At 74.2% G+C, this 115343-nt stretch carries 81 protein-coding genes, 1 tRNA gene and 2 pseudogenes (2 of these 84 only partly in view); 34 read left to right on the top strand and 50 right to left on the bottom strand.

What is annotated here, in order from left to right; genetic code table 11:
• The 19 genes from ABGB06_RS03345 to ABGB06_RS03255 form a co-directional block, all read right to left on the bottom strand.
• Window positions 1–327 carry the start of a F0F1 ATP synthase subunit delta gene (locus tag ABGB06_RS03345; RefSeq protein WP_347585121.1) on the bottom strand. The gene continues 504 nt to the left of window position 1, outside the view, so the window shows 327 of its 831 coding nt (coding positions 1–327); the start codon lies at window positions 325–327; the stop codon falls past the left edge of the window.
• Entirely contained in the window at window positions 324–869 is a 546-nt protein-coding gene (locus ABGB06_RS03340) for a F0F1 ATP synthase subunit B (protein WP_347585120.1), read from the bottom strand. The genes ABGB06_RS03345 and ABGB06_RS03340 overlap by 4 nt, the downstream gene beginning before the upstream one ends.
• Window positions 870–914: 45 nt before the next feature.
• On the bottom strand, window positions 915–1142 hold the full coding sequence (gene atpE / locus ABGB06_RS03335) for an ATP synthase F0 subunit C (RefSeq protein WP_347585118.1): 228 nt from the start codon (window positions 1140–1142) through the stop codon (window positions 915–917).
• A 109-nt stretch (window positions 1143–1251) separates the two neighbouring features.
• Window positions 1252–2064, bottom strand: coding sequence for a F0F1 ATP synthase subunit A (gene atpB / locus ABGB06_RS03330; protein ID WP_347585117.1), 813 nt, complete (start codon window positions 2062–2064; stop codon window positions 1252–1254).
• Window positions 2065–2292: 228 nt separating this feature from the next.
• Window positions 2293–2775, bottom strand: coding sequence for a hypothetical protein (locus ABGB06_RS03325; RefSeq protein WP_347585116.1), 483 nt, complete (start codon window positions 2773–2775; stop codon window positions 2293–2295).
• Between the two features lie 190 nt (window positions 2776–2965).
• A complete protein-coding gene (locus tag ABGB06_RS03320; protein WP_347585115.1) occupies window positions 2966–4429 on the bottom strand; it encodes an MraY family glycosyltransferase in 1464 nt (487 codons plus the stop codon).
• Between the two features lie 198 nt (window positions 4430–4627).
• On the bottom strand, window positions 4628–5284 hold the full coding sequence (locus tag ABGB06_RS03315; RefSeq protein WP_347585444.1) for a protein-tyrosine-phosphatase: 657 nt from the start codon (window positions 5282–5284) through the stop codon (window positions 4628–4630).
• A gap of 41 nt (window positions 5285–5325) precedes the next feature.
• Complete coding sequence (locus ABGB06_RS03310) at window positions 5326–5973, bottom strand: L-threonylcarbamoyladenylate synthase (RefSeq protein WP_347585113.1); 648 nt, start codon at window positions 5971–5973, stop codon at window positions 5326–5328.
• 27 nt (window positions 5974–6000) lie between these two features.
• Complete coding sequence (gene prmC / locus ABGB06_RS03305) at window positions 6001–6888, bottom strand: peptide chain release factor N(5)-glutamine methyltransferase (protein WP_347585442.1); 888 nt, start codon at window positions 6886–6888, stop codon at window positions 6001–6003.
• A 31-nt stretch (window positions 6889–6919) separates the two neighbouring features.
• Window positions 6920–7990, bottom strand: coding sequence for a peptide chain release factor 1 (prfA, locus tag ABGB06_RS03300; protein WP_347585112.1), 1071 nt, complete (start codon window positions 7988–7990; stop codon window positions 6920–6922).
• A gap of 126 nt (window positions 7991–8116) precedes the next feature.
• On the bottom strand, window positions 8117–8341 hold the full coding sequence (gene rpmE / locus ABGB06_RS03295; protein ID WP_347585111.1) for a 50S ribosomal protein L31: 225 nt from the start codon (window positions 8339–8341) through the stop codon (window positions 8117–8119).
• Window positions 8342–8465: 124 nt separating this feature from the next.
• Window positions 8466–9584 carry an LCP family protein gene (locus ABGB06_RS03290; RefSeq protein ID WP_347585110.1) on the bottom strand — a complete coding sequence of 373 codons (1119 nt, stop codon included), beginning with the start codon at window positions 9582–9584 and terminating at the stop codon, window positions 8466–8468.
• 163 nt (window positions 9585–9747) lie between these two features.
• Window positions 9748–11736 (bottom strand): transcription termination factor Rho, encoded by a 1989-nt coding sequence (rho, locus tag ABGB06_RS03285; protein ID WP_347585440.1) that lies wholly within the window; start codon window positions 11734–11736, stop codon window positions 9748–9750.
• A gap of 431 nt (window positions 11737–12167) precedes the next feature.
• A complete protein-coding gene (gene thrB, locus ABGB06_RS03280; protein WP_347585108.1) occupies window positions 12168–13097 on the bottom strand; it encodes a homoserine kinase in 930 nt (309 codons plus the stop codon).
• Between the two features lie 289 nt (window positions 13098–13386).
• The gene (gene thrC, locus ABGB06_RS03275; RefSeq protein WP_347585107.1) at window positions 13387–14529 is read right to left on the bottom strand and encodes a threonine synthase; all 1143 of its coding nucleotides are present in this window, start codon (window positions 14527–14529) and stop codon (window positions 13387–13389) included.
• A 189-nt stretch (window positions 14530–14718) separates the two neighbouring features.
• Window positions 14719–16011, bottom strand: a complete 1293-nt coding sequence (locus ABGB06_RS03270) for a homoserine dehydrogenase (protein WP_347585106.1) — start codon at window positions 16009–16011, stop codon at window positions 14719–14721.
• A gap of 187 nt (window positions 16012–16198) precedes the next feature.
• Window positions 16199–17596 carry a diaminopimelate decarboxylase gene (lysA, locus tag ABGB06_RS03265; protein WP_347585105.1) on the bottom strand — a complete coding sequence of 466 codons (1398 nt, stop codon included), beginning with the start codon at window positions 17594–17596 and terminating at the stop codon, window positions 16199–16201.
• A gap of 26 nt (window positions 17597–17622) precedes the next feature.
• A complete protein-coding gene (locus tag ABGB06_RS03260) occupies window positions 17623–18600 on the bottom strand; it encodes an arginine--tRNA ligase (protein ID WP_347585104.1) in 978 nt (325 codons plus the stop codon).
• Window positions 18597–19034, bottom strand: coding sequence for a response regulator (locus ABGB06_RS03255; RefSeq protein ID WP_347585102.1), 438 nt, complete (start codon window positions 19032–19034; stop codon window positions 18597–18599). Before ABGB06_RS03255 ends, ABGB06_RS03260 begins: the two co-directional genes overlap by 4 nt.
• A gap of 137 nt (window positions 19035–19171) precedes the next feature.
• Here ABGB06_RS03255 and ABGB06_RS03250 point away from each other — a divergent pair.
• Window positions 19172–19243: transfer RNA gene (locus ABGB06_RS03250), tRNA-Arg, on the top strand.
• Window positions 19244–19489: 246 nt separating this feature from the next.
• Here ABGB06_RS03250 and ABGB06_RS03245 read toward each other — a convergent pair.
• The 6 genes and pseudogenes from ABGB06_RS03245 to ABGB06_RS03220 all read right to left on the bottom strand — a co-directional run bounded on the left by ABGB06_RS03245 (window position 19490) and on the right by ABGB06_RS03220 (window position 25265).
• Window positions 19490–19786, bottom strand: coding sequence for a DUF6119 family protein (locus ABGB06_RS03245; RefSeq protein WP_347585101.1), 297 nt, complete (start codon window positions 19784–19786; stop codon window positions 19490–19492).
• Between the two features lie 294 nt (window positions 19787–20080).
• Entirely contained in the window at window positions 20081–21682 is a 1602-nt protein-coding gene (locus tag ABGB06_RS03240; protein ID WP_347585100.1) for a DHA2 family efflux MFS transporter permease subunit, read from the bottom strand.
• Window positions 21663–22175, bottom strand: coding sequence for a MarR family transcriptional regulator (locus ABGB06_RS03235; protein WP_347585099.1), 513 nt, complete (start codon window positions 22173–22175; stop codon window positions 21663–21665). Before ABGB06_RS03235 ends, ABGB06_RS03240 begins: the two co-directional genes overlap by 20 nt.
• A gap of 93 nt (window positions 22176–22268) precedes the next feature.
• Window positions 22269–24050, bottom strand: coding sequence for an apolipoprotein N-acyltransferase (gene lnt / locus ABGB06_RS03230; protein WP_347585098.1), 1782 nt, complete (start codon window positions 24048–24050; stop codon window positions 22269–22271).
• A 48-nt stretch (window positions 24051–24098) separates the two neighbouring features.
• Window positions 24099–24669: pseudogene (locus ABGB06_RS03225) on the bottom strand (histidine phosphatase family protein).
• Window positions 24666–25265, bottom strand: a complete 600-nt coding sequence (locus ABGB06_RS03220) for a TetR/AcrR family transcriptional regulator (protein WP_347585097.1) — start codon at window positions 25263–25265, stop codon at window positions 24666–24668. The pseudogene ABGB06_RS03225 and the gene ABGB06_RS03220 overlap by 4 nt, the downstream one beginning before the upstream one ends.
• Before the next feature lie 88 nt (window positions 25266–25353).
• Between ABGB06_RS03220 and ABGB06_RS03215 the strand changes: the two genes are divergently transcribed.
• Window positions 25354–26781, top strand: coding sequence for an MFS transporter (locus ABGB06_RS03215; RefSeq protein WP_347585096.1), 1428 nt, complete (start codon window positions 25354–25356; stop codon window positions 26779–26781).
• Window positions 26782–26808: 27 nt separating this feature from the next.
• Here ABGB06_RS03215 and ABGB06_RS03210 read toward each other — a convergent pair whose 3' ends face one another.
• The 3 genes from ABGB06_RS03210 to ABGB06_RS03200 all read right to left on the bottom strand — a co-directional run bounded on the left by ABGB06_RS03210 (window position 26809) and on the right by ABGB06_RS03200 (window position 31402).
• Entirely contained in the window at window positions 26809–29685 is a 2877-nt protein-coding gene (locus tag ABGB06_RS03210; RefSeq protein ID WP_347585095.1) for a hypothetical protein, read from the bottom strand.
• Between the two features lie 350 nt (window positions 29686–30035).
• Complete coding sequence (locus ABGB06_RS03205; RefSeq protein ID WP_347585094.1) at window positions 30036–30968, bottom strand: META domain-containing protein; 933 nt, start codon at window positions 30966–30968, stop codon at window positions 30036–30038.
• A gap of 2 nt (window positions 30969–30970) precedes the next feature.
• Entirely contained in the window at window positions 30971–31402 is a 432-nt protein-coding gene (locus tag ABGB06_RS03200) for a hypothetical protein (RefSeq protein WP_347585092.1), read from the bottom strand.
• A 60-nt stretch (window positions 31403–31462) separates the two neighbouring features.
• Between ABGB06_RS03200 and ABGB06_RS03195 the strand changes: the two genes are divergently transcribed.
• The gene (locus tag ABGB06_RS03195) at window positions 31463–31657 is read left to right on the top strand and encodes a hypothetical protein (protein WP_347585091.1); all 195 of its coding nucleotides are present in this window, start codon (window positions 31463–31465) and stop codon (window positions 31655–31657) included.
• On the opposite strand, the gene ABGB06_RS03190 is transcribed toward ABGB06_RS03195, so the two are convergent.
• Window positions 31627–32196 carry a CGNR zinc finger domain-containing protein gene (locus ABGB06_RS03190; protein WP_347585090.1) on the bottom strand — a complete coding sequence of 190 codons (570 nt, stop codon included), beginning with the start codon at window positions 32194–32196 and terminating at the stop codon, window positions 31627–31629. The two genes, ABGB06_RS03195 and ABGB06_RS03190, sit on opposite strands and share 31 nt — an antisense overlap.
• Before the next feature lie 146 nt (window positions 32197–32342).
• Between ABGB06_RS03190 and ABGB06_RS03185 the strand changes: the two are divergent.
• Both ABGB06_RS03185 and ABGB06_RS03180 read left to right on the top strand, forming a co-directional pair.
• Window positions 32343–33578: pseudogene (locus tag ABGB06_RS03185) on the top strand (MFS transporter); the annotation flags it as partial.
• An 89-nt stretch (window positions 33579–33667) separates the two neighbouring features.
• Window positions 33668–35005: an aspartate aminotransferase family protein gene (locus ABGB06_RS03180; RefSeq protein WP_347585089.1), complete on the top strand. Its 1338-nt coding sequence runs from the start codon at window positions 33668–33670 to the stop codon at window positions 35003–35005.
• Between the two features lie 32 nt (window positions 35006–35037).
• On the opposite strand, the gene ABGB06_RS03175 is transcribed toward ABGB06_RS03180, so the two are convergent.
• The 3 genes from ABGB06_RS03175 to ABGB06_RS03165 all read right to left on the bottom strand — a co-directional run bounded on the left by ABGB06_RS03175 (window position 35038) and on the right by ABGB06_RS03165 (window position 40808).
• Complete coding sequence (locus ABGB06_RS03175; protein ID WP_347585088.1) at window positions 35038–36360, bottom strand: hypothetical protein; 1323 nt, start codon at window positions 36358–36360, stop codon at window positions 35038–35040.
• Window positions 36361–36605: 245 nt separating this feature from the next.
• Window positions 36606–36944, bottom strand: a complete 339-nt coding sequence (locus ABGB06_RS03170; RefSeq protein ID WP_347585086.1) for a hypothetical protein — start codon at window positions 36942–36944, stop codon at window positions 36606–36608.
• A gap of 165 nt (window positions 36945–37109) precedes the next feature.
• On the bottom strand, window positions 37110–40808 hold the full coding sequence (locus tag ABGB06_RS03165) for a hypothetical protein (protein WP_347585085.1): 3699 nt from the start codon (window positions 40806–40808) through the stop codon (window positions 37110–37112).
• Window positions 40809–41297: 489 nt separating this feature from the next.
• Here ABGB06_RS03165 and ABGB06_RS03160 point away from each other — a divergent pair, with 489 nt between their 5' ends.
• The 3 genes from ABGB06_RS03160 to ABGB06_RS03150 all read left to right on the top strand — a co-directional run bounded on the left by ABGB06_RS03160 (window position 41298) and on the right by ABGB06_RS03150 (window position 48245).
• A complete protein-coding gene (locus tag ABGB06_RS03160) occupies window positions 41298–41933 on the top strand; it encodes a sigma-70 family RNA polymerase sigma factor (RefSeq protein ID WP_347585084.1) in 636 nt (211 codons plus the stop codon).
• Window positions 41930–43231, top strand: a complete 1302-nt coding sequence (locus tag ABGB06_RS03155; protein WP_347585083.1) for a hypothetical protein — start codon at window positions 41930–41932, stop codon at window positions 43229–43231. Before ABGB06_RS03160 ends, ABGB06_RS03155 begins: the two co-directional genes overlap by 4 nt.
• A gap of 94 nt (window positions 43232–43325) precedes the next feature.
• Window positions 43326–48245: an FtsK/SpoIIIE domain-containing protein gene (locus ABGB06_RS03150; RefSeq protein ID WP_347585082.1), complete on the top strand. Its 4920-nt coding sequence runs from the start codon at window positions 43326–43328 to the stop codon at window positions 48243–48245.
• A 69-nt stretch (window positions 48246–48314) separates the two neighbouring features.
• Here ABGB06_RS03150 and ABGB06_RS03145 read toward each other — a convergent pair whose 3' ends face one another.
• The 3 genes from ABGB06_RS03145 to ABGB06_RS03135 form a co-directional block, all read right to left on the bottom strand.
• The gene (locus ABGB06_RS03145; RefSeq protein ID WP_347585081.1) at window positions 48315–48758 is read right to left on the bottom strand and encodes a hypothetical protein; all 444 of its coding nucleotides are present in this window, start codon (window positions 48756–48758) and stop codon (window positions 48315–48317) included.
• A gap of 36 nt (window positions 48759–48794) precedes the next feature.
• Window positions 48795–49103, bottom strand: a complete 309-nt coding sequence (locus ABGB06_RS03140; RefSeq protein ID WP_347585080.1) for a hypothetical protein — start codon at window positions 49101–49103, stop codon at window positions 48795–48797.
• A 97-nt stretch (window positions 49104–49200) separates the two neighbouring features.
• Window positions 49201–50169, bottom strand: a complete 969-nt coding sequence (locus ABGB06_RS03135; protein ID WP_347585079.1) for a serine/arginine repetitive matrix protein 2 — start codon at window positions 50167–50169, stop codon at window positions 49201–49203.
• A 207-nt stretch (window positions 50170–50376) separates the two neighbouring features.
• On the opposite strand from ABGB06_RS03135, the gene ABGB06_RS03130 reads away from it, so the two are divergent.
• The 7 genes from ABGB06_RS03130 to ABGB06_RS03100 all read left to right on the top strand — a co-directional run bounded on the left by ABGB06_RS03130 (window position 50377) and on the right by ABGB06_RS03100 (window position 68473).
• Window positions 50377–59967, top strand: a complete 9591-nt coding sequence (locus ABGB06_RS03130) for a hypothetical protein (RefSeq protein ID WP_347585078.1) — start codon at window positions 50377–50379, stop codon at window positions 59965–59967.
• A 24-nt stretch (window positions 59968–59991) separates the two neighbouring features.
• The gene (locus ABGB06_RS03125) at window positions 59992–62268 is read left to right on the top strand and encodes a right-handed parallel beta-helix repeat-containing protein (RefSeq protein ID WP_347585077.1); all 2277 of its coding nucleotides are present in this window, start codon (window positions 59992–59994) and stop codon (window positions 62266–62268) included.
• Window positions 62269–62279: 11 nt separating this feature from the next.
• Window positions 62280–63245, top strand: a complete 966-nt coding sequence (locus ABGB06_RS03120) for an RICIN domain-containing protein (protein WP_347585075.1) — start codon at window positions 62280–62282, stop codon at window positions 63243–63245.
• 70 nt (window positions 63246–63315) lie between these two features.
• Window positions 63316–64410 carry a serine hydrolase domain-containing protein gene (locus ABGB06_RS03115; protein ID WP_347585074.1) on the top strand — a complete coding sequence of 365 codons (1095 nt, stop codon included), beginning with the start codon at window positions 63316–63318 and terminating at the stop codon, window positions 64408–64410.
• A gap of 173 nt (window positions 64411–64583) precedes the next feature.
• Window positions 64584–66245: a serine/threonine-protein kinase gene (locus tag ABGB06_RS03110; protein ID WP_347585073.1), complete on the top strand. Its 1662-nt coding sequence runs from the start codon at window positions 64584–64586 to the stop codon at window positions 66243–66245.
• Between the two features lie 98 nt (window positions 66246–66343).
• A complete protein-coding gene (locus ABGB06_RS03105) occupies window positions 66344–66925 on the top strand; it encodes a YbaK/EbsC family protein (RefSeq protein ID WP_347585072.1) in 582 nt (193 codons plus the stop codon).
• 228 nt (window positions 66926–67153) lie between these two features.
• Window positions 67154–68473, top strand: a complete 1320-nt coding sequence (locus tag ABGB06_RS03100; RefSeq protein ID WP_347585071.1) for a M20/M25/M40 family metallo-hydrolase — start codon at window positions 67154–67156, stop codon at window positions 68471–68473.
• Window positions 68474–68489: 16 nt separating this feature from the next.
• On the opposite strand, the gene ABGB06_RS03095 is transcribed toward ABGB06_RS03100, so the two are convergent.
• The 3 genes from ABGB06_RS03095 to ABGB06_RS03085 all read right to left on the bottom strand — a co-directional run bounded on the left by ABGB06_RS03095 (window position 68490) and on the right by ABGB06_RS03085 (window position 73784).
• Window positions 68490–68867, bottom strand: a complete 378-nt coding sequence (locus ABGB06_RS03095) for a VOC family protein (protein ID WP_347585069.1) — start codon at window positions 68865–68867, stop codon at window positions 68490–68492.
• A gap of 117 nt (window positions 68868–68984) precedes the next feature.
• On the bottom strand, window positions 68985–72062 hold the full coding sequence (locus ABGB06_RS03090; RefSeq protein ID WP_347585067.1) for a ThuA domain-containing protein: 3078 nt from the start codon (window positions 72060–72062) through the stop codon (window positions 68985–68987).
• A gap of 204 nt (window positions 72063–72266) precedes the next feature.
• A complete protein-coding gene (locus ABGB06_RS03085) occupies window positions 72267–73784 on the bottom strand; it encodes a pectinesterase family protein (protein WP_347585066.1) in 1518 nt (505 codons plus the stop codon).
• A gap of 293 nt (window positions 73785–74077) precedes the next feature.
• Here ABGB06_RS03085 and ABGB06_RS03080 point away from each other — a divergent pair, with 293 nt between their 5' ends.
• Window positions 74078–75481, top strand: coding sequence for an FAD-dependent monooxygenase (locus ABGB06_RS03080; RefSeq protein ID WP_347585065.1), 1404 nt, complete (start codon window positions 74078–74080; stop codon window positions 75479–75481).
• Window positions 75482–75493: 12 nt separating this feature from the next.
• Here the strand turns inward: ABGB06_RS03080 and ABGB06_RS03075 are convergent, their stop codons facing one another.
• From ABGB06_RS03075 to ABGB06_RS03055, 5 genes are all read right to left on the bottom strand, one after another.
• A complete protein-coding gene (locus tag ABGB06_RS03075; protein ID WP_347585064.1) occupies window positions 75494–76846 on the bottom strand; it encodes a hypothetical protein in 1353 nt (450 codons plus the stop codon).
• The gene (locus ABGB06_RS03070) at window positions 76843–77808 is read right to left on the bottom strand and encodes a hypothetical protein (RefSeq protein WP_347585063.1); all 966 of its coding nucleotides are present in this window, start codon (window positions 77806–77808) and stop codon (window positions 76843–76845) included. The genes ABGB06_RS03075 and ABGB06_RS03070 overlap by 4 nt, the downstream gene beginning before the upstream one ends.
• Window positions 77809–77884: 76 nt before the next feature.
• Entirely contained in the window at window positions 77885–81805 is a 3921-nt protein-coding gene (gene fxsT, locus ABGB06_RS03065) for an FxSxx-COOH system tetratricopeptide repeat protein (protein ID WP_347585062.1), read from the bottom strand.
• Window positions 81802–83295 (bottom strand): hypothetical protein, encoded by a 1494-nt coding sequence (locus ABGB06_RS03060; protein ID WP_347585061.1) that lies wholly within the window; start codon window positions 83293–83295, stop codon window positions 81802–81804. Before ABGB06_RS03060 ends, fxsT begins: the two co-directional genes overlap by 4 nt.
• A gap of 247 nt (window positions 83296–83542) precedes the next feature.
• The gene (locus tag ABGB06_RS03055; RefSeq protein ID WP_347585060.1) at window positions 83543–84880 is read right to left on the bottom strand and encodes an FxsB family cyclophane-forming radical SAM/SPASM peptide maturase; all 1338 of its coding nucleotides are present in this window, start codon (window positions 84878–84880) and stop codon (window positions 83543–83545) included.
• A 271-nt stretch (window positions 84881–85151) separates the two neighbouring features.
• On the opposite strand from ABGB06_RS03055, the gene ABGB06_RS03050 reads away from it, so the two are divergent.
• Together ABGB06_RS03050 and ABGB06_RS03045 are read left to right on the top strand one after the other, a co-directional pair.
• Window positions 85152–86882, top strand: a complete 1731-nt coding sequence (locus tag ABGB06_RS03050) for an effector-associated domain EAD1-containing protein (RefSeq protein ID WP_347585058.1) — start codon at window positions 85152–85154, stop codon at window positions 86880–86882.
• The gene (locus ABGB06_RS03045) at window positions 86879–87595 is read left to right on the top strand and encodes a hypothetical protein (protein ID WP_347585057.1); all 717 of its coding nucleotides are present in this window, start codon (window positions 86879–86881) and stop codon (window positions 87593–87595) included. The genes ABGB06_RS03050 and ABGB06_RS03045 overlap by 4 nt, the downstream gene beginning before the upstream one ends.
• Window positions 87596–87630: 35 nt before the next feature.
• Here the strand turns inward: ABGB06_RS03045 and ABGB06_RS03040 are convergent, their stop codons facing one another.
• Window positions 87631–89022, bottom strand: coding sequence for a hypothetical protein (locus ABGB06_RS03040; RefSeq protein ID WP_347585056.1), 1392 nt, complete (start codon window positions 89020–89022; stop codon window positions 87631–87633).
• A 121-nt stretch (window positions 89023–89143) separates the two neighbouring features.
• Here ABGB06_RS03040 and ABGB06_RS03035 point away from each other — a divergent pair, with 121 nt between their 5' ends.
• The 6 genes from ABGB06_RS03035 (at window position 89144) to ABGB06_RS03010 (ending at window position 92753) form a co-directional block, all read left to right on the top strand.
• Window positions 89144–89968: an alpha/beta hydrolase gene (locus tag ABGB06_RS03035; protein WP_347585055.1), complete on the top strand. Its 825-nt coding sequence runs from the start codon at window positions 89144–89146 to the stop codon at window positions 89966–89968.
• Window positions 89969–89979: 11 nt separating this feature from the next.
• Window positions 89980–90555: an ATP-binding protein gene (locus tag ABGB06_RS03030; protein ID WP_347585054.1), complete on the top strand. Its 576-nt coding sequence runs from the start codon at window positions 89980–89982 to the stop codon at window positions 90553–90555.
• 42 nt (window positions 90556–90597) lie between these two features.
• Window positions 90598–91122, top strand: coding sequence for a DinB family protein (locus ABGB06_RS03025; RefSeq protein ID WP_347585052.1), 525 nt, complete (start codon window positions 90598–90600; stop codon window positions 91120–91122).
• 219 nt (window positions 91123–91341) lie between these two features.
• Window positions 91342–91779 (top strand): hypothetical protein, encoded by a 438-nt coding sequence (locus ABGB06_RS03020; RefSeq protein ID WP_347585051.1) that lies wholly within the window; start codon window positions 91342–91344, stop codon window positions 91777–91779.
• A gap of 114 nt (window positions 91780–91893) precedes the next feature.
• Window positions 91894–92397, top strand: a complete 504-nt coding sequence (locus ABGB06_RS03015; protein WP_347585438.1) for a SigE family RNA polymerase sigma factor — start codon at window positions 91894–91896, stop codon at window positions 92395–92397.
• A complete protein-coding gene (locus tag ABGB06_RS03010) occupies window positions 92394–92753 on the top strand; it encodes a hypothetical protein (RefSeq protein ID WP_347585050.1) in 360 nt (119 codons plus the stop codon). The genes ABGB06_RS03015 and ABGB06_RS03010 overlap by 4 nt, the downstream gene beginning before the upstream one ends.
• Before the next feature lie 49 nt (window positions 92754–92802).
• Here ABGB06_RS03010 and ABGB06_RS03005 read toward each other — a convergent pair whose 3' ends face one another.
• Together ABGB06_RS03005 and ABGB06_RS03000 are read right to left on the bottom strand one after the other, a co-directional pair.
• Window positions 92803–93912 (bottom strand): beta-1,3-glucanase family protein, encoded by a 1110-nt coding sequence (locus tag ABGB06_RS03005; RefSeq protein WP_347585436.1) that lies wholly within the window; start codon window positions 93910–93912, stop codon window positions 92803–92805.
• A 62-nt stretch (window positions 93913–93974) separates the two neighbouring features.
• Window positions 93975–94952, bottom strand: coding sequence for a glycoside hydrolase family 16 protein (locus ABGB06_RS03000; protein WP_347585049.1), 978 nt, complete (start codon window positions 94950–94952; stop codon window positions 93975–93977).
• A gap of 149 nt (window positions 94953–95101) precedes the next feature.
• Here ABGB06_RS03000 and ABGB06_RS02995 point away from each other — a divergent pair, with 149 nt between their 5' ends.
• The 3 genes from ABGB06_RS02995 to ABGB06_RS02985 all read left to right on the top strand — a co-directional run bounded on the left by ABGB06_RS02995 (window position 95102) and on the right by ABGB06_RS02985 (window position 98609).
• On the top strand, window positions 95102–96133 hold the full coding sequence (locus ABGB06_RS02995) for a LacI family DNA-binding transcriptional regulator (RefSeq protein WP_347585434.1): 1032 nt from the start codon (window positions 95102–95104) through the stop codon (window positions 96131–96133).
• 170 nt (window positions 96134–96303) lie between these two features.
• Complete coding sequence (locus tag ABGB06_RS02990; RefSeq protein WP_347585048.1) at window positions 96304–96813, top strand: hypothetical protein; 510 nt, start codon at window positions 96304–96306, stop codon at window positions 96811–96813.
• Between the two features lie 359 nt (window positions 96814–97172).
• Window positions 97173–98609, top strand: coding sequence for an SPFH domain-containing protein (locus tag ABGB06_RS02985; RefSeq protein ID WP_347585046.1), 1437 nt, complete (start codon window positions 97173–97175; stop codon window positions 98607–98609).
• Between the two features lie 262 nt (window positions 98610–98871).
• Here ABGB06_RS02985 and ABGB06_RS02980 read toward each other — a convergent pair whose 3' ends face one another.
• Window positions 98872–99912 carry a helix-turn-helix domain-containing protein gene (locus ABGB06_RS02980; RefSeq protein ID WP_347585432.1) on the bottom strand — a complete coding sequence of 347 codons (1041 nt, stop codon included), beginning with the start codon at window positions 99910–99912 and terminating at the stop codon, window positions 98872–98874.
• Between the two features lie 321 nt (window positions 99913–100233).
• Here ABGB06_RS02980 and ABGB06_RS02975 point away from each other — a divergent pair, with 321 nt between their 5' ends.
• Together ABGB06_RS02975 and ABGB06_RS02970 are read left to right on the top strand one after the other, a co-directional pair.
• Complete coding sequence (locus tag ABGB06_RS02975) at window positions 100234–100863, top strand: LUD domain-containing protein (RefSeq protein ID WP_347585045.1); 630 nt, start codon at window positions 100234–100236, stop codon at window positions 100861–100863.
• Window positions 100864–100902: 39 nt separating this feature from the next.
• The gene (locus ABGB06_RS02970; RefSeq protein WP_347585044.1) at window positions 100903–102501 is read left to right on the top strand and encodes a D-aminoacylase; all 1599 of its coding nucleotides are present in this window, start codon (window positions 100903–100905) and stop codon (window positions 102499–102501) included.
• A gap of 115 nt (window positions 102502–102616) precedes the next feature.
• On the opposite strand, the gene ABGB06_RS02965 is transcribed toward ABGB06_RS02970, so the two are convergent.
• Window positions 102617–103804 (bottom strand): Glu/Leu/Phe/Val dehydrogenase dimerization domain-containing protein, encoded by a 1188-nt coding sequence (locus tag ABGB06_RS02965; RefSeq protein WP_347585043.1) that lies wholly within the window; start codon window positions 103802–103804, stop codon window positions 102617–102619.
• Entirely contained in the window at window positions 103801–106773 is a 2973-nt protein-coding gene (locus tag ABGB06_RS02960) for an FAD-linked oxidase C-terminal domain-containing protein (RefSeq protein ID WP_347585042.1), read from the bottom strand. The genes ABGB06_RS02965 and ABGB06_RS02960 overlap by 4 nt, the downstream gene beginning before the upstream one ends.
• 196 nt (window positions 106774–106969) lie before the next feature.
• On the opposite strand from ABGB06_RS02960, the gene ABGB06_RS02955 reads away from it, so the two are divergent.
• Window positions 106970–107875, top strand: a complete 906-nt coding sequence (locus ABGB06_RS02955) for a LysR family transcriptional regulator (protein ID WP_347585041.1) — start codon at window positions 106970–106972, stop codon at window positions 107873–107875.
• A 575-nt stretch (window positions 107876–108450) separates the two neighbouring features.
• On the opposite strand, the gene ABGB06_RS02950 is transcribed toward ABGB06_RS02955, so the two are convergent.
• Window positions 108451–109221, bottom strand: coding sequence for an IclR family transcriptional regulator (locus ABGB06_RS02950; RefSeq protein WP_347585039.1), 771 nt, complete (start codon window positions 109219–109221; stop codon window positions 108451–108453).
• Window positions 109222–109594: 373 nt separating this feature from the next.
• Here ABGB06_RS02950 and ABGB06_RS02945 point away from each other — a divergent pair, with 373 nt between their 5' ends.
• The 4 genes from ABGB06_RS02945 to ABGB06_RS02930 all read left to right on the top strand — a co-directional run.
• Complete coding sequence (locus ABGB06_RS02945) at window positions 109595–110539, top strand: dihydrodipicolinate synthase family protein (protein ID WP_347585038.1); 945 nt, start codon at window positions 109595–109597, stop codon at window positions 110537–110539.
• A gap of 123 nt (window positions 110540–110662) precedes the next feature.
• Window positions 110663–111949 carry an MFS transporter gene (locus tag ABGB06_RS02940; protein WP_347585037.1) on the top strand — a complete coding sequence of 429 codons (1287 nt, stop codon included), beginning with the start codon at window positions 110663–110665 and terminating at the stop codon, window positions 111947–111949.
• Window positions 111949–114048, top strand: coding sequence for a hydantoinase/oxoprolinase family protein (locus tag ABGB06_RS02935; RefSeq protein ID WP_347585036.1), 2100 nt, complete (start codon window positions 111949–111951; stop codon window positions 114046–114048). Before ABGB06_RS02940 ends, ABGB06_RS02935 begins: the two co-directional genes overlap by 1 nt.
• 1 nt (window position 114049) lies before the next feature.
• Window positions 114050–115343, top strand: the 5' portion of a protein-coding gene (locus tag ABGB06_RS02930) for a hydantoinase B/oxoprolinase family protein (protein ID WP_347585035.1). 665 nt of this gene lie beyond the right edge of the window; the window shows 1294 of its 1959 coding nt (coding positions 1–1294); it begins with the start codon at window positions 114050–114052; its stop codon lies beyond the right edge, outside the window.

Raw genomic sequence — 115343 nt, 5'->3', positions numbered from 1 at the left:
CGCCGTGTCCGCCAGCTCCTCCACCGCGTCCACCAGGTCGCGGGACGCGGACCAGCGCGAGCGGACCATGCCGGAGACCAGGTCCACGGCCTCGCCGCCGACCTGACCGCCGAGCAGCCGGCCGACCAGCTCGGCCTTGGGCTCGCCCGGCTGAGAGGGGTCGGTCAGCACCCGGCGGAGCGACACCTCGCGGTCGAGCAGCGCGGTGACCGCGGCCAGCTCGTCGGCGAGCGTCGTGACGTCCACCGAGGTGCTGTCGGCCAGCACGCTGAGCCGCTCCCGGGCGGCGGCGCGCGCCTCGCGGCTGGCGATGCCGCCGGCGGTCATCGGGCCGCCTCTGCGGCCTCGGCCCGCTCCTCGAGCTCGTCGAGGAACCGGTCGATGACGCGGCTCTGTCGGGCGTGGTCCTCGAGCGACTCGCCGACCAGCCGGCCGGCCAGTTCGGTGGCGAGCCGACCGATGTCGCGGCGCAGCGACTGGGCGGCCTGCCGACGCTCGGCCTCGATCTGGGCGTGCGCGGCGCTGACGATGTCCTCGCGCTGACGCTGCCCCTCCTCGCGCATCTCGGCGATCAGGGCGGCACCCTGCTCCCGGGCCTCCTCGCGCAGCCGGGCCGCCTCGTGGCGGGCCTCGGCCAGGCGCTCCCGGTACTCCTCCAGCGTCTGCCGGGCCTCGGCCGGCGCGGCCTCGGCCTTCTCCATGCCGCCCTCGATGGCGGCACGCCGCTCCTCCAGGGCCTTGTTGATGGTGGGCAGCAGCTTCTTGTGGAAGATCAGGTAGATGACGCCGAGGCAGAACAGACCGATGACGATCTCGGGCCACGCCGGCAGCAGCGGGTTCTGCGGCTCTTCGGCCGCCAGATGGATCATGGTGGGCCTTTCGGTCGGTATCGGCTACTGGCTGTCGAAGGGCCGTCAGTACACGTAGGGGGCGACGAAGCCGATCAGCGCGAGCGCCTCGGCGAGCGCGAAGCCGAGCAGCATGTTCTGCCGGATCAGGCCCGTCGCCTCGGGCTGGCGGGCCATGGCCTGCACGCCGTTGCCGAAGATGTAGCCGATGCCGATGCCCGGACCGATGGCGGCGAGGCCGAAGCCGACGGCGCCGATGTTGCCTTCGAGGGCGGCAAGGGTCTCAACAGACATGTCGGTGGTTTCCTTTATCTCGGTGGGCCGGTGGACGGTGTGTGGGCCACCGGTCGTTTTTCGGGTGGAACGGGTGTGGTGGTCGCGGGGGGGCGGCGCCGCGAGCGCGTCAGTGCGGCTCCTCGAGAGCGCCCTGGATGTACGTGGCGGTCAGCACGACGAAGACGTATGCCTGAAGCGCCTGGACGAACATCTCGAACGCCGTGAGCAGCAGGGTCATGGCGAGCGAGGTCACCGAGTAGAAGGTGCCGACGACCGACCCGAGCATGTACCAGGAGCCGATCAGGAAGACCAGGATCAGCACGTGCCCGGCGAACATGTTGCCGAAGAGTCGGACCGCCAGCGTGAAGGGGCGGATGAAGACGTTCGACAGGAACTCGATCGGGGTGAGCAGCACGTAGATCGGCTTGGGCAGACCGCTCGGCACGCAGAGGTTCCTGATGCCGCCGACGAAGCCGTTCGTCCGGAAGGTCAGCGTCATGTAGGTGACCCAGACGACCAGGGCCAGCGCCACCGGATAGCCGATGATGGAGCTCGCCGGGATCTGGGCGAACGGCACGATCGCCCAGACGTTGAGCAACCAGACGAGGAAGAACAGCGACATCAGCAGCGGGACGTACTTCTCGCCCTCCTTGCCGATGGTCTCCCTGGCGATGCCGCGCCGCACGAAGTCGTACAGCGTCTCGCCGATCAGCTGGATCTTGCCGGGCACGACCTTGGCCCGGCCGAACGCGGCCCAGAAGAAGGTGAAGATGACGACGGTGCTGAGCAGCGCCAGCAGCATCGGCTTGTTGACCTCGACGGGACCGAGGTGGAACAGCGGCTCGAACTCGAACGACCACAGCGAAGGAGCCGGGTAGCCGCAGTCATGGAACAGATGACAGTCGGTCTCAAAGGCGAGCGTCTGGTCGTCATTCACCATGGGCTCCCTCGGCGTGGCGCATGTATACGGCAACCTCGTGTGTCGGCGTGGCGGGGCGCCACGGAGCGGCACTGGACTGGGTGGTGGAAGAGGAACCCGTCAGGCCCGACGCGGCACGGCGCGGCCGAGGCCGGGGTTCGCGGCTCTCGGCGACGGACGATAGCAGCCCCCACGGGTACCCCGAACCTCGCCCCCCTCGGGCACGTGCACGACGGGGGTGGGGGAGGTTCATGGCCGACCGCCCGGGGCGGGCGCACCGGTCTCGGTCGCGGAGGCGTCGCTCGCGGAGGTCGCCTCCTCGTCGCCCCCGGTGCTCGGACGGGGCTCGACGTACGGCGTCTTGAGCGTGAAGTTGGCCCGGGTCTGGCCCACCAGCCAGCCCACGGTGCCCACCAGCACCCCGGCGCCGAAGGCCCGACCGTTCAGGAACGAGGCGTCCCGCAACAGGAACAGCAGGCCGAGCAGCACGCCGATCTGCGTGATGTAGACCAGGAAACCAATGCCGAGGAACAACTCGGGCCAGCGCCGGCTCGCCCGGATCAGCGCGAGTTGTCCGAGCCCGAAGAAGCCGGCGGCCAGCAGCGCGCCGAGGGCCGCGCCGAGCGCGCCTTCCGCCCCCGCAGCCACCGCTGCGATGACGACGGCAAGGGCGCCGACCGCTGCACTCGGGAGCGCGGCGCCACGGATGATCCGGGCGTCGTTGGACTGCATGGCATGCTCCGGCAGATGGGGGACTGTCGTCGTTGACGAGCACATATGCACGGCGCGATGAGCGAGAGCGCCGTCACTCGTGAACGCTATCACAAACTTTTTGATGAGGTCTTTACTCTGTTGGTGTGCGAGGGCTCACACGTTTGGAGTAGTTGGCAGGTTGCGCAGGTGACCCTGTCACCGAAACGTGTTAGGAGCGGCTGTCGATCTTGCGCTTGGGGGCGAACCGGTGCCGATCCCCCACCGCCGTAGCGCCGTGCAACTGGGCCAGCGTGGGGCCGTGCGGCTTCGTCCCCTCCGCGCGCCCTGACCCGTCCGCACCGGCCTCCGCTCCGGCGTCCGCTCCGGCGTCCGGAGTGTCCTGGCCGCCCTGTTCCGCGCCCGCGCGCGACTCCGCGCCGGCGTCCTCGGTCCCGCCGGGTGCCGGGTCGGCGCCCTGGTCGTCCTGGTCGGTCTCCGCGTCGCCGTTCCTGGTGGCTCGGCGGCGCAGCCGGTACCGCCGCGGCAGCAGCCGCTCGGCCCAGGCGAAGCTGCGGTTGAGGGTCGGCAGCAGCAGCACCACCAGGCCGATCGCGCTGAGCGCCACGATGGCCGGCACGATCCAGGCCGCTGCGCTGGCCGAGCGAACCGAGTAGCCGACCACGCCGAAGACGATCAGCGCCGACCAGAAGTACATCAGCAGCACGGCCCGGCTCTGCGAGTGACCGATCTCCAGCAGCCGGTGGTGCAGGTGACCGCGGTCGGCCGAGAACGGCGAACGGCCGTTCCAGGTGCGGCGGACGATGGCCATCACCAGGTCGACGAACGGCACCGCGATGATGATCAACGGCAGCAGCAGCGGGATGTAGACCGGGCCCGTCTCGATGACCAGCCGCCGTTCGGAGCCGGTGAACGTCTGGATCAGGTCCGGGTCCACCTGGCCGGTGATGGACACCGCGCCGGCGGCCAGGATCAGGCCGAGCAGCATGGAGCCCGAGTCGCCCATGAAGATCCGCGCCGGTGCCATGTTGTGCGGCAGGAAGCCGAGACACATGCCGACCAGCACCGCGGAGAACAGCGTGGCGGGCGCGGCCGCCTCGATGCCGTACCCGTACCAGAGGCGGTAGGCGTAGAGGAAGAACGCGGCGGCGGCGATGCAGACCATGCCGGCGGCCAGCCCGTCGAGGCCGTCGACGAAGTTCACCGCGTTGATGGTGATCACCACGATGGCCACGGTCAGCAGCGTGCCCTGGAGCGGGGTGAGGGCGACGGCGCCCACGGTGGGGATCGGCAGCCACAGGATGGTCAGGCCCTGCGCCACCATGACGCCGGCCGCGATCATCTGCAGGCCCAGCTTGAGCAGCGCGTCCACGCCCCACTTGTCGTCGATCACGCCGATCAACCAGATCAGCCCGGCCGCGGAGAGCAGCGCGCGCGGCTCGTCGGATAGCCGGAACACCTCGCCGACGTTGGTGAGTTGCGAGGCGGTCAGCAGCGCGGCGCAGAGCCCGCCGAACATGGCGATACCGCCGAGCCGCGGCGTCGGCTCGGTGTGCACGTCGCGGGCCCTGATCGGCGGCATGGCACCGACGGCGATGGCGAACTTCCGCACCGGCCCGGTCAGCAGATACGTGACCGTGGCCGCGACGCACAGCGTCAGTAGGTATTCGCGCACAAGCTGCCCCAGTGGTCTCGCTGGTCTACCGCGCAACACCTTCTCATGCCGGTTCCCCCGCCCGCCTCCTCGTCCGGGCAGGTGCCGCCGCTCCGCCACGGAATCGGCCGACTTCACGCATGATTCACGCGGGTTCCGCCGGATCTCCCGCTGCCTCGGAGCGGGGCCCCGCGGTACCCCTCCGAGCCTACGACGTGTCTAGAGCAGCACCCGGCGGGGGCGGGACGGGCGCGGTGGCACGCCGGTGAGCGCGGTGACCACGGGGTCGAGCGCGCCGCGGATGTCCTCGCCGATGCTGCGGAAGTACGGGATGGGCGCGCCGTACGGGTCGGGCACCTCGTCGGCCTCCGGGCTGGGCGCCAGCAGCCAGCCGCGCAGCGCGGCGGCGGCGCGGGACAGCGTCCGGGCGCGCTGGACCAGCCCGTCGGGCGACTCGGCGGCGGGCAGGGTGGCGGCGTCGATGGCGCGAACCAGCCGGGTGAACTCCTTGAGCGTGAAGGTGCGCAGCCCGGCGTCGTGCCCCATCGAGATCACCTGGGCCCGGTGGTCCCGGGTGGCGGTGAGCACCAGGTCGGCCTGGACCACGTGCTCGTCCAGCAGCTCCCGGCCGACGAAGCCGTCGGCGTCGGCCCCGTACTCGGCCAGCACCTGGGCGGCGTGCTCCTCCATGGGCGCGCCCTCGTGCCCCCAGGTGCCGGCGCTCTCCACCACCAGCCCGGGATGGCCGCCGAGCCGCTCGGCCAGCGCCTGCCGGGTCAGCCGCTCGGTGATCGGGGACCGGCACACGTTCCCCGTGCTGACGTGCAGGATTCTGAAGACGCGGGCCCCGGTGCCGGACGCTCCCGGCGCCGGTATGCCGGGGTGGGTGTCCGCGGGGCCGCCGTTCGAGGCGGGTGTCAATGCGCGATCTCCAGGTCGGGGACGACCTTGCGCAGTTCCTCCTCGCCGATGGCACCGGCGCGCAGCAGCAGCGGCGTCTGCCCGGTGACGTCGACGATGCTGGACGGCACCGTGTCCAGGCTGGGCCCGCCGTCGAGGTAGATGGCGACGGAGTCGCCGAGCATCTCCTTGGCCGCGTCGCAGTCCACGGGAGCGGCGTGGCCGGTGAGGTTGGCACTGGAGACGGCCATCGGGCCGATCTCCTTGAGCAGTTCCAGGGCCACCGGGTGCAGCGGCATGCGGACGGCGACCGTGCCGTGGGTCTCCCCGAGGTCCCAGGTGAGCGACGGCTGGTGCCGGGCGACGATGGTGAGCGCGCCGGGCCAGAAGGCGTCGACGAGCTCCCAGCCCTTCTCGGGGAAGCCCGTGACCAGGCCGTGCAGGGTGTTGGGCGAGCCGACGAGCACCGGCGAGGGCATGCCGCGGCCGCGGCCCTTGGCCTCCAGCAGGTCGCCCACGGCGGTGGTGTTGAAGGCGTCAGCGCCGATGCCGTAGACGGTGTCGGTGGGGAACACCACCAGATCGCCGCGCCGGACCGCGGCGGCGGCCTCCCGCAGCCCGTGCTTGCGTGTCTTCGGTTCGGTGCAGTCGTAACGCCGTGCCATGGTTCACGTCCTCCTCGTACCCTCGGGTCACCGAGCGACCCGGCGGGCGGTGGCGAAGCGGGGGCGGTTGTTGAGATCCGGGTGGTCCGCGGCGTCGGCCCAGCCGCGGTCCTCGGTGAAGATCCAGGGCACCTGGCCGCCCTGGGTGTCGGCGTGCTCGATCACCACCATGCCGCCGTGTCGCAGCAGCCGGTGTGCGGCCCGCTCCAGGCCGCGGATCACGTCGAGGCCGTCCTCGCCGGAGAACAACGCCAGTTCGGGGTCGTAGTCGCGGGCCTCGGGGGCCACGTGCTCCCATTCGGTGAGCGGGATGTACGGCGGGTTGGAGATCACTAGGTCGACCTGGCCGCCGAGTTCGGGCAGGGCGGTGCGGGCGTCCCCCTGGTGCAGCAGCACCCGGCTGCCCTCGGCGTTCCTGCGGGCCCAGGAGAGCGCGCCCTCGTCGAGCTCGACGGCGTGCACGGTGGAGCGCGGCACCTCCTGGGCGAGGGCGAGCGCGATGGCGCCGGAGCCGGTGCAGAGGTCCACGATGAGCGGCTCGGCGACGTCCATGGCCCGGACGGCGTCTATCGCCCAGCCGACCACCGACTCGGTCTCGGGGCGGGGCACGAACACCCCGGGGCCCACCTGGAGCTCCAGATAGCGGAAGAAGACGCGTCCGGTGATGTGCTGCAGCGGCTCGCGGGCCTCGCGACGCGCCACCACCTCCCAGTAGCGGGCGTCGAAGTCGGCGTCCGCCACGCTGTGCAGCCGGGACCTGTCGGTGCCGTGCACGTGTGCCGCGAGCTCCTCGGCGTCGAAGCGGGGCGACGGCACGCCCGCGTCGGCCAACCGCTGGGTGGCCCGCGCCACCTCGGCCAGCAGCAGGGATCGCGGCGGCCGGGGCGGGGGGGATGACTCAGACCGGGATGACACAGTCACGTCGCCCACCTTACGGTCCCGGCGCTCAGCCCGCCGCCGCGAGCCGGGCGGCCGAATCGGCGTCCACGCACGCCTGGATGACGGCGTCGAGGTCTCCGTCGAGCACCTGGTCGAGGTTGTAGGCCTTGAAGCCCACCCGGTGGTCGGAGATGCGGTTCTCGGGGTAGTTGTAGGTGCGCACCCGCTCGGAGCGGTCCACGGTGCGCACCTGGCTGCGCCGGGCGTCGGCGGCCTCGCGGTCGGCCTCCTCCTGGGCGGCGGCCAGCAGCCGGGCGCGCAGGATGCGCATCGCCTGGTCCTTGTTCTGCAGCTGGCTCTTCTCGTTCTGGCAGGAGACCACGATGCCGGTGGGCAGGTGGGTGATGCGCACGGCGGAGTCGGTGGTGTTGACCGACTGGCCGCCCGGACCCGAGGAGCGGTACACGTCCACCCGCAGGTCGTTCGGGTTGATCTCCACGTCGACGTCCTCGGCCTCGGGGAGCACCAGGACGCCGGCGGCCGAGGTGTGGATGCGGCCCTGGGACTCGGTGGCCGGGACGCGCTGCACCCGGTGCACGCCGCCTTCGAACTTCAGCCGGGCCCAGACGCCCTGCCCGGGCGGCGGAGTGCCGCGGGTCTTCACGGCGACGGAGACGTCCTTGTAGCCACCGAGGTCGGACTCGTTGCCGTCGATGAGCTCGGTCTGCCAGCCGAGGCGCTCCGCGTACCGCAGGTACATCCGCAGCAGGTCGCCGGCGAAGAGCGCGGACTCCTCGCCGCCCTCCCCCGCCTTGATCTCCAGGATGACGTCCTTGTCGTCGCTCGGGTCGCGGGGCACCAGGAGCAGCCTGAGCTCGTCGGTCAGCTCCTCCCTGCGGGCCCCGAGCTCCTTCACCTCGCTGGCGAAGTCCGGGTCCTCGGTGGCGAGTTCGCGGGCGGCCTCCAGGTCCTCGCCGCACTCCTTCCAGGAGCGGTAGGCGGTGACGAGGGTGGTCAGCTCGGCGTAGCGCCGGGACAGCCGGCGCGCGGTCGCCTGGTCGGCGTGGATCGCGGGGTCGGCCAGCCGCCGCTCGAGGTCGGCGTGCTCGCCGATGAGTTCCTCGACCGCCTCGAACATCTTCTTCGGCTCCTGACGGGACAGGTGAGGGTGGGTGTGGGTGGACCCGGAGGGTGCCGGGTGGGACGCGAAAAACGCCGGACCGGCCCGCTCGGGGAGCGGCCGGGCCCGGCGTGGGGTGCTGCGCTACTTGCGGGACGACCCGGCGTTCTTGCCGAAGCGGGCCTCGAAGCGGGCCACGCGGCCGCCGGTGTCGAGGATCTTCTGCTTGCCGGTGTAGAAGGGGTGGCACTCGGAGCAGATGTCCGCCCGGATGCGTCCCTCGGTGACGGTGCTACGGGTGGTGAACGACGCGCCACAGGTGCAGCTGACCTGCGTCTCGACGTACGCCGGGTGAATGTCGCGCTTCACGGTGTTACCTCTCGTTCTCTGGTGGCCGCCGGGTCGGCACGCCGGATGCGCGCCGTGAACCGGAGCCGACGCCCCAGTGTGCCAGCAGGGGGGCGCGCCAGCCAAAACGGTCCCGTGGGGTCCGTTATTCCGCCGGCTCGCCGTTCCCGCCGTCGTGCCCGGCGACGATGTCGCCGTCCGCTTCGGCGGCCGAGCCCCGGGTGGCGGACTCCGGCACCGGGCGGTCCCGGCGCAGCGCCGTCCAGACCTGTTCGGCCCGCTCGGTGAGCGGCACGACCCGGTTGACGTCCTCGCTGTCGTAGGTCACCGGGAGGGTGATCAGGTGCAGGTCGTCCGACTCGATGGCGCGCAGCGCGCCGGCCAGGTCGGTCAGCTGGGAGACCGAGGCCAGGTCCGAGTCGGTGGTCACGGCCGAGGTGGCCGCGTCGGCGAGGTCGTAGAGCCGGCCCGGGTTGGTCAGCAGCCCGACGCCGCCGATCTGGTCGACCAGGGCCCGCAGGAAGTCGTGCTGGAGCTGTATCCGGGCCAGGTCGCTGCCGTCCCCGATGGCCTTCCTGGTGCGCACCAGGGCCAGCGCCTGCTCCCCGTCGAGGGTGTGGGTGCCGGCCGGCAGGCTCAGGTGGCTCTTGGCGTCGTCGATGGGCTCCGTGGTGGTGATCTCCACACCACCCAGCGTGTTCACCAGCCGCTCGAAGCCCTGGAAGTCGATCTCGACGTAGTGGTCCATCCGGATCCCGGTCAGCGACTCCACCGTGCGGACCGCGCAGGCGGGGCCGCCCACCTGGTACGCCTCGTTGAACATCACGCGGTCGGCGGCTTGGGCGGTGGAGCCGTCGGGGCGCCGGCAGTCGGGGCGGCTGACCAGGGTGTCCCGGGGGATGGAGACCACGGTGGCCGCCGAACGGTCGGCGCTGACGTGCACGATCATCGCCGTGTCCGAACGCGCGCCGGCCGCGGCGCCGTAGACGCCGGCGCCCCGCTCGGAGCGCGCGTCGGAGCCGAGCACCAGGATGTCGATCGAGTCGCCCGCCGAGTCCTCGGGGCGGTCGGTGCCCAGCGCGGCGTCGATGTCCACGTGCGCGATGTTGCCGTCGAGCTTCACGTAGAGCGCGGCGGCGCCGGCGACCGACAGCAGCAACGCCCCGATCGTCGTGAGGACGAGGGCCCGTAGCACCCGGCCGCGCCGGCCGAGCCGCTCTGCCCACGCGTCGGGTGAGCGACGGCCGAGGCGTATCGGGAGCATTTATCCATCTTGCCCCGAAGTCCGGGACCCCGCTTCCCGATCTTCGAACGCCGAGAACGCGTGAACGCCGAGAACGCCGAGAACGCGAGGCGGGGGTGGGCGGGGGCCCCCCGCGCCCGGGGGCGGCCGGCCACCCCCGCGTTCGGGGCCCGGATCCGCGGGCTCAGTCGCCGCCGTTGCCCGGGGTCGGCGTCGTCTTCTGGATCTGCAGCAGGAACTCGGCGTTCGACTTCGTCTGCTTCATCCGGTCGAGCAGCAGCTCGATGGCCTGCTGCTGGTCCAGCGCGTGCAGCACCCGGCGGAGCTTCCAGACGATGGCCAGCTCCTCGCTGCCCATCAGGATCTCCTCCTTGCGGGTGCTCGAGGCGTCGACGTCCACGGCCGGGAAGATGCGCTTGTCGGCGAGCTTCCGGTCCAGCTTGAGCTCCATGTTGCCGGTGCCCTTGAACTCCTCGAAGATCACCTCGTCCATCCGGGAGCCGGTCTCCACCAGCGCGGTGGCGAGGATGGTCAGCGAGCCGCCGTCCTCGATGTTGCGGGCCGCGCCGAAGAACTTCTTCGGCGGGTACAGCGCGGCGGAGTCCACACCACCGGAGAGGATGCGGCCGGAGGCGGGCGCGGCCAGGTTGTAGGCGCGACCCAGGCGCGTGATGGAGTCCAGCAGCACGACCACGTCGTGGCCCAGCTCGACGAGGCGCTTGGCGCGCTCGATGGCGAGCTCGGCGACGGTGGTGTGGTCCTCCGAGGGCCGGTCGAAGGTCGAGGAGATGACCTCGCCCTTGACCGAGCGCTGCATGTCGGTGACCTCCTCGGGACGCTCGTCGACGAGGACGACCATGAGGTGGCACTCGGGGTTGTTGTGAGTGATCGCGTTGGCGATCGACTGCATGACCATGGTCTTGCCGGCCTTCGGCGGCGAGACGATCAGCCCGCGCTGGCCCTTGCCGATCGGCGAGACCAGGTCGATGATCCGGGTGGTCAGCGCGCCGGGGTCGGTCTCCAGGCGCAGCCGGTCCTGCGGGTACAGCGGGGTCAGCTTGTTGAACTCGGGGCGGGCGCGGCCGGACTCGGCCGCCATGCCGTTGACGGAGTCGAGGCGGACCAGCGCGTTGAACTTCTCGCGCCGCTCGCCGTCCCGGGGCTGGCGGACCGCGCCGGTGACGTGGTCGCCCTTGCGCAGGCCGCTCTTGCGGACCTGGGCGAGCGAGACGTACACGTCGTTCGGGCCCGGCAGGTAGCCGGAGGTGCGCACGAAGGCGTAGTTGTCGAGGATGTCGAGGATGCCGGCGACGGGGATCAGGACGTCGTCCTCGGTGATCTGCGGCTCGCTCAGGTCGTCGCGGCCCCTGCTGCCGCTGCGGCCCCTGCGGTCCCGGTAACGGCCCCGGCGGCCGCGCCGGCCGCCGTCGAAGTCGTCGTCGCGGCCGTCCCTGTTGTCGCGGCCGTCGCGGCCGTCGCGGTTGTCCCGGCCGTCGCGGTTGTCACGGTTGTCGCGCCCGTCACGGCCGCCCCGGCCGCCGCCCTGGCCCTGGTTCTGGCCGCCCTGGTTCTGCCCCTGGCCGCCGCCCTGGCTCTGGTTCTGGCCGCCGCCCTGGCCGCCGCCGCTGTTCTTGCCCCTGCGGTCGCGCTTCGACTGCCGGTCCCCCTGGCCGCCGTCCTTGTCGGCCTTGTCCCCGCCCTTGTCGGCCTTCTCGGACCGCTCGCCCTTGTCGCCCCGGCCGCCGTCGCCCTTGGCGCCGTCCGCCTTGCCGGACTCGCCGGCCGCGGGGGCCGTGCCGTCGGCCTGGCCCTGGCCGGGAATCTCGATCTGCTGGGCGGCCTCGTCGCCGGTCCGGGCACGGGAGGTGGCGCGGCGCTTCGGTTTGTCACCAGCGCCCTGGCCCGCGGCGTCCGCCGCCTCACCGTTCGCCGCCGAGCCCTGCGAGCCGGCGGCCTGCTTCTCCTTGATGACCTCGATCAGCTGGCTCTTGCGCATGCGCGCGGTGCCCCTGATTCCAAGCCCGGAGGCTACCTGCTGCAGCTCCGCCAGGACCATGCCGTCGAGGCCGGTACCGGAGCGCCGACGCCGGGTGGCGCTGGCGGCAGGAGCGTCCGTGGCGGACGCGGTGGCATCACCGGCAGTCTTGTCGGCGCTGTCGGCACTCACGCCCATCAGATCGGTGGTGTCGCTCACGAAGGGTCCTTCCCTGGAGCGGACGTCGGCCTGTCTGGCTCGGCGACCGGTCGTGCTGTCCGGCTACGGTCCAAGTCCGGTGGACCGCCCGGTGCGGTGTCCCCGCCTGTTTCCTCACAGGGCGGGAAGATCAGTTCACAAGGTGTGGTGCGGGTGATCGCGGAGTACGGCCGCGAATCGCCGCACCGTTCCGGAGCGGGCTCGGCACTGCCAGGCAGGCTGCACGGGCAGATGAGTGGAGGCTCCCGGAAGAAGATGATGGTCCCGAAAATGGTGGGACCCGCAGGCACCGAACCCGCAGCGTTGATGTCCTGCGTGTCGGTACGTGCAGACTTGAGGTTAACACTACCGGATCCCGCCTTCATTCCCCCCTTCGCTGTTCGTTTGGCCTGTCGCGGCCGTCGCCGCCGTCACTGAGCGGACCCACCCGCCAGCGGCAGCACCGCCGCGCCCGTGGTGTCCAGCGTCAGCCGGTTGGCGGTCCAGCCCGCGCCGGCCAGTCGGGCGACCTTGTCGGCCTCCCCGTCCTCGGCGAGCGCCAGCACCGTGGGGCCGGCGCCCGAGATCACGGCGGGCACGCCGTCCGCCCGCAGCCGGCCGACCAGGTCCACGCTCTCCGGCATCGCCGGGGCCCGGTACTCCTGGTGCAGCCGGTCCTCGGTGGCCGGCAGCAGCAGCTCGGGACGCCTGGTCAGCGCCTCGACCAGCAGCGCCGCCCGGCCCGCGTTCACCGCCGCGTCCTCGTGCGGCACGCTGCGCGGCAGCAGGCCGCGGGCGGTCTCGGTGGCCAACGGCCGGGCGGGCACGAAGACCACGGGGACGATGCTGCCCGCCGGCTCCATCCGGATCGCGCGCACCGCGCCCGCCTCGCCCCAGGCCAGCGTGAAGCCGCCGAGCAGGCAGGCCGCGACGTTGTCCGGATGCCCCTCGATCTCGGCCGCGAGCTCCAGCAGCGCCGCGTCGTCGAGCCGGGCCTCGGCGCCCGTGGTGACCGCGCGGGCCGCCAGCAGGCCCGCACAGATCGCGGCCGAGGACGAGCCCAGGCCGCGGCCGTGCGGGATGCGGTTGGCGCAGACGATCTCCAGCCCCCGCGGCTGGCCGCCCAGCGCGCTGAACGCCGTCCGCAGGCTCCGGACCAGCAGGTTCCCCTCGTCACGCGGCAGCGTGTCGGCCCCCTCGCCGGCGATGTCGATATGCAGTCCGGCGTCCGCCACCCGCACCACCACGTCGTCGTACAGCCCGAGGGCCAGCCCCAGGGCGTCGAAGCCGGGACCGAGATTGGCGCTGGTCGCCGGCGTGCGGACCCGAACGGCGGCGGCGCGGAAGGCGGGATGGGCCATCGCTCGATGACTCTCCTTGGTGAGATGTGCGGCACGTTTCCGCAGGTCGCGCGGTGTGGCGGGGGTCCGCTGCGCACGGTTGTGGTCCTGGCTCGCGGACCCGTGGGAGCAGCACACCACTACGGGAACGAATACCAGCCTATCGAAGGAAGGTTCTGACGCGATACAGGGCGGCCGGTGTGGCCCGTCCGGGTCGTTCCGCGCCGCCCGGGGTCGCACCGGCCGTTCGGGCCGTACGGTCGGGCGGGCGCTGCGCGACGTTCGGTCAGGCGGGCCGTTCGGCGACCGCTCAGGCCAGGCCGAGGCGTTCGGCGGCGGCGTCCGCGTCCACCGGCACGGTGACCGGCCGGGGCGCGCCGGCCACCGCCCAGTCCGGGTCCTTCAGCCCGTTGCCCGTGACGGTGCAGACCACGCGCTGTCCGGGGTCGAGCAGCCCGTCCTCCGCGGCCTTGAGCAGCCCGGCCACCGAGGCCGCCGAGGCCGGCTCCACGAAGACGCCCTCCCTGGCGGCCAACAGCCGGTAGGTGGCCAGGATCTGACGGTCGGTCACGGCGTCGATGAGGCCGCCCGACTCGTCCCTGGCGCGTTCCGCCGAGGCCCACGAGGCGGGATTGCCGATGCGGATGGCGGTGGCGATGGTGGACGGGTCCTTGACCGGCTCGCCGCGCACGATCGGCGCCGCGCCGGCCGCCTGGTACCCCCACATCCGGGGCGTGCGGGAGGCCGGGCCGTCCGCCGCGTACTCCCGGTAGCCCTTCCAGTACGCCGTGATGTTGCCGGCGTTGCCGACCGGCAGCACGTGGATGTCGGGGGCGTCGCCGAGCATGTCGACGATCTCGAAGGCCGCCGTCTTCTGGCCCTCGATACGGCCGGGGTTGACCGAGTTCACCAGGGCCACCGGGTACTTCTCCGAGAGGCCGCGGGCCAGCGTGAGGCAGTCGTCGAAGTTCCCGTCGACCTGCAGTATCCGGGAACCGTGCACCAGCGCCTGGCCCATCTTGCCGAGCGCGATCTTGCCCTGCGGGACCAGCACCGCGCAGACCATGCCGGCGCGCACCGCGTACGCCGCGGCGGAGGCCGAGGTGTTGCCCGTCGAGGCGCAGATGACGGCCTGGGCGCCCGCCTCCTTCGCCTGGGAGATGGCCACCGTCATGCCCCGGTCCTTGAAGGATCCGGTGGGGTTGGCGCCCTCCACCTTCAGGTGCACCTCGCAGCCGGTGCGCTCGGAGACCTCCTGCGCGAGCACCAGGGGCGTGCCACCCTCGCGCAGCGTCACCACCGGGGTCTCCCCGGTGACCGGCAGCCGGTCCCGGTACTCCTCGATGACGCCGCGCCACTGGCGGCTGGTGGCGGCCGCGCCGCCTGCCGGACCGGCCTGCGCCGGCCCGTCCTGCTGGCCGGCCTGCCCGGTCGCGCCCACAGATGCGTCCATGATGACCACGGTCTCTCGTTTCCCCTTGTTCGCCGTGTTCCGCGTTGCCGCGTTCCCCGTGTACCCGCGTTCCCCGTGCTTCCGAATGCTCCCGGTTACTTCCGGTGCTTCCGGTGCTTCCGGTTGCTTCCTCGGCTTTCGGTGTTCTCGGTGCTTCCGGTCTTCTCCGTGTCTCCGGGGTGGCGCCCGCTACTCGCCCTCGACCCGCATGATGCTGGCCACGCCGTGCACCGTCTCCAGCCGGCGCAGCGCCCCGACCGTCGCGGCGAGGGCGGCGTCCGGCGCCCGGTGCGTGACCAGGACCAGCGACGCCTCGCCATCCTTGCCGCTCTGCCGCACGCTGTCGATCGACACTCCGTGGTCCGCGAAGGCGGTCGCCACCTGGGCCAGCACGCCCGGTTTGTCCTGCACGTCGAGGCTGATGTGGTACCGGGTGACGACGTCGCCCATCGGGCTGACCGGCAGCTGCGCGTAGGCCGACTCGCCCGGGCCCTGCCCGCCGTTGAGCTTGTTCCGGCAGGCCGCCACCAGGTCGCCGAGCACGGCGGACGCGGTGGGCGTGCCGCCCGCGCCGGGGCCGTAGAACATCAGCTGGCCCGCGGCCTCCGCCTCGACGAAGACCGCGTTGTACGCCTCGCGCACCGACGCCAGCGGGTGGCTCAGCGGGATCATCGCCGGATGCACCCGGGCCGTCACCGACTGGCCGTCCGCGGCCCGCTCGCAGATCGCCAGCAGCTTGACCGTGCGCCCCACCGCCTGGGCGGACGCGATGTCCGCGGCGGTGACCTCGGTGATGCCCTCCCGGTGCACGTCGTCCAGCCGCACCCGGCTGTGGAAGGCGATACCGGCCAGGATCGCGGCCTTGGCGGCCGCGTCGAAGCCCTCCACGTCGGCGGTCGGATCGGCCTCGGCGTAGCCCAGGGCCGCCGCCTCGGAGAGCGCCTCGCCGTATCCCGAGCCGGTGGACTCCATGCGGTCGAGGATGAAGTTGGTGGTGCCGTTGACGATGCCGAGCACGCGGTTCACCGTGTCGCCGGCCAGCGACTCGCGCAGCGGGCGGAGCAGCGGGATCGCACCGGCGACGGCGGCCTCGTAGTAGAGGTCGGCGCCGTGCTTCTCGGCCGCCGCGTACAGCGTGGGGCCGTCCTCGGCGAGCAGCGCCTTGTTCGCGGTGACCACGCTGGCGCCGTGCTCGAAGGCCGAGTTGATCAACGAGCGGGCGGGCTCGATGCCGCCGATCATCTCCAGCACGACGTCGACGTCGCCACGCGCCACCAGCCCGGCGGCGTCGGTGGTGACCAGCTCGGGATCGACGCCCTCGCGCAGCCGGTCCGGGCGCCGTACGGCCACGCCGACCAGCCGCACCGGGGCACCGACCCGGGCCGCGAGATCGTCGGCGTGCGTCGTCATGAGGCGGACCACCTGCGAGCCGACGACACCGCAGCCCAGAAGCGCCACCTGCAACGGACGAGTGCGCACCATCCGACCCTCGCCTTTCAGCTCACCCGACGGACATCCAGTGTCACGCAGGTACGGCGGACCGACCCACGTACGTTCAGTATGCGGACTCGGCCGGGGTGCGTGGCGGTTTCTCCCGGACCGGGGGCCGAGCCGAGAGCCGAGCCGGGCGGCCGGACCGGTGTGGGTCCGGCCGCCCCGTGGACGGGTCTCAGCCAACGTCGAGGCGGAGCAGGTCCTCGTCCGTCTCCCGGCGCACGATCGCCCGCCCGGTGCCGCCGCGGACCGCGACCACCGGCGGGCGGGGCGTGTGGTTGTAGTTGCTGGCCATCGAGCGGCAGTAGGCGCCGGTGGCCGGCACCGCGAGCAGGTCGCCGGGGGCCACGTCGGCCGGCAGATAGGCGTTGCGGACCACGATGTCGCCGCTCTCGCAGTGCTTGCCGACCACCCGGATCAGCGTCGGCGGCGCCTGCGAGGCGCGGTTCGCCAGGGCCACCGAGTACTCGGCGTCGTACAGCGCGGTGCGGATGTTGTCCGACATCCCGCCGTCCACGCTGACGTAGGTGCGCAGGCCGTCGAGCGGCTTGACCGTGCCGACCCGGTAGAGGGTGAACGCGGTCGGCCCGACGATCGCCCGGCCCGGCTCGACGCTCAGCCGGGGCGGCGCCAGCCCGGCCCGGTCGCACTCGCGCGCCACGATGTCGCCGAGCGTCTTGGCGATCTCGTGCGGCTCGCTCGGGTCGTCCTCCGGCGTGTACGCGATGCCCAGGCCGCCGCCGAGGTCGATCTCGGGCAGTTCGAGGCCGTGCTCGTTGCGGATGGCGTCGAGCAGCCCCACGACGCGGCGCGCGGACACCTCGAAACCGGCCATGTCGAAGATCTGCGAGCCGATGTGCGAGTGGATGCCGACCAGGTCGAGGCCGTCGTCGCGGCGGGCCAGCACCCGGCGCACCGCCTCGGCCGCGGTGCCGTCGGCGAGCGCCAGGCCGAACTTCTGGTCCTCGTGCGCGGTGGCGATGAACTCGTGGGTGTGCGCCTCGACGCCCACCGTGACCCGCACCTGCACCCGCTGCCGCACGCCGAGCCGCCGGGTGACGTCGGCCACCCGCTCGATCTCCTGGAACGAGTCGAGCACGATCCGCCCCACCCCGGCGGCGACGGCCCGCTCGATCTCCTCGAGCGACTTGTTGTTGCCGTGCAGCGCGAGGCGTTCGGCGGGCATGCCGCCGGCCAGGGCGGTGGTCAACTCGCCGCCGGAGCAGACGTCGAGGTTCAGGCCCTCCTCGTGCAGCCAGCGCACGACGGCGCGCGAGAGGAACGCCTTGCCGGCGTAGAAGACGTCGGCGTTCGCGCCGAACGCCTCGCGCCAGGCCCGGCAACGGGCCCGGAAGTCATCCTCGTCGAGCACGTACGCCGGGGTGCCGTAGGTCGCGGCGAGCTCGTTGACGTCGAGGCCGGCGACGGCGACGACGCCGTCGGCGCGCCGCTCGACGGTCCTGGCCCAGACCCGCGGGTCCAGGGCGTTGAGATCGGCGGGCGGGGCGGTGTAGTGCCCCTCGGGGAGCACGTCGCCGTGCCGAGGCCCGGCCGGATGAGCGGATCGGCTCATGGGGAAACCCTCAGTTCTTGCTGGTCCTAGAGATGTTCGGGTGCGCTGACGCCCAACTCGTACAGGCCGTCGGCGAGCACCGTCCCGGCCGCCTGGGCGAGGGCGAGCCGGGCGCGGTGGACGACCCCGGGTTTCTCGTCGCCGCGCGGCAGGGTCGGACGCTCGCCCTCGACGACGAGCAACGCGTCGGCCGTACGCCGCAACCGGGCGGGCAACCGCCTGCCCCTTGCCGGGGAGCGCAGCACCGGGTCCTGGGCCCGAGCCGTCCCGGCGGTCGCGCGTGCGGGGGCGGGGTGGGCCCTGACGGTCTGGATGGCGTGGCCCACGGCGTCGGCCTCCGGGTCGGCGACCCGTATCCCGGAGGGCACGCACGCGGCGCCAGCGCCCGACATGGAGGGCTGGGGCGCCTCGACGGACGCGTCGCCGAGCAGCCCGAGCAGGGTCCGTTCACCGAGGTACGGGTACGGGTACGGATACGTGCCGGGTCCTGGTTCGGCGGGCAGGCCCAGCGCCTCCCCGGCGCGCACCAGCGCCCGGCTGCGCGCGTGCGCGTACCTGACCAGGAAGAGCGGGTTCCCCTCGCGCTGCACCAGCAGCGACGCCGGGTCCGCGCCGGTCGCCTCGGCCCAGCGGGCCACGTCCCTGGCCGGATCCTCGGGCAGCACGGGCGGGCGCGGCCGGGCCAGGATCTCCCGCAGCAACTCCGCCTCGGCGCCGTCGGCCAACGTGACGGTGAGGAAGCCGGCACCGCTGACCTCGACCCGACGCACGCCGGCCCGCCGCGCCAGCCGCTCGCCGATCAGCCCCGCCACCTCGGGCGCGGCCCGGCCGGCCGGGCCGGCCAGCCGCAGCGCGATCCCGGTGGCCCAGTCGCCGTCGCCCCGCGGGGGTCGACGCACGGAGACCCGTTCGGGCAGCGCCATGGCCGGCAGGGACAGCTCACCGTCGGCCACGGCGTCGCGCACGTCGCGCAGCACCGCGTCGGAGAGCTGGGCCGGAGTCACGGGGCCAGCGTACGAGAACCCGGCCGGCACTCCGCCACCGGTTTCACCAGCCGAACGGCGCGCGACCGGCCCTCCGACCAGAGCCGACGCACCAGCCGCACCAACTCCCCCGGGTCGAACGGCTTCGCCAGCGCCGCGTCCACCCCGTGCGGCGGTTCCCGCCAGCAGGCGCTGGCACTCACCAGCACCAGCGGAATATGTCCGGTCCTGGCGTCCGTCCGCAGCCGGCCCACCGTGCCCAGACCGTCCAGCCGCGGCATCGCCAGGTCGAGCGTGATCACGTCGGGCCGCAACGCGTGCACGGCCTCCAGGCACTCGGCGCCGTCGGACGCGGTCATGACCTCGAAGCCGTCGAGTTCGAGATTGACCCTGATCAGCTGCCGGATGGCCTGACTGTCGTCGACGACGAGGACCCGGCCGGGCGCGCCTGGCACACAGCCAGCCTAAGCGCGGCCCCCACCCCCCGTCCGGGCTTTTCCGAATCTGTACCCGGTAGTAGCGCCCCCCGCACCCACGTACGGAAACGCGGTGCGGGCCCCCCTCACCGAGCTGATAGGGTTCTACCCGTCGCGCCCCCGTAGCTCAGGGGATAGAGCAACGGCCTCCGGAGCCGTGTGCGCAGGTTCGAATCCTGCCGGGGGCACCCACGATGGAGTGCCAACAGACCCCGTGACCAGCCTCGTTGCTGGACCGGGGTCTTCGTGCGTGCGACGCGCTCGTTGGCGGACACTTCCGTTGGCACCCGGACGCAGGCGAACGTTCTGGATCGTGCGCGGGGTGTCCCGTGAGGCGGGACTCGCCGCGCACGGTCAGGGTCGAGGCGGCGACGTGGCACAGTACCGACGGGATGCCCCGGTGGTCCCGGCCCGGATGTCCACGAAGCCGACGATCAGGCGGCGGGTTGGTCCTGGATGCCCCGCTGTTCGAGGGTACGCACGGTGTGCGCGGGCGTGGCCCGGGAGACGGCGAACAGGGTGTCCGAGGTCGGGGCGGTACCCCGCTTCGGGTGGATCGCGAAGACCGGCCGGCGCGGAACGGGGTCGTCGGGGAGGACGCGCGGGCCATCGGTCCGCTCGCGGACGAGCCGGAGGAAGTCGGCGCGCGCCGAAGGCGAGTTCCTCAGCATCGGGACGGTCACGAGGCCCTGCTGGAAGTGGTGGCTCAGCTCGCTTAGCGGGTTCTTCAAAACAGGCGCGGTCGACGTCAACGGCCAGGCCGGCAGGGGGAACGAGGACCACGACGGCCCGGGGCTCCCGTGGGACGATCGCGCCGATCTCGTATCGGGCCTGGTCCAGGAGGCAGAACCGCCGCGAGCCCAGGGGGAGGTCGGTCTCGATCCAGCGCAACGCGCCGGTCGTGGCCAGCCGCTCGGAGACGGGCGCCTCGCGGCTCACGCAGGCCGGCGCAGGGTGTCCGGGCGCGTCCCCTGGCCACGGTGCCGGCGGGCACGCCGGTTTCCGTGGCCAGGGGGCCCGGCTGGTCAGTGCAGGACGACGGACGGGGGCGCGGCCTCGTCCTTGTCGTCGGGCACGTCCGTCTTCACGTGCCTGCGGGGCAGGAACATCGACGCGCCGAGGGTGATGACGAGTGCGATGGTGGCCACCCAGTACGTCGTCTCGAAGGCGTGCGCCAGGTCGGCGAGCGCCGTGCTCTGGAACGCGTCGCCCAGCCGCTGGGCGGTTTCCAGTGCCCAGGCCGGGGGCTCGATGCCCGCGCGTTCGGCCTGCTCGATGGCGCCGGCCGCCGTGAGCGCCTCGGACGCGTTCTGCTGGTTTGTCAGGACCACCGACATCACCGCGACGCCGACGGACGCGGCGACCTGCTGGATCACGTTGATGAGGGTCGAGCCCCGGGCGACCTGGTGGGTGCGGAGCGTCTTCAGCGCGGAGGTGAACGTCGGCATCATGGCGGCGCCCATGCCCAGCCCCATGATGAACAGGAAGAGGATGATCTGCCAGTACGGCGTGTCGACGTCGGTGCTCATGGCCAGGCCGATGATGCCGCCGACGATCGTGACGAGGCCGATGGGCACGATCCGCCCGACGGGCCACTTGTCGGCCAGCGTGCCGGCGATCGGCATGGTCACCATCGCGCCGATGCCCTGTGGGGCGACCAGGAGACCGGCGTGGAGGACGTCCTCGCCGCGCACCTGCTGGAAGTAGGTCGGCACGAGCAGCATCGCGCCGAAGAAGGAGCCGGCGAACAGGAACATCACGATGGTGGAGATGGTCAGGTTGCGGTTCCTGAACAGGCTCAGGTCCAGCAGGGGATGCTCCGGCCGGAACGCCCACACGACGAAGGCCGCGATCAGTGCCAGACCGATGAGTCCTGGCGCCAGGACCTCGGCCGCGGCCACGGTGCCCTCGCCCGGGATGGACGAGACGCCGTAGAGGAACAGCGCCAGACCCGGCGACATGAGCAGCATCCCGACGAGGTCGAAGCTCTCACTCGGCTCCGGCGCGTCCTTCGGAAGCACGACCTGGGCGTAGATGATCGCGGCGATGCCGAGGGGGAGGTTGATCAGGAAGATCCAGTGCCACGAGACGGCGTCGATGAGCCAGCCGCCGAGGATGGGGCCGCCGATCGGGCCCAGCAGCATCGGAATGCCGAGGATCGCCATCAACCGGCCCATGCGGTGCGGACCCGCGGCCTTGGTCATGATCGTCATGCCCAGCGGCATCAGCATGCCGCCGCCCAGGCCCTGCAGCACCCGGAAGATGATCAGTGCCTCGATGCTCCAGGCGAACGCGCAGAGTATCGAGCCGAGGGTGAAAAGCGTCAGCGCGGCGATGTACAGGCGTTTCGTGCCGAACCGGTCCGCTGCCCAGCCGGTGACGGGGATGACGGCGGCGAGGGCCAACGTGTAGCCGGTGATGGTCCAGGCGGCCGTCGAGTAGGCGTCGACCTCGAACTCGGACTGGAATGTCGGGAGGGCGACGTTGACGACCGTGGTGTCCAGGATGGCCATGATCATGCCGAGGACGACGACTCCGGCCACCTTGAGTGTGGCTGCCGTTATCTTGTCGTCGTCCTCGCCGGGTGACTCGGCGGCGCTTCCCTTGTCAGCGACTGTGGTGGACATGGATTTCCTTCTGATCGGTCTGAGGAAGCTGGGAGTGAGCGGCTGACGGGCCGGCGGTGAGATGGTCGCCGGCCATCAGGGGGCGTAGGGCGGTGAGGAACGCTCGGACGTGCTCCGCCGAGAGGTGCTCCACGAAGGTGCGCAGGGCCCTGCGGCGAGGCTCGAGGTGCTGGTCGACCACCCTGAGTCCCTCCTGAGTGATCGAGACGAGCTTGACCCGCCGGTCCGCGGGGCTCTCCCGGCGCTCGACGCTCCCGAGCCGGACCAGGCCGTCGAGGCTTCTGCCGACGGCCGCGAGAGACAGCCCCAACCGATGGGCGACCTGGTGGATCGGCTGCGGCTCGTCGGCGGCGGCCAGCACAAACAGGGCGCGGACCTGCGTGAACGACAGCTCCACATCCGCCAGGAAGCTCAGCTCGTCGGACTCGGCGAGGCAGAACAGGTGCTGAAGGAACGCTTCCAGCCCTTCGTACAACTCAGCGCGCTCGCTCACGGGTGTCAACCTAGAGTCATTACTTGCATGGCCACAACTAATTTTCTTCTCCGTGCCGGTGAGACGGGCCCGGGGCCGGCCCGCGGTTGCGTGTCATTCGGCGTCGCGGTCCTCGCGGCCCTGGCCGGGGCGGTCCTGGAGGGCGGTGGTGACACCGGCCCGGTCGGCGTCGGTGGTCTGGTCGGCGGCGGTCTGGTCGGCGTCGCCGGCCCGGTCGGCCGCCACGAGTTCGCCCACGGGCCGGCTCTCGCCCACTGACCGCGACGCGGGGTGAGCGTCAGGGCTCGGGTCAACGGCCGCGGTGTCCGTCGGCGCGCCGTCCGGGGCGGGGCCGCGGCGGCCGCGGCGGAGGGCCGGGAGGAGCGCTGCGAGGAGCGCGGCCAGGGCCACGGCCGCGATGGCGGCCTCGGGGGCGGCGCCGAGGCGGGTGGCCAGGGTGGTCTCGGTGCGCAGCGGGACGCTGGCCGTCAGGACCTGCCGTTCCCACGGTCCGGTGGCCGTCAGGACGGTGCCGTCGGGGGCGATGACGGCGCTGATGCCGGTGGTGGAGGCGACGAGCACGGAGCGGCCGTGCTCGACGGCGCGCAGCCGGGACATGTCGAGTTGCTGTTCGGGCTGGGCGAGGTTGTCGTCGCGCATGTAGGTCGCGTTGTTGGTGGGGACGGCGATGAGGTTGGCGCCGGTGCGGACGGCGTCGCGGACCTGGCTGTCGTAGGCGACCTCGTAGCAGATCGACGGAGCCAACCGGATGGGCCCGGCGTCCAGGCGCACGGGGCCGTCGCCGGGGACGAAGTCGCGCGGGATGAGCTGGAGATCGCCGAGGCCGCCGAGGAGACCGCGCGCGGGGATGTACTCGCCGAAGGGGACCAGGTGCTGCTTGGTGTAGTACGGGCCCGGGCCGGTCTCGGGGTCCCACAGCAGGCTGGCGTTGCGGATGCGGTCGTCGTCGGTGTCCAGGATCGCCCCCACCACGATGGGCGCGCCCACCTCGGCGGCCACCTCCGATATCTGCTGGCGCAGCCCCGGGTCGGTGCGCGGGTCGCGGTCGGTGGCGTTCTCCGGCCACAGCACCAGGTCGGGCTGTGGTGCCCGCCCGGCCTGGATGTCGCGGGCCAGCTGCCTGGTGGCGGCGATGTGGTTCTCGGCGACGCGTTCGACGCGGGCCTGTTCCGCCACGGAACGGCCGCGGGGCACGTTGCCCTGCACCACGGCGACGGTCGCCCGCGTCCCGCCGTCGGCGGGCGGGACCAGCACGCCGCCGCCGGCCCAGGCCGCGAGAGCCACCACGAATCCGACGGCGACGCGCCGCCACCGGGCGGGCGGGGCGGTGAGCAGCGCGGCGACCAGCGCGGCCAGGCAGGCGGCGGCCAACGCGGTGACCGCGCTGACCATCGGGACGCCGCCGACCGCGGCCCACCCCACGGCCGGGGCGTCCGCCTGGCTGAAGGCCAGCCGCCCCCAGGGGAAACCACCGAGCGGCACCCGGGAGCGCACCGCCTCGGCGGCCACCCACCAGGCCGCCGCCCACACCGGCCAGGCGGGCAGCCGGAGGAGCGGCGGGACCGCACAGCTCAACGCCCCGAGCAGTAGGGCCTGGATCACGCTGAGCGCGAGCCAGGCCGGCAGGCCGAGGTTGCTCAGCCACCACAGCAGCGGGACGAAGAAAGCCAGCCCGAAGAGCGTGCCCAGGCCGAACGCCGCACGCGGTCGGCGGTCGCGCAGCGCGAGCAGCAGCAGCGCGGGCCCGGCGACCGCGGTCGGCCACCATCCGGCCGGCGGGAACGCGAGGGCCAGCAGCAGCCCGCCCGCGAGGGCCAGGGCCGGCCCGGCCCATGCCCTCGGTATCGCCAGCCCTTGCGGGTCGGACCTGGTCATCGTGCTCCTTCTGCCTTGCCGAAAGGTGAGCCGTGCTCGCCGACCATCTCAGCACGGCCCTGGTTCCCTCCCTGCCGCGGGCTCGGACGAGGGGAGGTGGGCCGCCGTCTCGTTGTAGGTGAGGAGCGCGGCGGGGTGAGTGGGCTGTAGCGGAGGACGGTCAGGGTGGCGCGGACGAGCCAGCCGATGAGGAGGGGTGGGTGACGAGCAGTTCGTGGCAGGCTCGTCGTCGTCGACGGGTCCGACGCAACGGGCGAGGGCCCGCCGGGCCAGCGCCGGGCCGCGTTCGCGCTCGTCGGCCGGGGGGTGGGCGAGGAAGTCGAGGATCGCGTCGGTCGAGTCCGGGGAAATTCCTCGCGTCGCGGGAGGTGGGGGACGTGGTCGTCGGCCCGGGGTGAGGCGCGCGGGGGGACGGCGGCGTCGAGCTGGTCGCGGACGAGGCGGGCGGTCTGTTCCGCGCTCGGGAGCGGGCCGTGGTGGATCGCCGCCAGGGGCAGCGCCGGAGTCGCCCTCCGAGCGGGACGGCCTGGCGGCGCCCGAGGTCCGTCAGCTCGGCCTCGTCCGGTGACGCCTCGCCGTGCCGGGTGCGGTAGAGGGTACGGGTGGCTCGTGCCGTCAGGTGCGGGGCTGCCGGACCGCGGGGAGCAGGGTGGCGGTGAGGAGGTCGGGGACCGTGTCGGCGGAGAGGCGGCCGGCTTGGGCCTCGGCGGCGGCCGCGTGGATGAGGTGGTAGTAGACGGTCACCAGCCAGTCCGCCGGGAGGTCGTCGCGGATCGTGCCCTCGGCCTGCCCCCGGAGCAGCAGCTCGTGGAGCGGGGTCAGGACCTGTGCGTGGCGGGCGCGCATCCGGTCCGGGGGGAGGGCCGTCGAGACGGCGGAGAACAGCGTGAGGTGGCGGTCGAGGTACTGCCAGGAGGAGCGGGCGAGCGTGGTCAACGCCTGGTCGGCCGGCAGGTCCTCCAGTCGCTGATCGGCGAGGAGGGCGGCGGTCTCGCCGACGGCGTGCTCCACCACGGCCTCCAGGAGCTCCTCCCGGCTGGGGAAGTGCGAGTACAGCGTGACGCGGCTGACGCCGGCGGCCCGGGCGACGGCCGACATTCCCGCGCCCGGGTCGGCCAGCAGGCAGTCGCGCGCCGCGGCGGTGATGGCGGCGATGCTGCGTTCGGCGTCCGCCCGCCGCCTGCCGGGGCCGCCGCGGGATGTGGTGCTCGGCATGCAGAAATCTTAACAGCAGTGTTCATATTAGGAGCCCGGCGGACGTAGCGTAGCCCTAACACCGTTGTACAGGTTAGGAGCTCGGTCGATGTCTGCTCACCACCATCCACACCGTTGGCGGCTGCTCGTCGTGCTGTGCCTCGCGCAGTTCATGCTGATAGCGGACGTGACGGTCATCAACGTGGCGCTGCCGACCGTGGGCGAGGAACTCTCGCTGTCCGCAGGGGCGATGACCTGGGTGGTCACCGCCTACACGCTCTTCTTCGGCAGTCTGCTGTTGCTCGGCGGGCGCCTCGCGGACGCGGTGGGGAAGCTGCGGATCTTTCTGGCGGGGCTCGCCCTCTTCACCGCCGCGTCGATCGCCGCGGGGCTGGCCACCGGCGGCGGCATGCTGATCGCCGCCCGGTCCGCCCAGGGCGTCGGCGCGGCGCTGCTCTCACCGGCCGCCATGGCCCTCGTCGTCTCCCTCTTCCACGGCCCCGACCGCAACCGGGCCCTCGGTACCTGGGCCGCCGTGGGCGGCGCCGGCTCCGCGGTCGGCGTGCTGCTCGGTGGCGTGTTCGTGGCGGGACCCGGCTGGGAGTGGGTCTTCTTCATCAACGTCCCGGTGGGCGTCCTCGTCCTGTTCGCCGTTCCCTTCCTGCTGGGCGACGCCCGCGCGCGCACCGGCGCGCCAGCCGCGCCCTCGCGTCTGGACCTGCCGGGAGCACTCACGCTGACCGCCGCGCCGGCGTTCCTCATCTACGGCCTGGTGCAGGCCCGCGACCATGGGTTCGGCGACGTCTCGGCGTGGTTGCCGCTGGCCCTGGCACTGCTGGCCGGGGCCGGATTCGTCGCGGTCGAACGCGCCGCCGCCGAGCCGTTGGTGCGCCTGGAGTTGCTGGTCCGCCGGAGCCTGGTCACGGGAAGCCTGATCATGCTGGCCGCCTCGGGGCTGCTGATCTCGGCGTTCTTCCTGACCTCCTTCTATCTCCAGCACGTCCTCGGCTACGGCGCGCTCGGCACCGGCCTCGCGTTCCTGCCCGTGGCGGTGGCCGTCACCGCCGGCGCGCACCTCGGGTCCCGCGCCGTGCAGACACTGGGCTGGCGCCCCGTCGGCGCCGGCGGGTTCGCGCTCGCCGCGGTGGGGGCCTGGCTCCTCACCGGCCTGTCGCCGGACAGCGGGGTGTGGAGTGGGCTGGTGCCCGGTTTCACCCTGCTGTCCCTCGGTCTCGGGCCGGCCTTCGTCTGCGCCACCACCGCCGCGATGAACCGCCTGCCGCATCACGACACGGGTCTGGCGTCCGGACTGGTCAACACCGCCCACGAACTCGGCGCGTCACTTGGGGTGGCGGTCCTCGCGACCCTGGTCGGGGCGGGTCTGGAGGGCGGCGGCGCGGCGCCGGTCGGCGCCGGCGGCTTCGACGACGCCTTCACCGCCTGCGCGCTGATCGCCGCGGTGGCCGCCCTGGCGGCCGCCTTCCTGCTCCCGCCCGGCCGCCCCGATCCCGCCCACGGGCCCGCCTTCGCCCACTGACCTCGACCGCCGCGGGCCCGGCGCCGCTCAGGCAGGGTGGTCAGGGGGCAGGAGGAGGCCGGTGGTGCCGTCGTAGCTGCCGAGGGCCTGGGTGGCCGTCAGGCCGTCCGGGTCGGTCGCGTGGACGGCGACCGCGTGCGTTCCGGGGCCGGGCGAGCGGGCGTCGAACGTGCCGCCCGTGGTCGTCGCGGGGGTGCCGTCGACGGACCAGGTGAGGGCCGCGTCGAGCAGCGGGCCGTGCTGTGGGGAGAGGCCCTGGGCCCGCAGCAGCGGGCCGTCGTTGGCGCCGAGCAGCAGGCGGGGCGGCCGGGATGGGAGGGCGAACGGCGGGGGCTGGACGTAGGAGGTGTGGTAGCCGTTGGTCGCGATGACCTGGACCAGGCAGTGGTCGTGGCCCGGCAGCGGTCGCAGGTCGAGGTCGAAGGAACCGCCGGTGAGGTTCGCGCCGGGGCGCAGCGCGACGGTGCCGTCGGCGTTGCCGAACCGCACCGAGCAGGTCGCGGGCGGGTCGGCCTCCGTGCCGCCGCCGATCTGCCGCCAACGCAGGTGCAGCACGCCCTCGGTGTCGATCTGGGCGACGGAGTTCGGGGCCAGCAGGGCGATGACGGGAGGATGCGGCGGCACGCACAGGGCGCCGAGCTCGGTGCCGTCGCGGCGCAGCACCACCCGTTCGGCGTCCGGCTCGTAGGGCAGGCGGGCCCCGAACGACGCCTCCTCCTCGGCGGCGTAGAGGAAACGGGGATCGACCGGCGCGCTGCCCAGCACCCGCCCGTCGGTGGTCTCCAGCGAGACGGTGTACCCGGAGCCGGCCGCCTCTGCGCCCAGCGGTTCGGACGGTGGCGCGAAGGTGCGCTCGGAGGGGCGCCAGCGCACGGCGTCGGCGCGGGACAGGTAGCCGCGAATCGCGACGTAGGGGCCGGGGAACGGTCGGCTGGCGGGGATGCCGGTCCGGGGCAGCACCCCGAACGGGCTGGCGGCGACGCGGCGTTCGCGGCGTTGCCCCAGGGACTGGATCCGGAAGTGGAGCCGCTCCCAGTGGAAGTAGCCGACCCAGCCGTTCTCGCCGTCGCAGTAGCTCATCAGGTCGCCCGTGGTCGCCGGGTACGTCCTCGGCACCCGCGGGTCGACGCCGACCTGGCCGATCGAGCCGTCGCCGGGGGCGTAGTCGGGTTCGAGGTCCTCGATGCCGCTGCCGCACGGCGCGTGCGACAGGCTGAGCAGATGGCCGAGTTCGTGGGCGAAGCCGGCGACGGGGAAGTCCTGCCGGCAGAAGGCGACGTGTTCCGCGGGGCGTGCCTTCCCGGTGCGGGCCACGGGCACCGAGGCGTCGACCATGGCGACCAGCAGCTTGAACTCGGAGATGTCGTTCTCCCCGTAGAGGTCCTCCAGTTCGTCGAGGAACGCCGTCATGCCGTCCTCGGTGTTCAGGTTCTGGCCGGTGTGGATCGTCTGCGAGCCCGGCAGGTCCCAGAACACGAGGCTGGCCGGCGTGCTGTCGGCGATCGGGTACCGCGCGGGCAGGGTTCTGGCCACGGCCAGGTAGTCGGCCTCGGAGGGCGCGGGGATCGAGCCGACTCCGGCGCGGACGATGACGATGTTCAGCCGCTCCTGCGACACGAACTCGACGGCGGTCTCCACCGGGTTGCTCGTCGTGCCGGCGACCGTGGCCTGGACCACGAACGTCGCGTGCCCGGCGGCCACCCGCTCGGCGGGGACGAGGAAGTTGAGGGTGTGCCCGAGGATCGTGCGGTCGATCCGGTCGACGGGCATGGCGGTGATCGACTCCAGGGGCCCGGTGGTGAACCCGGTGCCGCGCATGGTCAGGGTGCCGGTCACCCCGGCCACGGTGCCGCCGTTGTTCTCCACGGCGATGCCCGAGTCGAGGTAGACGCGCACCAGCGTGGCCTTGCCGGCGACGAGCGTCAGGGCGTTGTCGGGCAGCGTCGGCAGGTTGAGGGTCTGGATCGCCTGGGTGACCTCGACCCCGGTGATCTGGAGGTTCGGCGTGGCGTCGAGGGGCAGCCGCTCGGCGCTCATGGTGACCATGAATCCGTGGTGCTTGTCGGCGTTGCGGCAGGGGCCGACGAGGATGCTGCCGAGGGTCCTGTCGTCGTTGGGGTCGATGACGAACATGGAGCGGCCGAGGAACGTGTACTCCGTGTCGGGGCCCGGCCATGCGGTGTCGTCGTTGGCGTAGGCCTCCATCAGGATCCGGGTGGGGCCGCCCAGGACCAGGGTGAAGGTGGTGGTGGGCGTGCCGTGCGAGAGCGGGTACAGGCGCTCGTCGTCGACGAAGTCGCCCGAGTTGTTCCACCGGAAGAGCTCCTGGTCGATGGGGTCGGCGGTGCCCTCGGCGGCGGCGTGGGCGTTGACGTAGAGCGCCACGTGGGTGTCGTCGCCCTGCTCGTGGTTCATGACCAGGATGTCGTTGAAGACGATCCGGACGCGATCCCGCCGCGGTTCGGGCGGCGTGGGCACCAGTTCGGCCGTCGCGGTGACGACGATGCCCTGGTTGGCGTTGTCGGTGGTGGTGGGCCCGATCAGCAGGCCGCCCAGCGAGCTGGGCTCCCGGTTGTCGAACACCACGCTCGCCTCGCCGAGGAAGTTCTCGTGCTCCCCCTCGTCGGGCCAGGGGTTGTCGTCGTCCGCGGCGGCGTACGCCTTCACCGTGATGGTCGCCAGGCCGGTCAGTTCGAAGTCGACGACGCTCGGATCGACGGGGTCGCCGTCGAGTTGGTAGTCGAAGTTGTCCTCGACCTCGCCGTTGCGGTAGTTCCAGCGGAACGCCGCGAGCTGCGTGCCACCCTCGTCGGTGACGGTGGCGTAGAGACCCAGATGGGTGTCGCCGGCCTCCTCGTCCTCGAGAACGTACACATCGCCGAAGGTCACGCGGGTTCTGGGCACGGGCGCTCCTCCCGTTCGCAGAGGACGGCCCGCGGCGGTCACGCGCGGCGAGCACGCGAGTACGCCGTCCATCATGCTGCGGTGGAGGTCGTCAGGACCCGGTCGGATAAGGCGAACACGGTGTCGAGGTGTGGCGCGCGGCGCGGCCGGCACCGATGACGCGCGATGACCTGCGGTGACGCGCGAGGGCGCGCTCGGCCGCGCCGCTCTTCGAACGGATTTCCGGCGACCCGAAGGGCTCGGGTCGGTGGACCTCGTGCGCGGGCAGTCCCATGAGACGGGACTCTCCGCGCACGATCCCCGGGCGGTCCGGGGCCGAGCGACGCCGCTCCGGAGGCCCCGGACGGGCGTCAGCGGGCGTCGGCGTCCCTCGTCAGGGTCATGCTGTCGCCGTCGGCGCTGGTCAGGGTGAGGGTGTTGCCGGAGTGGTCGAGGGCGTAGGTGAGGTCGTCGGCGAAGATGCCGAGGACGCGGTCGTCCCACTCCCGGAGGGCGCCGGGGCAGCCGATCTCGGTGAGGCCGCCGTCCTGGCCGATCGTGAGCGTGCGCCACTCGATCACCGCGGTGGTGTTGAGCTGGTTGCAGCCGGAGGAGAAGTCGAGGTCGCCGCCGTCCTCCGGGGTCGCGGCGGGCTCGATCTCCAGGTGGGCGCCGTCGCTCCCCTCCGGGCGGGCCATGTCCTCCCCGTCCACGTAGACGCTCTCCGGCACCCATCGGACGCCGGTGATCGGCCGCTCCTCGCCCCTGGTCAGGGTCATGGTGTCGCCGTTGTCCGCGGTGAGGGTGAGGGTGTCGCCTCCGTCGGAGAGGGCGAACGTCGGGTCGCTCTCGAAGAGTTGGACGGCGCCCCGCTCGAAGCGGTCCACGTCCTCGCCGCACGCCATCATGGTGCTGACGAAGCCCGAGACGCGGAGGGTGTCGCCCTCGATGCTCATGTCGGTGCCGGTGGAGTTGCATCCCACGTAGACGCCGGACCGGCCGCCGTCGTCCTCCGTGCTGCCGGGGTCGATGGTGACGAGGGCGTCGGCGGTCCGGTCCGTCGCCGGTAGGGCGTACGTCTCGCCGTCGAGGGTCAGGCTCTCCGGTATCCATTCGCCCGGCACGCGTTCGGCGGCGTCGCCCGCGTCGTCGGCGGCGGCGTCCTGGTCGTTCGCGTCGTTCGCGTCGTCCGCGGTGCCGGCGGCGCTGCCGCCGGCGTCACCGGCTTCCGGGTCCGTGCCGCAACCGGCCAGGGCCAGTGGCAAGGTCGCGGCCGCGATCAGCGCGAGTGTCGCGCGTCTCATGCTCATGCCGATCCGACGTGGCCGCCCGCCTCCGGGTTCCGGTCCTCCTCGGCGGACGTGTTGAGCCTGGCGTAGCCCGTGAGGCGCGGGGTGAGGGAGACGTCGATGCCGTCGTCCGGCGTGGGCAGTCCGGCGCGCACGGCCTCGGAGGGATCGCCGAAGACCTCGAACCGCTCGATCGTGCAGTGCCGCATGACCTCCTGGATGTAGGGGTCCGACAGCCGCCAGTGCCGGAGGACGGCCTGCGAGTCCGCGTACAGCTGGAAGCTGGTGGCGCGCAGCTCCCGCTCGTCGAGGAAGACGTCGACGAGGATCTGCGGGGCCTCCCGCTCGGCGAACTCCACCGCCCGGCGGATCGCCGCGCTGAAGGCGTCCAGGTGGCCCGGGGTGACGCGCATGGTGTTGCGGAAGAGGAGACGGTCGTCGGCGGGCATCGGAGGCACCTCCGTGGTGAGGGACGGGCACTCCCACCCACGCTAGGAGTTCAACCCGACTTGAGGTCAACGCCGGTCGTAGACCAGGGCGATCTCCCCCGGATCGCCGGTGTCCTGGTGGACGAGCCGCCAGGTCGAGCCGGGCAGGCCGTCGTCGAACAGTCCCGGGCCGCCGCCGACGATCTCGGCGCGGACTTCGGCGCGGACGCCGGGCCGGTCGGCGGCTACGCGGACTGGCGCCGGCGGGAGGCGTAGCCGCGGGACTTGTTGCGGTTGCCGCACACCCGCATCGAGCACCAGCGGCGGCTGCGGTTCTTCGACGTGTCCCAGAACGCCCACGCGCAGGTGTGCTCCGCGCAGCGCTTGAGCCGGGCGGCGTCCCCGGTCGTGACCAGCTCCTGCCACGCGATCGCCAGCCGGACCAGCGGCTCGCGTTCCGCGGAGGTCCCCGGCGCGGGGGTCAGGGCGCCCCGGGCCGTGATCAGCACCGGATGGCTGGCCAGCACCCGGTCCGCCGCGGCGAGCAGATCGGGGTCGGGCTCGGGCGCACCGCCGACGTGGGCGCCCAACTCCTCGCGGAGGCCCGCGCGCAGGGCCAGATAGTCCCGATGGGCCTCGGCGGAGAGCTCGACGGGGATCACGCCGGGGATCTCGCCGGCCGCGGCGGGCAGGCCGCGGGCCTTCAGCCAGCCGGCCAGCCCGGCCGGGGTGGCGATCTCGTCGCTGCCCTCCTCGACGTCGACCGTGTTGGCGAAGGCCTCCACCAGAACGGCCGAGGCCGGTGGTTCCAACATCGCTGGTCACCTCCCGTGCGCCCGCCCCCTGCGGGCTCACCATTCTACCGGCTAAGCGTTTTGCCGGTTGCGGGATGGCGCGGCATCCGCCAGGATACGAGAGCGCACCAGCTAACGCGTTAGACGGTTAGGGGAGGAACATGGTCATGGCGACGCCGGCTCGGACGACGACCGAACGGGCCCCACGCCCGGGCCCCGCGGACGCGGGCCGGCGCAACACCGCGGTCCTGGTCGGCTTCACCGCCCTGACCAACCTCGCCGACGGCGTGCTGAAGCTGTCACTCCCGCTGCTGGCCGCCCAGCTCACCGGCTCCCCCGCCCAGGTCACCGCCGTCGCGCTGACCCTCACGCTGCCGTGGCTGCTCGTCGCCCTGCACGTGGGCGTGCTCGTCGACCGCTTCGACCGGCGGCGGCTGCTCTGGGGCGCGAACGCGGCGCGCCTGGCGGCGGTGGGCTGGCTCGCCGCCTCCGCCGCGGCCGGTGGCGTCACCGTCGGCCGGCTCCTCGCCACGGGCGCGGTCCTCGGCGTCGCCGACGTGCTGGCCGCCACCTCCGCCGCGGCGCTGGTGCCGGCCGCGGTGCCGCCGGCCGGGCGGGAGCGGGCCAACGCCTGGATGGTCGGGGTCGAGACCGTGGGGCAGGAGTTCGCCGGGCCGTTCGTCGGCGGGCTGCTGCTGGCCGCGGGAACGGGCCTCGCGCTGGGGGTGACGGGCGTCGCGTACGCCCTCGCCGCCCTCTCCCTGCTCCTGCTGGTGGGCCGCTTCCGGGCCGCCGCGCCCGCCGCGGGCACGCCCCCCGTCTCGGTCCACGGCCGGATCGCCGAGGGCCTGCGCTTCCTGTGGCGGGACCCGGTGCTGCGCACGCTGTCGCTGGTCGTCGCCGTGCTCGCCGCCGTCTGGGGCGCCTGGTTGGCGCTGATGCCGCTCTACGCCCAGCAGGCCATGGACCTCGGGCCGCGACAGTACGGCGTCGTGCTCAGCGCCCTCGGCGTCGGCGGGCTGGTCGGCGCGGTGGCCGTGCGTGGCGTGAACCGGCTGCTGGGGGTCCGCTGGGCGATGTTCGCCGACCTGGTCTGCACCGTGACGATGGTGGCGCTGCCCGCCCTGACCACCAGCGTCTGGGCCGTGGCGGCCGGCGCCTTTCTCGGCGGCATGGGCGGAACGCTGTGGTCGGTCAACGCCCGGATCATCGCCCAGCGCGTGGTCCCCGACGCGATGCTCGGCCGCTACGGCGCGGCGGCCCGGCTGTTCAGCTTCGGTGCCATGCCGCTGGGCGCGGGGCTGGTCGGTCTGCTGGCCGAACTGGGCGGCATGCGACTCGCCTTCGGCGTGTTCGCGGTGGCCGCCACGACGACGCTGGTGCCGTTCCTCAGGAACGTCACCGGCAGGAACGTCACCGGCCCCGCCCCGCGGCCCCGCCAGCCGGCGTTATGCGATGGACGCGTCTCTCACCGGCGACCTACGGTCGGCACATGGCTGATGCGACCACCCCGCCGACGTCCACCGACACCTTCTGGGCCGATGCCGAGCGGCACCTCGTCCGCTACGGCGGCGAGTTCACCCCCGAGATCATCGAACGCGCGGCCGGCAGCTTCGTGTACACCGCGGACGGTCGGAAGATCCTCGACTTCACGTCGGGGCAGATGAGCGCGATCCTCGGCCACTCGCATCCGGAGATCGTCGCGACGGTGCAACGGCAGGTCGCGTCCCTCGACCACCTCTTCAGCGGCATGCTCAGCCGCCCGGTGGTCGACCTCGCCCGGCGGCTGGCCGACACGCTGCCCGCCCCGCTGGAGAAGGCGCTGTTGCTGACGACGGGCGCCGAGTCGAACGAGGCGGCGATCCGGATGGCCAAGCTCGTCACGGGCCGGCACGAGATCGTCTCGTTCGCGCGGTCCTGGCACGGCATGACGCAGGCCGCCGCGTCCGCCACCTACAGCGCGGGCCGGAAGGGTTACGGCCCGGCCGCGCCCGGCAACCTCGCGATCCCCGCGCCGAATCCGTACCGGCCCGACTTCACCAGGCCCGACGGCTCGCTGGACTGGCAACGCCAGCTGGACTTCGCCTTCGACCTGATCGACGCCCAGTCGACGGGCAGCCTGGCCGCCTGTCTCGTCGAACCGATCCTCAGCTCCGGCGGGATCATCGAGCCGCCGGCCGGGTACTTCGCCGCCCTGCACGACAAGTGCCGGGAGCGCGGCATGCTGTTGATCCTGGACGAGGCGCAGACCGGCCTGTGCCGCACCGGGACCTGGTACGCGTTCGAGCGCGACGGCGTGGTGCCCGACATCCTCACCCTGTCCAAGACGCTCGGCGCCGGGCTGCCCCTCGCGGCGGTGATCACCAGCGCCGAGATCGAACAGGAGGCGCACGCGCGCGGGTTCCTGTTCTTCACCACGCACGTGGCCGACCCGCTGGTGGCCGCGGTCGGCAACACGGTCCTGGACGTCCTGGTCGCCGAGCGGCTCGACGAACGGGCGCGGTCGCTCGGCGCGTTCCTCCGCCAGGGCCTGACGGACATCGCGGAGCGGCACGCGGTGGTCGGCGACATCCGCGGCCGGGGCCTGCTGGTCGGGCTCGAACTCGTCGTCGACCGCGAGACCAAGCGGAGCTCGAACGAACTGGGCGCCCGGGTCACCCGGCGCTGCCTCGAACTCGGCCTGCACATGAACATCGTGCAGCTCCCCGGCATGGGTGGGGTGCTGCGGATGGCACCGCCGCTGACCGCCACCCAGGAGGAGCTGTCGCTCGGCCTGACGATCCTGGACAAGGCGATCGGCGACGCCCGCGCCGCCGGCGGCGGCGTCTGAGCCGCCTGGGCCGCCGTTGGAGCGGTGCCGGGTCAACGGTGCAGCAGGAGGGTCAGGACGAGCCGGTTGCCGTCCTTGCTGCCGGGGACGAAGCGCTCCTCCCAGCCCCACTGCTGATGGAAGCTCTGGTTGTTCTCCTGTGGGCCGTACATCTGGAAGTACCACTGGGGGTCCCCGCTGCTCAGGGTCTCCTCCTCCTCGTGGCGGGCGTAGTTCTCCATGGTGACGTGGTCGGGGCCGCTGGTCGCCACGACGGTGGCGAAGTGGTAGTCGACCTCGCCCGACGCGGCCTTCCTGTCCAGTGCCTTGATCATGTAGAGATCGCCGACGCTGACCCCCGGGGTGAACTGGTTCAGCCCCAACTCGGCGTAGAGTTCCGTCAACGCCTTCTTCCGCGCCGGGTCGTCCCGGGCCACCATGATCTTCCTGATGATCTTCCCGAGCTCGCGGGTCAACGCGTCCGCCGACCCGGCGCCCCTGGCGCCCTCGCGCCGTGCCTCGTCCAGCTTCCGCTTGCTCCGCTTCGCCGACCGCTTCGCCGACCGCCCCGTCGACAGGCCGCCCAGCAGGTCCGCCACGGCGTCGGCGTAGCGCCGCTCCCCGATGATCTCGGGGGCCGGAAGGCCGCTGATCGAGGCGGCGATCGAGTCGCACCGCTGGGCGAACCGGGCGTCGAGGCCGCGCTGCTCGATGGTCTCCTCCCGCGATGCGGAGTAGCGGCTCGCCACCGGTTCGACCTGCCACAGAATGAGCGGGCGGCCGGGCCTGCGCACGGCCAGGTACTTCTGGGTCCGCGCGAGGCTCAGCTCCCCCTTCAGTTGCTTCAGTCGCTCGTTGGCCTCGTCGATGCGGTCCAGGGTGGCGAAGAACGTCTTGGCCTGACGGCGGGAGCCGGTGTCCTCGATCGCCAGGTCGAGGTTTGCCGCGAGGCGCAGCGGAGCGTCGCCCTTGTACACGATGTTGGCGGTGCCGTCGGCGCCGACGAAGCTCCTGAGCCTCTTCGGCTTGTTCCTGGGTCGATGGACGATCCGTCGACGTGACTTCTGGCCGGGGAAGTGCTCGTCCGTTCGCGATTCCGGCTCGTGCTTCTCCCTGGGCGTCTCACCCTTCTCCTCAGGCTCCTCGCCCTTCTCCTCAGGTTCCTCGGACTCCTCGCCTCTCCCCCTCCCCCGGCGCTCCTCGCCCCGCTCCTGGAGCACCCCCTTGAGCGGGTAGTGGTTGTCTCCCGGCTGGACGACGGTGAACCGCTGCACGGGGGTGGGCGGCCCGTCCCGGCGCGCGGGGTCGCGGAGCGCGTGGACCACGGCGGCGTTACCGGCCGCGCGTTGCAGGGCGACCGCCGCGGCTGGGGTCAACGGGCCGCCGGTGAGGCCGGTCCCGGCCGCGGAGGGCCGCGGCGTCCGGTCCCGGGTCCGCGCGTCCCGAGGTCTCGTGTCGCGGGGTCTCGTGTCGCGGGGTCTCGTGTCGCGGGGTCCTTCCACCCAGGCGTCCATGCTGACGTCTCCGATCGAAGCGGCGGATTCGTCACCTATAGCGCCGGCCCCGCCGTCCCGGGGAGGCCCGAAAGGGCAACCGGAGAGGCAGACGGCACCCGTCGTGATCAGGTGCTGAGTCGGGAGGCGAGGGAGGCCACCCGCTGGTCGAGTTGGGGCAGGTCGAGGGTGCGCAGCTCGCGGGCGGAGAGGGTGACCGCGGGCCGGTCGCCGTCGGGGATGAGGGTCACGCGCAGCTCGTCCGTGCGCTCGCGGAGCCAGGCGATCAGGGCGGCCGACAGGATGGTCGCGACTCCGCCGCGGGCGAGGGACACCAGCAGCGCCGCCGGCGCGCGCTGGGCGCGCACCCGGCCGCGTAACGCGCCGTCCCGTACGAGCCAGGCGTGCAGGGAGCGCAGCTCCTGTCCCGAGGAGTCCCCCGCAACGACGATCCGTGTCTCCCCCATCTGCCCTTCACCCCCACGCCGGCGCCGCTGGAGACGCCGTGCGACCGAGCCTGCAGGTTGTTCATCGGAGTAACAAGGGGCGCGCGGACGTGCGTGGGGGCGTCTCCGGTGGCACGGAAACGGCGGGCGCGCGCCCGCGGCGGCCGGACGTCGCTGTCCGCTGGATCATGGCGCCGGGGCGTCCGGGCACACCGGGTCGGTCGACGGATCCTGCAGGTACTGCGAGCGTTCCTCCGCGGTGAAGTCCCGGTGCAGGGCCCGGCAGATCCGCGTCTCGGCCTCGGCCGCGTCGGGGAGGGCCGTGTTCCACAGCCGCACCGTCGCGTCGTCGCCGCCGGTGGCCAGCGTGTGGCCGTCCGCACTGAACGCCAGCGCGTTCACCGTGCCCTCGTGGCCGGCGAGATCGCGGCGCTTCTTTCCGGTCTCGACGTCCCACAGCCGCACCGTGCCGTCGCTGCCGCCGCTGGCGAGCAGGTCGCCGTCCGGGCTGAACGCCACCGCCCTGACCGCACCGTCGTGGCCGGGCGAGGTGCGGCGCTCCTCGCCCGTCTCGACGTCCCACAGCCGCACCGTCCCGCCATGGCTGCCGCTGGCCACCAGCCGACCATCGGGGCTGAACGCCACCGAGAAGACGGTGCCGCCGTCCTGGCCGGAGAGGCTGAGCCGCTCCTCACCCGTGTCGACGTCCCACAGCCGCACCGTCCCGCCGTGGGTCCCGGTGGCCAGCACCTCGCCGTCCGGGCTGAACGCGATCGAGAACACCTGGCCGTCGGCGCTCGGGAGGCTGAGCAGTTCCTCGCCGGTCGCCAGATCCCACAGCCGGACCGTCCCGGCGTCCCCGCTGGTGGCGAGAAGCCGGCCGTCGGGACTGAACGCCACGGCGGAGATCCAGTCGTCCCGGTCCGGCGGTCCTGGGCGTTCACGGCCGGTGGCCGCGTCGAACAGGCGCACCGTCCCCTCGTCGCTGCCCGTGGCCAGGAGTCGGCCGTCCGGGCTGAACGCCACCGCGTTCAGCCGCCCGTGGCCGCCGGGCAGGCTGAGTCCCTCCTCGCCGGTGGCCGCGTCGAACAGGCGCACCGTGCCGTCGTCGCTACCGGTGGCCAGGGTCCCGTCGTCGGGGCTGAACGCCACCGCCGGCACCCCGCCACCGCGGTCGGGGAGGCTGAGCCGCTCCTCGCCGGTGGCCAGGTCCCACAGCCGCACCGTCCCGTCGTCGCTGCCGGTGGCCAGCCGCTTCCCGTCCGGGCTGAACACCACCGCCGACACCCAGTCGTCGTGGCCGGCCAGCGTGCGGCGCTCGTCGCCGGTGGCCACCTCCCACAGCCGCACGGTCCCGTCGTCGCTGCCGGTGGCCAGGGTGTCGCCGTCCGGGCTGAAGGCCAGCGCGTTCAGCCGCCCGTCGTGGCCGGGGAGGCTGAGCCGGCGTTCGCCGCCCGTGGCCACGTCCCACACCCGGACCGTCCCGTCGCCGCCACCCGTGCCGAGGATCGTGCCGTCCGGGTTGAACGCCACCGTGGACACCCCGTCCCCTACGTCCGGGAGGCTGAAGCGTTCCTCACCCGTGCCCAGGTCCCACACCTGGACCGTGCCGTCGTCGCTGCCCGCGGCCAGGGTCTGGCCGTTCGGGCTGAACGCCACGGCCGACACCCAGCCGCCGTGACCCGGCAGGGTGCGCCGCTCCTCCCCCGTGGCCAGATCCCACACCCGCACCGTGCCGTCGTCGCTGCCCGCGGCCAGCGTCCTGCCATCCGCGCTGAACGCCACGGCCGACACCCAGCCGCCGTGACCCGGCAGGGTGCGCCGCTCCTCCCCCGTGGCCAGATCCCACACCCGCACCGTGCCGTCGTCGCCCCCCATGGCGAGGATCCTGCCGTCCGGGCTGAACCCCACCGCCGAGACCCAGTCGTCGTTCCCCGGCAGGGTGCGGCGCTCCTCCCCCGTGGTCACGTCCCACAGCCGCACGCTGCCGTCCGCGCTGCCCGTGGCCAGCGTGCCGCCCTCCGGATCGAACACCAGTGCGTCCACCGGGGCCTGATGTCCGGTCAGCAAATGCTCCAGGCCGAGATCGGCGGCGTTGAAGAGGCTGGTGACGGCCTCGGGGGTGGGGTTGGTCCGGTAGGCCTGGACGGCCAGCAGCGACGCCAGGTCGGGATCGGACTCCAGCAGCGCGGTGGACTGCGCGGCCAACTCCCGGGACAGCGCCTCCTGTTGCGCGGCGACGGCGGCCCGCTGCTGCTGGACCGCCACCACCGCCGCGACGAGTGCCACGACGAGCAGCAGGGACAGCGCGGTGGCGAGGACCCGGAGCCGGCGGGCGGCCCGGGCGCTGGTCCGTTGTTCGTGCCGGCGCGCCTGCAGGCTGGCGGTGAGGAAGACGCGTTCCAGCGGGGTGAGTTCGTCGTGCTGGTCGGCCGGGAAGGCCTCCTCGGCGGCGGTCAGCCGGCTGCCGCGATAGAGCGCGCCGGCGTCCCGGTCCAGATCCTCCCAGGTCCGGGCGTCCTCGGTCAGCCGCCGGTGCACGCGCAGCCGCTCCCGGTCGGCCTCGATCCAGCCCCGCAGCCGGGGCCAGGCGGTGATCAGCGCCTCGTGGGCGAGGTCCACCGTGGTGTCGTCGAGGGTGATCAGGCGGTCCCTGGCCAGGCGTTCGAGGACGAGCTCGGTCTGCTCCGCGTCCGCGTCCGCGTGCTCCAGTTCGGAGCGGTCGGCGGGCCGTCGGGTGTCCTGCGCTCCCTGCCCGGGGTTGATCAGCCGGAGCAGGATGCGGCGGGCGAGGTCGGCCTGGCCGGGCGTGAGCCGGGTGTAGGCGTGTTCGGCGGTGCGGGCGACGGCGCCGTTGACGCCGCCGGCCGCCTCGTAGCCGGCCAGGGTCAGGGTGCGGCCCTTGCGGCGGCGCCAGGTCTCCAGCAGGGCGTGGGACATCAGCGGCAGCCCGCCCGGCTCGCCGCCGACCTCCTCGACGACGTGGGACGTCAGGGCGCGCTCGACGATCAGGCCCGCGGACTGGGCGGGCCCGACGATGGCCTGACGCAGCTCGTCCGGGCTCATCGGACCGACCAGCAGGCTGGCCTCGTTGAGGGCCGCGGTGAGTTCGGCGTGCTCGGTCAGGTGGCCGTAGAAGTCCGCCCGGACGGCGACGACGACGCGCAACGGGCTGCCGGGGCGGCGGGCGTCCAGCAGCAGGTCGATGAACGAGGCGCGCTCCGCCCGGTCGTGGCAGAGGGTGAAGACCTCCTCGAACTGGTCGACCACGACGACCGTGTCGCCGCTGGCGCCGCCGTCGCCGTTCGCCTCCGGCGGCGCGAGGGCCTCCGCGCGCCCGCGCACCGGGTGGTCGCCGGGGGTGAGGATGCGGATCGCCGCGGGCACCTCGTGCGGCGCCCGCGACCGTTGCAGGGCCGGGATCAGCCCCGCCCGCAGCAGCGAGGACTTACCGCTGCCCGAGGGGCCGACCAGGGCGGTGAAACGGCGGGCGCGGACCAGTCCGAGCAGGTCCTCGGTGAGCCGCTCCCGGCCGAAGAACCGCTCGGCGTCGCCCGGTTCGAACCGCGCCAGCCCCTTGTAGGGCGCGCTGACCTCCGGGTCGTCGACCGTCTCCGTCGCCGCCTGTTCGGCCACCGCGCGCCAGCGTCGTTCCCACGCGTCCCGGTCCCCGCCGCAGGCCTGCACATAGGCCAGGGTGACCGGCAGCGAGGGTAACTGCTCGCCGCTCGCGGCCCGCGACAGCGTGGAGACGGTGTAGCTCGTGCGCTGGGCCATCACGCGGTAGGTGAGGCCGCCAGCCCGCTGACGTAACCCGCGCAACTCCGAGGCGAACCGCTGCACCGGGCCCGCGGCCGGGTCCAGCGCCTTCTCCTGTCGGCCCATCGCCGTTCTCCCGTTCCCCTGTTCACAGCGCGGACAGCCGTCAAGCTACCCAGCACCATCCCGGGTCGCAACGCACGTCGCCGCCGGCCGCGCCGGCGCCCGGACGTGCCGATCCCGCATTCACCGGACGGCATTTCCGTAACCCGCCATTCGGACGGGCGAGTTCGTGGACCGGGTTTTGTTTCTCGCTCCGTCCCGGGCGGAACGGCGCATAACCGCGGCGCAACGGAATGCGCATAACGCACCGTCCGAGGGCCGTCGAGTTGCCGTCCGGGCGCCGTCCAGGGGCGGGGGCCTCGCCTCCTCCCCACTGGCGATTGTTCGATGGGGCAGCGTCGCGTGTCGTTTCGGACACCCGAAAGTCCCGGATGGCTTCCCGAACAACCCCTTTCCCCAAGGGTGTTGTACCGTAACGTGCGCAACAGAATCGCGATCTTGCCTCTCCTTGAACGACCACGGCCCCCGCACGCGTGCCTTGGAGCGAAAGCGATGTCTCACGCCCAGTCGCCTCAGCCGGTCGCGGCCCCTGCCGCCCCGCCGGTGACCGTGGCCCGTGCCGCGGAGCGTTCGACCCAGCCTCCGGCCCAGCGTTCGGCCCAGCGTTCGGCGGAGCTTTCGGGTGCGGTGCCGGCCGCCGAACGGTACCGGGAGCGCCTGTACCGGTACGTGGGCCGGCTGACCGCCGGGGACGCGCACCGGGCCGAGGACATCGTGCAGGAGACGATGCTCCGCGCCTGGCTCGCGGCCGACGAGTTCGTCGACGAGGGCGCGGTGTCCCGCCACAACGAGGACCATCTCGCCGCGTGGCTGCACATCGTCGCCCGCAACCTCGCCGTCGACGCCCGCCGCCGCGACCGGAGCGTGCCGATGGGCATCATGCCCGTGACCCTGCCGCATCGGGCGGCGGACGGCGCCGACGTGGCCGACGTGGTGGCCGACCGGGTCGCGCTGGTGCGTTCGCTGGCCCGGTTAAGCCCGCACCACCGCGAGGTCCTCGTCCACGTGCACGTCTACGACCGGTCCAGGGAGGACACCGCGCGCCTGCTGGGGATCCCCCAGGGCACCGTCAAGTCCCGCCTGCACTACGCCTTGACCGCCCTGCGACGGGAGTTCGCCGCGGCATGAGGACCACCGATCCGCTCGAGTTCATCGACCGGCACCGGGACACCATCTTCCTGGTGCTGGGCATCCTGGTCGCCGTCCTGGTGGCCTTCCTGCTGCTGCGGTACGTGGCGATGCGCCTGGGCGGCTGGCGCGCCGCCTGGGCACGGGTGCGCCGGGAGTGCGCGCTCACCGCGCACGCCTTCGCGGCGCCGTTCCGCGCCTGGTTGCGTCACCGGCGCTCGCTGCGGCTGCTGGTGCGCGCGCTGCGCGACCCCGCGACCTGGCGGGACGCCGAACGCGGCCTGGCCGCGGCCCGGCAGGCCGCCGCCCCCGCCGGCGGGCAGCCGTACGCCGCGCTGGTCGACGCGGACACCGTGACCGTGCTGCTGGCCGGCCGGCACCTTCCGACGCCCGAGGACGACGCCGACGACCCACCGGGTCACTGGAGCATCGACCGGGCCGACCTGCCGCCGGTGGTCCCGGCGCCCGACCAGCCGTATCCGGTGCTCGTCGCGCTCGGCGAGCGCGCGGGCCGCTGCGTGTTCCTGGACGTGGCCACCGGCCCGCCGCTGCTGAGCGTCGCGGGCGACCGGCGGTCCCGCACCGCCCTGCATCAGGCGGTCGCCGCGCAGCTCGACGCCCGCCTGCCGGCCGGCCTGGTGCTGGTCGCCGAGGGTGTGCACCGGCAGTTTCCCGGGCCGCCGGTACGGGCCGCCTACCGCACCGCGGAGGGCATCAGGCCACGGCACGGCGTGGCGCCCGTGCTGGTCACCGCGGAACTGCCCGATCCGCTGCCGCCCGGGCTCGTCGCCCCGCCGGACGGGCCGGCCGGCCCCCGGCTCCTGCTGCTCGGGCCGGGGCGCGGCTACCAGCGCACCCTGCTGACCGACCGGCACGGCCAGATCGTGGTCGTCGGCACGCCGTTGCTGGCCGCCGGCAACGCACTCGCCCGGGCGATCGCGCGGGTGCTGGGCGCGCTTCCCCCGGTCCTGCCGCCCACCCCGCCGGGCGCGGCACGCGCGTTCGCCGAGGAGGAGGACGCCGAGGAGACCGCGGCGCTGGCGGGCGAGGACGAGGAGGAGGAGACCTGGTCCGCCCCCGCCGCGTCCACCGCCGCCCACCGCCTCTCGCTGGCCGAGGAGGAGGAAGCCGAGGCCGAGGCCCCGGCGACCGGCGAGTCCGGCGAGCGGCGGTCGGGCACCGCGGAGGCCGCCGAACGACGGCGCGAGGCCGCCTCGGTCGGCTCCGCGCCCGGGCTGGGGGCACCTCCCGGGGCCTCCGGGCCCGGGGGAGACTCGCCCACCCGTTCCGCTCCCTGACCCGCCCGACCGGGCAGCGCCCGCGAGGGCCCGAAAGCGCCCGAACGCGCCCGGCAGCGCCAAGACATCGTCTGCTTCGACCGGTTGGACCCCCGTGAAGCTCACCGTCACCACCGCCGACCCGCAGGGCCGGCGCACCGATCGCCTGCTCGACCTGCCCGAGGACGCCACCGTCGCCGAGCTCGCCGCGGCGTTCGCGACCCCGCGGCTCTTCCTCGACCAGCAGCCGCTCGACTCCGGCGCACCGCTCGGCGCCAGCGGGGTACGGGACGGCGCGTTGCTCGGCCTGGGCGCCCCGGTGCCGTCGCGCACCACCGCGGCGGCCCGGGCCTGGCGGCCGCCCGCCGGCGACCCGGTGCTGCTGGAGCTGCGGCACGTCTCGGGCCCCGACGCCGGCCGGGTGTGGCGGCTCGGCCCCGGCAGCTACGAGGTCGGCACGGACCGGGGGTGCGCCATCCGCCTCGCGGCCCCGGACGCCGAGCACCCGCCGCTCCCCGGACCCGACGGGCCGAACGTCCCCGGTGCTTCCGGCGCTTCCGGCTCTCCCGACGCCCCCGGCGCCCTCGTGCTGGACGACGACGGCACGCCGGAGCGCGGCACCTGGATCACCGTGCACGCCGACGGCTCCGCCAGCTTCCGGCTGTCCGAGGACGCCGATCCGGACCGCTGCGGCCTGCGCAGCCTCACCCCGCCGCCGCCCGTCGATCCGGAGACCGGCACCCCGCTGACCGACGAGGAGCCGGCGGGCCCGCAGGACGGCGGCCCGGGCGGGCACAGCACCGAGCCCCCGCCCGCGGGACCCGACGGCCTCCCCGCCCCGCGGGCCCCGCTGCCGCCGGGCGCGCTGGCGCTGCCCTCCGACGGCTCCTCCGACTGGCCGGGCTACGCCGATCTCGCGCTCGGCGACCACCTGCTACGGCTGGCGCCGCCGCACCGTCCCGACGCCGCCGTCAAGCCCTCGGCGGACGGCCTCACCCTGGAGTACAGCCGCCCGCCGCGGCTCGCCCCGCATCTGGACGCCGAGAACCTCAGCCTGCCCGGGCCACCCGCCCCGCCGGGGCCGCGCCCGTTCCCGTTCATGCTGATGATCTCGCCCCTGGTGCTGGGCCTGGCCATGGTCACGATCTTCCGGTCGTTCTACTTCCTGATCCTCATCGTCTTCACCCCGCTGATGGCGGTCGGGAACTGGGTGACCGGGCGTCGCTCCAACCGCAAGCGGCACGAGGAGCAGGTCCGCCGCTACCGGCTGCGCCGCGCCGCGTTGGAACAGGAGATGCGCCGGGCGAGCGTCGAGGAGCGCCACCTGCGCAACACCGCCTCCCCCGATCCGGCGGCCGTGCTGCAGACCGCGGCCGGTCCCGGACACCAGCTGTGGGAGCGGCGCCGGCACCACCCCGACTACCTCACCCTGCGCCTCGGGACCGTGACCCGGGCGTCGCTCAAACGCATCAACGACCAGGCCAGGGAGCAGAACCACCGTCAGGTGCACTGGCGCCTCGCCGACGTGCCGATCGGCGCCGAACTGCCCGAGGCCGGGGTCATCGGCCTGACCGGCACCGGCCGCACCGTGCGCGCCGTCGCCCGTTGGGCCGTGGCCCAGGCCGCGGTCCTGCACAGCCCGCGTGACCTGCGCGTCGTCATCCTCACCGAGGAACAGCACGCCGCCGACTGGGCCTGGGTGCGCTGGTTGCGGCATCTGCGCCCGTACCGCGCCGGTTCGGCCGGACAGCCGCTGGTCAGCGTGGGCAACGACGAGGCGTCCACCGCGCAGCGGATCAGCGAGCTGTACGGCGACATCCAGGCCCGGATCGAGGCGGCGACCGCGGCCGGACGGCGCGGCGGAACCCCGTCCGGCGTGCCGGACGTGCTCGTCGTGCTGGACGGCGCCTACCGGCTGCGGGACATGCCGGGGGTGGTCAGCATCCTCACCCAGGGGCCGGGGGTGCGGGTGTTCAGCGTCTGCCTCGACGAGCGGGAACGCCTGCTGCCCGAGGAATGCACGATCGTCGTGACGGCCGCGGGTGACCGGCTGACCGTGCGCCGTTCCGGCGTCCCCGCGGTCCGCGACATCCGGGCCGACCAGGTCGGGCCCGAATGGTGCGAGGAGGTCGCGCGGGCCCTGGCCCCGCTGCGGGACGTCACCGTGGAGGCCGACGCGGGGCTGCCGGCCGAGGTGCGGCTGCTGCCGCTGATCGGCCAGGAGCCGCCGGATCCCGAGGCGTTGCTGCGCGACTGGGCACGCCGCCCCGCCGCCACCACGTTCGTCGTGGGCGCCAGCTTCGAGGGCACCGCCCACCTCGACCTGGTCGCGGACGGCCCGCACGGCCTGGTGGGCGGCACCACCGGTTCTGGCAAGTCGGAGCTGCTGCAGACGGTGATCGCCTCCCTGGCCGTCGCCAACCGGCCCGACGAGCTGACGTTCGTGCTCATCGACTACAAGGGCGGCGCCGCGTTCCGGGAATGCGCCGAACTCCCGCACACGCTCGGAATGATCACCGACCTCGACGGCCACCTCACGCAGCGCGCCCTGGCCTCCCTCGACGCCGAACTGCGGCGTCGCGAGCAGGTGCTGGCGGACGCCGGCGTGAAGGACGTCGACGAGTACCGGGCCAAACGCGCCCGCGATCCCGAACTGCCCGCGCTGCCGCGGCTGCTGCTGGTCATCGACGAGTTCGCGACGCTGGTCAGGGAGCTGGTCGAGTTCGTGCCCGGGCTGATCAGCCTGGCGCAGCGCGGTCGGTCCCTCGGCCTGCACCTGCTGCTGGCCACCCAGCGCCCGGCGGGCTCGGTCAGCAACGAGATCCGCGCCAACACCAACCTCCGCATCGCGCTGCGGGTCACCGACCGCACCGAGAGCCAGGACATCATCAACGCCCCGGGCGCCGCGGGCATCTCGCCCGCCACCCCCGGGCGGGCGCTGGTCCGGCGCAGCGAGGGTCCGCCCATCCCGTTCCAGACGGCGTTCGTCGGCACCGAACGGCCGGCGGCGGACGGTCCCGACGGGCCGGGGGGCGGCGGCGCCCATGGGGGTACCTCCCAGGCCCCCAGGGCCTGGGGTGGGGGTACCTCCCAGGCCCCCAGGGCCTGGGGGAGGGTGGTGCGCGGCATCGAGATCGACTGGCGGCAGCTCGGCCGGCCCGTCGTCCTGCCCCCCGCCGAGGCCGCCGAACCCGGGGTGGGGGCACCTCCCAGGCCCTCCGGGCCTGGGGGAGGCACGGTGGGCGAGCCCGCCGCCGGGGCGAACGGCGCCAACGGTTCGGATGGCACGAACGGCACGAACGGCGGTGAGCGGACCGATCCTCCCCCAGGCCCTGGGGGCCTGGGAGGTGCCCCCACCACGGACCTGACCGCGCTCGTGGCGGCGGTGCGCGCCGCGACCGAGGCGCTGCCCGACGTCCAACCGCAGCCGCGGCCCTGGCTGCCGCCGCTGCCGGAGGAGATCCCGTTCGAGGAGCCCGACGATCCTCCCCCAGGAGCCCTGCGGCTGGCGCTCGTTCCCTACGTCCTCTTCGACCTGCCGGCCGGCCAGCGGCAGACCACCGGCCATATCGACTTCGCGACGTTCGGCCACCTGTACGTGATCGGCGCGCCGCGCTCGGGCCGCACCCAGACGCTGCGCACGGTCGCCGGTTCCGCCGCGCTGCGGCTGACCACCGACCAGCTGCACGTCTACGGCATCGACGCCGCCGGCGGCGGGCTGGCGCCGCTGGAGACGCTGCCGCACTGCGGCGCGGTGGTCTCCCGGCACGATCCGGAGCGGCTGACCCGGCTGGTGCGGCGCCTGCTGGACGAGTTGACGTCCCGTCAGGCACGGCTCGCCCGACGGAACGTCGGCACGCTGACCGAGCTGCGGGCCAAGCTGCCCGCGGCGGAACGCCCCGCCCATCTGCTGGTACTGATCGACGGCTGGGACGCGCTGATCGAGACGATGGAGAAGGTGGACGGCGGGCGGACCCTGGAGGACCTGCTGCGACTGCTGCGCGAGGGCGCCGCGACCGGCATCCATCTGATCGCCACCTCCGAACGCCGGCTGCTCGGCGGCCGTCCAGGACAGCACAACGACCGGCGGGTCCTGCTGCGCCAGTCCGACCGGATGGACTACGCCCTCATCGGCGTCAACCGCAAGGCCGTGCCGGAGCATGTGCCGCCGGGCCGGGGGTGGTTCGCGCCGGGCGGCGCCGAGGGCCAGATCCTGACGCTGCCGCTGAACGCCCTCGCGAAGGGCGGCGACCAGGCCGACGCGCTGCGCGCGATCGGCCGCCGGGCGCAGGCCAGGGACGGCGGCGTGGCGGCCGAGCGGCGGCCGTTCCGGGTCGACGAGCTGCCGCACGTCGTCGGCTTCACGGAGGCCGTGGACCTCGTGCCCGAGGAGCTCCGCCGCCCGATGTGGGCGCTGTTCGGCGTGGGCGGCGACGACACCGGGCCGCTCGGCTTCGACTTCGCCGCCGAGTCCGGCGCGTTCATCATCGCCGGGCCGCCGCGCAGCGGGCGGTCCACGACGCTGGCGGCGATGTGCGTGTCGCTGGTGCTGGGCGGCACGTCGCTGGTGGTGGTCACGCCCCGGGAGTCGCCGCTGCGCCGGCTCACCGCCCACGGACTCGCCCACGTGATCGACGACCCCGACCCGTCGCCCGACGCGTTGAACGAGGCGCTGGAGGCGGTGCGCGGACGGCCCGCGGTGGTCGTGGTGGACGACGCGGAGCTGCTGATGACCGGGCGGGCCGACCAGGCGCTGCGCAAGGTGGGTTCGGCGGGGCGGGACCGCGGCCTGGGGCTGCTGCTGGCCGGCGCGGCCGAGGGCGTGATGACGACGCTCGGCTGGATCGGGGTGGCCCGCAGGTCCCGGCGCGGGCTGCTGCTCGGGCCCAGGAACCTGGGCGAGGGCGAGCTGATCGGCGTCCGGCTGGCGCCGGAACAGCTGCGCCCGCCGGCGGTGCCCGGGCGGGCCTGGGTGGCGGACGACACCGGGCGCCCGATGGCGGTGCAGGTGCCGCTGACCGTGCTGCAGGAGTGAGCGGCGCTCCGGCCGGGCCGCGTCGGGGCGGCCCGGCCGGACGCGCGGGGACGTCCGAGGGACGGCCGGCTAGGAGTTGGGCGTGAAGACCGAGTGGTCCTCGTTCCAGGTGCCGCCCGACCCGATGTCGCCGCCCGGCGGGGCCCAGTCCGGCGGGTCGTCCGTCGGGGTCTGCACCTCCTCGGCGGTGGTCTCGTAGCCGCCCTCACCGTCGATGCCCGACAGGGCGGACGCGAACAGCGCGGCGTCGTTGCTCTTGAACCCGTCGCTGATGCCGGTGAACAGGTTGGCGTAGCCCTGGATGTTGGACGCCGCCTGCTGGAGCGACCTGCTGAACTCCTCGTAGGCGGTCTTCAGCGCCGGGCTCGCCTGCTCCAGGTACAGGCCGTTGTCGAGCAGCGTGTCCACCCTGCTCAGCAGGTTGTAGATCTCGGGAATGATGATGCCGCACTGCGTGCTCAGCTTGCCGCTGGTCTCCGCGATGCCCGCGTAGTCGGCGGAGATGTCCGCCATCCGTGCCTCCTCGCCGAAGGGATTCGATCGCCGCCGCTAACCCTGGGGATTGCGGATGTTGTTCGCGTAGTCCTCGTCGAACTGCTCCATGCCGTCCTTGATGTCGACGAACTGCTGGGCGAACGACTCGACCGCGTTGCACAGGTCGGTCAGGCTGTTGTGGAGGTTGGTGTACGTCTCCGTGATGGCCGGACCGGTCTGCGGCATGATCAGGTCGTTGTTCAGCGCGTCGTCGATCGCCGCCTTGGCCGCGTCCTTGGCCGGCGTGAGCACGTTCTGGTTGCTGGCCCGCATCGCGGCCGCGGCCTCGTCGACGTCCGCGTAGGTGATGCTGATGTTGGGCATCGGACGGTCCCTCTTCTCCTCGTGGCTCGTTCGTCGCTCGTTCGTCGCTCGTTCGTCGCTCGTTCGTGGTTCGCCGGTGTCCTCGCTCGTGCCCGCCCTACGCGGGGCACCCGTCGTCGTCGTTCCCGGCCTCGTCCCAGCACTCGAACGGTCCTGAGCGGGTGAACTCGGTGGTCTCGGTCTTCTGCTCGCCGTCCTCGGTGTACGTCGAGGTGACGGTCCTGGTGCCCGAGCCGTCGGTGTCGTCGATAACGACGTCCTCCACCGTCGTGGAGCCGTCGGGCAGGGTGGTGGTGACCGTGTAGTCGCGGGTGTCGTACGAGGTGCCGTCGTCCCCCTCGACGATGTGCGGCTCGCTCGCGTACTCGACGGTCGTGGTGAGGGTCTCGCCGTCCTGGGTGGTGACGGTGGTCTCCTCCTTCATGATGTTGTAGTCGTCGTCGTACGACAGCACGATGTCGGTCGCGCCGCCCTCGCCGTCCGAGAACTCCAGGTGGCTCGGCGGGTGTTCCGGCGGCTTCGGCGGCTCCTCCCCCGGCGGCCGCGGCGGGTCCTCGGCGTTCTCCCACTCCGCGCACCAGCCGGGCGCGTCGTCCGCGGCGCACACCTCGTTGATGTCCGCGTCCGGGTTCTCCGCGAAGTACTCGGCGGCGCCGATCTCCTCCAGGAAGGAGTCCCACGCCTCCTTGTTCTCGGCCCACTCCTCGTAAGCCTCCCGCTCGCCCTCCCAGCGGTCGATCATGGCCTGGCCCGCCGAGGACGCGGCGCCCGAGGCGAGCAGGGCGTCCTGCTGGAACAGGCCGTCCGCGACGCCCGAGAACATGTCGCCGAACTGCCGCAGCTTGTCCTTGCCGTCGTCGATGCGGGCCTTCGACTTGCCGTAGAACAGCGCGAACTCGTAGGCCAGGTCGTACGAGCCGAACAGCGCCTCGTTCTCGGCGAGCGTGGCGTTGCCCACCTCCTCGTACACCCCGTCGCCGCCGCCCGAGTCGGCCCGGTCGGCCAGCAGGTGCAGCCCGCGCTGCATGGCGTAGAGCTGGTCGTAGTCCATGGCGAAGTCGGCCATGGCGCCTCCTCCCGCGGTTCGGTCGGTGCGCGGCCCCGGCGGGACCACCCTCGTGCCTTCTACGCACCAGCCGGGGCGGAAGGTTCAGCCGCCGGGGACGGCGCCTCGTGACCGGGATCGCTGAACCCGCCGGCCGGTTCGTGCGTAGAGGATGCGAGGCCACGAGCACGGCGACCGGCAGGCGACGACAGAGAGGGGAACCCGGCCATGCCCCGTCCCCCGGACTGGAGCTCCCTCGACCTGGACGGCGATCCCACGCCGGGAGATCCGGCACGGATCGAGGCCCTGCTGACGTCCCAGCAGGGGATCATCGACTTCCTCCAGGAGGTCGACGACGGCCTCGACGAGCTGTTGCGGGAGAACAGCTCGGGCTTCGTCGGTCAGACGGCCGACGCGCTGCGCGAGGCCATGGACGACCGGGTGCGCGGCTTCGTCCAGAGCTTCCGCGACGCCCACCAGGACCTGCACAACGCGCTGCAGACCTACCACGACGTCATGGTGGAGCAGCAGGGCGTCGCCGACGGGGCGTTGACGGCCGCCGAGGGCCTGGACAAGGAGGACGGGGAGTGGGAGACGCAGCGGAGCACCGCCACCTCCGCCGGCGACGCGCTGGACGAGGCCGCGTCGACCGCCGCGACCGCCGTCTCGAGCGCGACCGCCGGCATCCAGTCGATGCTCGACCCGTGTGAGGAGATCTGGAAGATCCTCTCCTGGATCGCCATCGCCCTGATCATTCCCGCGCTCATCATGGGCGGTCCGGTCGCCCTGGTCGCCCTCGCGCTGAACGCCGCCATCATGATCAAGACGGCGATCGACTTCGCCAGCGGCAAGGCGAGCATCACCGAGCTGATCCTGTCGGTCCTCGGCGTCCTGGTGCCCACCACCCGGGGCATCAACATCGCCAAAGGATGGTCCGCCCTGAAGGGTTGGGCCGGCGGCGCCGCGGCGTCGTTGAAGGGCCTGAGCCTGAGCAAGATCGTCGCCGGCACGGGCCACCTGATCGTGTCAGGGCTCAAGTGGTTCGTCGGGGTGGCCCGCGCGGCGGTCTCGCCCCAGTCCTGGGCGAACCTCGCCAAGTCCATCCGCACCAGCGGCTTCTTCCAGTACGTGGGCCTGCACTTCAAGGGCTTCGGCCCGCTGGCCGTCATCCTGCCGGTGAACGCCGCCGAACTCGGCCGCGTCGGCTCGCTCTCCGGGCTGATGCGGGGCTTCCGGATCTCCGTGTTCGACCGGGGCCTGATGAACCAGTACCGCACCGGGGCGTGGGTCAACGGCACCAACGTCATCGACATCAGGGCCATCAGGGGCTTCGACGACGCCGGCCGGCCGCTGCTGAGCCCGGGCGGCTGGGCCAAGTACCAGCCGGGGGGCGCCGCCGCGGCCCGCGGCCTGGGCAGCATCGGCACCTTCATCCCCGATCCGCCGTCCGCCACCCAGCTCCTCGCCCTCGGCGGCCTGTCCCTGGGTCATCTGCCCGTCGTGCCGACGACGACGAGCCCCGTGCGGGACCTGGCGGCGGCCGCCCCGCCGATCGGGATCTCGCCGCCGTCGCACGTGTCGCTGCCGACCACGACGATCGCCCATCCGCCGCCGGCCGGGGGCCTCGTGACCGGATCGTCCACGTCGGCGCCGTCGCCGGGGAACGTGCCGATCGCGGACCTGGCCCCGGTGCAGCCGATCTCCCTCTACTTCGCCGACCGCGGCCTGCACCTGGGCGTCACCGGCACCAGCACGCCCGGCGCCGCCCTGCCCGCGCTGAACGACCTGCCCGTCCCGGGCGAACTCCACGTTCCGCTGCCGGCCTCCGTGGTCGCGCACGTCCCCGGGCCGCAGGGCCAGACCGTCGGCGTGCAGATCCCGCTGCTCTCGCCGAGCGCCGCGACGACCGCCGGGGCGAACGTGGCGGGCACGGCCGGGGCGCGACTGGACACCGTCGTGCTGGACATCAACCTGGGGACGTTCGCGCCGATCCGGATGAGCTACGGCGACAACGGCCTCACGGTCGCGCGGACCGGCGCCGGGGAGATGCCCCCGATCGACGTGTCCACCATGCCGCAGCTCGGCGAGGTGATGACGGTGCCGCCGAGCGGGCTCAACGTCGGGCGCGGCGACCTCGGCGCCGTCGCCGCCCTGGGCGGGCTCGACGTCCCGCGCACGAGCCAGATCACCGGCAACCTCGGCGCGCCGGGCCGGACCACGGCGGGCGGGCTCGCGCCCGAACAACTCGCCCTCGACCTCAACGTCGGCTCGGTGCCGCCGCTCCGCCTGCACTTCACCGACCAGGGCATGGCCCTCGGCCCGCCGGACGTCGCCCTTCCGGGCGCCGCCGGCCGGCTGGACGCCGGCACGACCCACACGCCCGCACCGCAGGGCGCCGGCGCGGAGACCAGGGCGGGCACATCGCTCCCCGAGGGCGTCGGCCTCCAGCAGCCGTCACCCAGCCAGTTGGAGCTCGACCTCGGCGCCGCGTCGAAGGTCTCGGTCACCCTCGGCGAGGGTCTGGAGCACACCGCGGTCGCCGTCCCCCTGATCCGGACGGACGCCGCTGCCGCCCACGCCGCCTCGGTGCCGCCGCCGTCGCCGGCCACGACGCAGGCGGCGGCGCAGGCACCGGTGCCCGGGGCGTCCGGCGCGCCCGCCCCGCCAGCCCGGCAGCCGGGCGCCGGGTCGTTGGGCGACATCACCCTGCACGCGCACGGTGTGGCCCCGGTCCGGATCAGCTCCATCGTGAGCACCCCGGCCGGCGGGACGTCGTCGGTCGACTCCACCGTCCCCGCGCCGGCCGCGACGCAGGCCGGGAGCCGGTCGGGAACGCGGGACGGGGTCACCGGCGACCACGTCGCCACGTCGGGATCCGTGGTCGAGGTGCGGAGCCTGGGCACCCCGGCCCCGCCTCTCCGGGGCGATCCGGTCCCGACCGAGGCGGCGCCGGCGCCGGCGCCGGGGGGCGTGACGGAGGCGGCGACGGTCGAGGCGACGCCCGTCCCGGTGCCCGTCCGTGCCGAAACCGGCGGACAGACCGGCGGTTCGGGACTCGGCGGTTCGGGACTCGGCGGTTCGGAACGCGGTGGCTCCGGACTCGGCGGCTCGGGCCTGCGCGGCGGCGAGACGCCGGGACCGCGGCCGTTCACCAGCGGCCCGCTGGAGGGCCACACCGTCACGCCGGCGCGGGGCGGCGAGCCGCCGTCCGTGACCGGCCCCGGCGGCCGGCCCGCGGACGCGTCCCTCACCCGCCTCGGCAACGGCGCCTGGCTGGTCGGGCTGCCCGAACGCCCGCGGGTCCTGGTCGACGACGCGGGGGCGCACACCCACACCGTCGTCCCGCTGCGCGCCGAGGGCGGCGCCGAGACCGGCCGGTTCGTCGGCGTGCCGGTGCGGAACGACGGCGCGGCCGTGCTGTTCCACGAGAAGGGCGCGGTCATGCCGGGCCGGGCGAGCGTCGTCGGCGAGTCGATCACGGTCCAACGGCTGGGCGGCGGCGTCGACTTCCACGCCATGGACGGCAGCCCGCTGGGCCGCTCCCAACCGCTGCCGGGACCCGACCGGCACCAGCTGATGACGCCCGCCGACGGCGGCCGGCCCTACGTGGTGGGCCCGAACGGCACGGCGTTGGACGGCGCCTCGACGTCCCGGCTGGGCGACGTCGGCTGGCTGGCGCACCGGCCCGGGCAGCACCCGGTGCTGGTGGAGGGACCGCGCGGCCAGAGCTACACGGTGGTCACGCTGGCCGGGCGCCCCGGCCAGCCGGATCTGCTGGCCCTGGTCGGGAGGGACGGTGTGCCCTACCCGGTGCCCCGCGCGGCGGACGGCTCCGCGGCGCCCGGCGTGGTCAGGACCGGGCCGCGGGGCACCGGCACCCTGCACGTGGACGAACCCGGCGGCCGGTTCTCGGTGTTCGACGCCGACACCGGCGCGTTCCGGGGCGACGGGCGCAACGGCGTCGGCATGGACGGCGTCGACGGCGACGAGTTCCGGCGCCTGGGTGAGGCGGACCGGCAGGCGGTCCTCGACGACCTCGCGCGCCGCGGGGGCGGGCGCGGCGAGACGCCGGTGCCCGACGTCACCACCTCGCCGCTCGTCTACATGCTGCACACCGTGCGGAACGGCGCGGTGGAGATGGACGATCTGGCGGGCCGGGCCGCCGCCGGCGTGCCACCGCCGAACGCCGGCGCGTTCGGCGTGCCGGGCCGGCCGGGCGCCACCCTGCACGTCTCGCTCGACCCCGGGACCGGCCGGGTGCGCGGCGCCACCGTGACCGGCGACGGCGGGCTCGACGTGCGGCACGTGCGGGACGGCGACGCGGACGTGCTACACGTCACCGCCCGGGGCGGGGACGGCGAGGTGACCACCGTGCACCGCGAACGGTGGGTGCCGGTCGCCGACGACGTCCGCGGCACGAACCTGCGCTTCGACGCGGCGCGGCCGACCGCCGCGCCCACCCTGGTGCGGCCGGGGCCCGACGGCGTGCCGGCCGACGTTCCCGGCGGCGTCATCCGGCTCGGCGACGCCGCCGGCCACCGGGTGGCCCTCGCGGATGGCCGGTTCGTCGCCGTCGACGGCACCGGTGCCCTCACCCATCGCGTCGTGCCGTTGGCGCCGCGGGACGGCGGCCCACCCCAGGACCACGTCTACGCGCCGGCGCGCGGCGGCGGTGCGCCGGAGCTCAGGGGCGCCGACGGCGGGGACCGCCCGCGGGCCACCGTGGTGCGCTCCGGCGACACCTACCGGGTCACGCGCCCCGGCGCCGACCACGTCACGTCCGTGCACGCCCTCGACGGCGGCTGGCTGCACGACGCGCACGTGATCCGGGGCGGCAGCGTCCTCGACGGGAACCATCTGGCCGTGCCCCGCGACCCCGCCGGCGCCCGGGTGGTGGACGCGCGCGGCGGGGCCGTCCCGGGCGCCACCGTCCGGCCGTTGGGGGGCGACGGGTTCCGCGTCGAGTCGCACGGCGGGAACCCGGCGGTGCTGGACGGCGCGGGACGGGTCAGCCACGACGTCGTCACGCTCCGACTCCCCGACGGCACCGGCGGGTTCGCCACCCGGGCGCGCGGCGCCGAGTACGCGCACGGCCTCTACCGCGGGCAGGACCAGGCGGTGGCGGGCGCCGACGTGCGGTTCGGCCGGGACGGCGGCGGGGGCGACCTGGCCATGGTCACGCTGGGCCGCACCACGGCCGAGTACCGGATCGCCGGGCCGCCGGGCGCGTTCCAGGGAAACGCCGTGCGGGCGACGCACGAGATCCACGGCGGCAGCCCCGTCGACGGCGGCCGCCTGGTGGTGTCCGACCCCCATGGCACGCCCACCGCCCACCTGGTGACCCGGGGCGGCCAGCGCTCGGACGTCGCGGTCGTGCCCCAGCGGGGCGACGCCTTCCGGATCCCGGCGGCGGCCGGCCGGCCGCACACCGTGGTGAGCGCCGCCGGCGAGTTCCGGGGCACGGCCCTGCCGTTGATCGGTGGGGGCGCCGGCGGGCCCGGCGCGGCCCGGGAGTTCGCCTACCGGCCCGCCGGGGCGGGCGCGGGCGGGCCGGAGCTGCGCGGCGCGGACGGCGGCCCGGTGCCGCAACGCGACTTCGCCTGGAACGCCACCTCCTACACCGTCACGGACCGGGTCAGCGGCGTCAGGTACGTCCACGGCAGCGGGGACGGGCGGCTCACCGAGCGGACCATCCCGATGCACGGCGGGCCCCTCGACGGCCGGGAGCTGAACCTGCCCGCCGACCCCCGCCGCCCGGCCCGGATCACCGGCGACGGGGGCGGTACGGCCACCGTCACCCCGCAGCACGACGGCGCGTTGCGCGTCCAGCACGGCGCCCACCACGTCGTTCTCGACCCGCACACCGGGACCGTCACCCGGCCGCACGTCACCACCCTCACCCGGCCCGGCGCCGACGGCACCCCGCGCACCGTCGGCTACGCCTTCGACCGCCCGCACGGCGCCGGCGTCGACCCGGCGCCGCGGCAGGCGGACGGCCGGGCGGTCGACGGCGCCACCCTGGACCGGCTGCCCGGCGGCGACCTGGTGTGGCGCCGCGACGGGGAGAACCTGCTCGCCCGGTTCGACGGCACCAGCGGCGCCTTCCGCTTCGACGCCAGGCGACTCACCGGACCGCGGGCGGGCGCGGCCGGCGACCACGTCCGCGTGCACCGGATGACGCACAACGGCACCGAGTACCGCGCCTACGACCTCCTCGACGCCGATCTCAACCCGCGGACCGGCCACGTGGTCACCAGCCGGCCCGCGACGGCGGGCCAGCCCGACCGGGGCTTCCGGGTGGAGACGGCGAACGGCGACCAGGTCTGGCTGTTCAACGCCCAGGGCCGGGTGGACCACCACCTCGGCCCGCCCGACGCCGGCAACGTCCGCACCGTCACCCGGCAGGACGGCGGCACGTTCCGGGCCCTCACGCTGTCGGACGGCGTCGGCACCCGGTTCCTGGACCTGACCGACCCTGCCGCGCTGCGGCTGCTCGACGGCGACCTGCGCGCCACCACCCTGCCGCACGGCGCGATCACGCCACGGGCGGCCGGCGGCTACCGGATCGACGGCCCGCCCGGCGGCCTCCGGGCGGACGAGTGGCGGCAGTACGACGCCCGCGGCCGGCTGACCGAACAACGGATCAACCCCACCCACCGGGGCGCGGCGGTCACCGGCCAGTACTTCCGGATCACGTACTCCTACGACGGTGACGGGCTGTTGACCGGCACCTGGGAGCGGTGGCGTGGGAACGCGGCTCCGCCCCGGCCCGGGCCGGTGATGGACCGCGGCACGGTGGACACCGCGGGCGCCGGGCAGGGCCTCGTCACGCTGAAGACCCACTTCGGCGGCCACGTCTTCGAACGCCGGCCGCTGCCGAACGGCCACACGGTGGACACCCACGCGCCCGGCAGCGTGACGCCCTTCAGCAACCAGCGGCAGCTGTGGTCCGAACTGGACGCGAGCGGTCGGCCGGTGGCGGGCGGCCACGGCGTCCGGGCCTGGACGGCCACCGGCGAGTGGTTCGACCGCCCCACGGGCGTCCACGCCGGCACCATGCCGTCGGACGCCGTGCGCCATATGCGGGTGGCGCCGCAGGGCGGCCACATCCTCACCGTCCGGGACGGCGGAACCCTCGGCCGGTGGCACTACTTCGACGCCGAGGGCCGGCAGCTGGCCCGGGGCGACCGCGCCTGGGCCACGCTCGGGGACGGCTGGGTCGACCGCGTTCCCGATCCGCGCACCGGCCATCTCGTGGAGGTGGACGTCAAGACGGGGCGGCTCGCCGTGCACGGCGTCCGCACGTTCCGGATGCACGACCTCGGCCCCGACGGGCTGCCGAAGGCCGACTGGTCGATGGTCTCGCACCAGGGCAAGCCGATCGGCTCCCGGCGCCCCCCGCCCGGCGGCGGCTGGATGGAGACGCACCGGGTCGCCGACCAGCGCCCGCCGAACTGGTACCGCAGCCTGCTCAGCTCCGAGTTCCGGCACACCGACTCCGGCCGGCTGGGGGCGTGGGCGCGGGACACCAGGTTCCAGACGCACACCTACCGGACGGAGAGCACGTCCGGCATCCGGCAGGTCGGCCTGCGCGGCCACACCACCTACAGCATTGACCGCGGGGGTCGCCTGACCGCCGAGACCCGCACGCTGTCCAACGGTCACACGCTCACCGTGGGCCACCACGACGTCCCGCTGCCCGCCGGGGCCGGGCCGGTCGACCGCTACCTGCCCTGGTCGGAGGGCGCCGGCAACCGGCAGGGCCACCGCACGTACGACCGGGGCGACTTCGGCGCCGCCGCACCGCCCGCGGGCAGCGGCCGGGCGGCGCGCGACATCGTGTGGGTCGACCGGTACGCGGACGGCCCCGGCGACTGGTACACGCCGGCCGCCGGGCGGGACTGGCAGGTGGCGCGGGTCGGCTTCCGGGACGGCACGATGCTGGAGTACCGGCCCCGCGCCCACGGGACGGGCCGGGACTGGACGGTGTACGACCACCACGGCCAGATCGTGGCCCGCCAGGACACCTGGCCGTCCCGCGGTCCCGGCGCGCCGCCGGGAGAGGGCGCGGTCCAGGTCGTCAGCGCGTACCCGGGGAAGGGGAAGGCCACCTGGTCCATCCCGGGCACCACGGTCCGGGGCGAGCGGCACCTGGCGGACCGGAACCAGTTCGACCACGTCAACTACTTCGACCCCGGCTCCTACCGGGACTTCGTGGACGGCCGCATGGTCCGCGAGCACCGGCTGCTGGGGGACGGCGTCACCGTCGACTCCTGGCTGGTGTCCCGGGGTGCCGGCGGCGAGGAGGTCTGGCACTGGAACAAGACGGACCGCGACGGCAACGTGCTGGCCTTCGGCGGGCAGGCCGACCGGGTCCGCTTCTGGTTCGACGGGGACCGCCTGCTGTCCGCCTGGCGGCCGGGAGCCCGGTGGGAGGACTGGCTCCGCGAGCCCGCCCCGCCGCCGGGTGGCGCCGCGGGCGGGGCCGGGCACGGGGCCGGGGCCGCGGGTGCCGCGCCGGCACCCGTACGGATCCAGGAGATCCCCAAGCCCGTGGGCGGGGCGCTGCGCCAGGGACTCAACGACGCGCCGCTCCGGGTGCGCGAGTACGCGCCCACCCCGGACACCGTGAACGCCGCCGTCCGGGGCCAGGACGCCTACCGCACCTGGAAGGAGTTCGAGAGCGGCTCCGTGGCCCGCACCAGGAGCGCCGTGGGGGACGGGAGCTTCCACGAGGTCGAGAGCATGACCCAGCAGTGGCGCCGGTACGTCCACCCCGACACGGGAGGGGCGACCGTGGTCACCGACCGGTCGATGGTCGGCTTCGTCCGGGAGCAGCCGGCCGGCTCGTTCGCCGCCGGCGCCGCGCCGTACCGCGGCTCCCTCGCCCTGGTCGGCAGGGACACCCACTTCATGGGATCGCTCAACGAGTTCCGCGGCTACGAGCGGATGTACCGTCAGCCGCGGCGCGCGGACTGGGGCCCCGCCGTGAACGGCGAGTCCACCTACACCCCGTTCCTGACCAAGGGGTCGCACCAGTTCGCGGTCGAGTTCGCCCAGGAGTTCGTGCTCGACTTCCTCATGAACCTGGCGGTCTACGCCGCGCTGCCCGGGCCGTTCACCGGCACGGACGTCGCCCAGGCCGCGGTGGTGGCCGCCGTCTCCGGCGGCCTCAAGGCGGGCGTCGGCGGCCTCCAGAACTTCGCCATGAACCACAGCACGTTCCGGCTGGGACTGAACTGGCTGGACCGGGGCCTGCCCTTCCACCTCCGGCAGGACGACGACAACTGGCCGTCCGAATGGGCCGGGAACGAGTTCGTGCTGCGGTGGCGCGGCGGCACCTTCGACTTCTTCCGCGACTCCATCGCCCTGGCGCCGCTGGGCGCGTTCCTGGGCAACCTCGCCGCCATCGAGGCGTTCGGCATGCGGGACGCCGAGGGCAACCGGCACGAGGTCTCCGCGGCCCAGGCCGCCGCGTTCGCCGGCGCGGCCGCCGCCGGCAGCCTGGTCGGGTCGCTCGCCGTGGGCGTGGCGCGGACCTCGTTGCAGAACACCATCGGCGTGCGCTGGTACCACCGGCAGGGCGTGGTCGACTTCGTGGTCTTCCCGATGCTCAGCAAGCTGATGGACAAGCTGCTGGGCGGCTTCGTCTTCGTCCCCGTGGTCCGCGACTCGCTGGGCCTCCAGTCGCCGACCGGCAGCCCGCCGCCCCAGTCGGAGACACAGCCGGGAACGCAGCCGGAAACGCAGCCGGAAACGCAGGCCGTGCCCGTGCTCGGACCGACGTCCGACTATCCCCCGCAGGAATCGCGGGGTTAACCAGGGTTAAGGAACGAACTGCTGATGACGGACGAACCGATCCGCGTGGCCCCGCGCACCAGGGGCGCTCACCGGACCATCACCGACGCGCTGAGCGCCGCCCCCGCCGGCGCGGTGATCAGCATCGCGCCAGGGGCGTACGCCGAGTCGTTCCGGCTGGTCCGCCGGGTGACGCTGCGGCCGCACCACGGCGAGGGGTCGGTCACCATCGCGGTGCCGGCCGCCGCCGGGGCGCTGACCGTGGCGGCGCCCGACTGCCGGCTGCACGGCCTGGTGCTGCGCGGCGCGGACCCGGCGGAGGCGCTGCTGCGGGTCGAGGACGCGGCGGGTCTGACCCTGGAGGGCTGCACGGTCAGCCACGGCCGCATCGAGGTGCTGGGCTCCCGCGGTTCGGCCGTCCCGCCGGACGTGCCGGTCGGCGACATCCCGCTGGACCACGACCTGTCCGCCGAACTGGCCGACCCCACCGCCGGCGGGGTCCTGGTGATCCGCCGCAGCCGGCTGCGCGCGGCCCGGCACACCGCCCTGCACCTGACCGGCGACGCCCTGGCCCGCCTGGACGACACGGCGATCGAGGGCGTGGAGGGCATCGGCGTGGCGGTGTCGGGAAGCGCCGTGCTCCGGGCCGATCTGCTCCGGGTGCACGGCGGTTCCGGCTCCGCGCTGCGCGCCCGCGACTCCTCCCGCATCCTGCTGCGCGGCAGCGTGCTGCGCGGCGCGGGCCGCAACGGGGTGCTGGTGCAGGACGCCGCCGAGGCGCTGCTGACGGACTGCCGGGTGGAGCGGCCCGCCCGCTCCGGGGTCCGGCTGGACCACACGGCGCGCGCCGAGATCGACGAGAGCACGCTGGCCGGCGCCCGGCTGTCCGGCGTCGAGGTGCGCGACCAGTCGCGGCTGACGATGCGCGGGGTGCACGTGACCGGCGGCGAGACCGGCGCGCGGCTGCGCACCACCGAGGAGACGGTGCTGCTGCACTGCTCGTTCCTCGGCCAGAAGGGCAACGGCATCGAGCTCACGCCCGGCGCCGACCCGCGGCTGCGGGGCGTGCGCGTCGCGCAGAGCGGCAAGCACGGCATCCTGGTCGGCGAGGCCGCGCGCGGCGCGTTCGAGCACTGCGACGTGATCGCCACCGCCTTCCCGGCGCTGCACGTCGCCCGGGACGCCGCGCCGCGCTTCCGCGGCTGCCGCGTCTTCAACGCGGCCCAGGACCTCGGCGTGGCGGAGGGGGCCCGGCCGTACTTCGAGAACTGCGTCGCGGTGAACGTCGCCACCTCCCGGCTGCCCGGGCCCGGCGACCGCGGCCACCAGGCGCCGCCGACCCCCGGGCGCCCCGGCGCGCCGCCGGCGCCGGGCGCCACGGGCCCGACACCGCATCCGGCCGCTCCGCTGCCGAAACCGGGCGCGGCGCCGGGGGCCGGGACGGGGACGGGGACGGGGGCGGGACCGGCGCCGGAGGCGGAGGCGGGTACGGCGCCCGAGGGCGAGACGAAGTCGCTGCCCGAACTGCTCGCGGAGCTGGAGGAGCTGGTCGGCCTGGACAACGTCAAGCGCGACGTCGGCGGCATGGTGAAGCTGATGCAGACGGTCCGGCTGCGCCAGCAGGCGGGGTTGCCGGCCCCGCCGCTCAGCCGGCATCTGGTGTTCGCCGGCAACCCGGGCACCGGCAAGACCACCGTGGCGCGGCTGTACGGGCGGCTGCTGCACGCCCTCGGGCTGCTCGCCCGGGGCCATCTGGTCGAGGTGGACCGCAGCGCCCTGGTCGGCGAGTACGTCGGCCACACGGGCCCGAAGACCACCGAGGCGTTCCAGCGGGCCCGCGGCGGCGTGCTGTTCATCGACGAGGCGTACGCGCTGACGCCGCCGGGGGTGGCCCAGGACTTCGGCCAGGAGGCGATCGCCACGCTGGTGAAGCTGATGGAGGACCACCGCGACGAGGTCGTGGTGATCGCCGCCGGCTACCCCGGTGACATGGAGCGTTTCATCGACTCCAATCCGGGCCTGGCGTCCCGGTTCACCCGCTCCCTGCACTTCGCGGACTACATCGACGACGAGCTGGTGCAGATCGTCGAACACCACGCCCGCAAGCACCGCTACGAACTCAGTGACGAGGCCAGGAAGGCGCTCACCACCTTCATCTCCGCCGTCCCGCGTGGCAAGCGGTTCGGCAACGGCCGGGCCGCCCGCCAGCTGTTCCAGCAGATGACGGAGCGCCAGGCGATGCGCGTCGCCGAGCTGACCGACCCCGACGCCCAGGCGCTGATGGTGCTGGACGTCGACGACCTGCCCCTTCCCACCCCGTGAGGTACCGAGCCATGGCCAAGTCCGCCACGTCCCCCGAACCGCCGGAGCCGTCGGAGCCGGCCGCACCCGCCGCACCCGCCGCACCGGCCGAGCGGTCGGCGGGGTCCGAGCCGCCGACGCGCCGGTTCGCCGAGGTCTTCGCGCGCCGGCCGGCCGTGGCCCGCCGGGGTCTGGTCCCGGGGACCCGGGTGTTCGCCTCGCTGGGCTGGAGCGCCGCCGCGGCCGGCGCGGTGGCCCTGACCGTCTGGGTGGCCGGAACGGTGCTGCCCGACGGCGGCGACTCCGCCGAGCCGGTGGCCGCCCGCCCCTCCGCCACCCCCAGCGAGTCGCCGTCCGTCGAACAGCCGGAACCCGACCCCGACCCCGAGCCCGAACCGGAACCCGAACCCGAACCGGAACCCGAACCTGAGCCCGAACCCGAGCCGGAACCGGAGCCCGACCCTGAGCCCGACCCTGAGCCCGAACCCGAGGCGGACGACGAGGACCCGAAGAAGTCGAACGACAACGACGACGAGCAGAACTCCGGCTCGCCGAACGCGGACCAGAACACGGGCCCGGTGCAGGACGGCGCGACCTACCGGCTGTACAGCGGCCCCGGCGGCTGCCTCGACGTGGGCGCCGACCCCGCCTTCAACGCCAACGCCCAGCAGTGGACGTGCAACGGCACGAACGCCCAGGCGTTCACCGTGCGCTCCCACGGCGCCGACACCTACACGTTGACCGCCAAGGGCCACTGCCTGGAGGTGGGGGACGCCTCAACGGACATCGGCGCCAACGTGCGGCTCTGGGAGTGCAACGGCACGCCCGCCCAGGACTGGCGCATCGAACGCGTCCCCAACGGCTCGTACCAGCTGGTCTGGCCGGTCAACGGCTACTGCCTGGACGTGGACCACTCCCAGACCCACGACGGCACCGATGTCCGGACCTGGCCGTGCAACAACACCATCGCCCAGTGGTGGCGGTTCGAACGCTGGTGACCGGCCCTCGGCGGATTGCCAGACATACCCCTTAGGGGTATGGTGGCGGTCGACCGAGGGAGGGCGTGGCATGAACGTCGAGGGGTTCGTCGCGGACGGGTACGAGGCGGTGCGCGAGGTCTTCCAGCGCCTGGTCGACGAGGGCGAGGAGACCGGCGCCGGGGTCTCCGTCTGGCGGGACGGCCGGGAGGTCGTCCGGCTCGCTGGCGGCTGGGCGGACGCCGCGCGGACGCGCCCCTGGCGGGACGACACGCTGGTGCAGCCCTACTCGCTGTCCAAGGCGTTCGTCACACTGGCGGCACTGGTGGCGGTCCGCGACGGGGCGGTGCGGCTGGACGAGCCGATCGCCCGGTACTGGCCGGCGTACGGTGCGCACGGCAAGGAGCGCACCACCCTGCGCCAGGTGCTCACGCACCGGGCCGGCCAGCCGCGGTTCCCCGACGACGCGGCGGGCCTGGACCTCCTGGACGACGCCGGGCTGCGGGAGAGCCTGGTGCGATCCGCGCCGGAGTACGCCCCGGGTGCGTCGCTGGGGGAACACGCGCTGACGTACGGCCATCTCGTCGACGGCGTCCTGCGTGCCGGCGCCGGCACGACGCTGGGCGAGACGTTCCGCGACGTGGTGCGGCCCGCGTTGGACCTGGACGCCTGGTTCGGCGTGCCGGAGGAGGCGCTGGACCGGGTGGCCGATCTGGAGTACGCGGACCCGGAGTGGCCGCGGCAGCTGCACGCGGCGCCCTGGCTGCGGATCCCCGACGGCGCGCTGGACACCCGCCGGACGAACTCCCGGGTCTGGCGCAGGTCGGTCTTCGGCGCGGTCAACCTGCACACCACCGCGACCGCCATGGCCGGCTTCTTCTCCCGCCTCACGGACCCCGAGGGGCCGGTGCGCCGACTGCTGGGGCCCGAGCTGCACGACGAGCTGCTCGCCTCCCAGGTCACCGCCTTCGACGAGGTCTTCGGCACCCGGATCACCTGGACGCTGGGCTTCGTGCGCGACCACGGCAAGATCGCCAAGGGCGGAATCGGCGGCTCGGCCGCGTGGTGGTCGCTCCGCCACCACCACTCCTGCGCCTACCTCACCCGGCGCCTGGCCGACCACTCCCGCGCGGCCCGCATCGCCGCGTCCCTGAACGACGACCTGACCGTGGTCGGCGAGGACTGACCAGGCCCCCGCCCCAACCCACCCCCACCACACGGTCTCTGACCGCCGGAAGGCATCCGGGGCCGGGGACGCGGTGGTTGTAGCAGAACTGAGTCGTTGTCGTCGGGGCGAAGGAATCCGGCCATGGCTAGGGTGAGCGGGTGCCAGCGCCTCTGAATGCCGAAGACCCGACCATGATTGCCGGTTACCGCCTCACCCACCGCCTCGGGGAGGGTGGGATGGGCAAGGTGTATCTGTCCCGCACGCCCGGCGGTCGGCCCGTCGCCATCAAGGTGATCCGGCCGGAAATCGCGGGCGATCCCGAGTTCCGGCGGCGGTTCCGGCAGGAGGTGCAGGCCGCCGAGCGGATCCAGGGACTGTTCACCGCTCCCGTCATCGACAGCGACGCGGACGGTCCGCAGCCGTGGCTGGCCACGGCGTACGTGGCGGGGCCGTCCCTGCACAGCGCCGTTCGGGAGCACGGCCCGTTCCCGGTGGCGGCCGCGGCTCGGATACTGGCCGGCATCGCCGAGGCGTTGCAGGCCATCCACGGCGCGGGCGTCATCCACCGGGACCTCAAGCCGTCCAACGTCCTCCTCGCCGCGGACGGCCCGCGGGTGATCGACTTCGGTGTCGCGCGAGCCGCCGACGCCACGTCGCTGACCCGAACCGGCGTCGCCGCGGGGACCCCCGCGTTCATGGCGCCGGAGCAGGCGGTGGCCCAGCAGGTCACGCCGGCGGTGGACATCTTCGCCCTCGGACTGATCGCGGCCTTCGTCACGGCGGGCGCCCCGCCGTTCGGAGACGGTTCCTCACCGGCCGTGCTGTACCGCGTCGTTCACGAGGAGCCCGACCTCTCGGCGGTGCCGGCCCCGCTCCGCGAGCTGACGGCCCGTTGCCTGACCAAGGACCCGGCCGGTCGCCCCTCGCCCGCCCAGGTCATCGAGATGTGCCAGCAGCTGACCGACACCGGCCCGCAGCCCGCGAGTGGCTGGCTGCCGCCCGCCGTGACCGCCGAGATCGACCACCACGCCGCGACGGTCACCTCCCTGGCGGCCCAGCCCGTCCCGCCGGCCACGCCGCCCGGCACGTTCGCGCCCGGGACGTTCGCGCCCGCCGGGTACCCCGCCACCGCGCCCGCCACGCCGCCCCACGTTCCGCCCTCTCACGTTCCGCCCTCCCACGTTCCGCCGCCCCCCGCCGCGCCGCAGAACCGTCGCGGCGGGCGAACAGTTCTCCTGGCGGCCGTCGTCACGTGCGCGGTGCTCGCCGGCGTGGTGATCGGCGCCATGACGCTGGGCGGCGGAGGCGATTCGGACGGCGGTGACGCGGCTGGGAACCCGTCGCAGACCGCCACGGACGACCCGAACACCGCAGGCGACGAGGAGCCGGCCGGGGGTGAGGAGGCGGCCGAGACGCCCTCGTCCGAGCCGCCGGCCGATCCGGACCCGGTGACCTACGAGGGCATCGAGATCTCCGACCAGCACACCATCACGCTCTCCGAGGATCCGCCGACTCCGGTGCACTCGGAGCTGGGCGCCGGGTACGAGGGCCACCTCGGCTACTACGGAGCGAGCATCTCCAGCTACGACCGCCTGGTGGTGACCAGTGACGGCAACACCCTGGCGCTCCTGCGGGCGGACGAGCCCGGCTCGCTCGACACCTGCCGCTCGGTGACCCGGTACGCGGACGAGTTCGAGTCGGAGGACGCCCCGCCCGGTTCGGAGATCTGCCTGGTCACCGCGACCGGGGACATCGCCCTGGTCACCATCCGCGAGTACGCGCCGATCGACTCCTCCAGCCAGTACGTCACCGTCGACCTCACGGTCTGGCGCGGCGCCGCGCAACTCGACTGAACCAACGGCCGGTCCCCTCCCGCCAGTCCCCTCCCCCGGGCCCGACGCCCGGGGGTGCGGTGGCCCGGCGCCGGCCGAGGGGCGCTACGGTGCGGGGCATGAACGACCCCATCGATCCGCCGTTCGGAAAGTTCCCGGCCGTCCACCGTGCGCTGGACGCCGCCGAGCAGGGGCTGCTGGCCGCGCCGGTGGCCGAGGCGCTGCGCGCGTGGCCGGCGCGGGACGCGGCCGAGGCGGCGCTCTACGTGGACACCGACCCGGAGAAGGCGGACACCGCCGTGTTCTGCGAGGTCTACGACGTGCCGCTGGAGGCGTCCGCGAACTGCGTGGTGGTCGCGGCCAAGCGCGGTGGCGAGACCACGCTGGCCGCCTGCCTGGTCCTCTCGCACACCCGGGTGGACGTGAACCGGACCGTGCGCAAGCATCTCGGCGCCCGCAAGGCGTCGTTCGCGCCCACCGACACCGCGACCGCCGAGAGCGGGATGGAGTACGGCGGCATCACGCCCCTCGGCCTGCCCGCGGGCTGGCCAGTGCTGGTGGACGAGGCGGTGCTGGCCGTGCCGCACATCGTGGTGGGCAGCGGCCGCCGGCGCGGCAAGCTGATCCTCCCCGGCGCCGCCGCGGCCCGGCTGCCCGGCGCCGAGACCCTCCCCGGCCTCGCCACGGCCCCGGAGGGGTAGGAGTCAGCGGAAGATGGCGAGGGCGTCGATCTCCAGGACGCCCTCGTCCGGGTCCCAGTGCCCGACCTTGCCCAGGCAGCGGGCCGCGAACGCGCCCGACGGCACGTCGGCGCGCAGGCCGCCGGTCCGGCAGGCGACGCGGACCCGCGGGCCCCTGTGCGCCTGTCAGGCGTGGCCGGCCGTTCCGGCGTCTCATTGCGAGGACAGCCGGCACAACGGGAGGACACCATGTCTGACGCGAAGCAGCACTCTCCCACCCGCCGGGCGGTGCTCGGCGGCACCGCGGCGGTCGGCGCGGGCGCGCTCCTCGCCCCGGGGGCGCTCGCCGACACCGCCACCACCGGAGCCGGAGCCGGGACGGGTCGGAGGGGCGTGGACCGGGCGGCCGTCGACGCCGTGGCGGCGCGGCTGGACGACGAACTCGTCGCGTTGCGCCGGGACATCCACCGGCATCCCGAGGGGCCCGGCGAGGAGCGCCGCACCGCGGCCCTCGTCGCGGACCGGCTCGGGGCCGCCGGCCTCGCCGTGACCACCGGCGTCGGCGGGCACGGTGTGGTCGGCGTCCTGCGCGGGCACTGCCCGGGCCGGACGGTCGGGTACCGGGCCGACATGGACGCGGTGCCGCCGTCGGGCCAGCTCTCCGGCGGCGCCACCGGTCCCGCCCACGTCTGCGGCCACGACCTGCACACCACGATCGGGGTCGGCGTCGCCGAGGTCCTGGCGCGGCTGCGGCACCGGCTCTCCGGCACGGTGGTGTTCCTCTTCCAGCCCGCCGAGGAGACCCTCTCGGGCGCCCGGGCCATGCTGGCGGACGGCGTGCTGGACGCCGGTCCCGCCCGGCCCGAGGAGATCCACGCCCTGCACTGCGGGCCGTTCCCGGTGGGGCGGTTCGCCGTCACCCCCGGAACCGGACTGCCGGGCCAGGACCACGGCTCCGTGACGCTCTCCGGACCCGACGCCGCCGATCAGGCCCAACGGCTGGCCGCCGAACTCGCCGCGCTCGCCACGGTGACGGAACCGGAGACCTCCGCCGACCTGGAACGGCTCGTCACCGACTGGCAGACGCCGGACGGACCGCTGACCCGTTTCGTCGCCTTCCGGGCCGCGGCGGGCGAGGGAGCCGAGGCCGGGACGGTGTCGCTGGGCTACCGCTGCTGGCCCGAGGAACGGTACGTCGAGGTCCGCGAGGCGATCCGGGAGACCGCGGCACGGTACGCCGGCGCGCGAGTGGACCTCGCCGACGAGCCGTTCCCCGCCATGGTCTGCCCGGCGGAGCTGGGACACGTCGCGGAACGGCATCTGCGCCGCGTCCTCGGCCCGGACGGGGTGACCGTGCTGCACGCGGCGCTGCCGTTCGCCGGCGAGGACTTCACGTTCTTCCTGGACCGGATGCCGGGCACCTTCACCTTCCTCGGCGTCCGCGCGCCCGGCGCCGACATCGCGACCAGCTTCCCGCACTTCGGCGCGTTCGACCCGGACGAACGCGCCATCGGCCACGGCGTCCGCGCGATGGCGGGCTGGCTCGCCACGCGGGCCGGCCGGGACTAGCCGGGCGGCCCGCGGGTCAGCGGCCCGCGGACTGTTCGAGGGCGAAGCGGTTGCCCTGGCCGTCGGTGAACAGGGACCAGAGGCCGAACGGCAGTTCGACGGGCTCCTGGAGGAACGTGACGCCGCGGGTGACGAGCTCGCGGTAGGTCACGGCGAGGTCGTCGCAGGCGAGGAACACGGGCGTGTTGGGCTGCCCGTCCGGCGCGTCGGGGGCGTCGCCGTCCCGGCGCTCCAGCACGACGAGCACGCCGTCGGGGAGGCGGACCTCCAGCCACCGCTCGTCGCCGTAGCCGGCGTCCTGGGCCAGTTCGGCGCCGAGCTTGTCGATCCAGAACCCCTTGGCGGCCTCCTGGTCGGCGACGCCGACCCTGACCTTCCTGGCGCCGGTGATCATCGCTGCTCCTCGCTCGGGCGTGCCGGGTCTCTCGGGACGCACCGAGCGTAGTGCGCTCCGCCCCCGCGCCGGATGCGGTGCGGGGGCGGAGTTGGGTGGGGTGCGGTGGGGTGGAGGTCAGGGCTCGGTGATGCCCTGGCCGGTGAAGTCGACCCAGTTGGCGTTGAGCTGGCCCGTGGTCTTCACGAAGTACAGCGGGCCGCTGGTGGTCGCGGTGTCGCCGGCGACCTGGGCGGTGAAGTCGCCGTAGACCTGCCAGTCGCCGGTCGGCTCGACCTGGATGGTCGCGACGGTGGGGCCGGTGTCGGGGTCGCCGGTGCGGACCTCGACGGTGGCGCCGTCGGTCGGCGAGGCGGCGCGCAGGCTCACCTCGTCGATGCCGGTGAGGTTGGCGGGGTCCCAGGCCCACCAGTCGCCGTCCTCGATGTGGCCGACGTTCTGGCCGCCGCCCGCCGTGTCGCCGGTCGCCTCAGGGGTGACGCCGGGGGCGCCGCCGGCGGTGGAGGAGTCCAGCCGTCCTGTGGTGTCGAAGTGTTCGGCCTCCCGGTGCTTGGGCTGGAGGACCAGCACCTCCTGGGTGGTCAGCGGCGGCGCGTCGCCGTTGCCCTGGTCGGTGTACGTGACGGTGACGGTGCCGAAGATGTTGGCGCCGGTGTGGCCGTCGTCGCCGGGCAGCGGGAACGTGCCCGAGCAGCCGTGGTGTTGCTCGTAGCCGTGGGAGTGCTCGTCGTGCCCGAGCGCGGGCTGCACGACGACCTGCTGGCAGTCGATCTCGGCGTCCTCGGCGTCGGTGACCGTGACGTCGTAGGCGATGGTGTCGCCGAACTCGAAGAAGCCGCCGTCGACCGGGGCGGTCACCTCCACCACCGGCGCGGAGTTGCCGGCCGTGACGTCCACGCTGGACACGGCGCTGCGGCCCTCGGTGTCGGTCACGGTCAGCCGGGCGGGGTAGCGTCCGGCCTCGGTGTAGGTGTGGGTGGCGGTGACGTCGTAGCTGTCGTCCTCGCCGTCGCCGTCGAAGTCCCACGCGTACGTGAGGCTCTGCTCCTCGGGGTCGGTGGATCCCGAGGCGTCGAAGGTGACCTCCAGCGGCAGCGGGCCCGAGGTGGCGCTCGCCTCGATCCGGGCGTTCGGGGCCCGGTTGCCGTTCGCGTAGTCGATGCGGTAGACGCCGGAGTCGGCGTTGTTGCCGCCGAAGCCGCTCCCCCACTCGATCAGGTAGAGCGCGCCGTCCGGGCCGAACTGCAGGGCGTGCGGGCGGATGAAGTTCAGGTCCGCGAGCATCCGGGAGACGTCGGACACGCCGGTGCGCTCCTCGTCGAGCTGGACGGAGAACAGCCGGCCGTCGTTCCAGTCGGCGAAGACGGCCTTGCCGTCGTAGTACGCCGGCCACTTGACCGCGGAGTCCAGGTCGGCGTCGTACTGGTAGGCGCCGCTGGTCATGGGCGCGCCGCTGCCGCCGATCTCCGGAACGCCGCTGCTGGCGGCGCCCATCCACATCTCGGCCGGGATGGCGGCCGGCAGCTCGCCGAGTCCGGTGTTGTTCGGCGAGTCGTTGACCGGGGCGCCGCAGTCGAACGGCTCGCCCGCGGTCTCGGTCTCGAAGTCGTAGTCGTTGTAGGGGGTGTTGGCGCCGACGCAGTAGGGCCAGCCGTAGAAGCCCGGCTCGTCGACGATGTTCCACTCGACGCGGCCGTCGGGACCGCGGTCGGGGTTGGCCGCCGCGGCGTCGGGTCCGTAGTCGGCGACGAAGAGCCGGTCGGTGGTCGGATCGATGCCGATCCGGAAGGGGTTGCGGAAGCCCATGGCGTAGATCTCGGGCCGGGTGTCCGCGGTGCCCGGGGCGAAGAGGTTGCCGTCGGGGATGGTGTACGTGCCGTCCGGCTGCGGGGTGACGCGCAGGATCTTGCCGTTCAGCACGGCGCTGTTGGCGGAGGTGCGCTGGGCGTCCCAGGGGGCGCGTCCTTCGCGCTCGTCGAGGGGCGAGTAGCCGTCGGAGTCGAACGGGTTGGAGTTGTCCCCGGTGGCGATGTACAGGTTGCCCTGGGTGTCGAACTCCAGGGCCCCGCCGGCGTGGCAGCACTGGTCCCGCTGGGTGTCGACCTCCAGCAGCACCTGCTCGCTGGCGAGGTCGAGCGAGTCGCCCTCGACGGTGAAGCGGGAGACCCGGTCCACGGAGTCGGAACCGTCGGGCGAGTGGTAGAGGTAGAGCCAGCCGTTCTCGGCGAAGCCCGGGTCCAGCGCGAGGCCGAGCAGCCCGAACTCCTGCCCGGTGTACACCGGCAGGGTGCCGGCGGTGACGACGGTGCCGTCGGGACGCACCACGCGCACGTCGCCGTTGCGTTCGATGTAGAAGACCCGGCCGTCGTCGGCGACGGCCAGCTCCATCGGGTTGCTGGTGTTGTCGTCGAGGGTGACCTTCTCGAAGTTCCGGCTCAGCGACGCCGAGCAGTCGGCGGGCAGCACGCCCGCGGCGGTGCGGATGCCGCCCAGCAGGTGGCCGAGGAACTGCTCGTCGGAGTACGAGGCGGCGTCGTGTCCCATGCCGGTGTACCAGGCGCGGCCGCCGTCGTGGTTGTGGCACCAGGAGATGGGGTGCTCTTCGCCCATCGTGCCGCCGGTGTACGAGGTCTCGTCGAGTGAGGCGAGGACGTGCACGTCGCCGCGGGGGTTGGCGCCGTAGTTGTACCACTCGTCGGCGCGGTTCCACCGCACGGGCAGGTCGGCGGTGGAGGGGTGGGCGGGGTCCTCGACCTTGACCGTGGCCTGCTGCGGCTCCGGGTGGCCGGCGAAGTAGGCGCCGACCAGGTCGCCGTACCAGGCCCAGTCGTACTCGGTGTCGGCGGCGGCGTGCACGCCGGCGTAGCCGCCGCCGGCCTGGATGTACCGCTCGAACGCCGCCTGCTGGTAGTCGTCGAGGACGTCTCCGGTGGTGGAGAGCCAGATGACGACCTCGTAGTCGGCGAGGTCCTGGTCGTTGAAGACGCTCGCGTCCTCGGTGGCGGTGACGTCGAAACCGTGTTCGGCGCCGAGCCCTTCGATCGCGGCGACGCCGGCCTCGATGGAGTCGTGGCGGAATTCGGCGGTCTTGCTGAACACCAGGGCGTTGAACGTCTCGTCGCCATGGCCCGGATGGGCGGCGGCCAGGCCGCCGCCCGTCAGGACGGCGAGCGTCGCGGCGAGCGCGCACGCCACGACGGCGCGGGAACGTCGGAAGCGCCGGACGCGACCGACGGGACGGGAATCTCGGAATGGGGCTGTCAACACGTACTCCTCACGGGACGGATGGGCGTGCTGGTGCGACGTGCTGGGCCGCGGTCGGCTCAGGGCGACCCGCGCGGTGGTGCGGCGCGGTGAGCGGTCACGCGGCGGGGAGCGTGCTCGTTCCGTGGGAAACGGTCACGCGGCGTCGGTGACATGGTCGCCGTGCAGCACCACGTCGTCCAGATCCAGGTCGCGACCGGTCGCGCTCAGCGCGACGGCCGGTCCCTCCCCGGGATAGGCGTTGTCGACGGTCAGGTCGGCCAGGGTGACGCCGTCGGCCAGCACGGACAGCGTGGCGCTGCCGGCCACGCCGTTCGGCCCGCCGTAGAACTTCTCCTGGTCGACGCCGAAGTCATAGGTCAGCACGACGTCCGCCGGATCGCCGGTGGCGCCGCGGACGGTCACGCCCGAAGCGGCCGGCCACACGTGGACCACCTCCCGGTAGACGCCGGGCGCCACCACGATCTCCACCGGGCGGCCGGGGTCCGCGGCGACCGCGCCGAGCGCGGCGCGGACGCTGGCGAAGTCGCCGGTGCCGTCGAGGGAGACGGTGACGGTTCGCGCCACCGGGTCGGGCGCGTAGCCCGCCGGCCCCGCGTGCCGCTCCACCAGGCCGGGCACCGCGCGGGCCGGGTCGGCGGCGTAGCGGTAGTACGCCGCGGGGTCGAACGCGTCGCCCGCCGCGTCGGCGCGCCCCCAGGTGTCCCGCAGCAGGTTGCCGCGGCTGACCAGTTCGGCGGTGGGGTCCTTGACGACCAGCGGGTCCTGGCCGGTGGCGTAGTAGTTGTGCTCGGCGACCACCTCGGCGGCGCCGCGGCTCATCGTGCCGTACTGGCCGAAGTTCTCGAAGTAGTTGTTGAAGAGGTGGGCGGCGTCGGTGTTGTCGATGCTGGGATTGCGCTGGTAGGTGTTGCGGAACCAGTTGTGGTGGATCGTGATCTTGGTGATCACGTTCTCCGTCCAGCCGATGCCGAGCGTCTTGTTGTGGTCGGCGAAGACGTTCCAGGAGAGCGTGACGTAGTCGCTGTCCCTGCGGACGTCCACCAGGCCGTCGCCGCCCCGCAGGAACGCGCAGTGGTCGACCCACACGTGGTGCGCGGTGTCCATCCGGATCGCGTCGTTGTCGTTGTCGGCCGACTTGCCGTCCCAGTCGCCGGGGACGTAGGAGTCGCGGAACGTCAGGTTCCGCACGACCACGTTCGCCACCTGGTCCAGGAAGAGGCCGCCGCCCACGAGTTCGGCGTCCGGGCCGACGCCGACGATCGTCTTGTCCGAGGCGACGCGGATCATCCCGCCGAACGGCGCGACCTCGATGCTGCCGGCCACCCGGATCACGTACGGCTCCGGCGCCTCGGCGTAGCGGACCAGCTCGGCCAGGTCGTGCACGGTGACCGTGGCGCCGCCGGCGCCGCCGGTGGTGCCGTCCTGGCCCGCGGCGTCCAGGGCGGCGAAGCCCACCGGCGCGTCGGCCCAACCGGCCGACGTGACCGGCGTCGTCGGCGTCGTCGGCGTGGCCGGTGCGGCCGGTGCGGCCGGTGCGGCGGGGGACGCCGAGGCGCCGGCGCTCAGGCCCGGGACCGCGGTCAGCCCGACCACGGCCAGGGCCAGCACGAGCGGCCGGAGGGCCGCTCGGCATCGACGGGCATACCTCATGGGTGACCTCCAGGCGCGTCTGTTCCGTGGCGCGATCCGTGCGGCGAGTGCGGTAAGCGCTTTCCGTCGTGGCCGAAAATTTCGGACTGACAGTCCGATAGATTCGCGCCCAGACTGTAGGAGCGGCCCTCAGCGCGGTCAAGGGCCCCGGCACGGGCGGCGCCCGTGCGCCGGTCGCGCATCCGTCCACCGGGTCGGGCGACCACGGCGGTCCGGACAGACACCCCCCGACGGTGCGACCATGCGGGTACGCAGCGTGAACGGTATGGCAGCACGGGAGAAGGGGGAACGACATGGTCGGACGGCAGGCGCGACGGGCGCGACGGATCGGAGCGGGTCATGTGGTGGTGATCGGGGCCGGGTTCGCCGGGCTGCTGGCCGCGCGGGTGCTCAGCGAGCACGCGGAGCGGGTGACGCTCGTCGAGCGCGACCGGTTACCCGCGGAGCCGGACGTCAGGCCCGGGGTCCCGCAGGGCCGGCACGTGCACGCTCTGCTGGAGAGCGGACAGCGGGCGTTGGAGGAGCTGTTGCCGGGCGTGCTGGCGGAGCTCGACGGGCACGGTGCGCCCCGCCTGGGCATGCCGGACGAGTTGCTCTACTGGCAGGACGGCCGGTGGTACCGACGCACCCCCGCCTCCACCCACGTCTACACGGGTCGCCGCGCCCAGGTGGAGTGGCTGGTGCGCCGCCGGGTGTGCGCCGACGGCCGGGTGACGGTGGTGGGGGGCACGGAGGTCAGAGGTCTGCTCGGCGACGCCTCCCGGGTGCGGGGCGTGCTGCTGCGGGAGCGCGGCGCGGGGGCGGAGGGCACGAGCCAACCGTTGGCCGCCGACCTGGTGGTGGACGCCTCCGGGCGCGGCAGCCGCGCGCCGGTCTGGCTGGTGGCGCTCGGTGCCGAGGCGCCGCGCGAGGAGCGGCTGGACACGGGACTGGCCTACGCCACGCGGGTCTACCGGGCGACGGAGGAGGGCGCGCCGGAGGCCCCGCGCGGCTACTATCTGCTGCCCAGTCCCGAGCAGACCCGCAGCGGCGTGGTGGTACCCGTCGGCGACGACCTGCACCTTGTCACCCTGTCCGGGCTCCGTGACTATCAACCTCCCACGGATCCCGCGGAGTTCGAGGCGTTCGCGCAACGGTTGCCGCATCCGGTGATCGGCGACTGGATGGCGCGCGCGAAACCGGAGTCCGGCGTCTTCGGCTTCCGCGGCACCGTCAACGTTCGGCTGCGCTACGACCGTCGGGGGCGCCGTCCGGAGGGCTTCCTGGCCACCGGCGACGCGCTGTGCGCGTTCAACCCGATCTACGGGCAGGGCATGTCGGTCGCCGCGCTCAACGCGCTCGCGCTGCGGGACGCCCTCGCCAACCCGCACCGGTCGTCCCGCACGCTGAACGTTCAACGGGCGGTGGCGCGTTCGTCGCGACAGGCGTGGGACATCTCGACGGGCGCGGACCGGAACATGCCCGGCGCCGAGGGCGACGTGGCCCGAGGCGGTATGGCGGACCGGGTGGCGTCCTGGTACCTGGGGCGGGTGCAGGCCCGGGCGCCCGGCGATCCGGTGGTGGGCGACGCGTTCCGTGCCGTGCTGGGACTGACCGCGCCGCTGTCCGCGCTGTTCGCGCCCGCGGTGGCGCGCGCCGCGCTGTTCGGGCGGGTGCGGGAGACGCCGGACGGACCGCCGCCGCGGCCGGAGGCGTAGCCGGCCCCGCCGTCACCCACGCCCCGGGCCGGGCGCGGCACCCGCCGCGCCCGGCGACGCGGATGACCCGGAGGGGTCGGAGGGCTCGGACGGCTCGGGCGACTCGGGCGGCTCGGGCGAAGTGGGCGGCTCGGGCGAAGTGGGCGGCTCAGGCGAAGTGGGCGGCTCGGGCGAAGTGGGCGGCTCAGGCGAAGTGGGCGGCTCGGGCGAAGTGGGCGAGGACGACGCGGACTCCGGAGCGGTCTGTGGGGTGGCTGACCTCAGCCGGACGGCGGCGTTGGCGAGGGCGTGCAGCAGGTTGACGACCAGGATGGCCGGCGCGATGGTGCCGACCGCCTCCGGGATCTCCGGCTGCAGCATCAGGGCGAGGATGATCGCGGTGATGCCGTTCTGCTGGGCGAGGCTCAGCGCGACGCGGTCCTCGCGGGAGAAGCCGCGCGACACCAGGAGGCTCACCACGACCTGGGAGCCGTAGACGGCGACGCCGAGCACCAGCCCGGGGAGCGGCCGCGCGCCGGAGGACAGCAGCACGCCGAGGAGCAGCGTCGCCGAGACCAACGCGAGCCCGGTGGCGCGGTCCAGCCAGCGTCCCAGGGCCGGGCGGAAGAACAGCGCGGCGACGGCCACCCCGAGCATGAGGAACTGCCAGGCCGCCACGGCCAGTAGCAGCGCCAGCGCCACGGTCCGGGCCCAACCGCCCGGCGCCGCCGGGCCTTCCTCGTTGTCCGGGCCCGCCGCGCCGGCCGCCGGTCGTCGGCCCGACCGGCGGAGCGGACCGAGCCGACCGAGGCCCCACCAGACGGCCGCCGCCCCCGCCACCAGAACGGCGTTGAGCAGCAGCGTGTGGCGGTAGGCGCCGAGGCCCCCGGTGTCCGCCTCGTCGAGGAAGAGCACCCCGGCGTAGATGACGAGGACCGTGGTCACCGGATCGTCGAACGAGGCCCACGCGAACAGCAGTGACTTCGCGCGCTCCGACATGTCCCGGCGCCCCAGCAGGCCGGCGACCGACAGCGGGTCGATCTGCGCCATGGCGACGGCCAGCACCACGTACTCCGGGCGGCCGGGGAAGACCAGGGTCAGCGCGGCGGCCGTCAACGCCGCCTTCAGCAGCACCCCGAAGGTGATGGCCAGCCCGATGCGGCCGAGGTCCTGGCGCGCCCGGGGCCGGGAGATGCCGGAGGCACTGGCGTACAGGCCGATCGCGAGCAACGCGGCGGTCAGGTGCGCGTATCCGGCGTCGCCGGCCCAGTCCTCCGGGGTGAGCGGGAGCCCGAGGAGCAGCCCGGCGCAGGCGACCAGGACGGGGACACGCAGCGAGCGCAGGACGTCGGTGCCGAGGGCACGGGCCGCCTCCGCGCCGCTCATCGCGGCGCCGGCCCGAGCCGTCGCGTCAGCTCGGCCGTCAGCCGCTGCATGGCCCGGTCGGCCACCTCCACCAGGGTCTGGTCCAGGGTCACCCCGACGAGATACCGGTTGTCGGGGAGGGCGAAGAGGTAGAGCGCGCCGAGCTCGACGTCGAGGACCAGCCGGATCGCCTCGCCGCCGGTCACCGCCCACAGGGCGGTGTTCAGCCAGTTCGCGAGGCCGGGTAGCCGCTCCCCGAGGATGCGGTACTGCGCGCGCCGCTCGTCCCGGCTGAGGAAGGCGAAGAACTCCTCCAGGGCCGGATCGTCGAAGACGTCGGCCGTGACGACCTCGGCCCGGCCCGGCTGGTGGTACGCGACGTGGTGCAGGCCCGTCGCCGACAGCGCGCCCGCGAGAGGGGCCAGCGGGCCGCCGTCCGGTTCGGCGTCGGCGCCGCCCGGCCGGTCGTCCGGCGCGGTGGCGGCCGGCGGGCCGGGGGCGCCGGCGGCGGCGCCGTCGTTCCGCGCCACGGACAGGTAGGAACCGAAGTCCAGCTCGCTGTAGCGCCAGTCCCTCCGGATCCCGTTGGCGGCCCGGGCCATCAGCCGGTCCAGCTCGTCGGTGTGTTCGGCGTGCTGGGTGGCCCCGTAGAGGTGGACGTCGCCGCCGACGAGGAAGAAGAAGATGGCGCCGGTGGGCACCTGGATGATGGTGCGCATCAGCACGCCGCTGCGCAGCTGCGCCAGGTCGGGGCCCAGTTCGCCCAGCGTGAAGTAGAGCTGGCGCCCGTTCCGCGCGTGGTCGTCGGCGTCGTCGGGATCACCGGCGGCGACGGCGATCCTGACCGTGCCGCGGTCGTAGAGGATCAGGTGCGCCAGCCCGTCGGCGTCGGCGATGGCCGTCAGGTGCTCGGCCAGTGCCCGGAGCGCGGGAGTCTCGCCGTTCGGGAAGCTCGGCGACGTGGTCGTGGGGCGGTGGCTCACGGCTTCCTCGCCCTCGCGGCGGCGCGCCGCCGGCCGGTGTCGTCCGCTCCGTCGGTGCCTGGGCGCAGTCTCCGCATCAGACCTCTTCGATCTCCAGGGCGGCGCCGACCCGCCGGTACGGGTCGGCGGTCAGCCGCCGGGTCAGGTGGTGGTCGGGTCCGAACTGCTCGGCGCACCGGGCCGCCACGGCGGCCAGCGGGTCGCCGCCGCCGGCGGGTGGGGCCCCGGCGTGCGCCAGGTTGGCCGCGGCCGTCAGCGTGACCGCGTGCTCGGTGCCCCACCGGATCCGGCAGTTGTCGTAGATCCTCTGGTCCTCGGCCGCGACCAGCTCCGACGGCTCGGTGGCGGCCACCGCGTTGTTGCGGTTGATCCGCGCGACGAGCGTGAACGGGTGGTCGGGCCGCAGCGAACCGTTCAGCCGGGTGACGGCGTCGGTCGCGAGCGCCCTGGCCTCCTCGGCCTCCCCGTGCTGCCCGCTCTCCAGCAGGAAAAGCGCCAGGTTGGACCGGCACATCGCGGTGAACGGGTGCTCGTCGCCGAACCGCTCCTGGTGCCCGGCGAGCACCTCCCGGGCGAACGCCGCGGCCTCCGCCGGATCGCCCTGGAGATGGAGCACCATGGCGACGGCGAGCAGCGACGCCATGGTCACCGGATGGTCCTCGCCCCAGGCCGCCTGCATCTTGGTGTTGACGTCCCGCAGCAGCGGCAGCGCGGAGGTCAGGTCGCCGTCCGCGAGGTAGGTCAGGCCCAGGCTCTTCACCGCCCAGAGGGTGCGCGGCGCGTCCTTGCCCTCCAGCGCGGTGAGTTGGCGCACCGCCTCGGTGAGGTAGGACGCGGAGTCGGTCAGCCGGCCCGCGTGCCGGTGGAAGGTGCCCAGGGTGGCGCAGGACCGCCAGGTCGAGGGGTCGCGCTCGGTGAGGATCTTCCTGCGGCCCTCCAGGGTGATGGTGTCCTGGGCGATGGCGCGCAGCGGCGAGCCCATGAAGTACCAGGACAGGGCCAGGTTGGCGGAGGCCATCAGGGTGTCGGGATGATCGTCGCCGAACGCCCGGCGGAACCCCTCGTAGGTGGTCTGGTCCTCGGCCAGCGCGTCGCGGAAGTTGCCCAACGCGCGCAGCTCGGCGGCGTACCCGCGGAGCGTCATCAGCGTGTAAGGGTCCTGCGGGCGCAGCACCTTGCGCTGGGTGCGCAGCGTCGCCTGGTCCATCTCCAGCGCCGCGTCGTACGCCCCCAGCGCCCGGTGCGCGTTGGCCACCTGGGTGGCCAGCCGGAGCGTCGGGATGTCCTCGGGGAACCGCTCCCGCCAGTCCGCCAGCACGCGTTCGCCCAGATCTCGGGCGGACTTCCAGTCGTTACGGCGGAAGCGGTACCTGACCTGGTTGGCGACCCAACGGCGCACCTGAGGGTCGTCGCTGGTCAGGGCGCCGGAGACGAGGAGGTGCTTGTCCAGTTCGGCGAAGACCTGCGCCTGGCGGGGGTCGTCGGCGTCGATGTCCGGCGGCGCCAGCTCGGCGAGCACGCCCAGCACCTGCCGGCGGCACTCCTCGCGCTGCTCCGGCGTCATCCGGGTCCGGCGCGCGAGCTGGGTCAGCCGGTGCACCTTGAACGTCTCGGTGGCCTGGTCCACCTGCGCCAGGGCGCGGCCGGCCAGCGTGGTCAGCACCTCGCGCAGCCGCATGCTGTCGCGCAGTTCGGGGTCCACCTCGGCCAGCCGCGCCCGCATCGCCGGGGACTGGATCACCTGGAACGAGACGCCGTCGGGCGACAGGAAGGCGCTCAGGTCCAGCAGCCGGGCGGCGGCCGGGGACTCGCGCTCCAGCCATTCGGCGGTGACGTCGTGCACCGCGGCGAACGCCGTCGGGTACTCGACCGCGAACTGCTCGCCGCTCCTGGTCTCCGCGTCGCTCTGCAACTGGTCCACGAACTGCCGTACGGTCACGGGCCCGTTGCGCAGCCAGGCGGCGGTCTGGTCCAGGGCCATCGGCAGGTCGCCCAGCGCCTCGGCCAGCCGGTCCAGCTCCGCGGCCCCGGCCTGGGTCAGCCGCCCGCCGAGCAGCGCCCGGCTCTCCTCCCGGGTGAAGACGTCCACCCGCAGCGCCTGGGCCTCCCGGTCCCAGTCGCTGTTCCGCGAGGTGATCAGGACGTGGCCGTAGCCGGCGTCCGGCACGAACTCCCGCAGCGCCGCCGGCTCCTCGGCGTTGTCGATGACCAGCAGCCACCGGTCGTAGGGGTCGCCGCGGCGCAGGCTCTCGCGCAGCGACTCCCAGTCCTCGCCGACGCTCCGGCCCGACTTCCTGGCGATCTCCCTGGCCAGCCGGGCCAGGCTCTCGCGGGCCGCGTCCGGCTCCGAGGCGGTCACCCACCACACCACGTCGTAGTCGCTGGCGAACCGGTGCGCGTACTCCCGGGCGATCGCGCTCTTGCCCGCGCCGCTCATCCCCAGCAGCGCCTGCACCCGCCCGGGCGCGTTCACCGGGGCGCTCAACCTGGCGCGTAGATCGGCGAGTTGTCTGGCGCGGCCGGTGAAGTACGGGTCCCGGCGCTCGACGTTCCACACCTCGGCGAGCCGGCCGGGGAACCGGTGGCGGGAGCCGGCGCTGGACGCTATCCGGTCCTCCGCGCCGGTGAACCCGAAGCGGCCGAGCACGGCGGTGACCGCGGCGGTCTCGTTGAGTCCGGCCAGGTTCACCACGTCCAGGGGCCGCCGGTCGGCCTGCCCGGGAACCATCGGGGTGGCGTCGAGCTGCACGCAGACCACGTGCGGGCCGCCGGCGTCGAGGCCGGACGGCGGGCGGGACAGCAGCATCTCCTCGGGCGTGCCGCGCAGATGCGTGGAGAGCAGCACCAGCACGCTGTCCGCGACCGGGCGCGCGTCCGGGCCGAGGCCGGCCGCCTCGCGCCCCAACACCTCGATGCCGAGCAGCCGGAACAGCTCGCCGAGCCATTCCGCCCACGCCTGGTCCTCCGGCGCGTGCAGCAGCGCCACGGTCTCCGGCCGGCCGCGCAGGGCCAGGTGCAACTCCCGCTCGTAGAGCCGGCGCTGGTTCTCCGGGACGGCGGTGAACGTGCTCACCGCCCCGTCGCTGACCCGCGCGGCCAGCTGGACGTAATGGGGCAGGACGCCGGCCGTGTCGGTGGGCCGCTCGCGCAGCACGGCCAGTTCGCCGCTCATCGCGTAGAACGGCGCGTAGGGCACCTGCACCTGGTCCCAGTACGTCTCCTCGGCCTCCTGACCCGGCAGTCCGAGGAGGTCGCGGAACGCCTGCCGGGCCTCGCTGCTCTTGGCCTGCCGCAGCGGCAGTTCGGAGCTGCCGCTGTGCGTCGGCAGCGCGTGCACCCGGATGGCGCGACCGTCGGGGGCGGCGAGGCCCCGCGCGACGCGGGCGGTGCCCGCGATGGACGCGCTGTCCATGGTCAGCGCGCAGACCACGACGTCGGGAAGCACCGAGGTGCAGATCCGGGCGACGGGGGACACGCCGGCCCGGCTGTCCACCAGCACGTAGTCCCACTCGCCGTGGCGCATCCGCTCGCGCAGCCGGAGCAGGTACTCGGCCCCCTCCTCCGAGCCCAAGAACTCGGTCCAGTTGAACGCCGTGAGCCGTTCCGGGTAGTCGTCGTCGTGCTGTCCGGGGCCGAGGTAGTCGAGCCGGCCACCGTGCGGGAAGCGCGCGTTGAGCCCGACCACGTGGGCGCTGAGGTCGGTGTAGGTGTCCAGCAGGTCGCGGAGGTCCTCCCGGCCCGCGCCGTTGGCGTTCGCGCCCTCGGCGAAGCCGTGCACCAGGTCCAGGACCCCGGTGGTGCTCTCCAGCTCCCGGTCGGTGAGGAACTGCCGGTAGTAGCCGTGCAGTCCGGGGGTCTCCAGGTCGAAGTCCACGACCAGCACGGTCTTTCCGGCGCTGGCGAGTATCCAGGCGACGTTGGCCAACGCCACTGTGCGCCCGGCACCGCCCTTGTACGAGTAGAACGTGACGATCGAGGCGGGACGGGTGACTGTCATGTTTCCGCTTGCTTCCCCCCGGACGTGCCGTACAGCAGTGGTGGTAACAGGCCGGCCACCGGGGAGAGCCAGCTGGAGCGCTCCCTGCGGCGCCGGGTGAGCCGTTCGGCGCTGGTCTCGACGCGCGAGGCGCGGCCGGACGCCGTCCGGTCGGCGGCCTGGTCGGGCGCGGCGCGGCGGCCCGGGTCCGGTGTGGCGGGCCGCGGTGCCGCGTCCTGCCGGGGAGTCGTGGACGCGAGCGGTTCGGCGGGGTCCAGCGGTTCGGCGGGCGCGCCCGGACCGAGCGCCAGCATGTCGGCGACCGCGCCGATCACGGTGTGCGCGAGTCCCTGTGCGGAACCGGCCTCGTGGTGCGGGGCCTGGAGCCCGCTGTTGATGATCCGGGCCAGCACCGCGGCGCGGAGTTCGGCGGTGTGTCGGGTCGTCTCCGCGTCGCCGCGGGCCAGGACGACGACGACGGCGCCGATGGCGGACGACCAGCCGGCGAGCTCGGTCCGTAACGTCTCCGCGCTGAGCGAGCTGGCCAGCCAGGGGTCGACGAGCAGGACGGCCGAGCGCGCGGGGCGGGCGGGCGCGGGGCCGGTCTCCGGCCGGGCCGGCAGCTGACGGGCCGTCATGTTCCGCAGGCCGTAGGCGGCCAGCGCGCGCCGCACGATGGCGACGGCCGGCTCGTCGGCCTGCGGCAGAAACGGCCGCCAGTCCTCGGGCGACGGCCCGTACCCGTCGGCCGAGGCGCGTAAGCCGACCATCCGGTCCCGGGTGCCGGTCAGACACAGCAGCGTGATCGGACGGGCCTCGGGCGCGTCACGGGAATCGCGGGAACCCCCTGGCTCGCCGGAGGCACGGGGGTCGCTGGCGGCACGGGGGTCGCGTTCGGGTGCGGTGGCGGCGCGTCTCCGGTCGGCCTGCTCGCCGCGCCGGGGCCCGAACCGGGGCGGCACGGCGGCGGCGTCGGCCGCGGAGATGGCGGGGACCTGCCGCGCGGCGGCGTCCACCAGGCGCTCGGCGACCTGCCGCACCAGCCGCCGGTAGCCGTCCAGGCCGGCCGGGTCCGCGAGCAGGTCGGCGACGCCCACCGTCCCACCGACGTCGCCCCATCCGCTCAGCAGCGGCCCGGCGCGGGCCACGGACCGCGGCAGGACCAGGGCTTCCGCGCGCCACACGACGCCGATCAGGGCCTGCGGGGACTGCCCGGTGCGGCGCAGGACGCGTTCGACCCGTTCTCGGAAGACGGCCCAGTCCCGGGCGCTGTCGGTGGCGCGCAGGTACGACTCGGAGTAGAGGGCGAGCAGCACCCGGCAGTCCAGCACGGCGGACTCCGGGCCCTGCCGCGGGATCGGGTCCTTCAGCAGTCCGTCGGTGCCGGGATGTCGTCCGAGCAGGGCGTGGACCTCGGCCTGCACGTCGACGTGGAACCGCTGGACCTGTCCCCGGTCCTCCGCCTTCGTGGCGTAGCTGGTGAAGAACAGCGGTGCCGCAGCCCTCTCCACGCGCCACTCCCCTCGTGGCCGACCGTGGGGTCGGCACTCTCGCGCCCGCCGTCACGTCCCCCCGACCGGCACGACGACAGAAGCCGGTTGGTGTGGTGCCCGATGCCGTCCGGACTCCCGGACGGCACCCTCCCAGTCTAGTGGCGGGAGCCCTCCCGGCGAGATGAGATGCCGTCAAAAATCCACGGAAGTGCCACGTCCACGGCCGTCTCACTCCGTCCCACGGCGTCCCACGCCGCTCCTCGCGTCACTCCGCGGCCATCCTGACCTGGTTCACGACGCGGTGCCCGGGGGTTCCCGGCGATCCGGTGCCGGCCGCTCCGGCCAGCCGCTCCGCCACGTGCCCGATCAGCGCCGCGAGGTCGCGGCAGTAGACCGACGGGTTGGCGTAGTCCCGTTCCGGGCTGAACCGGTGGGCCCGCAGGCCGCCGCCGCAGACGCGGGCCACCGGGCAGGCGCGGCAGGTGCCGCAGAGCCCGGCGAGGCCGTCGGGGGTGGTGGTGCGTTCCCGGATCGCGAGCGCCTCGTCGAACGCGTGGCGGTGGATGTCGAGTCCGGTTCGGCCCGCGCCGTTCGCCACGGCCTTGAGCCAGTCGGCGAGCGCGATGCTGCCGTCGGTCTCCACGGTCACCGCCGAGGCCGTGGCCAGGCCGACCACCTCGCTGCCGCCGGTGCCGCCGCGCCACAGGTCGACCAGCGAGTCGAAGAGCCGCACCCGCGGCGGTCGCGCCGCCGCCCACCAGTCGTCGAACGCGGCCACCAGCCAGGCCCCGTAGGGCGCGGCGCCGGGTGCCGCCGCGGGCGGCGGATGCTCCCAGGTGGCGTGCGGAAGCGCGAAGTCGAGCATCGGTGGGCGGTGCGCGGCCAGCGCCCGGTACGTGGCGACGGGGTCGTTCCGCAGGTCGACGGTGCACAGCAGGCCCTCGAACAGGCCGCGGTAGTCGGGGTGGTTGAGGAGGCGCAGGGCCCGGGTGACCTCGGCGTGGCTGCCGCGGCCGTCGGCGCGGCGGCGGTGCCGGTCGTGCCCTACCCGGTCGCCGTCCAGGCTGACGCCGACCCGCACGCCGTGCCGCAGCAGCGTGTCGAGCACGTCGGTGGTGAGCCGCACGCCGTTGGTCTGGAGCACGATGTCGGGCCGGGCCCTCACGCGGCGCAGTCGCCGGGTGGCGGTCGCGGCGAACCGGGCCACGGTGTCCGAACCCGCCAGCAGCGGTTCGCCGCCGTGCAGCACGATCCGGGCCGCGGCCAGCCGATGGGTCCCGGCATGCTCGGCGATCCGCGCGGCGAGCCGGTCCAGCGTGGCGGGCGCCATGGCGCGGGGGCGGTCGCGCCAGCCGGTGTCGCGGAGCTCGTAGACGTAGCAGTAGTCGCAGGCCAGGTCGCAGCGGCCGTGCAGCTTGACGATGAACTGGTCGAACGGGCGGGGTCGCCGGTCGTCGCCGCCCGCCGCCGTTCCGTGCGGACGCCACGGTTCGGCGGGTGCCGTCGCGGAGTCGAAGGTCGGCGCCTGTGCGGCGACGGCCGGGCCGTGTGGCGCCCGGCCCCGGTGCCGCCGTGTCGATACCCGTCGCACTGCCTCGGTCACGTGTCCGCTACCCCTCGGGCGGGTTCGGCGTGCCGACCCGCGCTTCCCTGGGCCCCTGGGCGTGGCGCGGCCCCCACCGGCTGCGTCGAGGTGCGCGGTGCCAGGAGCAGACCGTCGATGCGCTTCCGTGGCGCCATGATGAGCGCCACGTGATCGCCGTATGACAAACTCTGTGATTACTCTACTGATTCGGCACGACCGCGCAGAGTCGTCAACCGGCCAGTTACGACCGTGCCGACGGTGAGGTGGGCGCCGAGAGGGGTGGGGGCCGGTGAGCCATGTGTTCCTGAGCCGCGCGGCGACCGAGCCGCGCAGCTACGTGAGTGCCTTCGAGAACGATCTGCTGACGGTGCTGGGCGAGTTGGGCGTGCCCGATCCCGGCCGCCCCGGTGGCTCGGGCGGCGGCGGAACGTCGGAGGGCGCGGGGCCGGCCGCCGAGGCCGGCGTCCTGGTGGCGCTCTGCTCCCCCGACTACTACCTGGACCCGTGCTGCGGCCGCGACTGGGCGGTCTTCGAACGGCGGCTCCGCCGCGGCCCGTTACCGCCGGGACCGCAGCCGGCCGCCCGGGTCCTGGTCCGCTGGCAGCGGGTCGACCCACCCGCCGGCCTGCCCCGCCCGCCGGTGCTGTCCTCGGGGCCGCTCGCGCCGTACGCCCGGCTCGGCCTGTACGACCTCATGCGGCGGAGGTTGGGACCCGACCCCGGGCAGTACCTGGAGGTCGTGCGGGAGTTGGCCGACCTGGTGGCCCGCGGGCTGGCCGAGGCGCCGCCGCGTCTGCCGGCGGACGAACTGCGCGGAGTCACGGCCGCGTTCCCCGTTCCCCTCGTTCCCGGCGCGCCCGTACCGCCCGTACCGCCCGGGCTGGCCGGCCCGGAGGCGAACGACCGCCCGGTGCCCGAGTCCCACCCGCCCGGGCCTCCTTCGGCGGGCGCGCTGCCGGACGGGGCCGGCGAGCCCTCCGTCGACCACCTCGACGGCCCCGCCGGCGACGTCGTCCTGACCGTGCCGGACAAGGAGCGGCTGCGGCACGCGTTGGCCACGGTCTTCCACACCGAACGCCGGGCCGCGCCGCTGCTGCGCACGCTGGGCCTGGGGCGGGACCGGTGGCCGGCCTTCGACGGCGGCGCCGGGCTGGCCTGGGGCGAGATCTTCGAGCTGCTCGACGACGGTGCCTCCGCGCGGCCGGCTCCCTACCGCCTGCTGCTGGACGAGGCCGTCGGGCTGTACCCGTCCCACGAGGTGTTCGCTCCGCTCGCCGCGCGGTACCCGCACGGCGCGGCTCGGCCGGACCGCGGCCGAACCCCCGTTCCGGCGGATGGCCTTCCGTCCCGGGACCCGGAGACGGCTCCGGCCCCGGAGGCGGCTCCGGATCCGGAGGCGGACCCGTTGCGTGTCCTGTTCTTCGTCGCCAGCCCCGACGGCCTGCCCGCCGTGCGGGCCGACCGCGGCTTCCGGCGCATCGCGGACCTGCACGACGCCGGCCGGCTGCGCGTGAGTTTCCGGCCGGCCGCGCAGGTGGCCGACCTGTCCGTGATCCGGGCGCAGCGCCCGGACATCGTGCACTTCGGCTGTCACGGATCGGAGGGCGCGCTGCTGTTCGAGAACGCGGACGGCGAGGAGGACGCCGTGCCGGCCGCCCGCGTCGCCGACATCCTCCGCCGGTACCGGGAGTTGGCCGACGTCCGGCTGCGCTGTCTGGTGCTCAACTCGTGTGACAGCACGGCGGTCGCCGAGCTGTTCCGCGGCACGGCTGACGTCGTGATCACCCACACGGGACCGCTGGACGTCGGCTGCGCCAACCTCTTCGCCGGGAGCTTCTACCAGGAGGCGGCCGGTCTCTCCCGGCACGACCCCCGGCTCGCCGAGCGGCTGTCCAACGCCGCGTTCCTGGTCGCCGCCGAGACCTCGCTGGCGGAGCCGACCTGCGCCGCGCTGGAGGCCGGCCTCCGCGTGCTCCCCGCCGAGCCGCCCGCGTCCGACGAGCCGTCGGGAGGGTCATGATCCCCGTCGAACCGCTGGACCTGCCGCTGCGACCGCTGGTGTTGACGTCGGTGGACGCGACGCTCGCCCCGCCGTCCGGGGAGCCGACGCCGCCCCCCGTGCCGCCGCTGGCCGGCCGGGTGCTGCTGGGCGGCCCGCACGCCGTCCCGATCACGCCCGAGTTCGCGGCGGAGGACCGGGAACTCCGGCTCTTCGTCAGCCAGGAGGCGGCCCGCGCCGTCTACCACCTGGTCCGGCTCACGCTGAACTTTCCCGATCGGCCCGTCACGCCCCGCCTCCACCGGGTGGACGCGGCGTTCGAGTTGACCGCCCAGGACGGCGCGGAGGCCCCGGTGGCCTGGTCGATGACCCCGTCCGAGGTGCGGGACGCCCGGCAGCGGGTGCGGCACGTCGCGCTCGGACCCCGGCTGGCGTTCCTCGGCGTCGAGGTGGAGTTGGGCGAGTGGAGCCGGACGGTCACGGAGCAGACCGGGGAGCCGTTCCTTCAGGCGCAACGGGCGCAGACGCCGCGCCCCGGGTGGCGGTTCACTCGGACCCGGGCCATGCCGCTGACCGGCGACCAGTCGTTGGCCATGGTGGTGCGCGCGCCGGCGGGCGTCACCAGCACGCTGGGCCTGGAGATCCGGGCGACCACCCGGAGTCGGCCTCTCGGCCTCCGCCGCTACCGGGAGGTGCCGGGCCCGCTGACCCTGCCGCCCCGCACGCTGTCCTGACGGTCGCCCGTTCGGCGCGGCGCGGCTCGGCGCGGCTACGGGCGGAGGGCGGCGCGGGCGGCGGCGACCTCGCGGTCGTCGGTGCCGTGCGGGCTGCTCAGCCAGCGCGTCATGGCGTCCGGATCCGCGCCGCCGAGCACCCGCCCGCGGACCCGCTCGTGCAGGCGGTCGCGCAGCGCGGCCACGCCAGGGGCGCGGGAGCCGGGCAGCAACGGGCCCCGGTAGCGGTCGAGCAGCTCGCCGAGCCCCGCCGTGGACAGGTCCCGGTCCAGCTCCACGAAGTCGGCCTGCACCCGCCCCGTCAGCCGGTACGGCTCGGAGCCCAGCCGGTAGCCCACCACGCGGCGCAGCCGCGCGAGTTCGGCCCGGGCGGTGACCGTCTTGGCGCCGGGCCCGTACACCTCGTGGGCGAGCCGCTCGCCGCTGAGGCCGCCCGGATTGGCCAGTAACACGGCCAGCAGGTCGGCGTGCCGGCGACTCAGCTCGTGCGCGACGCCGTCGAGCCGCACCCAGGCGCGGGCCACGCCCAGACCGCCGAAGACCAACGCGTCCTCGTCCCCGGCCGCGGTGGGCAGGGCCATGATCGAGAACAGGCTGCCGGAGGCGAGCCGTTCCACCAGCACGGGCCGGCCGTCCGGCAGCACCGAGGGCCCCTCCGTCACCGGCCCGGCGAGCCGCCGGGGCAGCCAGCCCGCGGGGTGCGCCTCGACGACCTCCCCGGAGCGGGTGACCAGCGCGCTGTGCACGCCGGTGCGGCGGACCAGCGCCTCGGTGTACAGGGAGTGCAGCCTGGCCCGTTCCCGGAAGGCGGCCTCGCGCAGGAGCGACTCGGCGACCCGGGCCGCGCCGGTCACCGCCGCGAAGCCCAACTCCCGTGGCACCCGGATGCTGTTGGTGAGGTCCACGACGCCCAGCACCTCGCCGGTCAGCGGATCGTGGATCGGCGCGCCCGAGCAGGTGAACGGGGTCGCCGCGGACATGTAGTGCTCGGCGCCGTAGACCTGGAACGGGCGCCGCACCGCCAGCGTGGTGCCCACCCCGTTGGTCCCGGCCGCGTCCTCGTGCCAGGAGGCGCCGAGCGTCAGGTGCACGCGTTCGGCGAGGCGCACGGTCTTCCGCTGCCCGGCCCGCCACAGCAACTGCCCCGTGGCGTCCGCCACGAACAGGATGTGCCCGGGCTCGGACACGGCGGACCGCAACGTGCCCAGCAGCGTCGGCCACACCTGGGCCAGCGCGTGCGCCCGGCGCCGCTCCATGATCTCGTCCTCGGCCAGCAGCACCGGGGGCAGCGCCCGCGCGGGGCTGACTCCCCTGCGCCTGGCGCGTTTCCACGAGTCGCGTACCTCGCGGCGCACCGCCGCCGGGTCGCCACTGAGCCCCCGCTCGCGCTGCTGCTCCAGGCGGCGTATCTCCGCGCGCTCGTCCATGGCCTCTCCCTGCCGACCAGAACGTCGTATGCGGGCTGCAACCCCCGTGCAACCCCACGTGCCGGCCTGTCCGCCGCCCGCGGGACATTCGATACTCACTCCAGCGCCCCCTGGAGGATGAATGCCGTACCTCGAGCTGACCGATGGCGTGCCACTGTACTACGCAGAGCAAGGGCGTGGTCCCGCAGTGGTGTTGCTTCACGGCTGGACCATGAACAGCACCTTCTGGGCGGCCAACGTGCCGGCGCTGGCGGCCAGCCACCGGGTGGTGACGGTGGACCTGCGCGGCCACGGGGAGTCCGGCAAGACACCGGACGGACACGACCTCGCGCAGTACGCGCGGGACGTGCGGGCGCTGTTCGACCACCTCGCCCTCGACGACGTCGCCCTGGTCGGCTGGTCGATGGGCGCGGACGTGATCCTCTCCTACGTGGAGCAGTACGGTTGCGACCGGCTGCGCGCGGCGGTCTTCGTCGACCAGTCGCCCCGCTTCCTCGACGCGGTGGGCTGGCGGTTCCCGCTGCTCGGCGGCTACTCCCCGGTCGACCTGGCGGTCTTCGCGCAGGGCTTCCGACACGACCGGCCCAGCGTCGTCAAGCCGTTCATCGCGGCCTGCTTCGCCGACAGCCCGGCCGACGACGTGGTGGACGCCGCCTACGCGCAGACCACCAAGACGCCCACGGACGCGGCGCTCGCGCTGTGGATGAACATGGCCCACGCGGACCTGCGGCCCGTGCTGCCCCGGGTCCGGGTGCCCGTGCTGCTGATCTACGGCGAGCGCAGCAGGATCTTCCCCGGCGACCTCGCCGGCTGGCTCGTCGCGCACCTGCCGGACGCGCGCGCCGTCCCGTTCCCGAACAGCGGCCACGTGCCGTTCGCGGAGGAGCCGGAGCGCTTCAACGACGTCGTGAACGCCTTCCTGCTCGGATCCCCCGACCCCACCTGATGGATCCCGCCATGACACACCCAGCACACTCGGCCTTCTCCGCCGTCTCGGCCGTCTCGTACGGGGCTCCCCGCCTTCCGGGCAGACTGCCCGGACAGCGCCACGCCGGGCCGGCCGGACCGCGCGCCGCCGACGCCGAGCCCGCGCGCGAGAGCGACCCCTCCTGTCCGGGCTGCGCCATGGCCCTCGGACAACACCTGCACCTCCGCCTCGCCCCCGCCCCCGAGGAGGTGGGCCGGGCCCGCCGGGCGGTGCGGGCGTCCCTCACCGACTGGGGCTGCTCGGACCGGGTCCTCGACGACTGCGCGTTGCTGACCAGCGAACTGGTCGGCAACGCGATCCGCCACGGCCCCGCCGCGCCCCTGGTCCTGACGGTCGACCTGCTGCTGCTCATCGACATGCTCCTGCTGGGCGTGACCGACGCCTCCCCCGCCCACCCCGAACTCCGCCCCGCGGGCCCCGACGACGAAACCGGCCGCGGCCTCCACCTGATCCAGGCCCTCGCCACGGAATGGGGCGTCTACCGCAGCACCACCCACGAGAAGACCACCTGGTGCGCCGTGGAACTCACCGCCGACGCCGGATAAAAGGGTTGAGGGGTCGGGTGGGCGGTGTGGCAGGGTCGGGTGGTGGAGCATTCGCGACGTGACCTGCTGCGCTGGCAGTTCGATCTGACCTGGGCGCTGTTCGAGTATCACCTGGAGCGGCTGGAGGCCGAGGACTTCCTGTGGGAGCCCGCGGCGCTGTGCTGGACGCTCCGGCGGGACGCCGAGGGGGTGTGGGTGCCGGACTTCGCGGAGACCGAGCCGGATCCGGTGCCGGTGCCCACCGTCGCCTGGGTGAGCTGGCACATCGGCTGGTGGTGGAGCGTGACCATCGACCACGCGCGGGGGCGCGTGCCCCGGCAGCGGACCGAGGTGGTCTGGCCGGGCGAGGACGCGACCGTGGCGTGGCTGCGCGGGCTGCGGGAGGAGTGGTTGGTGGTGCTGGACGGGCTCGACGACGCCGGGTTGGACGCGATGGCGCCGTTCCCGTGGCAGAACGACCCCGCGCACACCGTCGCCCACATGGTGGCCTGGGTGAACACGGAGCTGACGAAGAACGCGTCCGAGATCGGCCAGCTGCGGATGCTCCGGGCGGCGGGCCGGCCCTGACCGGCCCGCCGGTGAGGCGGGGCGGCGGGCCGGTCACCGTGCGAGCTTCCGGGGCGCCCACCCGGCTGGCGTGACGCAGGTCACTCGGGCGAGTCGGAGGGCACCCGCAACCCCGGTGGGGGTCGCGCGTCTGTCGGATCGGAGGCGCCTCCAGCAAGGGGCGGGCACCGCGGGATCGACTCCCCGGTGCTCGGCCAGCGATCCGACACGAGGAGCAACATGTCCGCACGCCACAGCATCCCCCGGCACGTCGCCCGGCGGCGCCTCCGCAGGGCCGCCGGCACGGCGGTCGCCGGCCTCGCCCTCTCCCTGGGCGGCGTCATCACCGCGCACGCGACCGGTTCCGGCCAGGAGAACGAGCGGCCGCTGGACCCGACGGGCCCGGAGGGCTGGGGCTCCTGGGAGTTGGACGAGGGCGACCAGACCCCGGCGGAGGGCGAAGCGGACGTCACCAGCCCGGAGGGCGCGTGGGAGACGCCGGTGCCCGAGGGCGAAGCGGACGTCACCAGCCCCGAGGGCGCGTGGGAGACACCCGTCCCGGAGGGCGAGGGGGACGTCACCAGCCCCGAGGGCGCCTGGGAGACACCCGTTTCGGAGGGCGAAGCGGACGTCACCAGCCCCCGGGGTGCGTGGGAGACGCCCGTGCCCGGCGAGTAACCCCACCCACCGCGGCGGGAGCCGCCGGTGACCGCCTGGTCATCGGTGGCCTCCGCCGGCCGACGTCCAGGAGAGTCATGCCCGCACTTCGCCGCCGTGTCCAGTCGTCCTGACGTGGTGTCACGGGAGCCGGCCCCGCCCATCGACGCGTTGTACGACCACCGCCGGCTCGACCTGGTCCGCCTCGCCCTGTTCCTGGTCGACGACCTGGCCACCGCCGAGGACGTCGTGCAGGACGCGTTCGCCGCGCTGCTGCGGCGGCACGGCCCGCGGCTCGACGGCGTGGCAGAGCCGGCGACGTACCTCCGCACCTGCGTGGTCAACGGCTCCCGCTCCGTGCTGCGCCGCCGCCGCACCGTGCGCGCCCACGTGCCGGAACGGCCCGTTCCCGTGCCGCCGGCCGAGGAGTCCGTGGTGCTGCGCGAGGAGCACCGCGCGGTGCTGGCCGCCCTGCGCCGGCTCACCCAGCGCCAACGGGAGGTGCTCGTGCTGCGGTACTGGTCGGACCTGTCCGAGGCGGAGATCGCCGACACGCTCGGCCTGTCCCCGGGGACGGTGAAGTCCACCGCCAGCCGGGCGCTGGCCGCGCTGCGCCGACACCTGGAGGTTCCCCGATGACCGCGCCAGAACCCACGCCCGAGCCCGTGGAGCCGATCGAACGGCTGCTGGCCGAGGCCCTTCGGGCCGGCGCCGACGCGGTGACCGCGGCCGACCTGCGCCCGGCCCGACCGCCGTCCCTGGCGCGCCGGCACCGTGTCCCGTTCCCGGTCCGGCGGACGGCCGTCGCGCTTTTCGCCCTGGCCGCGGCCGTGGCCGCCGTGCTGTTCCTGCTGGTCGACCAGGACCCGCCCGCGCCGCCCGCCGACCCGCCGAACCCGGTCACCTGCGAGCCCACGGACGACCTGGCCCCGGACGTGACCAGCGCCCAGACCGCCGGCAGCCAGCCGCTTCCCGAGAATCCCTGCCCGCCCTGACCGGCCCGCCGGTGTGGGGGGCCGGCGGGCCGGTCGGTGGAGGGGGCGGTCAGAACGGGGTGAGCGTCAGCGTGAACGACTGCGGCGCACCGTCCTCGATGTACGAGGCGAAGCCGGCGACGTCGTCGAAGGCGAAGCCGTAGGCGCGCCCGTCCTCCGACGCCTCGTGCATGACGCGCGCGTAGTGGTGCGCGGGCTCCTCCTGGTAGAACGTCGCCGGGTCGGTGGCCGGCTGGTTCGGGTTGCTGATCGCGGTGCCGCGGTTCAGCGCGGCGGCCAGCACCGCCGCCACCGGACCGGTGGTGCCGTCGTTCGGCGCGGCCAGCGTGCCGTCGCAGAACAGCACGTCGCGGGTGGGCGGCCGGTTGAACGACACCTGTGCGGGGCCGGTGAAGACCAACTGGTCGCCGCTGACCCGGCCGGTGAACTGCCCGGCGTTGGTGGTGACCAGCAGGTCCCGGCCGGCGTACTCGCTCCACACCCGGTCGACGTACGGGTCGAAGTAGTCGGCCGGGAAGAGCCCCGCGTCCAGGCCGTGGCCCGGCGCCAGCACCCGCCGGTCCTCCAGCACCAGCGGCCCGAACGTCTCGTGGCCCCGCAGCTCGTCGAAGATCCGGGCCCGGGCGCCCGACGTCAACGTGCCGGTGGTCTGGTCGTTGGCGCCGGTGAGCCGGATGGCGAGCGGCACGCTGAACATGTCCACCATGGTGGTGTTGCAGTACATGCCGGACTCGATGTGGGTGAACTCCGCGCAGTCGTGCAGCACCGGGTAGTTCGGGTCGGAGCTGACCCAGCCGGCGGGGTAGGCCAGCGCGGGGTTGCCGTTGCCGTCCGCCAACGCCTTGAATTTCAGCTTGTCGCCGAGCGCCACGTAGATCCGTCCCGACATGTACGGCAGCGGGATCGTGGTGTCGCCGGAGGCGGCCAGCGGGATGGCGTAGTCGGTGTAGCCGTCGGCGCCGTTGTCGGCGGTGGAGACGGGCAGCAGCTGGCCGTCGGGGGTGACGCGGACCTGCCGCTGGCCGTCGTTGCCGACGATGTAGACCCAGATCGAGGCGTTGTCGAACTGTCCGGTGTTGTTGACGACGGTCACCGGCAGGGGCGCGGCCGCCGCCGCGCGGCCGGCTCCCGGCCGGGCGGCCAGCGCCGTGGCGCCCAGGGCCGTCGCGCCGAACGCGCCGGCGGCGCCGGCGAACAGCGCCCTGCGGCTGATCCCGGCCCTCACCGGGCGGCCTCCTGCACCGAGACGGACACGTAGTCGACCAGCAGCGAACCGCCCGGCTGGGTCGCGTCGGTGGGGGTGGAGACGCCGGCGACGCCGTTCGGGAACGCTCCGCCCATGGCCAGGTTCAGCAGGATGAAGTGGCCGTGGTTGGTGGCGTTCGCCCAGGTCGTGGCGTCCATCTCGGCGGAGCTCACGGAGTGGAACTCCTGGCCGTCGCGGTACCAGCGGAGGTACTCCGTGTCGCCCGTGCGGTCGAGTTCGAGCGCGTACTCGTGGTAGGCGGTGCCGCAGTCGGAGCACGGCGAGGAGGCGCCGATGCCGTTGGTCTCGTTGCACGGGCCGCCGGGGTTGACGCCGCAGTGCAGCACGCCCCAGGTCTGGCCGACGCCGTTGACGTTCTCCATGATGTCGAACTCGCCGATCCCCGGCCAGTTCCAGTAGTTGCCGCGGTAGTCGGCGCCGAGGGTCCAGAACGCCGGCCAGTAGCCGAGGGCCGCGTCGCCGGAGACGTTGGGCAGCTGGAGGCCGGCCTCGATGCGCATCACCCCGCCCTCGGGGGCGGCGAAGTCGGTGCGCTGGGTCTCGATCCGGCCCGAGGTCCAGCCGCCGGAGCCGTCGCGGAGCGCGGTGATCGCCAGATGGCCGTTGCCGTCGAGCTTCAGGTTGTCCGGGCTGTCGGTGTACGTCTGCACCTCGCCGGTGCCCCAGTTGGCGGGGCCGCCGGGGTAGCCGGTGCCGGTGTCGATGATCCAGTTCTCGCCGGAGGGCAACGATCCGGCCGCGCCGTCGAAGTCCTCGCGCCAGATCTCGGCGGCCGCGGTGGGCTCCGTGGCGGTCGATCCGGAGCCGGACCCCGCGGCTTCGGCGGATTCCGCGGCGCCGGCCGAGGGGAGGGCCAGGGTCACCACGGCGGCCAGGGCGGCCAGCCCCGAGACGCCGCCGGCAAGCCAGGACCTGCGACTTTTCGTGCTCATGACAATGCTCTCTTTCCGGTGTGGGGGGACGGATCATGCTCCCGAGTCGAGAGACGGTCGAGAGATGAGAGCGCTCTCAGGTCGTGCTACTGCACAGTGCCGTCGCTTGCCGGTACCGTCAAGACCTCGTGACAGAGAAGGACTCGAAAGTGGTGGACGGCGCCCCTCCCACGCTGGAGGCCGTGGCCGCGCACGCCGGTGTCTCACGCGCCACCGTCTCGCGCGTGGTCAACGGCACGCCCGGCGTACGCCCGGAGCTCAGGGAGCGGGTCAAGCGCTCGGTGGACGCGCTGGGTTACGTCCCCAACAGCGCGGCCCGCAGCCTGGTGACCCGGCGCACCGGCGCCGTGGCCGTGGTGATCGCCGAGCCCGAGGCCCGGGTGTTCACGGATCCCTTCTTCGCCCAGCAGCTGCGCGGCATAAGCCGGGAGTTGGCCGCGCACGACACGCAACTGCTGCTGATGCTGCTGGAGTCGCGCGACGACTACGACCGGATCGACCGCTACCTGGCCGGCGGCCACGTCGACGGCGCGCTGATGTTCTCGCTGCACACGGACGATCCGCTGCCCGCGACCGCCGCCGCGTCCGGGCTGCCCACGGTCTTCGGCGGCCGTCCCCACTGGCCGGGCGCGGCGGACGACCCCGACGTGCTCTACGTGGACACCGACAACCGCGACGGCGCGCGCCAGGCCGTGCGCCACCTCCTGGAGCGCGGGCGCCGGCGCATCGCGGTGATCACCGGACCGCTGGACCAGACGTCCGCCGCGGACCGCCTCGACGGCTACCTGGACGCGCTGGGCGCGCCCCGGGCGGATCCGGAACTCCTGGCGCACGGCGACTTCACGGTCGAGGGCGGCGAACGGGCGATGTCCTGGCTGCTCGACCGGCCGGCCGAGCGCCCCGACGCTGTCTTCGCCGGCAACGACCTGATGGCCACGGGGGCACTGCGGGCGCTGCGGGCGCGCGGCCTGCGGGTGCCCGAGGACGTGGCCGTGGTCGGCTACGACGACCTCGACCCGGCCTCCTGGGCGGAGCCGGCGCTGACGACCGTGCGGCAGGACGTGCAGCGGATGGGCGAGCTGATGGCGGCGCTGCTGCTGCGCCGCCTCGGCCGGGCGCCGGGCCCGGCGCCCGCCTCGGTGATCACGCCGGCCCGGCTGATCGTCCGCGACTCCACCTGACGGTCCCTCACCGATCCGCACGAACGCGCGTGCGTGGTGGCCGCGGCACGGGCGAGAGACCGGCATCAAGAGGACGTCAAGATTGCCGGAAAGCGGAAATGTGAACGCGCCCTCATGAATGGCAGACTGACGTTGTCAGCGGTCAACGGCCTTCGGGGGAGGTGAGCGCCGTGGGCTGGCTTCTCGGTCTCGGCATCGCCGGGTTGGTACTGCTGCTCCTGGCCGTGGTGCTGGACGGGATCTTCGACGGGGTGTTCGACGGGGTTCTCGATCTCGGTGCCGACGGGTGGCTGTCGCTGCCCGCCGTCGCCGCGTTCGTCTCCATGCTCGGCTTCGTCGGGGCGATCACCGACCACACCACGGGCCTAGGGACCCCGTTCGCCGCCGCGGTGGGGGCGGCGGCGGGCGGGGGCACGGCCTGGCTGGTCACGCGGTTCAGCGGGGTGTTGGCGCGGGACCAGTCAGCCGTCGCGCCGGGCGAGGAACAACTCCTCGGCGCGGCGGGCGCCGTGGTCACGGCGATCCCGGGCGGCGGGGGGTTCGGCGAGGTACTGCTGGACGTGTCCGGGCTACGCGTGAAGTACACGGCCAGATGCGAGCGGGCGCTGCCCGTGAACGCGGAGGTGTGGGTGGTGGAGACGCTGTCCCCCACGGCCGTGGAGGTACGGGCGGCGCGCTGACGCGCGTGAGCCTTGCCGGCTGGGCCCGCGCCCCTGGTCCGTGCCACCGGGACCGGCGGTCCCGGCACGGCCCGGTGCCCGGTGCCCGGTGCCCGGTGCCCGGTGCCCGGTGCCCGGGCCAGCGAAACGGGCGGCCCGAACGCCGGCCGCTCGTCGGCCGCGGAGCGGCCAAACACCGGCGCGGAGCGCGGGAAAGGGGCCGGGGGCGAAGCAACCAAGGACCGGCGCGGAGCGCCGGAACAGCAGGGGCGCGGAGCGCCACAGACCGGCCGCGGAGCGCCGGAGCAGAACGGGCGCGGAGCGGCCGAAGGCCGGCGCGGAGCGCCGGGAGACGGGGAACGAGGAGAGGGGAACGTGTCGTGAATGTCGTCGTGGTGTCGGTCGTGGGGGTGGTAGTCCTCCTCGTGCTGCTGGTGCTGGTGGTGGTCTCGCGCTACAAGGTGGCGGGGCCCAACGAGGCGTTCCTGGTCACCGGCCGCCGGGGGCGCAAGTCCACGGATCCGGTGACCGGGCAGGTGAGCCGGGACACGAGCGGCCAGAAGGTGGTGGTCGGCGGCGGGGTGTTCGTCGTCCCGTTCGTGCAGCACCTGCACGTGATGGACCTGTCGAGCCGGCACATCCCGGTGGCGGTGCGCGGCGCGGTGACGTTGCGCGGGGTGAAGGTGAACCTGGACGGCGTGGCCATCGTCAAGGTGGGCGGCGGCGAGGACGCGATCCGGTCCGCCGCACAGCGGTTCCTGCGCCAGCAGGGCGGGGTCGTCACGTTCACCCAGGAGGTGCTGTCCGGCGCGCTGCGGTCGATCGTCGGCCGGATGACGGTGGAGGACGTGATCCGGGACCGGGCCGCGTTCGCCGGCCAGGTGGCGGAGGAGGCCGAGGCCAGCCTGTCGGGGCAGGGCCTGGTGCTGGACACGTTCCAGATCCAGGACATCAGCGCCGAGGGCAGCTACCTCGACGACCTCGGGCGGCCCGAGGCGGCGCGCGCCCGGCAGGAGGCGGACATCGCCGAGGCGGAGGCGCGGCGCGTCGCCGAACAGGCGCGGCTGCGGGCGGAGGAGGAGATCTCGGTCGCCCAGCGCACGCTGTCGCTGCGCCAGGCGGAGATCAGGGCCGAGACCGAGGCGGCGGGCGCGCGGGCCGCCGCGGCGGGTCCGTTGGCCGCCGCGGCGCAGCAGCAGGAGGTGCTGGCCGAGCAGGAGAAGGTGGCGGAACGGCAGGCCACGCTGACGGACCGGCAGCTCGACGCGCAGGTGCGGAAGCCGGCGGACGCCGAGCGGTACCGGGCCGAGCAGGAGGCCGAGGCCGCGCGGGTCTCGGCGGTCGCCGCCGCCCACGCCGAGGCGGAACGGGCCCGGCTCACCGGTGAGGGCGAGCGGGAGCGGCGGGCGGCGCTGGCGGAGGCGCTCCGTTTCGAGGGCGAGGCCCAGGCGGCGGCCACCGCCGCCACGGGCGCGGCGGAGGCCGAGGCGATGCGGAAGAAGGCGGAGGCGTACGCCGGGTACGGGGACGCAGCCGTGCTGCAGATGCTGGTGGAGGTGCTGCCGCAGGTCGTCGGGAAGGCGGCCGAACCGCTGGCGGCCATCGACAAGCTGACCGTCGTCTCCACGGACGGCGCCGGCCGCCTGCCGCGGACGGTGGCGGACAACGTGGCGCAGGGCATGGAGCTGTTGAGCTCGACCACGGGCATCGACGTGGCATCGCTGCTCGGCGGCCTGGTGGCCAGGGCCCCAGGCAGCGACGGCGTCCCGAGCGCCGAGGCCAACGGCCAGGTGGAACGCGTCGAGGTGACCGGCTGACCGAACGAGGGTTCCGGTCCGACATCGTGCGCGGCACGTCCCGGATGGTGGGACGTGCCGCGCACGAACGTCCGTTGGCGGGCTCCGACGGGCAGCCGACGCGCGTCCGGAGCCGCCTCCGGCCAGGCCGGACCGTGGCGGGCCGTCCGGGACGGCCGCAGGCTCTTGTCGCGGACGTGTCCCGACCAGCAGGCTGCGTGGCGTCCGACCGGCCCGGTCCGCTCAGGGGTGAGCGGACCGAGGCCGGCCGGTCGGCCGTGGCTCACAGGGGCCGGGCGGGCCAGTCGAGCAGACGGGCGCCGATGGCCGCGGTCTGCAGGGTGTAGCGCTGGAGCGGGTCGGCGGGGTCGGAGCCGGTGAGCGCGTGCACCCGGGCCAGCCGGTAGGTCAGCGCCCGCACGCTCAGCGAGAGGCGCCGCGCCGCCTCAGCGGCCACGCAGCCGGAGGCGAAGTACGCGTCGAGCGTGGCCAGCAGCGGTTCGGGACCGCCGCGCGCCTCGGCCAACGGCCCCAGCACCGTCCGCACCAGGTCGGCCAGGGCCTGCCGGTCCCGGCCGAGCACCGGGAAGACCAGCAGGTCGGCCGCGCGCAGCACGGGCGCGTCGAGCAGCGCGCGATCGGCGAGGTCGAGCGCGCCGAGCGCCTCCTCGTAGGACTGGACGACGCCGCCAGGTCCGTGGTGCGGCCGGCCGACGGCGACACGGCAGTCGTCCGCCCCCGCGACGGTGCGGGCCCGGAGGGCGAAGTGGTCCACGACGTCGGGCTCGTTGCCGGGCGCGATGCACACCAGCCGCCCGTCCTTGGTGGTCAGCAGCACGAGCCGGCCGCCGAACCGGCCGTCCAGTTCGCCCGCCATGCGCCGGGTGACCGGGTGGGTGTCGTCGTACGGCTCGGGGCCGCGGGCGACGGCCACCACATGGCTCTGGGCCAGCCGCAGCCCGAAGCGCTCCGCGCGGGCGGAGAGCGTGCCGGGGTCGCTGCGGCCGTGCAGCAGGTCGTCCACGAACTCGCGCCGGGCCGCCTCGTCGCGGCGCACCGCGAGCAGTTGCGCCCGCTCGTGGCCCTCGACCAGCGCGTCCACCGCCTGTTCGGCCGCGGCCAGCACGCACTCCCCCGCCGCGCGGACCGCGCGCGGGTCGGGGGCGGCGGTCACGCCCGGCAGGCCCGACCAGGCCGCGCGGGTCGCGGCCAGATGTCCGTTGACCAGCTCGCGGAGCCCGACGCCGTCCCGCGCGGCGCGCTCCCCGCGCGCCCGGTGCGCGGTCAGCTCGTCCCTGGTCAGCCGCCGGCCGGTCACCGACACCTCGGCGAGGAGCTCGGTGTAGCCGTCCGGACGGGCGCCGTCCGCCGCGCCGCCCCCCGGCCCCGTTCCGGCCTCGTCCCACGCGTCCACGCCGCCGCCTCCTCGTCCCCCCGCGCCGCCTCGACCGGCCTACGGTACGCGGTTGGCCGGCCATGCGTGGCCCGAGGCTGAGGATTCCGCCCGCCGAAGCCCGAAGCCCGAAGGTGCCGAAGCCGCCGATGGCCGGATGGCGGCCGGGCCGGGCCTCACGTTTCGGAGGGCTGTGTCGTCGGGGTGGTGAGACGGAAACATCCTCCAGTGGACGGGACGTGCAGAGACATCATGACCACCCCCATGCCGGCGACCTCGTTCGCCGATCCGGTGCCCGCGGAACGCCTGGAGCGGGCGGCCACCGCCCTGGCCGCGCACGGTTTCGACGTTGAGGTCCTCGACGACGTCGCCGCCGCACGGAGCCGCGTCAGGGACCTGGTGCCCGAGGGCGCCAGCGTGTTCACCGGCGCCAGCGAGACCCTCCGCCGGTCCGGCATCGAGGAGGACATCAACGCCAGCGGGCGGTACCGAGCCATCAGGCCGCGGGTCCTGGCCATGGACCGCGTCACCGCCGCCGACGACATCCGGCGGCTGACCGCCAGCCCCGACGTCATCGTGGGCAGCGTCGCCGCGCTCACCGAGACCGGCTCCCTCGTGGTCGCGTCGGGCAGCGGAAGCCAGTTGCCCGGCTACGCCGGCGGCGCCGCCCGCGCGATCTGGATCGTCGGGGCGCAGAAGGTGGTGCCCGACCTGGGCACGGCGCTGCGGCGCGTCGAGGACCACTGTCTCCCGCTGGAAAGCGCCCGCACCCAGAAGGCCCACGGGTGGCCCAGCGCCGTCAACCGCCTGCTCGTCCTCAACGCGGAGCACCGCCCCGGACGCGGCACCGTCCTGCTGCTCCGCGAGGCCATCGGGTTCTGAACCGCCCGGGTCCCCGCGGAGACGCCGTAGCCTGGGGCGATGACCGACCTGTTGATCCGTGGTGCGACCGTCGTCGACGGGACCGGCGCGCCGGGGCGGGTCGCCGACGTGACCGTGACCGGCGGGCGGATCGAGGACGTCGGTGGGCGCGTGCCGACCGGGCGGAAGGTGCTGGACGGCACCGGGCTCGTGCTGTGCCCCGGGTTCGTCGACATGCACGCCCACTCGGATCTCGCGCTGCTCGTCGAGCCCGACCATCTGGCGAAGGTGAGCCAGGGCGTGACCTGCGAGGTGCTGGGCCAGGACGGGCTCTCCTACGCGCCGGTCGACGACGTGACGCTGCCCCAGGTGCGGCAGGCCATCGCGGGCTGGCACGGCGATCCGCCGGGCTTCGACTGGAACTGGCGGAGCGTCGGCGGCTATCTCGACCGGCTCGACGCGGGCATCGCGGTCAACGCCTGCTATCTGGTGCCGCAGGGCTCGGTGCGGATGCTGGCGACGGGCTGGGACGACCGGCCGCCGACCGAGGCCGAGCTGGACCGGCAGCGGGAGCTGGTGGCCACCGGGATGCGCGAGGGCGCGGTGGGCATGTCCAGCGGGCTGACCTACGTGCCCGGCATGTACGCCACCGACGCCGAGCTGGTCGAGCTGTGCCGGGTGGTGGCCGGGCTCGGCGGCTTCTACGCGCCGCACCACCGCTCGTACGGCGCCGGGGCCCTGACGGCGTACCAGGAGATGGTCGACGTCGCGCGGCGCTCGGGGTGCGCGCTGCACCTGGCGCACGCGACCATGAACTTCTCCGTGAACCGGGGGCGCGCGCCGGAGCTGCTCGCGCTGCTGGACGCGGCGCTCGACGCGGGCGTGGACCTCACCCTGGACACCTATCCGTACCTGCCGGGCTCGACCACGCTGGCGTCGCTGCTGCCGAGTTGGGCGGCGGAGGGCGGCCCGGCGGCCACGCTTGGCCGGCTGCGGGACCCGGATGCGCTGGCCCGGATCCGGCACGATCTGGAAGTGGCGGGGTCGGACGGCTGCCACGGGGTGCCGGTGGAGTGGGAGGCGGTCGAGATCTCGGGGTCCCGGGACCAGGGCGCGGTGGGCCGGACGGTCGCGGAGCTGGCGGCGGCGTCCGGCGGCGCGTCGACCCCGTTCGAGACGTTCCGGGAACGGCTGCTGGCGGACGCGCTGTCCACGACGATCCTGCTGCACATCGGGGACGAGGAGAACGTGCGGACGGTGATGCGGCACCGGGCGCACACCGGCGGCAGCGACGGGCTGCTGGCCGCGGACCGGCCGCATCCGCGGGCCTGGGGCACGTTCCCCCGCTACCTCGGCCGGTACGTCAGGGAGTTGGGGGTGCTCGGCCTGGAGGAGTGCGTGGCCCATCTGACGGGCCGGGCCGCGCGGCGGCTCGGGCTCGCCGACCGCGGCCTGGTCGCCCCCGGGTACCACGCCGACCTGGTGCTTTTCGATCCGGAGACGGTGCGCGACACGGCGACGTTCGAGGATCCGCGCCGGACGCCCGAGGGCGTTCCGCACGTGCTCGTCGGCGGTGTGCCGGTCATCGCCGACGGCCGGCACACCGGGGCTCTCCCGGGCCGGGCGTTGCGACGCGGCCCGGACGGCGTCACCCGCTGAGCCCGCCGCGCCGGACGGCGGCGGCCGAGCGGCGGCCGGTGGATGGGTCCGGGCTCGGCCTCGACGGCGGCTTCGCGCGATCGGCCGGCGGGCCGACAGGGCTCGGCGCGTCCGGTCACGGCAAGCGCGCGTCGTCGCCCGGCCTTCCGCCGCCGGACCGGCTGCGCATCGCGGCCAGGACGCGGTCCCGGGCGATCCGGTGGCCGGCCTGGTGCGGGGTGACGTCCTGGCGGCGGGACGCCGTGAGCACCGTCTCGGTGTTGCCGCGCAGCTTCTCCGAGATGGTGGCGAACACCTGGGCGGGGTCGGGGCGGAAGGCCGAGTAGCGGGCGTCCATGGCGTAGGCGGCGGCGATGACGCCGCCCGCGTTGGCGATGAAGTCGGGGACGACGGTGACGCCGCGCTCGTGCAGCACCGCGCGGGCCGCCGCCGAGGTGGGCAGGTTGGCGCCCTCCACCACCAGCGCCGCCGCGATGGTCCCGGCCGTCCGCTCGTCGATGACGTCCTGCAGCGCGGCCGGCACGAGGACGTCGCAGTCCACGGTGAGTTCCGCCCCGGCGGGCAGCGGACGCGCGGGGCCGAGGGCCCCGGCCGCGGCGGGCGCGGTGACGAAGGCGTCGCCGAACTCGGCGCGGGCCCGGAGCGCGGCCTCGACGTCGAGTCCCCCGGGGGCGTGGAGCGCGCCGTGCGCGGTGGAGACCGCGACGACGACGGCGCCGAGTTCGTGGAAGCGCCGGGCGGCGGCGGCGCCGACGGCCCCGAAGCCCTGGATCGCGACCCGGGAGCCGCGCAGCGGCCGGGCGAGGTGGTCGGCGGCGGCGTCGGCCGACTCGGCGACGCCGAAGCCGGTGACGCCCAGCTGGTCGTAGGCGACGCCGCCGAGGTGCGCGGGCGTGCCGACGGCGGCGCCGCGGTCGCCCAGCTCGTCCTGGATGACGGCCGCGTCGTCCTCGGTCAGCCCCATGTCCAGGCCCATCACGTACTCGCGCGGGACCTCGTTGGACAGCGACCTGGCGAACGCGCGGAGCACGGCCTCCTTGTCGGGGGCGGCGGGGTCGGCGACGATGCCGGCCTTGGCGCCGCCGTAGAAGAGGTCGACGCCGGCCCATTTCCAGGTCATCACGCGGGCCAGGCGGGCTATCTCGGGGACGGTGACGCCGGGGGCCATCCGGGTGCCCCCCTTGCCCATGCCGCGGGCGGTGTTGTCGATGACCAGGACGCCCTTCATGCCGGTGCGGCGGTGCGAGACGACGACGATCTTCTCGGGGCCCCATTCGTCGACCAGATCGAGGGCGTTGGTCATGGCGTGGTCGTCCTTCCCTGGTGGGGTGGTCGCTGGTCGGGCGGTGGCGGCAGGGCGCCGGCGATGAGCTGTGCCAGATGCGTGCCGGTGCGGTCGGTGGCCTGGGCGATCTGGGTGCGGCAGCTGAAGCCGTCGGCGAGCAGCACCGTGTCGGCGGCGGCCGCGCGGACCTCTGGCAGCAGGCCCTGTTCGGCGACGGCCAGGGAGACGTCGTAGTGGCCGCGTTCGAAGCCGAAGTTGCCGGCCAGGCCGCAGCAGCCGGAGTCCAGCACCCGGTGGCGCACGCCGAGGGCGGCGAGCAGTTCGGTGTCGGCGCCGAATCCCGCGGTGGCGTGCTGGTGGCAGTGGGGTTGGGACACGGCCTCTGCGTCCACGGGCGGCGGTCGCCAGCCCGGGGTGTGGCGGACGAGCTGTTCGGCCAGGGTGCGGGTGGCGGCGGCCAGCCGGCGGGCGTCGGGCCCGGCCGGGCGGCCGTCGAGCAGTTCGGGGACGTCGGTGCGCAACGCGGCGGTGCAGCTGGGTTCGAGGCCGACCACGGGCGTGCCGTCGGCGAGCGGCCCGGCCAGCGCGCGGACGGCGCGGGCGGCGACCCGGCGGGCGGTGCCGAGTTGCCCCGTGGTGAACCAGGTCAGGCCGCAGCACTGGGTGCCGGGCGGCACCTGGACGCGGTAGCCGGCGTGTTCCAGGACGGCGACGCCCGCCCGCAGCACCTCGGGGGCGAAGTGGTTGGTGAAGGAGTCGACCCAGAGCAGGACCGGGCCGCGGTCACCGGTACCGGCCGGCTCGCGGGCGCGGAACCAGGACAGGAAGGTGCGGTCGGCGAAGCGCGGGATGCCGCGTTCGGCGGCGATCCCGCCGAGGCGTTTGAGCAGCGGCACCAGCCGGGAGCCGGTCACCGCGTTGACGACGCGGGGGGCGCGGGCGGCGGCGCGGGCGAACAGCGGGAGCCACCCCATGGAGTAGTGCGAGGCGGGGCGGAGCCGGCGGCGGTAGTGGTGGTGCAGGAACTCCGACTTGTACGTGGCGACGTCGACGCCGACCGGGCAGTCCACGGAGCAGCCCTTGCAGGACAGGCACAGGTCGAGGGCGTCGCGCACCTCGGTGGAGCGCCAGCCGTCGGTGACGATGTCGCCGCTGGTCATCTCCTGGAGCAGCCGGGCGCGGCCCCGGGTGGAGTCCTTCTCGTCCCGGGTGGCGCGGAAGCTGGGGCACATGACGGTGCCGTTGGGGGTGCCGGAGCGGCATTTCCCGACGCCGACGCAGCGGCGGGCGGCCTTGGCGAAGTCGCCGCCGTCCTGGTGGAACGGCAGCACGGTGGGCAGCGGGCGCGGCCGGCGGGGCGGGACGGCGCGCAGGTCGGCGTCGTGCGGCGCGGGGTGGACGATGACGCCGGGGTTGAGCCCGTTGTCCGGGTCCCAGGCGTGCTTGAACCGCTCCATCAGGGCGATGGCCTCCGGCTCGTACATCGCGGGCAGCAGCGCCGACCTGGCCAGGCCGTCGCCGTGTTCCCCGGACAGCGATCCGCCGTGCGCGGCGACCAGCCGGGCGGCCTCGGTGGTGAAGGCGCGGAAGGTGGCCAGGCCGGCGTCGCTGGTGAAGTCGAAGTCGATGCGGACGTGCAGGCAGCCCTCGCCGAAGTGGCCGAAGACCGCGCCGCGCAGGCCGTGGTGGCGGAGCAGCGCGGTGAACGCCCGCAGGTAGGAGCCGAGCCGGGCGGGCGGAACGGCCGCGTCCTCCCAGCCCGGCCAGGCCTCCGAGCCGTCGGGGAGGCGGGTGGCGAGCCCCGCGCCGTCCTCGCGCAGCCGCCACAGCCGGCGGGCTCGGGCGGGGTCGTCCACGGCCTCGGTCCCGGTGGAGCCGGGTGCTCGGGCGGCGGTCGCGGCCAGGGCGCGGGCGGCGTCCGACAGCTGGTCGGCGGGGCCGGCGAGCTCGGCGAAGAGCCAGGCGCCGCCGGCCGGCAGGGTGGCGAGGGCGGCGCGGCCCTCGGGTGCGGTGACCGCGTCGGTGAGGTCGCGGTCGAAGCCCTCCAGCGCGAGCAGCCGGGCGCCCGGTTCGGCGCCGCGGTGTGCGAGGAGGGCGGGCACGGCGTCGGCGGCGGCGACGGCGTCGGCGAAGCCGAGGACGACGAGCCGGCGGCGCGGCGGTTCGGGAACCAGGCGCACGGTGGCGGCGAGCACCACGGCGCAGGTGCCCTCGGCCCCGACGAGGGCGCGGGCGAGGTTGAAGCGGCGTTCGGGCAGCAGGTGTTCCAGGGCGTAGCCGGAGACCTGGCGCGGGAAGCGGCCGAACCGCGTGCGCAGCGCGGCGAGGTTCTCCCGCGCGAGGGCGTGCAGCCGGGCGATCAGCCGGCCGCGCTCGTCGTCGACGGCGACGGCCAGGGCGATCTCCTCCGCGGTCATCTCGCCGAGGGTCAGGACGGTGCCCTGGTAGGTGACGACCTCGAGCGCGACGACGTTCTCCGCGGTACGGCCCCAGGCGAGGGAGCGGGAACCGCAGGCGTTGTTGCCGATCATGCCGCCGAGGGTGCAGCGGCTGTGGGTGGAGGGGTCGGGGCCGAAGGTGAGGCCGTGCGGCGCGGCGGCCGCGCGCAGCTCGTCCAGGACGATGCCCGGTTCGACGATGGCGCGCCGGGCGGCGGGGTCGAGGTCGAGGAGCCGGCGGTAGTGGCGCGAGAGGTCGAGGACGACGCCGGTGCCGATCGCCTGGCCCGAGGTGCTGGTGCCGGCGCCGCGGCAGGTGACGGGCACGCCGAGGCGGCGGCAGGCGGCGACGGCGTCGAGCACCTGCTGCCGGGTGTGCGGGAAGACGACGGCCAGCGGGACGCGCCGGTAGTTGGAGGCGTCGGCCGCGTACCGGGCGCGGCTGGCGCGGTCCGCCGCGACGTCGCCGCAACGGGCGGCGCGCAGGGCGCGGGCCACGGCCTCCGGGGCGGGGTCGGGGTGCGCGGGCGCTGTGGTGGTGGCCGTCACGTGGTCGTCTCCCGTCCTACCGAGCCGGTCGCGGCCGGCGGGCGGCGCGCTCGTCGTCCACGATGGGTGGCGGGGTGGGCGCTGCCAAGGGTCAGCAGGGCTATACCTTGGAAGGGGGAGGCCAAGAGAAACTTGGCCTGATGTGGTCTGAGTGCTTCGGTCCGAGACGTGGTCTGCGGGAGGAGGTGTGTGGCGGGTGTACAAGCTTCCGCATCTGCTGACGTTCCGCGCGGTGTGCGGGACCGGCTCGTTCGCGCTGGCCGCCCGCGAGCTGGGGTACACCGCGTCGGCGGTCTCGCAGCACATGGCGGCGCTGGAACGGGACACGGGCCTGGTGCTGTTCGAGCGGGAGGCGCACGGCATCCGGCCGACGGCGGCGGCGGACCGGCTGCTGGAGCTGAGCCGGCCGCTGCTGGCGGGGCTCGACGACTTCGACTACCAGGTGCGGCAGTTGGCGGGCGGGCTGAGCGGCCGGATCAGGCTGGGCAGCTTCCCGACGGCGAGCGTCCGGCTGGTGCCGGGGGCGCTGTCCGCGTTCGGCGAGCGCTGCCCCGGCGCGGAGGTGACGCTGGAGGAGAGCGAGCCGGACGAGCTGATGACGGCGGTCGTGGCGGGCGAGCTCGACGTGGCGCTGGTCTACGAGTACGCGCTGTGTCCCCGGCGCTGGCCGGACGGCGTGCTGACCCGCCCGCTGCTGCGGGAGGAACTGCTCGTGCTGCGGCCGCCGGACGGCCTGCCGTCGGTGGAGCTGCCGCGGCTCGCGGGGCGCCGGTGGATCACCAGCGGCCAGCGCACCGCGGGCGCGCTGTCATTGACCCGGCTGTGCGCGGCGGCGGGCTTCACGCCGCGGATCGCGTTCCGCAGCGACAACTACGACGTGGTGCGGGAGCTGGTGGTGGCGACCGGCGGGGTGGCGGTGGTGCCGGCGCTGGGCCACCGCCCCGACGACCGCCTGGCGGCCGCGCCGACGGTTCCGCCGTCACACCGCACGGTGCTCGCGGTCTGCCGAAAGGCCAACACCAACCCCCTGACCGGCCCGTTCCTCCACGCCCTGACCCAGGCGGTACCACCCGACGCGCCCCACCTGACGCCGCTGGTGTAGCGCGCGGACGCGGACGCGCTTCGCGCGGTCCACCCGGACTGCGGGCGCCGAGCCCGGGGCCCGTCGCAGGCCCGCCCGCGTCCCCCGAGATGGCGCGGCGTACCGGTCCACCGCGAGCCGCGCACCGGCACACTCGGAGACGTCCCAGACCCGAACGGTTTCCGCGAGCGCCAGCCCGCGAGCGGCACCCCACTGGGAGGCGAAACCCCGGCCGCCGCCGGCCCGGCCGCATGACGCGAGCCGCGCACCGGCACCCGCGACCAGGCCCCCGCCCGGGCGACCTCCTGAGGCGCTGGGAGACACCCCGAACCCGAACGGTTTCCGCGAGCGCCAGCCCGCGAGCGGCACCCCGCCCGGCAGGCGAAACCTCGGTCGTCCCGATCCGGGCACGCCCCGAGATGGCGCGGCGTTCCGGTCAGCCGCGAATCTCGAACCAGCACCCGCAACCAGGTCCGCACGACACCTGGGAGGCGCCCCAGCGCAGTTCCCGCAGGCGCCGGCCCGCGAGCGGTGCCCCGCCCGGGAGGCGTCGTTGGCCCGGCGGGCCGCGAAACCGGGCTCTCCCCGGCAAGGGGTCAGCGGGCGAGGCGGGTGCCGAGGTCCTGGGCGTGTTTGCGGACGACCGCGCCGAGGTCCTCGATGGAGCGGGCCCGGCGGTCGGAGGTGATGCCGGTGGTCGAGAGGGCGCCGATGAGCCGGCCGCCGGCGTCGCGCACCTCGGCGGCCACGCAGAAGACGCCGTCGAGGTCCTCCTCGTCGTCCACGGCGTAGCCGCGGGCCCGCACCCGGTCGAGCTCGGCGAGCAGCACCTCGACGTCGGTGATGGTCCGGGGGGTGCGGGCCGGCAGGCCCACCTCTTCGACCAGTTCGCGGACCCGCTCCTCCGTGAGGTCAGCGAGGATCACCTTGCCGGCCGCGCTGGCGTTCGGCGCCTCCCGGCCGCCGAGCGGCGTGTGGAACCGGACGAACCCCGGGCCGTCGACGCGGGCGACGAAGACCGGGAAGCCCTGGTCGGCGACGGCCAGACGGGTGGTCAGGCCGGTCTCCTGGGCGAGCGCGGCAAGCGCGGGCCGCGCCTGGTCGGCCAGCGGCAGCTGCTTCGCGGCGATGTCGCCGAGCCGGATGAGGCCGGTGCCGAGCACGAAGCGCGGCCCGCTCACCTCGGCGACCAGGCCGTGCACCTCCAGGGTGCGCAGCATGGCGTGGGCGGTGCTGCGCGCGACGCCGAGCTGGGCGGCGAGGTCGGCGAGGCCGCGCCCGGAGGCGTCGGCCTCGGCGAGCAGGCCGAGCAGCAGCCCGGCGCGGTCAACACTCTGGACGCGGGAACGCGGACGCCGTTCGGTCATGCGGCCACATTAGCAGCGATGCCGAACGAGGGGTTGACGATCCGGCGTCCCCCGTGCCAGCGTCTCCGGCACGCGTTTCCGAATGCCTTTCGGTAATTCCGAACGGCGCCGGCGATGCGACCCATCACGGAACACCCTGCGACCAGACCGGGTGGGCGCCGACGCGCCCGACCCACCACGCCAGGCGGGGCACACGCGTGCCCCGGGACGCCACGGCCGCCGGCCGCCGGATGACAGAACGGGCCAGAAGCCCGCCGTCCCGGCTGACGGGCCGACCCCTTTACTTGGCCAATACATGCATTCTGCGCGACCACCGCGGGCCCGCGGCGCGAGCACCACAGCCACCCCCGAGCTACGAGGAGGACCAGCGGGAATGGATCGCCAGGACATTGACTGGCGTGGCTATTTCGCCGCCGCGCCGACACCGTTCACCCGCGAGGGCGCCCTGGACGAGGAACTGCTCGCCGAGGTGCTGGCCGGCTTCGCCGACGACGGCGCACACGCCGCCCTCGTCAACGGCAGCACCGGCGAGTGGTACGCCCAGAGCCACGAGGAGCGCGCCCGCGTCGCCGAGGTCGCGGTCAAGGAACTGCGCGGACGGATCCCCCTCCTGGTGGGCGTCTCCAGCCTTCGGGAGGACGAGACCGTGGCCCTGGCCCGGCACGCCCTGCAGACCGGCGCCGACGGGGTGCTCTACTCCCCGCCGCCCGCCGCCCGGCTGACCCCGGCCGAGGTGGTGGCGTTCTACGAGCGGACCACCGCCCGGATTCCCGGCCCGGTGATGGTCTACAACATCCCGGCCGACGTCTCCACCAACATCACCCCGGAGACCGCCATCCGGCTCGCCGACCTGCGCAACGTGGTCGCGATCAAGGACAGCACCCCGGACGACCTCCAGTACCACCGCACCATCGGCGCCGTCGGCGACCGGCTGCGGGTCTTCGGCAACGCCCTCACGCCCGCCGGCCTGTCCCTGATGGCCAGCGGGTACGGCGGCGACGGCCACTTCGGCGCCGGCATGCTGCTGGGCCCCAGGACCGCGCGGGCCTTCGACCATCTGTGGGCCGGCGAGCTGCCCCAGGCGCTCGCCATCGCCGAGGAGTTCAACGCGGCCCGCGCCGCCCTGCACGAGGCTGACGGCAACGGCGTCTTCGGCGGCATGCAGGCCCAGCTCAAGGCCGTCATGCGGCTCCAGGGCCGGCCCGCCGGCTACCCGCGGCCGCCCCGCCTCCCCGTCGAGGACGACCCCGAGGCCCTCGCCGGGCTGATGCGGCTGCTCCGCACGCTCGGCCTGACCGGCCCGGCCAGGAAAGGCTGAGGTGAGTTCGCCATGTCAACCCCGACCCCCAGAGAACCCAGAGAACCCAGAGAACCCAGAACACCCGGAGAACCCGGAACCCCCGGGCCGCCCGAGGTGTCCCAGCCGTCGCGCCGTCGCGTGGTGGCGACCGCCTCAATCGGCAACCTCATCGAGTGGTACGACTTCGCCCTCTACGCCTACTCCGCCTCCGCCATCTCCCACGCCTTCTTCCCGGACGGCGACGACACCGCCTCGCTGCTGGGCACCCTCGCCGTCTTCGGCGTCAGCTTCCTGCTCCGGCCGGTCGGCGGCCTGGTGCTCGGCCGCATCGGCGACCGGGTCGGCCGGAAGAACGTGCTGTCCGTGGCCGTCCTCGGCATGGGCGTCTGCACCGTCCTGATGGGCCTCATCCCGTCCTACGCGGCCATCGGCATCGCCGCCCCGATCCTGCTGGTGCTCACCCGCCTCGGCCAGGGCTTCTTCTCCGGCGGCGAGTACACCGGCGCGTCGACCTTCCTCGTCGAGTACGCCCCGCCGAACCGGCGCGGCCAGTGGGCGGGCATCTCCGTCGCCACCGGCACCCTGCCGTCCGCCTTCGCCGGGTTCGTGGTGCTGGCGTTCAGCACCATGCCGGACGCGGCCTACGACTCCTGGGGCTGGCGGCTGCCGTTCCTCATCGCCGGCCCGTTCGCGCTCGTCGGCCTCTACCTGCGTCTCAGGGTGGAGGACACCCCGCAGTTCCGGGCGCTGGAGCAGCAGGACCGCAAGGAGTCGGCGCCGCTGCGCACCGTGCTCACCCAGCACCGCAGGGCCGTGCTGCTGGTGATGGCGATCGCCGGCCTCAACTCGGTCGCCTCGTACACCCTCACCAGCTACATGCCCACCCACCTGAAGGAGAACGTGGAGACCGGCTCCACGGTGGCCGCGGTCACCAACAGCGCGGTCGTCGTCGTGGTGTGCGCGCTGATACCGGTGCTCGGCCGGCTGAGCGACTCGATCGGCCGCCGGAAGGTGCTCGTCACCGGCGCGGTCGGCCTGGTCGTCCTCGCCGTGCCCGCCTTCCTCACCCTGTCGAGCGGCAGCACCGCGGCGGCCATCGCCGGCCAGCTGATGTTCGCGCTGCCGTTCGGCTGCGTGGCGGCCGTGCTGTCCACAGTGATGTGCGAGCTGTTCCCGACCACGGTCCGCTACTCGGGCGCGTCCATCGGCTACAACATCGCGTACGCGCTGTTCGGCGGCACCGCCCCGTTCGTCGGGCAGTTCCTCGTCGACCGGACCGACGCGCTCTCCGCCCCCGGCTGGTACGTGGCGACGCTGGCGCTGCTGGTCCTCCCCGTGGCGCTGATCTTCCCGGAGACCTATCGCAGCCGGCTCGACGACGCGGACGAGCCACCGGCCAACGCACGAGACAAGGAGATGGTGGCGTAGTGGCGTCATTGCAGATCGGCGTGGACATCGGTGGCACCTTCACCGACTTCACGCTGGTGGACACCGAGAACGGGCACCGGCACCACGCCAAGCGCCCCACCACGGCGGGCCGCCCGGCCGACGCCGTCGTCACCGGACTCGGCGAGATCCTCGCGGAGACCGGCTACCGCCCGGCCGACGTGCGGCGTTTCGTGCACGGCCAGACCATCGCGCTCAACACGGTCCTGCAGCGCCGCGGGGAGCGACTCGGGCTGGTCGTCACCGACGGCTTCCGCGACGTGCTGGAGCTGCGCCGGCTGCACCTGGGCAAGCCGGTCGACCTCTTCGCGGTGCGCCCCCAGCCGCTGATCCCCCGCTCCCGCGTCGTCGAGGTGCCCGAGCGGATGCTCGCCGACGGGCGGGAGGACGCCCCGCTGGACACCGGCGCGCTGCTGGACCGGGTCGCCGCGCTGCGCGCGGAGCACGGCCTCGACCATCTGGTCGTCGCGTTCCTGCACGCGCACGCCTACCCGGAGCACGAGCGCGCCGCCCGGCGCGCCCTGTCGGCGCGCTGGCCCGACCTGTCGGTGTGCTGTTCGCACGAGGTGTGGCCGGAGATCCGCGAGTACGAGCGCACCATCGCGGCGGTGGTCAACGCCTACGTCGCGCCCCGCGTCGAGCGCTACCTGACCGACCTGCGCACCCGGCTGCGGGAGATGGGGGTGGACGCCTCCTGTCTGATCACCAAGTCGAACGGCGGCGTCACCGGCGTCGACGACGCGGGCGCCAACGCGATCCAGACGATGCTCTCCGGACCCGCGTCCGGCATCTCGGCGGTCCGGGACGTGCTCGCCGCGCTGGGCCTCGACTCCGGCATCACCCTGGACATGGGCGGCACCAGCACCGACATCGCCGTCATCAGCGACGGCGAGCCGGTCACCTCGCGCAACGCCGAGGTGGGCGACTTCCCCGTGGTGCTGCCGTCGATCGAGATCTCCTCGATCGGCGCGGGCGGCGGGTCGATCGCCCGCGTCGACGACACCGGCGTGCTCAAGGTCGGCCCGGAGAGCGCGGGCGCCGAACCCGGACCCGCCTGCTACGGCAAGGGCGGCACCCGGCCCACGCTCACCGACGCGTTCCTGGTCTGCGGCTACATGGGCGCCGCCGGACTCGCGGGCGGCACCCTGCACCTGGACGAGGCCGCGGCCCGGGCGGCGCTGGCGCCGCTGGCCGAGCGGCTCGGCACGGACGTGGAGCGGACCGCCCGGCAGATCGTCGAGGTCGCCACCTCCAGCCTGCACCGGGGCACCAGCGCGGTGCTGGCCCGTACCGGGCTGGAGCCGAAGCAGTCCGTGCTGGTGGCCTTCGGCGGCGCGGGCCCGGTGCAGGCGTGCGCGCTCGCGGCGGAGCTGCGGGTGCCCCGCGTCGTCGTCCCGGCGTCGCCCGGCACGCTGTGCGCGACCGGCGCCGTGCTGGCCCGGCCGCGAGCGGACTTCATCCGCACCCTCAACGCCGACGTGGAGACCGTGGACCAGGCGGCCTACGAGCGGGCGGTGGCCGGGCTGCGGGAGCAGGCGCGGGAGTGGCTGGCCGTCAACGGCTTCGCCGCGCGGCACCCGCGGGTCGTGCTCCAGCTCGCCGCCGACATGCGCTACCGGCGCCAGTCGTACGAGATCGAGGTCGCGCTGCCCGAGACGCTGGGCAGCGATCCGGCCATAGCGCTGCGCGAGCTCTTCGAGAAGAACTACGTCCGCCGGTACGGTCTCACCAGCCCCGACCAGGGCGTCTTCCTGGTCTCGCTGCGGCTCTTCGCCACCGTGGAGCTGCCGGAGCAGGCGGCCGGGACGCCACCGGGCGGTCCGCCGCGGCGGACCGGCGACGGTAGCGACGCCGGCGACGGTGCCGGGGCAGCGGTGCCGGCGCGGCGGCGGATCATGCACGGGGCGACCGCCGTCGAGGCGACCGTCGTGACCCCGGACCAGCTGACCACGGGCGTGCCCGTCGCGGGTCCCGCGGTGATCGCCCTGCCCGACAGCACCATCGTGGTGGTCCCCGGATACACCGCGACCATGGACGAGCGAGGAAACGTGATCGCGGAGGCGAACCACCATGACGGCTGACGTGCCCCTCGAGGTTCTGTACAACAGGTTCCAGGCGATCGTCGAGAACATGTCCCACGTCATCGAGCGGACCGCGTACGCCACCTTCATCAAGGAGACGGCGGACTTCTCCTGCGGCGTCGTCGCCACCTCCGGCGAGTACGTGGCGTACCCGTGGAACCTCGGCGCCCCCGGCTACCTCGGCTCGAACATGCGGGAGCTGCTGGAGTACTTCCCCGAGTACGAGCCCGGCGACGTGATCATCGTCAACGACCCGTACCTCGCGGGCCAGCCGTGCACCCACCTGCCCGACGTGCACGTGGTCCGGCCGATCTTCGTGGACGGCGAGATCCTCGCCTGGGCGTACGCGTTCATCCACGCCTCGGACTTCGGCGGCGCGGTGCCCGCGAGCGTCTGGCCCACCGCCCGGGAGGTCTACCAGGAGGGCCTGCGGCTGCGCCCGACGAAGCTGTACCGGGCCGGCCGCGTCAACACCGACGTGCTGCACCTGATCCTCGACAACACCCGGATCCCGGAGACCAACAAGGGCGATCTGGAGGCCATGTGCGCGGGCCTGGAGGTCTGCGAACAGCAGGTGCTGGAGGCCGTGGAGCGCTTCGGCCGGCAGGCCGTCGCCGACGGCATCGACCGGGTGCTGGAGTACGGCGAGGCGCGGGCGCGGCGCCTCATCGAGGAGATCCCGGACGGCGCGTACCGCTTCGTCGACTATCTGGAGGACGACCTCTACTCCGAGGTGCCGGTCCGCATCGAGGTCGAGGTCCGGGTCGCCGGCTCCGACCTCACCGTGGACTTCGACGGCACCGATCCGCAGGTGTCCTCGGCGCTGAACATGGCGGGCACCGCCGGCACCAACCCGCTGCTCTGCCTGGCCATCGTCGGCTACCTCACCAGCCGCGACGACGACCTGCCGAAGACCAGCAGCATCCTGCGCCCGGTCACCCTCACCGCGCCGCCCGGCACGCTGGTCTCCGCCCGGCACCCGGCCGCCATCGGCGTGCGGTACGCGACGGCGATCCGGGTGGGCGACGCGGTGTACGGCGCGCTGGCGCAGGCCCTGCCCGGGCAGATCCCGGCCTGCGGCCCCGGCTCCATCTCTCCGGTGGTGGCGGCGGTGCCGCGGCCCGAGACCGGCGAGCGGCTGGTGGAGGTGGTGCAGCCGATCCTCGGCGGCGGCGGCGCGCGGCCCGGCGCCGACGGGCTCGACGCGGCCGAGAGCGCGTACGGCGGCTTCATGCGCAACACGCCGGTGGAGACGTGCGAGTCGTCCCTGCCGATCGTCGTCCGCCGCTACGGGC

It is taken from the genome of Streptomyces sp. B6B3 (assembly GCF_039871525.1).
Lineage (GTDB): Bacteria > Actinomycetota > Actinomycetes > Streptomycetales > Streptomycetaceae > Streptomyces.
This window is presented reverse-complemented; position numbering and strand designations above follow the sequence as displayed.

Bases quoted from the DNA above. Each gene is read 5' to 3' on its own strand.
- ABGB06_RS03340 (WP_347585120.1), bottom strand. From the start codon at position 869: ATGATCCATCTGGCGGCCGAAGAGCCGCAGAACCCGCTGCTGCCGGCG.
- atpE (WP_347585118.1), bottom strand. From the start codon at position 1,142: ATGTCTGTTGAGACCCTTGCCGCCCTCGAAGGCAACATCGGCGCCGTC.
- atpB (WP_347585117.1), bottom strand. From the start codon at position 2,064: ATGGTGAATGACGACCAGACGCTCGCCTTTGAGACCGACTGTCATCTG.
- ABGB06_RS03325 (WP_347585116.1), bottom strand. From the start codon at position 2,775: ATGCAGTCCAACGACGCCCGGATCATCCGTGGCGCCGCGCTCCCGAGT.
- ABGB06_RS03310 (WP_347585113.1), bottom strand. From the start codon at position 5,973: ATGGCACGGCGTTACGACTGCACCGAACCGAAGACACGCAAGCACGGG.
- prfA (WP_347585112.1), bottom strand. From the start codon at position 7,990: ATGTTCGAGGCGGTCGAGGAACTCATCGGCGAGCACGCCGACCTCGAG.
- ABGB06_RS03290 (WP_347585110.1), bottom strand. From the start codon at position 9,584: ATGCTCCCGATACGCCTCGGCCGTCGCTCACCCGACGCGTGGGCAGAG.
- rho (WP_347585440.1), bottom strand. From the start codon at position 11,736: ATGGGCGTGAGTGCCGACAGCGCCGACAAGACTGCCGGTGATGCCACC.
- thrB (WP_347585108.1), bottom strand. From the start codon at position 13,097: ATGGCCCATCCCGCCTTCCGCGCCGCCGCCGTTCGGGTCCGCACGCCG.
- thrC (WP_347585107.1), bottom strand. From the start codon at position 14,529: ATGGACGCATCTGTGGGCGCGACCGGGCAGGCCGGCCAGCAGGACGGG.
- ABGB06_RS03270 (WP_347585106.1), bottom strand. From the start codon at position 16,011: ATGGTGCGCACTCGTCCGTTGCAGGTGGCGCTTCTGGGCTGCGGTGTC.
- lysA (WP_347585105.1), bottom strand. From the start codon at position 17,596: ATGAGCCGATCCGCTCATCCGGCCGGGCCTCGGCACGGCGACGTGCTC.
- ABGB06_RS03240 (WP_347585100.1), bottom strand. From the start codon at position 21,682: ATGTCCACCACAGTCGCTGACAAGGGAAGCGCCGCCGAGTCACCCGGC.
- lnt (WP_347585098.1), bottom strand. From the start codon at position 24,050: ATGACCAGGTCCGACCCGCAAGGGCTGGCGATACCGAGGGCATGGGCC.
- ABGB06_RS03220 (WP_347585097.1), bottom strand. From the start codon at position 25,265: ATGCCGAGCACCACATCCCGCGGCGGCCCCGGCAGGCGGCGGGCGGAC.
- ABGB06_RS03215 (WP_347585096.1), top strand. From the start codon at position 25,354: ATGTCTGCTCACCACCATCCACACCGTTGGCGGCTGCTCGTCGTGCTG.
- ABGB06_RS03205 (WP_347585094.1), bottom strand. From the start codon at position 30,968: ATGAGACGCGCGACACTCGCGCTGATCGCGGCCGCGACCTTGCCACTG.
- ABGB06_RS03200 (WP_347585092.1), bottom strand. From the start codon at position 31,402: ATGCCCGCCGACGACCGTCTCCTCTTCCGCAACACCATGCGCGTCACC.
- ABGB06_RS03190 (WP_347585090.1), bottom strand. From the start codon at position 32,196: ATGTTGGAACCACCGGCCTCGGCCGTTCTGGTGGAGGCCTTCGCCAAC.
- ABGB06_RS03180 (WP_347585089.1), top strand. From the start codon at position 33,668: ATGGCTGATGCGACCACCCCGCCGACGTCCACCGACACCTTCTGGGCC.
- ABGB06_RS03170 (WP_347585086.1), bottom strand. From the start codon at position 36,944: ATGGGGGAGACACGGATCGTCGTTGCGGGGGACTCCTCGGGACAGGAG.
- ABGB06_RS03165 (WP_347585085.1), bottom strand. From the start codon at position 40,808: ATGGGCCGACAGGAGAAGGCGCTGGACCCGGCCGCGGGCCCGGTGCAG.
- ABGB06_RS03160 (WP_347585084.1), top strand. From the start codon at position 41,298: ATGTCTCACGCCCAGTCGCCTCAGCCGGTCGCGGCCCCTGCCGCCCCG.
- ABGB06_RS03155 (WP_347585083.1), top strand. From the start codon at position 41,930: ATGAGGACCACCGATCCGCTCGAGTTCATCGACCGGCACCGGGACACC.
- ABGB06_RS03145 (WP_347585081.1), bottom strand. From the start codon at position 48,758: ATGGCGGACATCTCCGCCGACTACGCGGGCATCGCGGAGACCAGCGGC.
- ABGB06_RS03140 (WP_347585080.1), bottom strand. From the start codon at position 49,103: ATGCCCAACATCAGCATCACCTACGCGGACGTCGACGAGGCCGCGGCC.
- ABGB06_RS03135 (WP_347585079.1), bottom strand. From the start codon at position 50,169: ATGGCCGACTTCGCCATGGACTACGACCAGCTCTACGCCATGCAGCGC.
- ABGB06_RS03130 (WP_347585078.1), top strand. From the start codon at position 50,377: ATGCCCCGTCCCCCGGACTGGAGCTCCCTCGACCTGGACGGCGATCCC.
- ABGB06_RS03125 (WP_347585077.1), top strand. From the start codon at position 59,992: ATGACGGACGAACCGATCCGCGTGGCCCCGCGCACCAGGGGCGCTCAC.
- ABGB06_RS03120 (WP_347585075.1), top strand. From the start codon at position 62,280: ATGGCCAAGTCCGCCACGTCCCCCGAACCGCCGGAGCCGTCGGAGCCG.
- ABGB06_RS03115 (WP_347585074.1), top strand. From the start codon at position 63,316: ATGAACGTCGAGGGGTTCGTCGCGGACGGGTACGAGGCGGTGCGCGAG.
- ABGB06_RS03110 (WP_347585073.1), top strand. From the start codon at position 64,584: ATGATTGCCGGTTACCGCCTCACCCACCGCCTCGGGGAGGGTGGGATG.
- ABGB06_RS03105 (WP_347585072.1), top strand. From the start codon at position 66,344: ATGAACGACCCCATCGATCCGCCGTTCGGAAAGTTCCCGGCCGTCCAC.
- ABGB06_RS03100 (WP_347585071.1), top strand. From the start codon at position 67,154: ATGTCTGACGCGAAGCAGCACTCTCCCACCCGCCGGGCGGTGCTCGGC.
- ABGB06_RS03095 (WP_347585069.1), bottom strand. From the start codon at position 68,867: ATGATCACCGGCGCCAGGAAGGTCAGGGTCGGCGTCGCCGACCAGGAG.
- ABGB06_RS03085 (WP_347585066.1), bottom strand. From the start codon at position 73,784: ATGAGGTATGCCCGTCGATGCCGAGCGGCCCTCCGGCCGCTCGTGCTG.
- ABGB06_RS03080 (WP_347585065.1), top strand. From the start codon at position 74,078: ATGGTCGGACGGCAGGCGCGACGGGCGCGACGGATCGGAGCGGGTCAT.
- ABGB06_RS03075 (WP_347585064.1), bottom strand. From the start codon at position 76,846: ATGAGCGGCGCGGAGGCGGCCCGTGCCCTCGGCACCGACGTCCTGCGC.
- fxsT (WP_347585062.1), bottom strand. From the start codon at position 81,805: ATGACAGTCACCCGTCCCGCCTCGATCGTCACGTTCTACTCGTACAAG.
- ABGB06_RS03045 (WP_347585057.1), top strand. From the start codon at position 86,879: ATGATCCCCGTCGAACCGCTGGACCTGCCGCTGCGACCGCTGGTGTTG.
- ABGB06_RS03040 (WP_347585056.1), bottom strand. From the start codon at position 89,022: ATGGACGAGCGCGCGGAGATACGCCGCCTGGAGCAGCAGCGCGAGCGG.
- ABGB06_RS03035 (WP_347585055.1), top strand. From the start codon at position 89,144: ATGCCGTACCTCGAGCTGACCGATGGCGTGCCACTGTACTACGCAGAG.
- ABGB06_RS03030 (WP_347585054.1), top strand. From the start codon at position 89,980: ATGACACACCCAGCACACTCGGCCTTCTCCGCCGTCTCGGCCGTCTCG.
- ABGB06_RS03020 (WP_347585051.1), top strand. From the start codon at position 91,342: ATGTCCGCACGCCACAGCATCCCCCGGCACGTCGCCCGGCGGCGCCTC.
- ABGB06_RS03010 (WP_347585050.1), top strand. From the start codon at position 92,394: ATGACCGCGCCAGAACCCACGCCCGAGCCCGTGGAGCCGATCGAACGG.
- ABGB06_RS03000 (WP_347585049.1), bottom strand. From the start codon at position 94,952: ATGAGCACGAAAAGTCGCAGGTCCTGGCTTGCCGGCGGCGTCTCGGGG.
- ABGB06_RS02975 (WP_347585045.1), top strand. From the start codon at position 100,234: ATGACCACCCCCATGCCGGCGACCTCGTTCGCCGATCCGGTGCCCGCG.
- ABGB06_RS02970 (WP_347585044.1), top strand. From the start codon at position 100,903: ATGACCGACCTGTTGATCCGTGGTGCGACCGTCGTCGACGGGACCGGC.
- ABGB06_RS02965 (WP_347585043.1), bottom strand. From the start codon at position 103,804: ATGACCAACGCCCTCGATCTGGTCGACGAATGGGGCCCCGAGAAGATC.
- ABGB06_RS02950 (WP_347585039.1), bottom strand. From the start codon at position 109,221: ATGACCGAACGGCGTCCGCGTTCCCGCGTCCAGAGTGTTGACCGCGCC.
- ABGB06_RS02945 (WP_347585038.1), top strand. From the start codon at position 109,595: ATGGATCGCCAGGACATTGACTGGCGTGGCTATTTCGCCGCCGCGCCG.